Raw genomic sequence first — 115,343 nt, 5'->3', positions numbered from 1 at the left:
ACGCGAATGCCGGAAACCGCTGCTCGAGGTATACGGCCACTGGAACGAAGACGAGTCGCTGCTGGAGACCGAAATCTATTTCGCCCTCGACTAACCGAATACCGCATCCAGGCAACGCAAAACGCTCCGGCCATTATGGTCCGGGGCGTTTTTGCGCATATATGGACGCCTGCGAGGCGCGCCCGCCTATTCCCGTTTGATGATCAGCTTGAACGCGCTGCTTTTCAAGTAATCCAAGGAGTAGAATACGGGGCGGTCCTCTTCGTCGTAATGCAGCTGCTTGAGCAGCAAAATCTCCGGACCGAGCAGCTCGGCGGCGTTCCGGTCCATCGCGTTGTCCATGCTGATCGCGCAAATCTCGGTAATGGCGTAAGCGACCTGAATGCCGATCTTATTCCGCAGAAAATCGAAGATCGCGCCCGTGAACTCGCCGTCGATATGGCCCGCGACCAGGCTTTGCGGGAAGATGTTGTAGTAGAACGCCACCTTGTTGCCGTCCGCCGTCCGGGAACGCTCCAAGATGACGACGTTCTCGTCCGTCTGCAGCTTCTCCGTCCACTCCGCCTCGGATTCGCGGGTATAGATGCGAATATCGAGCTCGCTTTCCATGAAGCCGCCGTTCTTGATCATCTGGCCGACGCTTTGCAGCTTGCTTAACGGATTCAAGATGACGTCGGAGCGGCTGTTGACGTAGGTGCCGACGCCGTTTCTGCTGATCAGCGTCTTTTCCCGCTGCAGCATCTTCAGCGCCTCCCGGAGCGTCGGGCGGCTGACCTCGAATTTCTTCGCCAGCTCAGGCTCGGAAGGCAGACGTTCGCCCGGCTTCAATTCGCCGGATTCGATGCTTTGCTCGATTTCTTCTTTTACTTTGAGATAGAGCGGTTTTTTCTCCAACTTCCCATTGTGCCTCCTTGCATCCGAATGCTGTCTGACATCGACATTGTAGCATAAACGTAAATTCGCTCACAACAAAAAGCTTATAAATCGGTCTATTTTCTCAATAAACACTTAACATTCCATTCATTGACACGATTGAAACCTCTTCCCTATAATTCAAGGTGTCAGACAGCATGCTTTAACCTGGTTGATAGGGGGAGATGGATCGACGCGGACCTGACGGCGCCAAGACGCCGAGCTGCCGGCATTCCGGCACAAGCCTGACGTATCGGAGTCTGCTTATTCACGGGGAACAGAAAAAATAAGAAGCGACGGAGGGTTAGAGTTACATGAAGAAAACCGTACTGGGTCTTACGGCCGCAGCGGCGCTCGCGCTGGGCGTTCCGGGCATCGGAGGCACGCCGGCCGCGCATGCCGCGAGCAATGAAGAGCTGGCCGCGCACTGGGCGCCTCAAATCTATCAGGACGTCAACGCGGATCTCGACGTAAGAGCGGACTTCATCACGAACTTCAACTATGACGGGGATTACCGCGCGCTCAACAATTGGGACAACCTCTCGAATTTCAACGAGAACGGCTACGTGTACTACAAAGTGTCCGAGACGAACACGCACTATTTCATCGAGTACGATCTGTTCCATGCCCGGGACGATGCGTATACCCGGCCGCTCGACGCGCATGAGAACGACCTGGAGGGCTTGTTCCTCGTCATCAGGAAGGACGGCTCGGCTTACGGCAGCTTCCAACTGATGGAAACGATGGCGCATAACCAATGGTACGACTACACGAACGATCCGAGCATTACGACGGGTTCGGACAACGTGGACGGCGGCGTGCTCATGAGCGGCAGCCATCCGCAAGTGTTCTGCCAGGCGAACGGCCAGAGCCCGAGCGGCGGGCACGGCGTGAAGGCGTATGACGGATCAAGCGCGCCGGGCGGAGACGGAATCGTCTACGATTACACCGGTCAGGCCGACTTCCCGACGTCGACGGCAGGCAGCTATGCGAATCACTACGGTTACGCGCTGATCGAATGGGGCGACTTGTGGAGCAAGCGCAACGATCCCGAAATGTTCGCATCATGGGGAACGTTCGGCGGCGACAACAACACGGCCAATTCGGCCAATGCGCCTTGGGGCTGGGACGACAGCACCGACGGCCCGGCCCTGCAGGGAATGAACTGGTCCGATCCCGCGCATCAGGTCGACGTGCATCTTAACGGTCTCGGCAGTTTCTCGCATTCGTACGTCTCCAATCCGTACTACTCGCATAAGATCACGCTCGTCAACGCGACGAGCCTCGAAAACCGCGATCCCTTCGGCGGGAAGAGCGATATCTTCCTAAAGGCGTACGTCAACGGCCAAGGGCAGACGGACGCGCGCTTCTGGAAGAAGAACGACGCGCCGACCTCGCAGACGTATCCGATCGCGTTCGGCGCGAACGACGCCGAATTCGGAGCCAATTTCTCCGAGGCCTACAACACGGTCTATGTCGCCAAGCCGGCGAATACGGCGGTCGAAATCCATGCCTACGACTCGGACGGCACGTCCGGCGACGACGATATGGGCTATGTATCGGGCATCGTGGCGCCGGGCGCCACGTTGACGTGGACGAACGCGGCGACGAGCAACGGACAAGCCCGCATCACGGCGACCGTCACGGCACGGTAAGGAATTCAGAAAACTTAGCGTATGCTTTCGAAGCAGTTTTGCTTATCTTGCCGAATACCGGCTGCGAGGGCTACGCCCCCGCAAAACTTTCAGGAGGTTCCAACATGCTCACCAAACCACGCGCCCGCATGGGCGGTCTCTTATTGGCATCGGTCTTCGCGCTGACGGCATTGCTGTCCGGCTGCGGATCCGATAACGGCAACAACGGCAACGCGGCTTCGAATACGACTGGGAACGCGGCCGCGAACACGGCTTCGGCGAACGCCGGCGGCAACAAGACGGACGCCGCCGCCAACGCCGAAGCGGACAAACCGGCCGAGACGCCGGCTGCGGAACCGGCTTCGACCTCGAACAAGCTGGTCGTCTACGCGGCGCTCAACGAGGACGACGTCGTGCAGATCCAGAAGAAATTCAAGGCAGATACCGGCATCGACATCGAGTACATCCGCTTGAGCGGCGCCGGCGAAGCCAGCACGCGCGTCCAAGCCGAGAAGAACGCGCCGCAAGCGGACATCATGGTCGGCGGCTCCGTGGAATTCTACGACGGCTTGTCGTCGCAAGGATTGCTCGAAGCGTACGCGTCGCCGAACGCGAAGGAGATCGACGCGCGCTTCAACGATCCGAAGGGCTTCTGGCAGGGCTGGTACATGGGCGTGCTCGGCATCGTGCTGAACAAGGACCGCTTCGAGAAGGAGCTCGCGCCGAAGGGCGTCAAGGAACCGCAAACCTGGGACGACCTGCTCGACCCGAATTACAAAGGGAAATTCGTAACGTCGAATCCGGCAACGGCCGGCGGCGGCTACATCTTCGTGGCGGATCAGCTGTTCCGTCTGGGCGACGAGAAGGGCTGGGATTACCTGAAGCAATTGAACGGGAACGTCCATCATTACACGCAGGCCGCCGGCGACGGCATCACGCTGACCGCGACCGGAGAGTTCGTCGCCGGCATGTCGTGGGCGCATGACATCGTCAAATCGATGAAGCAGGGCTACCCGATCAAAGTCATCATTCCGAAGCAAACCGCGTTCGAAATCGGCGGCGTGGGCATCGTCAAGGGCGGCGCCAACACCGAGAACGCGAAGAAATTCGTCGACTGGCTGCTGACCAAGGAAGTCGGCGAGATGAACACCTTAATGTCCAACCGCTATTCCGTCCGCTCCGACGTCGCGCCGCCGGAAGGCATGGTGAAGATCGAGGACGTGGATCTGGTCAGCTACGACCGCGCCAAAGCGTCGGCCATGAAAGAAGACGTCGTGAAGAAGTTCACCGACATGACGGCCAAGTAACGCCAACTCAATACGCGAAACGCGACACCTCCTCTTTGCGGGCCTCCCGCAGGGAGGAGGTGCGCGCCATGAATCGAAAGGAGCGGGCGAATTGATCTCAACCGCCGCCAACGAAAGCGCGGGGAACCTGAAGCGGCTGAGGAAGGACCCCTTCCTGGCGCTCGGCTCCGCGGCCATGATCCTCTTGACGTGCTTTTTCGTCGTCTGGCCGATCATCAAGGTCGTCAGCTATTCCCGCTTGGCCGACTACCGCAAATTATTCACTTATTCGAGCTGGTACCATGCCGCCTTGAACAGCTTGTTCATCACGGCGTTGTCCACGATTTCCTGCACGCTGATCGCCTTTCTGTTCGCTTACGCGGTGACCAGGGCGCACGTGCCGTTCAGACGGCTGTTCGCTTCCGTCGCGCTGCTGCCGATCGTCTCGCCGCCGTTCATCGTGGCGCTGTCGTACATCCTGCTGTTCGGCGGGCAGGGTATTATTTCTAAATACGTGCTTCACGTCCACTTCGACATCTACGGCTGGCACGGGCTGTGGCTCGTGCAGACGATGACTTTTTTCCCGTATGCGTATGCCGTCATTCACGGGGTGATGGCTTCGATCTCGCCGCAGCTCGAGAATGCGGCCTATAATCTCGGGGCCACGCATTGGCAGGTATTCCGCCACGTGTTCCTGCCGCTCTGCAGACCGGGCCTGGCGGGCGGAGCGCTGATCGCCGCGATGAACGTGCTGGCCGATTTCGGCAATCCCATCATCATCGCGGGCAATTTCCATGTGCTGCCGACCGAGGCGTACATGCAGATGTCGGGCATGTTCGATCTGAACTCGGCTTCCGTGCTGTCGACCGCGCTGCTGCTGCCGGCGATCGCCTTGTTCGTCTGGAACCGTGCCTGGATCGGCAAACGCTCCTACGTGACCGTGACGGGCAAAGAATCGAATGCCCGGCCGTTCCCGCTGCCGGCCGCCGCCAGATGGTCGGTGTTCGCGGCTTGCCTGCTCGTGACGGCCCTGGTCTTGTCCGTCTATGGCGTGCTGTTCTACGGCGCTTTTACGAAGACATGGGGCTTCGACTGGTCGTTCACGCTCAAGAACGTGCATTACATCTTCGCGAAGGGACGGGAGATGGCGAACAGCCTGAAGTTCGCGCTGCTGTCCTCGGTCGCCGCCGCGGTATTCTCGCTGCCGCTCGCGTTCATCGTCCAGCGCAAGGGGACGCGTCTCTACCGGCTGCTGGACGTGCTGGCGATCCTGCCGGGGGCCGTGCCGGGCATCTTCCTCGGGCTCGGATTCGCCGTGGCCTTCAACGAGAAGCCGTTCCTGCTGACGGGAACGCCCTTGATCATGATCCTGGCCTTGATGTTCTGGAATTTGCCGACCTGCTACAGCGTGAACCTGGCCGGGCTCGCGCAGATCAGCGGCACGCTGGAGGAGGCCTCGCTCAATCTCGGCGCGAATCGGCTGCGCACGTTTTGGCGGATTCTGCTTCCGCTGCTGCGGGGACCGTTCATTGCCGGCGTGACCGTCTCGTTCCTTCGTTCCGTCACCTGCCTGAGCGTCGTCATCTTCATCTATTCCGCCAAGACGTCCGTCGGCACCGTGTCTATCCTCGGCCTGGTCCAGAACGGGGAGTGGGGCAGCGCCTCCGCGCTTACCGCCGCGCTCATCCTGATGGCCTTCGCCGTGCTGGCGCCGACGCGTCTGCTGCTCAAAAAGCAAGGAAGATCAATCCAACTTTAACGGAGGGACCTATGGCTGCCAACGAACCGATGATCGAAATTACGAACGTGTCCAAACGCTTCGGCGATTTCGAAGCGATCAAGAACATCTCGCTGTCCGTCCCGGCCGGCAGTTTCACGACGCTGCTGGGGCCGAGCGGCTGCGGCAAAACGACGCTAATGAAGCTCATCGCCGGCTTCTTCGAACCCGACCGCGGCGACATCTTCATCGAGGGCAAACGGATGAACGGCCTGCCGGCGTTCAAGCGGAATACGCCGCTCGTCTTTCAGGATTACGCGTTGTTCCCGCATATGACGGTGCAGGAAAATATCGCCTACGGGCTGAAGCTCCAGAAGCTGCCCCGCAAGTCCGCCGAGGACAAGATCTCGGCGATGGTCGACATGTTCGGCCTGCACGGCCTGCGTGACCGTCTGCCGCGCGCCTTGAGCGGGGGGCAGCAGCAGCGCGTCGCCTTCGCACGGGCGCTCGTGATGGGCAGCAACGTCATCCTGATGGACGAGCCGCTGAGCAATCTCGATGCCAAGATGCGGGTCGAGGTCCGCGACGAGCTCCGCCAGCTGCAGCAGCGGCTCGGTTTTACCGCGGTGTTCGTGACGCACGACCAGGACGAAGCGCTGTCGATCTCCGATCAGGTGGCGGTATTCGACCAAGGCCGGATCGTGCAGGTCGGCACGCCGAGGGAGATCTACAAGAAGCCGGCGTCCCGCTTCGCGGCGGACTTCGTCGGAGCCGCCAACTTCGCGGAAGGCGTCGTGAAAGCGATCGAGGACGACGATCTCGTCATCGCCTGCGGGAACAGGTTCATGCGCGTGCACCGCGACGGGTATGCCTACGGTCCGGGAGAGCGGGTCACGCTCGTGATCCGGCCGGAAAGCATCGCCGTCCATGAGTCCGCGTCCCCCGCAGATAACGCGTGGAGCGGCTACGTGCTGCGGAGCAGCTTCCACGGCCGGTCGGTTCGGTACTGGGTGACTTCGGACGGCCGGGATTGGATCGTGGACGACGCCGGACCGGGCGGCATCGCCGGCCAGCACGGGCTCGTCCACATGTCGGTAGACAAGCGTGCCGTCCATCTGCTGCCCGCAGCCGACGGTACGGTGACCATCGTGAGCGGAAAGGGGGCGATCGCGTGAGCGCGGAAGTGCATTTTCTAAACGTCGCTTGGGGCGACTCGCACGCGATTCGTCTGCCGTCGGGGAAAGTCACGCTGATCGACGGCGGCGACGGAGCCGTGCTGCCGGATCGGGATCACCCGCTCCAATGGCTGAACCGGCACGGCGTCGAGGAGATCGAGTGGCTGATCCTGACTCATCTGCACGAGGACCACATGAATGGCCTGCTTGCCGTCGCGGAAGCCAAGCCGATCCGGAACGCAGTGCTTCCGTATGAGCCGTTCCGGTTGCCGGAGGCGGAGGACGAAGCCGCCTACGAGCCGCTTGCCGGTCAAATGCTGCATATGCTCGGCGCTTATCTGACGCTTATCGAGCGGCTGCGCGAGAAGGGAACGGCCATCCGCTGGCGTGATCGTTACGCCTCCCGGGAGGAAGCCGTCGTCTGGGAAGAGGAAGGCGTGCATTTCGCGCATTTGTACCCTTGGCAGGGCGACCCGTTGCCCGCTTATCAAGTGATTCAAGGCATGGCCGAAGCGGAAACGCCGCCGGCTAATGACACGCTGGTGGCCTTCTTCGAGGCGTCCAATCACGACAGCTCGGTCTACCGGTTAAGTCTCGTCGACGAACCGGAGCACAACATATTGTTCGGCGGCGATCAGCCGGAGCCGGGCTGGGAGCGCATGGCGATCCGGGACGATATGGCCTGCGGCGTGTTGAAGGCGGCCCATCACGGGCTTCCGGACGGCTTCAACGAGCGGATCCTCGCGATGACGCGGCCGGCGCATTGCGTCATTCCGATCGAGGCCGCGCGATCAGGATCTTATGCGGCCGAGTGGAAACGGCTCGCGAAGCTGGCGCAGACGACGATAAGGCTGACGTCCGGCGCCGCGCATGGCTTGACGTACCGGCTCGGAAGCGGAGCGGCTCCTGCGGCGGCGACCGTCGAATCGGATTCGAAGCCCGAAGGCCGCGCATAGGAGCAGGCAGACAAGTAACGGAGCAAACGGCTCGCAGGAAGCCAGAAACCATCCGATGCTTCAAATGACAGCGATTAACGATCCTGAATTGCACAAACGAAATCTAATATTCAGCCTATGCACACACCATACAGCGCAAGGAGCAGATGCAATGAAGGCGCAAGCGAATTGCGAGGAAACCATGCTGCAGGACGCCGTCCGTTACGCGAAAGAGGCGGGCGGCTTGGTGATGGAACTAATGAACGGCCCTTTGCGCATCCACGAGAAAGTCAATCTATCCGATCTCGTGACGGCCGTCGACGTGAGCAGCGAAGAGCTCGTCCGGGCACGCATCGCGTCCGAGTATCCGGAGCACTGGATCCTGTCGGAGGAAACGGACGGCGGCGCGAGCGGCGAACGCGGCGGCGCGGACCCGCGCCCGGGCTACGGCTGGATCATCGACCCGATCGACGGCACGATCAATTTCATTCACAAAATCGCGCATTTCGCCATCTCGATCGGCATCGTTAAGGACGGCGAGCCGGTCGTCGGAGCGGTGTACAACCCCGTCACGGACGATCTATATACGGCAAGGAAAGGCGGCGGCGCGTTCTGGAACGGGCGGCCGCTGGCGGTCGGACGGGAAGGCGAGCTCCGCCAAGCGCTGATCGGAACCGGGTTTCAGGCGAAGGATTGGCATCCGGATTCCGTCGTGCTGCGGCAGCTCGGCAGCCTGACGGGCAAAGCCCGCAACGTGCGCATCAACGGCGCGGCCAGCCTGGATCTGTGCCACGTCGCCTCCGGCCGGCTGACGGCCTTCTGGCATGACGGCCTCTATCCGTGGGACGTCGCCGCGGGCCTCGTCATCGTCCGGGAAGCGGGCGGCGTCGTCTCGAACCGCGACGGCGGCGAGTTCGCGCTGAGCGACGATTCGCTCGTCGCGACCAACGGCGCCGTTCACGAAGCGCTGCTCGCCGTCCTCCAGTCGGCAGCCCGGTAGACGCATCGGGAGCAAAGCTAACTAAAAAGAGCTGAACTCAAAGCCAAGCAGGCTTGAGGTCAGCTCTTTTTGTCGTTGTCTTGCCCGGCGATCGCCTACATTCGCCAAGGCAACAAACCGCCGTCGGCCATCAACCCGGCGCTGCCGGTAGTCCGCCTGCCGGCGAACATCGCGCTCTCGGCGTCAGCCTTCCTTCGGACGGTCGATCGCCTCGGCCATCGTCTTGTCGGTCAGATGCGCATAGATCTGCGTCGTTTCCGGCGAAGCGTGCCCGAGCTGCTCCTGCGTCTTGTACAAGTCGTTGCGCAGGTAATAATCCGTCGCGAACGAGTGGCGAAGCTTATGCACGGACAAATGCGGCTTGCCGAAGCGCTTCGCGTATTTGAGCACCATCTCCTGTATCGCGCGCTTCGTCATGCGCGAGCCTTCGCGCTTGCCGTTGGCCAAGGCGAGGAAGAGCGCCTTCTCGCGCTTGGGCGCCTTGTACTGCGACTCGCGCAGCGACAAGTAATGCTGCAGGTCCCGCATCGCTTCCTGGCGGAAGTAGACGGGCGTCTTGAAGGTGTCGTCGTTCTTCCCTTTGCGGTAGACGTAGAGCAGCCGTTTCTTCAGGTCCAGGTCGTCCACGTTCATGTTGAACAGCTCGGAGACCCGCAGCCCGGAATTCAAGATCAGGCTGACGATGGAGGTATCCCGCGTCCGGTTATTCGCATAGGCATAGAACGCCTGCTTGTTGGCGGCGACCTCCGTGCCGTAATCCTCGTTGATGTAGCGGATGAATTCCTCGATCTCCTGCTCCTGCAGCAGTTTGCCTTCCAGCTTGGCGGCGGTGTCCTTCGGCTTCGACGTCCGTTTGATCGACACCTTCGCCATGACGTTGCGCTTCAGCAGCGGATAGAACTGCTCGTCCTCGGCGATCTGGCTCAGATAATGAAAGAGCGAGCGCAGGGACGAGAGCTTGCGCGAGATCGTCGTCCGGCTGTTGCTCTGCTCGGTGCGGGTGGAGAGAAACATTTTGAACGCGTCGATGCTGTCCATGTGCAGCTTCTCCAGCTCCTCCAGCTTGACGTCGCGGACCGCCGGCCCTGCGGCGAGCCCTTCCGCCAGCAGCCAGGACAGGAAGGCGTCGTAGTCCCGCACGTATTCCAGCAGGGAAGAAGGAGAGAGGTCGGGCAGCTTGAAGTTGATGAATTTCTCGATATACCAGGGCATGGACGGCGTCCTGCGGTCCAGCTCCTGCCGGTCTTTCACCTTGATGATGTTCATGCCGATGCCACCTCCGTGTACGTTAATTGTAGTGCAGCGGCCTGTCAAAGTAAATCCTGGAAAGGAACGCGCGTTCGGCAGTCGTAGGCGTTTCGCCCCGCCGCCGAACGGGCTCGAGCGGAAAGTTGCGAATACCCGTTGACAATCAACTCCATTACTTATATAGTTAGTTACATGAGTAACTAACCAACTTGGTGGTGTAGCGATGGGGAACCAAATCGATGACAGCCGTCCTATCTTCGTGCAAATCGCCGAACGCATCGAAGACGATATTCTGGAAGGCGGACTCCCCGAAGAGTCTCAAGTGCCTTCGACGAATCAATTCGCTTCGTTCTACGGCATTAATCCGGCGACGGCGGCAAAAGGCGTCAATCTTCTGGTGGATCAAGAAATCTTGTACAAAAAGCGAGGGATCGGCATGTTCGTGGCATCCGGGGCGAAGGTGAAGCTGATGGAGAAACGCAAGGAACAGTTTTTCGAGCAATACGTAATCACGATGATCCGGGAAGCGGAGAAGCTGGGCATCACGAAGGAACAGCTGACGGACATGATTCGCGAGAGGGGGAGCATGGCATGAACGCAATTGTCGAAGCAAAGCGCTTAACGAAGAGCTACGGGAGCTTCATCGCGGTCGATAATGTAAGCTTCACGATCGAAGAGAACAAGATATACGGCTTGCTCGGACGAAACGGCGCAGGCAAGACGACGATCATGCATTTGATTACCGCGCAGCTGTTTGCTTCCGGCGGGGAGCTGCTCGTGTTTGGCGAAGAACCGTTCGAGAACAACAAGGTGCTGAAGCAAACCTGCTTCATAAAGGAAAGTCAGAAATACCCCGATACCTTCCGGGTCATCGACGTGCTGGAGACCGCGGCGATCTTGTTCCCGAACTGGGACGCCGAATTTGCCGAACGGCTCAGAGGCGATTTCAACCTGCCGCTCAAACGCCGGGTGAAGAAGCTCTCCCGCGGCATGCTGTCTTCCGTCGGCATCATCATCGGGCTCGCCAGCCGGGCGCCGCTGACGATATTCGACGAACCGTATCTGGGCCTTGACGCCGTCGCGCGGAATATCTTCTACGAGCGGCTGATGGAGGATTACGCGGAGCATCCGCGAACGGTCGTTCTCTCGACGCATCTGATCGACGAGGTCAGCCGGCTGCTGGAGCATGTCATCGTCATCGACGGCGGGAAGATCCTGCTCGACGAGGAAGCCGATGCCTTGCGCGGCAAAGCGTACACGGTCACGGGGACAGTCGCGAAAATCGAATCGTACGCGGCCGGCAAACTGATCATTCACCAGGAATCGCTCGGCGGCAGCCGTTCGGTGACGCTCCTCGAGCGGCTGGGCGTCACGGAACAGAAGCAAGCGGAAGCGCTCGGACTGCAATTCGCGCCGGTCACGATTCAGCAGCTCATCGTGTATCTGACGAATCGCGGGCCGGAACAGAAGGGGGCACTACTATGAATACTGTCCAAGGCGTTGTCAAGATGCATATGAAGGACCGTGTTTCCTGGTTCTATCTGCCGTGGATTATCGTGATGTCGAGCTTTGCCGTGAATCTGTTCATCGCCGGCTTGGTCACGAAGGAGGATCAAATCGTCACCGGGGGCTTGGCGTCGATCTTCGTCTATGCGATGGTAAGCGGCATTCTCGGCGTCCACCATACGTTCTCGTTCGCGCTGGGACTGAGCGTCCGCCGGCGGGATTACTTCTCCGGCTCGATGATTATGATCGCGTTGGCGAGCGTCGGGACGGGACTGCTGCTGACCCTGTTATCTTATATCGAGGTTTGGTCGAACGGCTGGGGCGTGGATTTGTTCTTCTTTCATCTTCCCTACATTACGGACGGCAATGCCGTTCAGCAGTTTATCGTGTTCGCTTCATTCCTGCTCTTCATGTATATGCTTGGTTGGAGCATCTCGAGTCTTTTCCGCCGCTTCGGCAAAACCGGCATGTATACGATGACCATCGTATCGCTGCTGATCGGCACGCTGCTCGTGTACGCCTTCATCTACTGGGGCTGGTGGAACGGCGTTCGCGATTTCTTCGACGGGCGTTCGGCGTTCAACCTCGGGCTGCTCTTGCTGCCGCTATCCGCCGTGCTGTCGTTCGTCGGGTATGTGCTGCTTCGCAGAAGCACCGTATAATCGGGGGGCCGCAGCCGTCCAATGAGGATTATTTAAGATCATTAGAATCTCCTGTTTTCCGCAAAACGGCTCGAATTCCCGTGGTATGATCGTACTCCAGACTTTCGTGATGGAGGGATTCGAGCTTCATGAACAAGCACAAACGATTGACCGCCGCATTGGCCGGAACGCTCGTCGCGGGATGCGCCTTGCTCGGCTTCGGCGGTTCGGCATTCGCCGCGTCCGCGCCGACGCTGAAGTCCGGCAGCGCGGGCGGGGACGTGGCCGACCTGCAGTTCCGGCTGCAAACCCTCGGCTACTACAAAGGCGCGCTGACGACCGTATTCGGCATGGCGACCCGCAATGCGGTCTCCAATTTCCAGCGGGACCACGGTTTGGCGCGGGACGGGATCGCGGGACCGGCGACGTGGGCGAAGCTGAAGAAGCTCTCCGTCAACAAGCCCGAGCTGTCGAAGCTGGCCCGCATCATCTATTCCGAAGCCAGGGGCGAGATGTACAAGGGGCAAGTCGCCGTCGGCGCGGTCGTCATGAACCGCCTGAAGTCGCCGGCCTTTCCCAAGACGTTGACCGGCGTCATCTTCGAGCCGTACGCCTTCACCGCCGTCTCCGACGGCCAATACTGGCTGCTGCCGGACAACTCGGCGTTTCTCGCGGCGAAGGATGCCGTGCGCGGCTGGGACCCGACGAAGAACGCGCTCTACTACTATAATCCGGCAACGGCAAAATCCAAATGGATCCTGACGCGGAAGGTCACCGCGAAAATCGGTCATCACGTATTCGCCATATAGGGTCCTGCCAAAAAATTCCGCCTTCGGGCGGGATTTTTTTATTGGAAACGAGTGCAACTATTGGGGCGCTCCGCTCGTTTGAAGGGGTGAGAACACGGAACGCAGCCGCGTACGGAATTGAATCCCGCTCATTATCGTTCCCGGTTCACCAGCGTGCTTGGCGAAGCAGGTTCGGATGCGCCTTCGCCGATTCCAAGAAGCGAGGAGAGAGGTTCATGAAGAAATGGGCAATCGCAATGCTCGTTTTGTCGCTGTTTGCGTTCGGCGGTGCCGCGGCGTACGCGCACGGCGGCAGCTCAAGCGGCTCGGGCGACGCAAAGCGCCAACAGCAGCTGCAATCCTGCAAGGAAACGGTGGCCCGGCTCAATCAAGTGCTCGCGAAGACCAAGAACGAACAAACGCGCGCGCTGCTGAAAAACATGATCGCGTCGTTCAAGACGCAATGCGAGGCCGGCAGCGGCGCGGGCTCCCAGAATGCGAAGAAAGTCAACGACGATAAAAACGCCTTATCGATTCAATATTTGGGCAAAGACTCCGCGGGCAGCGTCACGCTGCCGCTCATCCTGCCCGGCAGAGGCAAGAACGGCTCTTCGGTACAATGGACGTCGAGCAATCCGGGAGTGCTCTCGAACGACGGCTTGACGGTGCACCGGTCGACGAAGTCGGACGTCGCGGTCAACCTGACCGCCGTCCTCAAGTTCAACGGCGCGACCGCCAGCCGCACGTTCCGCGTCGTCGTCAAGGGCAATTACCCGCAGCTCACCGACAGCGAGCGGGTAGCGAAGGACAAAGCCGCGCTCGCGATCGGCTACGGCGGCTCCGACAACGGCGGCAGCGTGACGCAGCCGCTCAAGTCGCTTCCCGCGAAAGGCGCGAACGGCTCCGACGTCAAATGGGTATCTTCGCTGCCGGCCGTCGTCTCGAACGACGGCAGAACGGTCAACCGGCCGGCGAACGGCTCGGGCGACGCGATCGTCGTCTTCACGGCCTTCATCCAATCCGGCGCGTATACCGACGTGAAGATCTTCACTTTGACCGTGAAGCAGCACATACCCGACGCGCAGCGCGTCGCGGCGGATAAAGCGGCGCTGCAGATCGATTTCGGCGGTTCGGATACCGCGGGCCGAGTGACGCGTCCAGTGGACGGATTGCCGGCCAGAGGCGTGAACGGATCGACGATTACGTGGAACTCGAGCATGCCCGGCGTGCTGTCGTCCGACGGCAAGACGATCCATCGCCCGCAAGCGGGCTCCGGCGATGCGCTCGTCATCCTGACGGCTTTCGTCGCGAGCGGTTCTTCGGCCGACGCGAAAGTGTTCGTGCTGACCGTCAAGCCGGAATTCACCAGCCAGGAGAAAGCCGCGGCCGACAAGGCCGATCTTACCATCGCGTTCAAAGGCGGCGACAATGCCTCGAGCGTGACCCAGCCGCCGGGCTTGCCGTCGAAAGGCTACTACGGCAGCGCCATCGTCTGGTATTCCAGCAATCCGTCCGTGCTGGCGGCTAACGGTACCGTTCACCGGCCCGCGCACGGCAGGGGAGACGCGGCGGTTACGCTGACGGCCGTCCTGAGCAACGGCTCGACGAGCGACGTGCGCAGCTTTGGCGTCATCGTCAAGCAGCAGTAACGGTTCGTGCCGCTCGGTGCTTGCGGATGCCTCCCGCGTCCCCGATTTGTTCGTGTTCCGATATTTACGGTTGAACTTTACCGGGCACAAGCGCTATGATTTAGACGTAGCGCTGGTCTATGTCTCTAACAACATATCGGACAAATCGGGTGAAGCGAATGGAAATGAAGTATTGCATGACATGCGGGGAACCGCTGGAAACGCGGGACGTCGACGGAACGATGCGCCTAGCCTGCTCCGCGGAAGGCTGCAGCTTCGTGCATTGGGGCAATTACAGCATCGGCGTCGGCGCGCTCGTCCTGCGGGAGGAGAAAGTGCTGTTGGTGCGCAGGGCGCAAGAACCGGGCAAAGGGTACTGGACGAATCCCGGCGGGTATATCGAGCAGTTGGAACTGATTCACGATTCCATCCGGCGCGAGGTGAAGGAAGAGACCGGCGTGGACGCGGAAGTGCGGGGAATCGTCGCGATCCGCGACCTGCCGCGAAACATCCATAATGTCTATATCGCGTTTGCGATGGATTACGTGGGCGGAGAGCCGGTTCCGGATGAAGTCGAAGTGGATGCGGCGGGATTTTACAGCATGCAGGAGCTCGAGACGATGAACGTCGCCGGGTTCACGCGCTGGCTGATCGACGTGGCGCTGAAGTCGAACGGCGACGGATTGCTCGAAGACAAGGAGCCGCTCGTCAAGCTGGACGGACACGGGTTGTTCCGGATATAACGCGGCACCAAAAGAGCCGGGCATGAAGAGGACGTTTCCTCTTCTGCCCGGCTCTTTTGGTGCTTAGCTTAGTTAAGCACGCGTCGCGCGGTTACGTAATTTTTCGTCCAATAGTTGGATCCCAGATCCGAGATCTCGACGCCGTCGTTGGCGCTGTGCAGGATCTTGTTGTTGCCGGCATAGATCGCGACGTGGCTGATGCTGTAGCCGTTCGTTTTGAAGAAGACGAGATCGCCCATGCTGAGGTTCCCTTTGGCGACTTTCGTGCCTTTCGAAGCTTGGCTGACCGACGTGCGCGGCAGGTTGATGTCGAAATTGTCGAAGACGTACTGCGTGAAGGACGAGCAATCGAACGCGTTGGTCATGTAGGGTACTGCGCCGTACAAATACGGAGTGCCTATGTATTTCTCGCCGTAATCGATAAGTTCTTTGGACTTCTCTGTGGCCGCGTTGGCGGTTAACGCCGTCCCGGCAGCGATTGCCGTCAAGCCGATCGTGGCGCAAAGGCTCACATTTAGGATGCTTTTGAGTAAACGTTTATGCGAAACTACCATGTCTTTCCCTCCAGCTCTTCAAGGTGCCGTTTGTCATGTTTTACACTATAACACACGTGAAACAGGAGGTTTTTCGCGGATTAAGGGAAATCGCAAGCATTCTTTTATCCAAATGCGACTTTATGAGAATTAAGTGAGAAATTTCTCATATTATATCGCCTGTCCTGTCGAATGAGGAAATTTGGAATGCGAAACCGTCTCTGGTATGATAACGGTAAGATTCAAATGATAGAAAGGACGTGCTGAAGCATGAGCGAAATGAAGACGGAATCAACCGGGCCATCGGCCGAAAAATTGGAAAAAGCGACATTCGCGGGGGGATGCTTTTGGTGCATGGTCACTCCGTTCGAGGAGCAGCCCGGCATTCACGGCGTCGTCTCCGGATATATGGGCGGGCATAAAGCCAACCCGACTTACGAGGAAGTGTGCTCCGATACGACGGGACATGCGGAAGTCGTCGAAATCACGTTCGATCCGGCGATTTATCCCTACGAGAAGCTGCTGAACACGTATTGGATGCAGATCGATCCGACCGATGCGGGCGGGCAATTCCACGACAGAGGGCATTCGTACCGGAGCGCGATCTTCTATTACGGCGAAGAACAGCGCGCGGCGGCCGAACGGTCGAGGGACGAGCTGCAGAACAGCGGCCGCTTCGACAAGCCGATCGTGACGGAAATCGTCCCGGCCACGGAATTTTACCCGGCCGAAGACTATCATCAGGGCTATCATCACAAGAACCCGCTTCGCTACAAAATGTACCGGAAAGGCTCGGGCCGAGACGCGTTCATCGCCGGCCATTGGAATACGCCGAAGGAACGCGAAGCCCGCCGCGGCAAGCTGACTCCGATTCAATACGAGGTCACGCAAAACAACGGCACGGAACGTCCGTTCACCGGCGAATACTGGGACTTCAACGGGGAAGGGCTCTACGTGGACATCGTCTCCGGCGAACCGCTGTTCAGCTCGGCGGATAAATTCGACTCGAACTGCGGCTGGCCGAGCTTCACGAAGCCGATCGTAGGCGCCAACGTGAAAGAGAAAGACGACCTGACGCACGGCATGGTCCGCACGGAAGTACGGAGCAAGGACGCGGATTCGCATCTCGGGCATGTGTTCAACGATGGTCCGGGACCGACCCGGCTGCGCTACTGCATCAATTCGGCCGCGCTGCGGTTCATTCCGAAGGCCGACCTGGAGAAGGAAGGGTACGGCCACTATTTGACGTACCTGTAATTAGCGGATCAGGCCCGTGCTGTCGATGACGACGCGGGAGGTTACTTTGAATTTGACCTGCGGATAGACCTCCTGCCAGTGCTTCCAATCCTGCTCGTCGCCGAAATATTGGGCCAGGTAATGCAAGCCGAAGCCGTAAGGATCGACGCCGGCATTGCGGATCTTGACAAGCAGCTGCTCGGTAGCCGAATTGAAATGGTTTTCGAGCAGCTTCTCGACCTGCGGGATATTCCGGTTCATCAGCGTCACCGCCGTTTGCTCCACCATCCCGCTGATCTTGAGCTTGAGTTGGACAGTCGGCACGTTGTCATTCGTGATGCTGACGTGCTTGGATACCCTGGAGATGTAGAGCACCAGCCGCTTGCCTTCGTAATTGACGGCAATCCCGGATTTGGCGAACGCGTTGGCGCTCAAGTTGAACAGCAGTGTTTCCCTGCGGTTAAGCAAAAGCTGCTGCTTCGTTTTGTTCAGCAACGCAAGGCGCTCGACCACGTACGAATCCCCGTCGAACCGGATGGTGGGGAGATACGGGTCGAGCCCTTTTTCCTTGAAGCGGCGAAAGCTGTCGAAGAGATACTCCGTGACGGTATAAGGAGAGACCGTGCCTTCTTTGCCGAACGTAAGAAAGAAAGCGTTTCCGGCGACGCGTTCCGTCTTCGGGTTCGCTTTCAGCACTGCGTTCGCGCTCGGTTCGGCCAACGCGAGGTAGGAGATCAGCTGAATGTCGCGGCGCCTGCCCAGCCAGCTGAGCGGTTCGTCCATCGAATGGTCGAGCAGCGATTGGCCGAACAGGAAGACGCGGCACTGGCCGAAATCCAGTTCTTTGTCGACATGGGATTTCAGGTTGCGGACGGCTTCGGCGATGCTGGGCGCTTCCAGATGTTCGACCTGGCTTTCCGCCAAGCCTTCGCCGATCTTGGTCGCGGGAATGGCGAGCCGCAGCGTCACGAGGTACGGCGTCTCCGCCTTCCCCGTCCAATCGACGCCCATCGCTACGACAAAGAAGCGTTTGTCGATATCTTTGAATCCGCAGCCGCCGATCAGCGAACAACAGGACAGCACGACCAATAGAATCGCGATTCTTTTCATTCGAGCGCCTTCTCCTTTTTCTTCTGCTTGCCCCGTTGCCAAACGAAGTAGACCATGAGGAAAAGCGTGACGATTTCGGCGAAAAATCGCAAGATGATCCATAATTGGGACATCATTTGGTTACGCTCTTGATTCATGCAGAACATGTAGATGAACGTCAGGACGCCGATCGCGGCGGCAAACCATACGTTCGCTTCGGAAGCGGGGCCTTCCTCCACGTCCTTGTACCCGTTGAAGGTATAGCGCAAGAAAAGGATCGCCGTATGCCAAGTATTCATGACGAAGAGAAGCGAGATCCCTGTGAACATCAGCAGAAACATGTACAGCACCCGATTGATGAAACCGTAGTCGAGCGCCATGGAATCGGCCGTCATCGTCCAGAGGTAGAGGTAATCATCCACGCCCTGAGAGCCGTGGAAGCCGATCGGCACGAAGAACGTGATCGCGAGGAACACGGTGCCGAACAGGGGGATGATCCAGCGGAAGCGGACACGGAACCCTTTGACGTGAAGCCGGTTGGAGATCACGAGATTCATGTAGCCCGAGAACAGGAAGGTCCCCGACGCAACCGCAACGAACGAAGGCGGCTTCCTCACGTACCCTGCGACGTACCGAATGGCGTCCCAATTCATGTTTTCGTTGAATACCGCTTTCGCCAGAAAAAAGACCAGCATCGGCGAGATGATGATGATCAGGATCTCCTGGATGAATTGCACGGTCCGCGTCGAACGGCTGCTCGCCCAGATGGCTGCGCCGACCAACAGGAGCAAATTGAAATACTTGTTCATATCCGGATAGAAAAACATGCGCGCGATTTCGGCATAGGAGTAAAGCACGATAACGCCCGCAGGCAGCCAGACGCAGATTCCCGCAAACGCCAGAATGAAGGTCGTCAGCCATTTCGGCAAATAGCGGTCGTTGATTTCCGGAAAGCCCATGCCGGGAAACCGCTCGAAGCATGCGATGATGCCGAGCGAAAGCGCCGTGCTGACGCCAACCGCGATGAGCATGCCGGATACCGCGCCGCCAAAACGGTCCCGAATCAGCAGGTAGGGCACGAACATCATGATATTGATCATCCCGACGTAGAGCACGTGGTAGTATAAGTAACGGCTCATCCTTCGTTCGCTCCGTTTCCGCCGTGATGGCTTCGCGCTTCGTTCTTCGGTGAGTAGAACGCCAGGTAAGGTTGTCCGAAGCTTCGCAGATTGCACCAATAGACGATCAGCGAGATGAACAGCACGACGACGCCGAGCAGGCCGTAGAAGATGGAGATCACGACGAATACATACTTGGCAAAACGGATGGAATAGCCGAATCCGTTGTTCGGTATTACGAAATTCGAGATCGCCACGACGGAGGTCACGATGATCATGATGCTGCTTACGAGTCCCGCCTGCTGGATCGATTGGCCTAGAATCAAACCGCCTACGGTCGTCGCCGTGGAGCCGATCGAGCGGGGCAGCCGCAGGCTCGCTTCGATCAGCGCCTCGATCATGAACAGCATGATGAATACTTCGATGAACGAGGGATAGGGCACGACGATCCGGCTGCCGGCAATGGATAACGTCAATTGAACGCGAAGCACTTCCGGATTGTAGGACACGATGGCGATGTAGATGGCAGGCAGGGTAATCGTCAGCGCCATGGCGAAGTAACGCAGGATCAAAAGGAACTTGCTCATCCAATGAAACTCATAATCGTCGTCCATCGCGTGCATGAAGTCGAACAAACGCACGGGAAGAACGAGGCCGAACCGGCTGCCGTCCAGCAGCATCGCCACTTTTCCGCGTTCGATCATCGTCGCGATGCGGTCGGGCCGCTCGGTTTGCAGGATGATGGGGAACAGCTTGTGGCGTCTGCCGGACAACTCCTTCATCAGTTGGCCCGTCGCCCGCAGCATCTTGACCTTCACTTTGGCGAGGCGTTCGTTGATCAGCCCCAGCACCTCCGGGTTGACGCGCTCGACATCGTACAGCAGCACGACGCGGGACTTCGAAGCTTCGCCGAGCACATGCCGTTCCACGCTCAGCGTCGGTTCGTTATACCGGACGCGGACGAGGCTGATGTTCATGTCCACGTCTTCGGTCAAGGCGGACTGCGGCCCTTGCAGCGTGTTCTCGATCTGCACGGAGTCGGGCTTGTCGTGCAGCTTCCGCGGCACTTCCAGCCGGTAGACCGTCCCGTCGATCTTGAACAGCAGCGCGCCTTTCAACAGCAGGTTCGTCCATCCCTCGGGATCTTCCGCCTTGGCGAGGCACGGGTGGGAGACGAGGAAGCGGTTGAAGGCATCCGGATGGAACCGGTAGGTGAACGGCTCGATTAATTCCGTATTGATAAGTCCTTGATCGCAAAGATAAGGAAAAAAACAGAGTTCCATGCGAAGCGTGCCGTTGTCGAGCACGTTGGTGTAGAGATCGGAAGGATCCTGAAGCTCCTTGCGGATTTGTTCGATCATGCGCGTATCCCCCCGATCCATGGTGATTTGGGAATTAGCTTGCCCCGGGAGCGGGGACGCCATGCAAATGTTGGATATTCAGCCAAAACTTGCGGATACCTAAGAAGGAGAGTGGCCCATGAAATTCGTGTTAGCGCCGGATTCGTTCAAGGAAAGCATGACCGCGCAGCGAGCGGCGGCCGTCATGCGGGAAGCGATTGAAGCAGTCATGACGGGGCGCGGGACGACGATCGTCGAGCTGCCGGTCGGAGACGGCGGGGAAGGAACGCTGGAGATCTTGACTTCGGCCATGAACGGCCGGTTGATCGAGGCGGCCGTGAACGGTCCGCTGGGGGAGACCGTGGCGGCGATGTACGGTCTGTCGGGCGACGGCCGGACGGCCATCGTGGAGATGGCGCAGGCGTGCGGGCTGCAACTCGTGCCCGTCGAAGCCCGGAATCCGCTGATCGCCACGACGTACGGGACGGGGGAATTGATTCGGCATGCGCTTGGCCATGTCTCCGTCGAGCACGTCATCATCACGATCGGGGGGAGCGCGACGAACGACTGCGGCGCGGGGATGCTGCAGGCGCTCGGCGTCTCGTTGACGGACGAAGCCGGCGAGCCGATCGGGCATGGCGGCGGTCAGCTTCGCCGGGCGGCGGCCATCGATTGGTCGGGCATGGACGAACGGCTGCGGGAAGCGCGCCTCTCCGTTGCTTGCGACGTGACCAATCCGCTGGTCGGTCCGCGCGGGGCTTCGCTGGTGTTCGGCCCGCAAAAGGGGGCGACGCCGGACATGGCGGACGAACTGGATGCGGCGCTGGCGCATGTCGCGGATCTGATCGAGGCGGCCGGCGGCCCTCGCTTGCACGACGTGCCGGGAGCGGGAGCGGCCGGCGGAATCGGAGCGGCGCTCATGCTATGCGGCGGCAAACTGGAGCCCGGCATCGATCTCGTCTTGGATGCGGTCGGCTTCGACGGACTGATCGCCGGCGCCGATTATATCTTGACGGGGGAAGGCCGGATCGACGGCCAGACGCCGAACGGGAAGGTTATCGCGGGAATCGCGGCGCGCGCGCGGACGGCGAACGTGCCGGTCATTGCATTCGCCGGCAGCTTGCAGCCGGGATACGAACCGCTTTATGGGGAAGGCTTGCTGGCCGCGTTCAGCATCACGCCGCGGCCGATCGCGCTCGAGGAAGCGCTGCGGCAGGGCGAGACGAATTTATATCAGACCGTCTCGAACGCGATTCGGCTCATTGCCGGAGCAGGTCAGGCGTAACATCGCAAAAGGACCGGCGCGATCGGAGGTTCGAGCCTCCTGTCGCGCCGGTCCTTTGGTTTAGGACTTGGAGTAGGGTTTCGGCGGGCTTAAGGATTCGTTGTACAGTTCCGCCAGGCGATAGAAGGATTCCTTGGGTTCCCAGGGCAGACCCGGATAGGCGGTTCCGTATCGGTCCGAATACGATTTGACGACGCCGTAGCTCGCAAGGTCCAGGTCGAGGGCAGGGTTGTTGTCGTGCGGGTAGAAAGGCATGACGAACGTGAACCAGAAAGCCCCGTCCGCGTGCTCCTCCTCGAAGATTCGCAGCAACTCCTCCATATAGCGCGCCTGTTCGGGTTCGTCTCGGATATATGGACCATTCAACCGCGGCGGCGTCCGGGTCCGGTCCACGATTGCCCAGCCATATCCGCCTTTGTGTTCCGCACCCGTATACGTGCAGCTGCCGAACTCCAATATCACGACAGGTTTTCCGTGCTTGAAGTAAGCCCGGAGCTTATCGCGGTAGGTGTTCTTATTCAATTTGTCACGGTAGCAGTCGATGCCGACGATGTCGAACGGCGTCCAATCCACCTGCTCCCACAGCCCCGAAGCGTAGGTGAGCTGCCCATGAAAATGCCGGCGCACGACGGCCGCGGCTTTGCCCAGAAACGCGTTGAGCCGCTTATGGAACGAGCCTTTCCGGATCGTGTTCGCGATCAGCTTCCACGGGCTCATGAACGTTCGGATGCGATCGAAGGCGGTATCGCCGACCACGATTCCTTTCATGAAGAACGTCAGCTCGCATCCCGCGACGAAGACGAGCCGGGGCGAGTGCGAGCGCAGCTCCTCCGCCGCGATCGCGCAAACTTCGAAATAAGCGAGCGTCTGCGCCTCGTCGGCATCCACGAAAGCGGGCGAAAACCAAACCTCCAACCCCTGCTCGAGCGCAAAGCGCGAAGCGGTTACCAGCCTGTCGATATCTTGTCCGGATATGCGAACCGCGTTGCAGTGCAGATCGTGCCGAATGATTTCCATTTCACGCTTGACGATCGCGGGCTCGAATACGTCGCGGGACGAAGCGCCTTGGCCGCGGGTATGCGTGCCGACGTCGTAATGAATGCCTTTTCTATTCAAACCTATCGCGCTGCCCACCTTGATCTGCCTCCTATCTTGATTCAAAGCGATCGCTATAATATGGTAAATAAATATTAACTAGTTTTGATGTTATTTCGTTATATTGGCGAGTATAAGATAAACAATTATGAACGGGTTGTCAAACGAAACAATAAGGTGGAATAGACATGGAAAACGGAATCGCCGCCATCGCCGCCGGGTACATGCAGCTGATCCCGCTGCTTTACCGGACGATGGACAACCCTGCCGAGGGGAACGGCGAATGGAAGGCGCCTGCGGAGATCACGCATTTGCAGGTCCATATCTTGGAGGAACTATACCAGCACCAGGACGGCATCGCGATGACACCGTTGTCCCGGATCATTCGCGTCTCCAAGCAGCAGTTGACGCCGCTCATCGCGAAGCTGGAGGAGAAAGGGTATGTCGGCAAATGGCCCGACGAAAGCGACAAAAGGCTCGTCCGCCTGCGGCTGACGGAGAAAGGCCGATCGCTTGTCGCCGATCGCTGGGGAACGTTCCATGCTTCGCTGCGCGGGAGGCTGGAGCAGCTGGGAGAAGAGGACCGGTTCGATCTGGCGTTCGCGATCGACAAGCTGACGCGCGTATTGGGCAGGCTGCCGACCTAACGCAAATGAGCCGCGAAATCGCGGCTCGCGGCATTGAAATTTTCAGAGATGGAATAGACAATCGTATCAGTCGCAGCATTTGCGGCAGTTCTTGCCGTTCAGGGCAGTCCAAGGCGTTGCAGCACATTCGGCACAACGGCATTGCTGGCTACAGATTCAACACAAGGTCATACGAGGAAGGCACCCGGATATGGGTGAAATAATACGCTTCGGCGGCGTCCCAGCGCATGTGCCAGGCAAGATCCTCGCTGTTCTCCCGCTCGTTGTGCCGGCGGATCCTGACGTCGGCCGGCACCTGAACCAGCACCGACAGGTCGATGAGGTCGCTTAGCTCGGGCAGGTTGGCGTAGATGCCGTCGAGCAGGATCACGTCCGCGGGCGGAATGGTCACCGCCTCGCGCGCCAAGCGATCGGACGTCTCGAACGAAAACGGGCGGTAACTGGCAGGCCGGCCGTCCAGCAGCGGCAGCAGCGCTTCGCGGCGGGCGCGCCGCCAATCCATGCAGCGGCGGCAGCGCTGCTCCGCCGTGCTGCGGTCCCATTCTTCGTCCGCGATCGCGGCATCGAAGAAGTCGTCGTAATGCACGAGCGCGGCGCCAAGGAGCGGGGCGGCCATGAGGGCGAGCGTCGTCTTGCCGGCGCCGCTTCCGCCGTCGAGCGATACGACGAACGGACGTACGCACTTCGACCGGCGCCGATTGACCTCGTCCGCGAGAGCGCGGGCCGCGATTAACAACGTTGCACGCGAAGCGTTTGCGTTTTGCTCCATGCGGACACTCCTTCACAAGTTTAGGATAGTTGGTCGATGCTCCATCTATTCGCGGCCGTTTCGGCATATACCTTCTTACGGGGATGTACGATGCCTTGCCGGAATGAAGTCCGTTTTGGGTAATAGTAAGCAAGCGTTCGAGTCGGGTACCGGCATTAATGGGGAGGGGTGGCGTCGATGCATGGTCCGGGATATATCCTGTTGTGGGCGGTTTTGCTGCTGGTCCTGCTGGCCGCCGGATGGCGGAGAAGATGGTGGGCATTTGCCGTTTACGCGGCCGGCTGCGTGATTCTCCTCGCCGAAGTGAACCGCGGCAACGGCGGATGGGATGATTTGGCCGATTTCGCAACCTTGATCGTCTTCGTCGTTCCGTTATACCTAATTGGAACGATCGTGTGGGTGGCAGGGTATTTTGTCAGAAAACGCCGCGCGAAACGGAAGTAATTAATGACGCTAATTAAATGGATTAACTATATTAACTATTGGAGGGACAAGCCATGGCAATCGTTCAAGTCACGATCGTTCCGCTGGGCACGGAATCGACGAGCGTCGGCGCGTATGTCGCGTCCGTCGTACAAGTGCTGCAGGATGCGAAAGAGAAGATCCGCTATCAATTGACGCCCATGAGCACGATCATCGAAGGCGAGCTGGACGATTTGCTTGCCGTCATCCGGCGCATGCACGAGGTTCCGTTCGCCAGCGGCGCGCTGCGGGTCTCGACGTCCATCACGATCGACGATCGCAGGGATAAGAAAGGGACGATGGAGCAGAAGCTGCGGTCGGTGGAAGAAAAGCTGAACTAATACCGCTCGCCGTGCGTCTCGACTGGCTGCAGCTGTCAGCGAAGCGGCGATATACTTGTAGACGGAGGTGATTACATGGCCGGCAAAACGGAAACGCTGCCGATGCTGTTGTTTCAAACCGAGCGGCAGCTGGAAGAATGGCTGGAAGCGCATCATGCGTCAATGCCCGGGACCCGGATGCAAATCGCGAAGAAAGGGTCGGGCATCGATTCGATTACCTATCAGGAAGCGCTTGATATCGCGTTGTGCTACGGTTGGATCGACAGCCGGAAGGAGAAGTACGACGATGCCTTGTGGATTCAGGTATTTACGCCGCGCGGACCGAAGAGCATATGGTCGAAGGTGAACAAGGATAAGGCGGAACGCCTGATCGAGCAGGGACGGATGAAGGGAGCGGGGCTTGCCGCGATCGAGAAGGCCAAGCGGAACGGCGAATGGGATAAAGCCTATGAGTCGCAGGGCATCGCCGGGATTCCGGCGGATTTGGCCGAAGCCTTGGATCGCAGCGAGGCGGCAAAAGCTTTCTACGCTACGCTCGACCGGGCGAACAAATATGCGATGACCTTTCGCATCCATAACGCCAAGAAACCGGAAACGAGGGCGAAGCGGATCGCGCAATTCGTGGACATGCTGGAGAAAGGCGAGAAGATCTACCCGTAATCATTCGCGGAGCCGGATAATGCTGCTGGATAGGAAAGCAATCCTGCGGCAAGCGCGGGTTCGATGCGGACGTTACAAAGCCATCTCGGTCGTAAGCCGGTCCGATTCGTCGGGACGGCTTATTTTCACTGGGGGGACCGTGCGCGCAGCCCGACGGTTGTGTAATCCTCATCGATCGTTTAAACTGTCCATATAGTTGACATGTATACGAAACCTGAAGGAGATTACGAATGGACAGCATCGCCAAATGGATCTCGGTCCTGCACCGCCAATTTCAGATTTACCTGAACCGGGAGCTCAAGGAGCACGACATCAATTCCTCCGAGTATATCTTCCTGATCAATTTGTACGAGAAGGACGGCGTGTCCCAAGAGACGCTGTCGTCCAATTTGTTCATCAACAAAGCGGCGACCGCGCGGGCGATCGGCCGGCTCGAGAAGCTCGGTTACGTGAAGCGCACGCGCGATCCGCACGACAGCCGCGCGTACCTCGTAACGCTGACGGCGAAAGGACTGGAGATGCGCCATTTCATCAAGAGCAAGCTTGCGTACTGGCGCGAGACGATTTCCGCCGGGCTGTCCGCGGAAGAGACCGACGAGCTGATCCGCAAAATCAAGCTGATGTCCGCGAATGCGCTGCACGAGACCGGACGCGACGAGCCTGCGGACGAATAGATGCGGTTAGTGGGGAACGGCTATGCGGAGCTCCGCGCGAAACACCGCTTAGCCGTTCGTTGTCGGCTCGCCCGGGATCATCGCCATGAAGGCGCCGAGCGCGCTGCTGATGAACGAATCCTTGCGCGTGATGAACTCCGTCACCATCGTGCGATGCGTGTCCGAGACGGGAAACAGCCTTACCACGCCTTCCTCGGCCTGCCTGCGCACGACGGATACCGGCACCAGCGAGATGCCGAGACCGGCCGTCACGCCGCCGATAATCGCTTCGAGCGTCCCGAATTCCATGATCACGGATTGCGCGAGCCCGTTCGACCGAAGCCAGCTCTCCAAGATGTCGCGATAGGAACAGCCCCGCGTAAAGACGAGAATCGGCCGTTTTACGGCTTCCTCCAGGCTCGCGATCGACGCATGGGCGGCTATCGCGAGTTCTTCCGTGAACGCATGCACCGAATCGAGCTCCGGATGCTCGCATTCGCAGCCGATGAAGGCGCCGTCCAGCTCGTAGCGAAGCACGCGATCCATCAGCTCCCGGGTATTTCCGGTGACGACCGACAGCAGCACGTTCGGATGCATCGCGTAATAGTCCGTCAGCAGGCGCGGCAGCCGGACGGCGGCCGCCGTTTGCGTGGAGCCGATGACGAGGGGACCGGCAGGCTTCACCGACGAGGAGAGTGCTTTGGTCGCTTCGTCCAGCAAGCCGACGATTTTGTTGGCGTAAGCAAGCAGCGTTTTGCCGCTCGCGGAGAGCGTCATGCCGCGATTATGACGATGAAACAGCACCGTGCCGAGATCCGACTCCAGCTGCCGGATGCGCGCGGTGACGTTGGACTGCACGTAACCGAGCTGCGCGGCGGCTTTCGTGATGGAGCCTTCGCGGGCTACCATTCGGAACACGCGTAAATCCCCGCTTTCCATAATTCCGTTCCTCGCTTTCTACTATCACCAATTATGATAGCCAACATCGATAACAATCATTATACATAAAACCCATCCTCTCTTACAATGAGTATCAATCCAGGTACGCATCGCAGGAGGAGGAAACGGGCATGAACAAATTCAACTATACCGGCCTTGTGTTATGTACTACGCTCATCATGGGCCTCGCATTCCCCGTCGGTAAAATCGGCTTGACTTACGCGCCGCCGTTTTTCTTGATGGGCATACGGTTCACGTTGGCCGGAGCTTTGCTTGCGGTCATCGTGCGCCTGATCGGCAAGCCTCGGCCGCGGGGAAAGAGCCAATGGTTGCAAGCGTCCGCGATCGGCCTGTTCCAATCCGCCGGCGTGATGGGTTGCGCCTATTATTCCATGCGCTGGATCACGTCGGGCGAATCCTCGATCATCACTTGCACGAATCCGCTGCTCGTGATCCTGTTGAGCACTGTATTCGGGGGGGCGGTTTACCGAGGACGCCAGTGGCTCGGCGTGGCCGTCGGCATCGTCGGCGTCGCGTTTTCCTTCGGGTTGCATCTCGGCCTGCAGCCGGGCACATTCATCGGCCTTGCGGGCGCATTCAGTTTCGCCGCGGCTACCTTATTGATCAAGCGGTGGGGAGCCGGGTTCGATATGACCGCGCTCGCCGCGTATCAAATGCTGGCCGGCGGCATGATGCTGCTTGTCCTAAGCCTGATGACGGAGCATCCGTATTTCACGTTTACCGGAACCTCGGTTCTGGTCACGCTCTGGCTCGCGCTCATCTGCTCCATCGTTCAGTTCATGCTTTGGTTTTACCTGCTCCGCAGCGGCGATCCGGCGAAGACCAGCTCGTTTCTGTTCCTGGTACCGGTCTTCGGCGTGATATCCAGCTGGCTGCTGCTGGGCGAACGGGTCCAATGGTACGTCGGCGTCGGCGGCGCGTTCATCTGCGCGGGGATCTTCCTGGTCAATTGGGAGGGTAAGGGCAAGGCGGCGCGGACGGCGTCTATCCAAGGCGTGAAGGAAGCGGGCGTCTAAGCGATGCGGCACGCTGGCAAATAGAACGCAAAAAAACCTTGGTTGCCGGCAGGCATCCAAGGTTTTTAATCGTCCATTAGTAGCTAGAACTCACTCAACATCATATCATCGCCTTCAGAAACAGTCTATATTTTTAACCGTTTTTCCTCTATATTTCTAGGTGCCGGCCGGCAATCGAACCGTTGGGAGAGATGAGAAGATGGATCATCAATGCCATGTACAGGATCTGGAGGCCTATACCTCAGAGCTATTCGGGGCCGATTATCTTCCGGTCCGGACATCAAGATTGTATGGAGGCGCGCAGAAGGTTATTTACCGCGTGGATTTCGCGAACGGATTCGTCTGTCTCCTCTACGTATGGGATCTTGCGATGAATTATTTCCGGTCGGAAATCGAGAATGCGGACGGTCCGACGCGGGGGTCCTACGGTGCCGAGCCGTTCGCCGCGAATTATGCGTTTCTAACGCGGAACGGAATACGGACGCCTGAGCCGTACGGGCTGTACCGGGACCGCGAACGCTATCCTTTCGATTTCGCGTTCGTGGAATATATTGACGGGCCGAAGCTGGAAGAGCTCCTGCATGATCCGGATTCGGCGCATACTTTATCGCTTATGGAGCGTTTCGCCGAGATGGCGGGGCGCATGCATGCGCTGACGAGTTCATTCCCCGGCAAGGCTGGCGGGGAGGCGAATGAGCGGTTGTCCTATCCCTGTCACCATACCCAGTTCGAGAATGCTGGCCGTCAATTGGACTTCGCGGCAGGATTCCTCGGCGAGGTCGCCAAGCGGCAGGAGCATTTGCTTCACAAGCTGGAGGAACTGGAAAACCGCATCATGCCGAGGCGGCGCTACGGCTTCATACACGGGGAGCTCGGCCCCGATCATGTGCTGGTGAAGGATCGCGACATGTATTTAATCGATATTGAAGGTGCCGAGTTCTACGATATCGAGCATGAGCATGCGTTCTTGCAGATTCGATTCGGCAGGCATTACAGTCATCTTCGCAGCGATAAGGTTGACTTGAACCGGCTGGCATTCTATAAGCTGCATCATCATATATCGCTAATTGCCGGGGGGCTGAAGCTGACGCAACGCGGATTCCATGATCAGGCGCTCTCGAGAAGCATTTTGGAGAGCAACCTCCGAGGGGCGCTCGGTTTTCTGGACTGACGAATCTTGAGGTTGACAGTCATTAGGCTCGCTCTATCTCACGAAGAGAGCTGTACGAGACGCTGGAGGGTTGAGACCTTTTTTTTCCATTGCTCGTCTAGTAATCGTGCCGAAGCGCCAAAGGAGGACGGAGCAGCCGGAGCCGACAAGCCCGGCACCGCTCCAGCCCGCGGCCGTCCCGGCCGATCTTCAGCCGGACAAACTGCCGATCGCGCCGTCGACCGAGTCGACGGAACCCGAAGCCGTCGCGGTCATCAACCGCGTCTCCGTGGAGCTCCCGGCCTCTTTCCTCGAAGGCGATACGGCTTGGATCGCGCTCCAGCCTTTGCAGCACGCATTCGGCGTGAAGGCGGAGAAGCTGGAGCAGTATCCGATCGACCGGCAGTTCCGGCTGTCGGTTCAAGGCAATTCGTTGTTCGCGGACCTTGAAAACAGCCGCAACCACGGCGGGCGCCTGTACGTGAACAAAAGCCTGCCGCAGAAGCTCGGCCTGAAGCTGGAGCAATTGAAATGGATTCCTTAACCGGGGCGCTGCGTCTTCCCGTCTCGAACCAATGAACGCCCGAAACGCCCCGTTGTCCGCTCGATTGCGGCCGAGGCGACACGACGCCGGACAATTGTGCGCAGCGAGGGACAGCTGGTATACTAGGAACAACTTTAGCGAAAGGGGCTGGTAGAGATGGCAATAAGAGATTGCCGGATTGGACCCGCTCATGCAAAGCCCGGACTAGGGGCGATACTTTGCATGGGACGCGACTGGCACTAACCCATCGCCCGAACCGTCGCCGTGATCGTTTCTAGTGATGGGTTTTGCACCTTATCGGAGTTCTACTAAAAATAAGGGGCTGACCATCCATGCATGCCATGTTCATTGGAAACCATCAATTCAACGCGATCAAGAAACAAACCGAAATCCTTCTGCAGGCGCTTCGGACCGCCTCGGACCGGAACGTGCTGAAGGCCGTGCGGTACAGCGCTTCGCTCAAGATCGACGAGCTGTTCCCGGAGCTCGAGGACGAACGGAAGCGGAGATTGTCCGTTATGAGCGAAATGGACGCCGCGGAACAATTCCAGCACTATCTGGAATCGCTGGAGCCATGGCGGAAAGAATTCCCGGCCGTCACGAACAAGCAGCTGCAGAAACTGTTCCCGAAGGCAAAGAAGCTGAATGCGCCCGACGTCGCCGCGATGGACCGTCGCCGGATGACCTACCTCGGCTGGACGGATATCGCCACGGGCAAAATGTTCCTGGTCTATCCCGAAGACGGGCAATTGACCGGCATCGAAGGCCGGTATACGCCCGTGAACAAGAAGGGCTACTGCCTGATCTGCAATTGCCAGGAAGAGCTGGCGTTGTTCACGGTCAAGACGCGGCCCGCGAATTCGCCGCCCGACTATTACAAGGCGTTCGGCCATTACGTATGCATCGACAGCGACGCATGCAACCGCCGCATCACGGATACGGCGGCTTTGGAGAAATTTCTCCATACGATCAAGAGAGGCTAAGCGGATGAATGGAGTCGCCGCATGATGACGCCATGAATTCGCGCCTAAACCTCTCGTAACGCAACCGAATGCGCACCCCCGGCAGCGGGGATCGGAAACCTCGGGTTTCCCGATTCCTCCCGTCCGGGGGTTTTTGTCGTCCGGTCCGCATTCTTTTGCAAAACTAACGTTAACGTAATCTTGAATTTCTGCTATGATGACAGTAACGGAACGATAAGACAGGGAAGGAGGAGCGGCGGAAGATGGCGGCTTCGGCGAAATTAACGATGGAAGACGTAACGGAGCGGCTCGGAATCACCTCGAGAACGCTCCATTACTACGAGGAGATCGGCTTGCTTCCGGACGTCGCGCGAACGGAGGGAGGGCACCGGCTTTACGACGAAGAGATGCTGAACCGCATCGCGCATATTTTGAGGCTGAAGCAGGTGCTGGGCGCATCGCTGCAGGAAATCCGCGACATTTTGCAGGCGGAGGAAGAGCTGGAGCAGATCAAAGCGAGCTACCATGGGGAATCCGATCTGGATGAACGGGACCGGCTGCTCGACGAGGCGGCGGCGCGGCTGCAGGCGATCATCCATCATATCGACGAGAAGATGGAGAAGCTGCAAGCCATGCGGCAAGGCTTCGGCGAGCGGTTGGAGCGGGCGCGCAGGCTGAAGCAAGGCGGGAGCGAGTAGGCAGAAGAAAGGAAGAAGGGAAGAACGTCAAGATGAGCGATTCGCGAAAATGGTGGATATTATCCGTGACGAGCCTCGGCTCGTTGTTGTCGGCACTGAATTTTAGCACGTTGATCATCGCGTTGCCGGATTTGCTGAAAGGCTTGAACGCCTCGCTGCTGCAGGCGATGTGGGTCATGCTCTCCTATATGGTCGCGCAGACCGTCATGGTGCTCATGGCCGGCTCGCTGGCGGACCGCTTCGGGCGCAAGCGCATCTATATCGGCGGCATGCTGCTCTTCACCGTTGTCTCCTTGGTCGCCGGCTTCGCCGGCAATGCGCCCTTACTCATCGTCCTCCGGATCCTGCAGGGCATCGGCGGCGCGATGATCATGGCGAATAGCACGGCGATCGTCGCCGACGCCTTTCCCAAGGAAGAGCTCGGCCGTGCGCTCGGCATCAACATCATGGTCGTGGCCGTCGGCCAGATCATCGGTCCGGTGCTCGGAGGCTGGCTGACGGAGTCGTTCGGCTGGGAGTGGACCTTCTGGTTCAACGTGCCGTTCGGCATCCTCGGCGTGATCTGGGGCTTTAAGGTGCTGGGGCTGAAGGACGACAAGCTGGCCGCTCCGAAGGCCGGCGGCTTGGACCGCGGCGGCGCCGTAACGTACTTCTTATCGATTACCGGCCTGCTGATCGCCCTGACATGGGGGCCGATTCAAAGCTGGACCTCGCCGGTCGTGTGGATATCCGGTTTGTTCTTCGTCGTGCTGTTCCCGGTCTTCCTGCGCTGCGAGCGGATCCATCCGAATGCGCTGCTGCACCTGCCGCTGTTCACGAACCGCGTGTTCTCCTTCGGGATCATCTCGGCGACGCTCAACGCGCTGGCCCGCATGGGCGTCATGTTCATGCTGATCTTCTACTTCCAAGGCGCGCTCGAGAAGGATGCCTTGATGGCCGGCATCATGACGATTCCGCTCGCGGCCGGCATGCTGGTCGTCTCGCTGCTGGCGGGCGTGCTCGGGGACAAATACGGCGAAACGACGCCGGCCACGATCGGTTTGTTCTTGAACATATTCGGCATGGCGGGACTGGCGCTGGATACGGGGCTGTCGACGCCGTTCTGGCATTTGGCCGCGTACATGACCATTATCAGCGTCGGTTCCGGCTTGTTCAATTCTCCGAACTCCAGCAGCATCATGAATGCCGCCGGACCGAAATACCGCGGCGAAGCGTCCGGCATCCGGTCGCTGACGACGAATATGGGGATGATGCTCAGCATCGCCTTCTCCATGCCGATCGTCACGCACAGCATTCCGCACGAAGCGATGCTCGCGATCTTCTCCGGCACCCAGGTCGGCATGGACGACAAGTCTTCGCTGGACGGGTTCATTACCGGCCTGCATGCCGTGTTCTGGTTCATGGCCGCGCTGATGGCCATCGCGACCGTAATGTCGTATCTAAGATCGCACAAAAGCTCGCGTGCCGCGGCAGGAGCAACGCTGCCTCACAAATAACCGTTAACTTGGAACGCAAGGGGACTTTACCGAAATGCCTGACCGTACCGTATTCAGCAAATTATGGGGCGTATCGCTGCTGTGGGGCGGCAATTACGTGGCGAGCGCCTATCTGCTGCGGGATTTCTCGCCGATTCTGTTATCCTTCACGCGGCTCGTCGTCATGTCGCTCTTCTTGATCGCGGTCGCGCTCGTGAACCGCTCGATGCGGCGGCCGACGGGCAGGGAGTGGCTGCTCCTGCTGTTCGCCGGCATTTCCGGAACGCTGGTCAACCAGCTGTTCTATTTTACGGGGCTTCAGCATTCTACGGCGGGCAATGCCTCGCTGATCGTCGCGTTGTCGCCGATCGCCACGACGCTGCTCGCGCGGATATTCCTGAAAGAAATCATTACCGGAGTCAAATTGTCGGGCTCCGTCCTCGCGCTGATCGGGGTCGTGACCATCGTCCTCTACGGGGGAAAATCGATCGGGATCTCGATCGGGGACGTGAACCTGCTGGTCGCGATGCTGGGCATGTCCGTCAGCCTGCTGTTTATCCGCAAATTGACGCTTCATATGAGCTCGTACGAGGTCACGATCTACTCCACGGTTATCGGGACGATCATGATGTCGCCTGCCGTCGGCTATGAATCGCTGGCCGGGCACTCCCAGTGGAGCCATCAGCCGTCCACCTGGCTGCTCCTCGTCGGCGTCGCCGTTATCGGGCAAGGCTTGGCGGGCTTCTGGTGGAATCGGGGGATCGCGGTCGTCGGGCCTTCCGTCAGCGCCATGTTCATGAACATTCCGCCGTTCGTGGCCATCATCGTCAGCCATTTCGTGCTCGGCGATCCCATCCGCGCCGCTCAGATCGGCGGCGGCGTCCTCATACTGGCCGGCGTCGCGCTCGCCAACATGAAGCCGCGGACGCAGCGCAGCGCGAAGAGCGGGGAACCGGTCGGGCTGTCCTAGATTGCCTGCCGCAGGGGAGGTCATTGCCAGGCTGCGCTTGGCAAGAATAGCAGCTGGAACGGATAAACGAAGCGTACGCGCGGCGTTTATCCGTTTTTGCGTTTATTTTCATTTTGTTTCAACATGTCAGATTGGAGGGCATATGGTGGAGCAAGGTGGTGATGAGAGATGGATTACGGATTCACGCTCGGGGATTGGGTCGTGTACACCATGTGGGGCGTATTCGGCTTGATGATCCTCGATTTCGTGTTTGCCTTCGCCCGTTCCTTCTGGTCGGGCTCGTTCGATACCACGTTTCTCGGGTATTTGAAGGATATCGTGTTCTACGTCGTGCCACTGAACTTTATACTCTCCATGACCTCGATCGACCCCACGCATTATACGCTCATCGTGCTTTACTTCATAGGCGGTGCGTCGGTCATCATCAAATACGTCGTCGATATTATCCGCAGGTTCCAATCGCTGGCGAGCTGACTTCCCTCCCTGCATGACGCAAAAAAACGCACCCGAACCACGTTCATGGCCGCCCGCGAAAAGGACAGCGATGAACGGGCGAACGGGTGCGTTTGCGCGTTAAGCGTTCGTTAAACGTACGCCAGGAGGTTAAGCCACTTCTTGCTTCGACTCTTCCTTCGGCGCCTGGACGCGCTTGATGAAGAAGCCCAGCACGAGCGCCACGCAGCCGATGGCGAATCCGATGACGAACGCGTCATGCAGGCCGGCGACCAAGCCTTCCGCCGGCGTCGCGTTCGGCTTCTCGGCCATGAAGTCCTTCGTGCCGGAGGACATGATGCTGATGAACAGCGCCGTGCCGATCGCGCCCGCGACCTGCTGCAGCGTGTTCAGGATCGCCGTGCCGTGCGGGTACAGCGAGCGCGGCAGTTGGTTGAGCGCCGTCGTCTGCGCCGGCATCATGACGAGCGAGATCCCGACGAGCAGGATGATATGCAGCGCGACGACATAACCGGCCGACGTGTCCACCGAGATGTACGTGAACAGCCATACGGCGAGCAGCACCAGGATCAGGCCGGGAACGACCAGCACGCGAGGACCGTATTTGTCGAACAGCTTGCCGGAGATCGGCGCCATGACGCCGTTGATGATGCCGCCCGGCATCAGCGTCAAGCCCGCGCTGAACGCGGTCATGAGCAAGGCCGTCTGCAGGAAGAGCGGCAGCAGGATCATCGTGGAGAAGAGCGTCATCATCAGGACGAGCATCATGACCGTGACGAGCGAGAACATCGGGAATCGGAACGCCCGAAGATCGAGGATCGGCTCCCGGACGAGAAGCTGACGGATGATGAAGAGCACGAGGGCGATCCCGCCCACCGTAATCGTCCAGACGACTTCGGGCGCGGACCAGGAGCCTTCGCCGGCTTTGCTGAAGCCGTAGACGATGCCCCCGAAGCCGGCCGTGGACAGCAGGATGGACAAGATGTCCACCTTCGGCTTGGTGATATCCGACACGTTCCGCAGGAAGGCGGCGGCGAAGATAACGGAGAAGGCCGCGAGCGGAATGACCAGGAAGAACAGCCAGCGCCAATTGAGCTGATCGATGATGAGACCGGCCAGCGTCGGTCCGATCGCCGGTCCGAACATGATGACGAGACCGATCATGCCCATCGCGCCGCCGCGCTTCTCTGGCGGGAAGATCACGAGGATCGTATTCATCATGACGGGCAGCAGCAGACCGGTCCCTAGCGCCTGAATGACCCGGCCGACCAACAGGACGCTGAATGCGGGCGCCGATCCGCAGACGATCGTGCCGGCAAGAAACAGAATCATGGCGGATAGAAACATTTGCCGCGTCGTGAACCATTGCTGCAGCAAAGCGGTGACGGGCACGAGAATGCCGATGACGAGCATGTACGCCGTGGACAGCCATTGGATGGTGGCCGGCGTAATGGAGAACTCCTTCATCAGATCCGGGAAGGCGATGTTCAGCAGCGTCTCGTTCAAAATCGCGACGAATGCGCCGATGATAAGCGCGGCGACGATCGGCCCCCTCTTGATGTCGACGAGGGCGGGCGACGCGCCGGCTACTTCGGTTGAAGCGTTCACTTGGTTTGTTCCTCCTTCGATGGATAGGGTGGTAAAGATGGCAATTTCCAGTATCTTTTCCATATTAGCATCATCTCGCGATTCGAACAACTGTTCGTTTTCCGTTTGCGTTCCTCCGCCCGATCCCGTTGCGAAGCTGATCGAAACCGGATCCGAAACCGTCTGTCCCCTATGTAACGACGCTCAAGCTGAAGGTTTGCTGTTAGCGTGTTTACGACGAAAAAGCCGCGGGTTCGCGGCTTTCTTCGTGCGCATGGATAGGCTCGCGTTAGATGCGTTCTCGTATAACCCGCACCGGAAAGCGGATTATACGAGAGGCGCGTCGATCAACGTCGCAAAATTAAATTGGTGCTTGTGTCCGTCGTTCAAGGTCGTTCGTCCCAGGACGAAATGGACATGCTTGCCATTGCCGACCGGGATGGCCGGACCCGTTCGGATTTTGATCAATTTATGAAAGTGGTTGAAGAAATCCGTTCGCGAAAACACGATTTCATGAAAATGGCTGTCGCCGGACCTGACCGCCTGGCCGGTTACCCCCGCAAACCGATGGTTATGCCTGTCGTTGCCGGCTTCGGCCAATTTCGTGCTGCCTTCGAACTCATGAACATGCCTTTGGACGCGGCGGTAAGCCTTCGTTTCTTTCGTGAATCGACGCGATTGCTTCTTGAGCATTTTGGAAATAACCTCCTAAATTATCCTGGATTCTCATTATGCTATTATTGCTAGCCTTATATGGTGTTAGGCGATAAACATGCATCGGCAACCGCCGGCCAATGCGCCCTTATGCCGATTGACATGTCGAGGCGTTCAGCCTTAAACTACAGCTGATATTCGGCGTTGCGCGGCTGCATGTTAAGATTCGAGCCGCTCCAGGCGGGAGCCGCGAGAAAACAGGACGCCTCAGGGGCAAATCGTGCACGGCGTCCGTATGCCGGGACGGCGCGTTCTGTCTTGATCAATTGTTCGTTTATTGGTATTGGGAGGAGAAACGATGCAGACGTTGGCAATCATCATTCGAAGAGCGCAAGTCGAAGAAGCGGAGGCGCTTCGCCGCCTATACGTGGAAGCCGCGGAGTGGATTCGCGCGACGAAGGGCATCAACCAGTGGCGGGAGGAGTGGTTCTCGCAGTCGTACATGGAGCAATTCATCCGCGAGCGCGAGGTTTTCGCGGCCATTCGGGAGGGAGAGCCCGTCGGATGCTTCTCCGTGGAGTGGGAATACGAGGCGTTATGGGGCGAATTGTTCCATGGCGACGCCGGCTACGTTCACCGGCTGGTCGTATCGCGGCTGCATCCCGGACAAGGCATCGGCGAAAGCATGCTGGCCTGGGCGGCCGATTATATCCGGCGTCAAGGCAAATCCTGGCTCAGGTTGGACTGCATGGCGGACAACCCTGCGCTGAACGCGTACTACCTCCGCAACGGACTGAGCTATCGCGGTCAATTCGACGGCGACGGCTATAGCGCGAGCCGCTACGAGCTAGCGCTATAAGACGTCGGTTTTCGCTGTGTCGGACTAGGAAAAAGGGATTGGGACGACTGAACTACGGCGTCTTTTTACGCATTCTTCATATATGTCAGTTCATGTAACACGTTAAAGCAAGTTGGTTGACGTCGGACATTTTCATTGTGTAAGATAAGGCCTGGCCGGTCGGGAAGCAGGGCAGAAGGATCCGTGCGGCACGGATCTTGCAAGCATGGTACAAGGAACGGCGGCGGGATTCGGGTGAGCGGAGAGCGCTCGGCCGGGAGCTACGACGGCGTTTTTTTTTGCGTTCGGCCGCACTTGTTTTTGATGGAAAATCAAGCGAGGTGTTAATTTGTTCATCCGATTGTTACAACCCGGGGATAGAGCGATTTTCCGGCAATTGCGCCTGAAGGCAATTGAAGAGCATCCAGAATCTTTCAGTTCATCGTCCGAGGAGTTGAGCGACACGCCCGAGCTCCTTATCGCTTCGGATCACGTCTCCCGATTCGTGGTCGGGGCGTTCGCTGATAACGGCGACTTGATCGGCGTCGTCGGTTTCAAGCAAGAACCGCTTATGAAATTCCGGCACAAAGGCGTCATCTGGGGCATGTACGTCGATAAGGCATGGCAAGGCAAGGGAATCGCGAAGCGGCTGTTGGCCCGGCTTATCGAATGCGTCGAGACGACGACCGAAGTCGAACAGCTGAATTTGGCCGTCGCCGAGAGCAACGCGGGCGCGAAACGATTGTACGAATCGTTCGGATTCGCGACCTATGGGCTGGAAATCAACGCCATGAAATTGAAAGACCGTACTTTCGTGAATGGCGAGTATATGAGCAAGCAGCTGGCGAGAAGCCGGACCGCCGCGGGAGACGGCATGCAGAAGCCGCAATTGACTTCATGATCGGTTCGGAGCGAGGGGCTGCTAACCGCCCAAGGTCCTTCGTTTGGCTGCCGACGCTTCCATGGTTGCCGATATTCGCGGGCAACCCGCATGAATCGAAGAGCTTCCCGGCATCTCCGCAGCGCGGAACATCCGGAAAGCTCTTCTTTAATTGCCGCGTTTCTCCGGATGCTTGACGATCGTCTTGGCGTTCATCGGCCGGGAATGGATGATTTTCACGAGCTGCTCCTGCATGTAGGACGGCGAATAATGGAATTGTTCTCGATCCAGTAGAACACAAGGCCGAGCAGCGCGTGCATGGAATAGATGACGAGCAGCTCCTGGTTGACGTCCTGGCCGTCATCTTCCGACTGGAGTTCGTCGACGATGATGCCCTTCTGCGGTCGTCGCCGATCTGCGCGTCGAAGCGGCGCAAAGCGTCGTCGCGGAGATCGAGGCGAAGGGCGGCACGGCGCTGGCGGTTGCCGCGAACGTCGCCAAGGAAGACGACGTGCAGCGCATGATCGATACGGCCGTCGAGACGTACGGCACGCTCGACATTCTGGTGAACAATGCCGGAATCATGGATAATTTCATGCCCGCGGCAGAGCTCACGGACGAGCTGTGGGATCGCGTCTTCGCCGTCAACGCGACGGGCCCGATGCGCACCGTGCGGAAAGCGCTCCCGATCTTCATGGAGAAGAAAGGCGGCGTCATCGTCAACATCGCATCGGCTGGCGGACTGCAAGGCTCGCGGGCGGGAGCGGCTTATACGGCGTCGAAGCACGCGGTCGTCGGCTTCACCAAGAACGTCGGATTCCTGTACGCGAACTTCGGCATTCGCTGCAATGCGATCGCGCCCGGCGGCGTGAACACCAACATCGGCACGTCCATGACCGAGCCAAGCGCGTTCGGCATGGAACGGGCGATGGCCGGCATGGCGCTTAACCCGCGCGCCGGCGAACCGGCGGATATCGCGCGAGTCGCGCTGTTCCTGGCATCCGACGATGCCGGCTTCGTGAACGGCACGGTCGTGACGGCCGACGCGGGCTGGACCGCTTACTGATCCGCCTGACGATCCGTTGAAGCAGGCATATCCCGATCAATACGAAACCCCCGGCATCCTTGCATGCCGGGGGTTTCGCGCATCTGGAGGAATGGGGAACATCTTAAAAATGCGGTAATCGGATCAAACGGTTCTCGCCTGGGAATAGGGCAGGGGCTTGCCTTCTTTATAATAAAGAGCCGGAGAAAGAATGATGAAGAAGATGTGGACGTTATCGTAGCCGAGATCGAGCAGCATGCGGTTCAGCTTGGACGCAATGGCGTCATGCATCTCCTGGGCGCGTTGAAACATGAGAATCTCCACGGAGCGCGGCGTATTCGTGATCACCTGAATATCCAATTGCTCGATCTTCACGATGTCCTTCGGAATACGGACGAGCTTGGAAAATTCCTCGACGAGCGGTGGCGTGAACTGCTTCAGAAAAGAGGTCGTAAATCCTTTAAACCGTAAAAATGGCACGCGAATCCCTTCATTTCGTTAAAATATCGTACATTGTGATTATAATCACAATCGCTACGTTATTCAATGCCATTCTGTTTCACCTGCCCGGAATCCGGGTGATAAGGGTATAAGGAGCACTAGGAAGGGAGGGGGAATGAGACAGGTGGAGCATCCTGTTCAACTGCTGATCGTCGACGAACGCCCGGAGCATCTGGCCGCCGTCGAGGCCGCCATCGCCGGGATGCCGTTTCGGTCGGTAAGGGCTTATTCGGGACGGGAAGCTTTGCGGAGTTTGCTGGACCATGACTTCGCCGTTATCGTCATCGCCGCGCGCATGTCGGACATGAACGGCTTCGAGACGGCGCGCATGATCAAGGCCAGAGACAAGTCGAGGCATATCCCGATTATTTTTCTTTCCGCCGTCGATCCGGAAGAACATGACGATCCGGCGGAATTTTCGGGCGCCGTGGATTTCATGGCCTGGCCCGTGATTCCCCAGGTGCTGCGCGCCAAGGTCGAAGGGTACGTCAGCTTCTACGAGGCGAATCGCTCGCTCAGCAAGCAGAGCGATCTGCTGAAGCTGCAGACGCACCGGCTGGAGAAGGCCAACCGCGAGCTGCTGCAGGCGAAGGAAGCTGCGGAGGTCGCCTCGCGGGTCAAGTCCGAATTCCTGGCGATGATGAGCCACGAGATACGCACGCCGCTGAACGGCATAATCGGCATGTCGGATCTGCTGCTCACGCTGGAGCTTCCGCTCGAGCATGCCGAATTGGTCGAGATCATTCAAACCAGCGGCAACGCGCTGCTCAAGGTCATTAATCATATCCTGGACTTCTCGAAACTGGAATCCGGCAAATTGGTGCTGGCGGAGCAGCCTTTCTCGCTTCGCCTGTGCCTCGATGAAACGCTGGAGCTCTTCACGGCACAGGTACGCAAGCGTAATCTGACGATGAACGTCGCGGTCGATCCGCAGCTGCCGGATTTCATCGTCGGGGATATGCTGCGGCTGCGGCAGGTGCTCATCAATCTGATCGGCAATGCCGTCAAGTTCACCCCCGAGGGCGGCGTCGAGGTAACGCTCAAGCTGCTCGCGGCACACGATGACATGATCATGCTCGAATGCTCGGTTCGGGACACGGGCATCGGCGTGCCGGAGGACCAGCTGGAGCAGCTGTTCCAGCCGTTCTACCAGCTTGACGGCTCCGCCAGCCGCCAATTCGGCGGGACGGGCCTCGGCTTGTCCATCTGCAAATCGCTCGTCGAGCTGATGGGCGGTTCGATATGGGCCGTTCCCGTGCCGGACCGGGGATCGTTGTTCCGCTTCACGGTATCGGCCAAACGGGAAATCGCGCCGACGCTTACATAGGCATCGCCTGAGATCCGCTTGGGAAATGCCGGCAAAATAAACGATGAAAGTAGGGTTGTAAAATGGCAGATACGGAAAATGTACCGCTTGTTGCCGCTGATACGATTGACTCGGGATTGTTGCTGAATGCATTGATGGCTTTGAAAAAAGGCGATTTCTCGTATCGGATGCCATATAATCACACCGGCATTTCCGGCAAAGTGGCGGATACGTTCAACGAAATCGGCGAGATGATGGAAAGCCTGGTCAAGGAAGCGGAGTCCGTCGCGAGGGTCGTCGGCAAGGAAGGCAAGCTGAGCCGGCGATTCGTACATAAGAATACGGGCGGCTCGTGGGAGACGGCCGTCGAGTCGCTCAACGGCCTGGTCGTCGACCTGATCCAGCCGACCAGCGAGATGGTGCGGGTCATCAACGCCGTCGCGCAGGGCGACCTGTCGCAGAAGGTGGAGCTGGAGTTCGAAGGGCGGGCGCTGACCGGCGAGTTCCAGCGGACGGCGAACAACATCAACCGGATGGTCAATCAGCTGAGCACCTTCGCCTCGGAAGTGACGCGGGTCGCGCGCGAGGTCGGCACGGACGGCAAGCTGGGCGGGCAGGCGGACGTGAAGGGCGTCTCCGGGACATGGAAGGACCTGACGGACAGCGTCAATAACATGGCGAGCAATTTGACCGACCAGGTTAGGAATATCGCGGCAGTGACGACCGCCGTCGCGAACGGCGATTTGTCGAAGCAGATTACCGTCGGCGCCAAGGGAGAAATTCAGGAGCTGAAAAACACGATCAACACGATGGTCGATCAGCTCTCGACCTTCTCCTCGGAAGTGACGCGGGTCGCGCGCGAGGTCGGCACGGAAGGCAAGCTGGGCGGGCAGGCGGACGTCAAGGGCGTATCCGGCACCTGGCGCGACTTGACCGAGAGCGTCAACTACATGGCGAGCAACCTGACGAATCAGGTGCGGAACATCGCGGTGGTCACGACGGCCGTCGCGAACGGGGATCTGTCGAAGAAAATCACGGCGGACGTGCAGGGCGAGATTCTCGAGTTGAAGAACACGATCAACACGATGGTCGACCAGCTCTCGACCTTCGCCTCCGAGGTAACGCGGATGGCGCGCGAGGTCGGCACGGAGGGCATACTGGGCGGCCAGGCCGAGGTCAGCGGCGTCGCCGGCACGTGGCGGGATCTCACCGAAAGCGTCAATTACATGGCGAGCAATCTGACGAATCAGGTGCGAAACATCGCGGAGGTGACGACGGCGGTCGCGAAGGGCGATCTGTCCAAGACGATTACCGTCGACGCGAAGGGCGAGATCCTGCAGCTGAAGAGCACGATCAATACGATGGTGGACCAGCTGAGCAACTTCGCCTCCGAGGTGACGCGCGTCGCCCGCGAGGTATCGAACGAGGGCATCCTGGGCGGGCAAGCGGACGTGCAGGACGTCTCGGGGACGTGGAAGGATCTCACGGACAGCGTGAATTTCATGGCGAGCACGCTCACCGACCAGGTGCGCAACATCGCGGAAGTGACGACGGCGGTCGCGAAGGGCGACCTGTCCAAGCAGATCACGGTCAACGCCAAAGGCGAGATCATGGAGCTGAAGAACACGATCAATACGATGGTGGATCAGCTCTCGACGTTCTCCTCGGAGGTGACGCGGGTGGCGCGCGAGGTCGGTACGCTCGGCATCCTGGGCGGGCAGGCGACGGTTCGGGGCGTCGCGGGCACGTGGTACGATTTGACCGAAAGCGTCAACTACATGGCGAGCAACCTGACGAATCAGGTGCGGAACATCGCGGTGGTCACGACGGCCGTCGCGAACGGGGATCTGTCGAAGAAAATCACGGCGGACGTGCAGGGCGAGATTCTCGAGCTGAAGAACACGATCAACACGATGGTCGACCAGCTCTCGACGTTCGCCTCCGAGGTCACGCGGGTCGCCCGCGAGGTCGGCACGGACGGAAAGCTCGGCGGTCAAGCGCAGGTCAAGGGCGTCGGCGGCACCTGGAAAGACTTGACCGAAGGCGTCAACAACATGGCCCGCAATCTGACGGATCAGGTGCGGAATATCGCCGACGTCACGACGGCGGTCGCGAAGGGCGACCTGTCCAAGAAAATCACGGTCGACGTGAAGGGCGAGATTCTGGAGCTGAAGATCACGATGAACACGATGGTCGACCAGCTCAGCAACTTCGCCTCCGAAGTGACGCGCGTCGCCCGCGAAGTCGGCACGGAAGGGAAGCTCGGCGTGCAGGCCGAGGTGAAGGACGTCTCGGGGACGTGGAAGGACCTGACGGATACGGTGAACTACATGGCGAGCAACTTGACGGTTCAGATGCGGAACATCGCCGGCGTGACGACCGCCGTCGCGAACGGCGACCTGTCGAAGAAGATCACCGTCGACGTGAAGGGCGAGCTGTTCGAGCTGAAGAACACGATCAATACGATGGTGGACCAGCTGAATTCGTTCGCCTCCGAGGTCACGCGCGTGGCGCGCGAGGTCGGCACGGACGGCAAGCTCGGCGGGCAGGCGCAGGTGCGCGGCGTCGGCGGGATCTGGAAGGACCTGACCGATAACGTCAATATCATGGCGACCAACCTGACCGATCAGGTGCGCGGCATCGCCAAGGTCGTGACCGCCGTCGCGAACGGGAACATGAAGCAGAAGCTGAACGTGGAAGCCAAGGGCGAGATCGCCGAGCTGACCGATACGATCAATAACATGATCGACACGCTCGCGACCTTCGCGGTGCAGGTCACGACCGTCGCGCGGGAGGTCGGCGCCGAGGGCAAGCTGGGCGGACAGGCGAGCGTGCCCGGGGCGGCCGGCACCTGGCGGGATTTGACCGACAACGTCAACTACATGGCGAGCACGCTGACGACGCAGGTGCGGGCGATCACGAACGTCGCGACCGCCGTGACCAAGGGCGATCTGTCGCGGTCGATCGACGTGGCCGCCGCCGGGGACGTCGCGACGCTGAAGGACAACATCAACGAGATGATCCGGAACTTGAAGGAAACGACGCGGATCAACACGGAGCAGGATTGGCTGAAGACGAATTTGGCCAAATTCTCCCGCCTGCTGCAAGGCCAGCGCGACCTGAACGCGGTCTGCCGCATGATTCTCACGGAGCTCGCGCCGCTCGTATCGATGCAGCACGGCGTGTTCTATATCAACGAGCCCGCGAACGGCGAGCAGACGCTGGCCCTGTTCGCGAGCTACGCGTATCAGCAGCGCAAGCATTTGGCCAATGAATTCCGCGCCGGAGAAGGGCTGGTCGGCCAATGCCTGATCGAGAAGCAGCGGATCCTGCTGACGAACGTGCCGGGCGATTACGTCGTCATCTCCTCGGGGCTCGGCGAGGCGACGCCGCTCAATATCGTGCTGCTGCCGATCATCTTCGAGGATCAGGTGCTGGCCGTGCTGGAGCTGGCTTCCTTCCGCCGCTTCAGCGAGATCGATATCGCTTTCCTCGATCAGCTGACGGAATCGATCGGGATCGTCATCAACACGATGCAGGCGAACCAGCGGACGGAGCAGCTCCTGGCGCAATCCCAGCTGCTGACGGAGGAGCTGCAGAAGCAGCAAAACGAGCTCAAAAACACGAACGAGGAGCTGGAGGACAAGGCGAAGCTGCTCGTCATCCAGAAAGCCGAGGTCGAGAGCAAGAACAACGAGGTCGAGCTGGCGAAGCGCTTCCTGGAAGAGAAGGCCGAGCAGCTCGCGCTGACGTCGAGATACAAGTCCGAATTCCTCGCCAACATGTCGCATGAGCTGCGTACGCCGCTCAATTCGCTGCTTCTGCTGGCGGAGCAGCTGGCCGAGAATCCGGAGGCGAACCTGTCCGAGCATCAGGTGAAGTTCGCCAAGACGATCCAGGAATCCGGGCTCGACCTGCTCAACCTGATCAACGACATTCTAGACCTGTCCAAGATCGAATCCGGCACGGTCACGCCGGAATACGGCAACGTGTCGCTCGCCGATCTCAGCGGCAGCCTGGACCGGATGTTCCGCCAGATCGTGAACAACAAAAAGCTGGATTTCCGCCTGACGACCGAGCCCGGCGTGCCGGCGGTCATCTCCGCGGATTCGAAGCGGCTGCAGCAGATTCTGAAGAACCTGCTCTCCAACGCGTTCAAATTCACCGAGCAGGGGCAGGTCATGCTGCAGATCCGCAAAGCGACTAGCGGCTGGAGCGAGGCAAGCGAGACGCTGAACCGGGCGAAGACGGTGATCTGCTTCTCCGTCAGCGATACCGGCATCGGCATACCGGCCGAGAAGCAGCAGATCATCTTCGAGGCGTTCCAGCAGGCGGACGGCAGCACGAACCGCGAGTACGGCGGCACGGGACTCGGCCTCGCCATTTCCAGGGAAATCGCGGCGATGCTGGGCGGCGAGCTGACCCTGTACAGCGTGCCGGGCATCGGCAGCACGTTCAACTTCTATCTGCCGCTCGACGTGGACACGAACGAGCCTGCGCCGAAGCCGGCGTACGTCCCGGAGGTCATCGACGTCGCGCCGCAGGCGAGGACGCGCAGCTTCTCGTCGTATTCGGGCGCGTCCGCGATGGACGACCGGGAGTCCATCCTTCCGGGAGACCGGGTGTTTCTGATCGTCGAGGACGATCAGAAGTTCAATGAGATCCTGCTCGGCCAACTGCGGAAGAAGGGCATCAAGGCGATCATCACGGCGAAAGGCTCCGACGCGCTCTATCTCGCGCTCCGGTACAAGCCCGTCGCGATCACGCTCGACCTGCGCTTGGCCGACATCGACGGCTGGCTCGTCATCGAGCACCTGAAGAACAATCCGGAGGTCCGCCATATTCCGGTTTGCGTCATCACGGTCGAAGAGGACGCGATCGATCTGCTGCGCAAGGGCGTCGCGGACTTCATCTGCAAGCCCGTCTCGAACGAAGACCTGGAGAAGGCGCTCGACCGGCTCGGCGCGAATGCCGATCGCGGCGTCCGCCAGCTGCTGGTCGCCATGCACGACGAGCAGCGCCGCGGCCGGCTGGTGGAGCTCGTCGCGGGCAAGGACGTCAAGATCACGGCGGTCGATACGCTGCGCAAAGCGGCCAATCAGCTGAAATCGCGGCCGTTCGACTGCGTCGTCGTCGATAACGACCTGCCGGACTTGTCGCTGACCTCACTCGTTCGCGAGATTCAGAAATATCCGGAGCGGAAGTTCGTTCCGATCCTGCTCCATACGAGCCGCAAGCCGGAACCGAACGAGGACCGCGAGCTGGAGGATTTGATGCGGATGGCCGTGCTGAAGGAAGCCAAGACTTGGGTGCAGCTGCTGGAGGATACCGCGCTGTTCCTGCACCGCAAGGCGGAGAACATGGCCGATACCTCGCAGGATAAGCTTGTCCGGCTGCATTCGTCCGACGAGCTGATCGCCTTCAAGAAAGTGCTCGTCGTCGATGACGACATCCGCAATATTTTCGCGCTGACGACGATCCTGGAACGGCATAACATGCATGTGCTGCCCGCGGAGAACGGACATGACGCGATCGTGATGCTGGAGCAAAACCCGGATACCGACATCGTGCTGATGGACATCATGATGCCGGTCATGGACGGGTACGAGACGACGCAGGCGATCCGCAAGCGCAAGGCGTTCGCCGAGCTCCCGATCATCGCCCTCACCGCCAAAGCCATGAAAGGCGACAGGGAACGCTGCCTGGAGGCGGGAGCATCCGATTATATCACGAAGCCGGTTAACAGCGCGCAGCTGCTCGCGATGATCCGCCACTGGCTGGGCCATAAGGTCGTCGAAGCGGGCAGAAGCTAACCTCGCGCAAGAAAGGCAGCCGATCGTCGGTCCGCATCCCGAATGTTAGACGAAGCTAGGCTAACAGTCGGGATAGGCGGTTCAACGGGTTCGGCTGCCTTTTACGTTTCTGGCGGCGTTACATCTGACCGGAAGCATTGCCTTGCTGCGCCGGCGCTTCCGAGTACGTTTTATGGCAGTGCATGTGGGAGATGCGGGGGATGTTCACGGTGTCGCCGGCTTTCAATTGGGTCGGGTTCAGGTGGGAGTTGGCCTCTTCCAGGATCGCATTCGGCATGTTGTAGGCGTGGCCGATCGAAGCCATCGTATCGCCGGGCTTTACTTGATGCTGGGCGAATAACTCATCGCCGGACTGACCGTCCCTGAAGAACGGAAAGAAAAACGGGTTGAAGAAGAACGTCGGGAACAGGAAACGGCCTGGAAAGAAAGGATGCGCGAACGGACGAAAAAACGGGCGACGGCCGAATCCTCCGCCGGGGAAAAATCCACGGTTCATTTGGTAACCTCCGTAAATGAAATAGTCATGCGTCTATACATGGTATTACGCGGATGCCCAATGGGTGACAGCGGATTACGAACGCCTGCGTCCGCTTCAAGTCCGCCCACGGCGGGTATAGTCCAATAAAACGATGCGGACGGCGGTGCGGCGATGGATTACGCGATGATTACCTTGAAGCTGGTCACGGGCTTCTTCGGACTGTGGCTCATGACGAAGCTGCTCGGGAAGAAAGAGATCTCTCAATTGACGCCGTTCGATTTCGTCTCTTCGCTGATGCTGAGCGAGCTCGTCGGCAATACGATCTACGACAGGCAGGTGCACTTCCTGATGCTGCTCTATTCGCTCGCGCTCTGGCTGGCCTTGTCGATCGCCCTCGAGAAGGCGGTCCAGCTCCTCCCGTGGCTGTCGGTGCCGCTCGGGGGCAGACCGGACATCGTCATTCGCGGCGGCGTGATCGACGTGCGGGCGATGAAGCGCAACAGGCTGGATATGCATCAGGTCGGCATGCTGTTGCGGGAGCAGGGGGTCTTCAGCGTGAAGGAGGTCGCCTATGCGGTCTTCGAACCGAACGGGAGCTTGAGCGTCATGAAGCAATCCCGGATAGAGCCTCCGGCAAGGGAGGAGCTGCATATGACCGGCAAGCCGGACGGGCTGCCGCGCATTCTCATGGAACAGGGCTATATTCAGCGGGACGAGTTGAGAGAGCTCGGCCGCGACGAGGCTTGGCTGCTGGAACTGCTGCGGGAGCAGGGGATCGAAGGGTTCCGCGACGTGTACTTCGCGGAGTGGACGGAGGGGGAAGGGCTGCATGTGCAGTTGAAATGAGGCGGACGCGCCGCATGCGAAAAAAAGCCGCCTGCCGGTCCAATGTCCGGTAAGCGGCTTTTATTTTGCTTGATTCCCGAGTTCCGATCTCAGAAATTCAATGAAGCGAATGGATTCTTCGCGCGTTAAGCTTTTCCCGCCAATGGCGAATTGATACCTTTCCAAGAGCACTTCATAGTCAAGATGCAAAGCGTCGACGAGTTCCTGTACATTTTCATCGGTGATGTGTTTAACCACGAACGATTCCTCCTCATACGGCAGCTGGCTGGCATTTCAGCCCCTATAGCTTTGCGTCACCACTTTTCAATGGTTTTGCCTTTTATTTCTTTCGTTTGATTGGAGTCAGATAATGAGGACACGGTAGGATTCGCCGGATTATTTCCGACGTTCCGAAGCTTGACCGGTATCGTCAGCTTCCGGGGGAATTGTCTGATCCAATTGCTGCGCTTCGCTACTCCCTAAAACAGCAACTTTCCATTCGTCGAATTTCGCCGAGTCAATTCCTAATTGCTCGATTATATGTACTATATCCAATCGCACTATTATCCCCTCCATCCCGCCTTTATGTCAATCCAATAGATATCGTAGCAAGAACGCGGCGATTAATCTGTCGAACGAAGTCGTTAGATTTTACTCTGGGAACATTTTCTTTCTTTTGCGTATTTTGACGAGGTTTGCAGCCAAAAGCAGGCCGTTGGCCCGGTAAATAGCCGTCCTCCCCGCTCCCGTCATTCGGGTGTTATGGGTATTGTTTCACATGTGTGGTATGTTTTGTATCATTAAAATAACATATGTGGACCGTGACGGGTACCTATTTCAAAATAAGTTAAAGCAGGCGCTTGATTTCATGCGATTCGGTGAGTGACAATCCGTGAATTTCAGGCTATTATGTAACCAATAAGTTTATGTGTCAGGTTATATGACGCGAATGTGCAAGGAAGGCGATGGCGGTAAGAAGTTACGCCCGTTTCGGGCGGGTTACTGGATCTGACGTTGTCATGGCGAGAGGAGGAGAGCCAGATGCTAAGCAAACAATGGGATGTCGTCGTGACGGGCGGCTGCGTAGTGCTTCGGGACCGCGTCGAGGTGCTGGACATCGGGATCAAGGACGGGCGAATCGCGGAAATCGCTCCGAATCTCCCCTTGGAGGAGGCAGATCGGATCGTTTCGGCCTCGGGCAGACATGTGTTCGCGGGCGTTGTCGACGCCCACGTGCATCTCAACGAACCGGGTCTCGGCGAATGGGAAGGCTTTGCGACCGGCACGGCCGCGCTTGCGGCGGGCGGCTGCACGACGTTCGTCGACATGCCGCTGAACGGCCTGCCGCCGACGGTGAACGCGGGCGCGCTCGAACTGAAGCTGGCCGCGGCACGGCGCAGCGGCGCCCGCGTGGATTACGCGCTCTGGGGCGGGCTCGTGCCGGGCAATGCAGGCGAGCTTGCGGCGCTCTCCGAAGCCGGTGTGGTCGGCTTCAAAGCGTTCATGTCGTCGCCGGGCGACACGGGCGACGGGTGTTTCGCGAACGTGGACGACGACACGCTGTTCGAAGGCATGAAGGTCATCGCGTCGTTGAACCACATCCTGGCGCTGCACGCGGAGAGCGAGCCCGTCGTAGCGAAGCTGGCCGCCGCCAAGCAAGCCGCCGGGAAGACGGCCATGCGGGATTACTTGGCTTCCAGACCGGCGGAGGCGGAGCTGGAAGCCGTGACGCTGGCGCTGGATATGGGTCGGCGGACCGGCTGCAAGCTGCATTTCGTCCATATCAGCACGCCCGAAGCGATCGAGCTCGTCGGCGAAGCCAAGCGCGCCGGAATTGACGTAACGGCGGAGACGTGCCCGCATTACCTGGCTTTCACGGGCGAGGATGTCATCCGGATCGGCGCCGGCGCCAAGTGCTCGCCCCCGATTCGGGGCGAACGCGAGCGCGAGGCGTTATGGCGGCAATTGGCCGAAGGAGGAATCGATATCGTCGCCTCCGACCATTCGCCGTGTCCGCCGTCCATGAAGGACGTGAAGGACGGGAATTATTTCGATGTCTGGGGCGGCATTCTCGGCGGGCAAAGCACGCTTGAATTGCTCGTCGGCGAAGGCTGGCACAAACGCGGCATCCCGCTGCCGATCCTCTCTCGCGCTTTGTCGGCGGCACCTGCCGAAAGGTTCGGGTTGAGCGGCAGCAAAGGCGCGATCGCCCCCGGGCTGGACGCGGATCTCGCCATCGTCGACCTGAACGCGCCGTATATCCTGACGGCCGATCAATTGAAGTATCGCCATCCTCACAGCGCCTACGAAGGATTCGCATTCGGCTGCCGCGTGGAGAAGACGCTGTTAAGAGGAAACGTCGTCTACGATCGGCATGCCGACCAAGGCGGATTGGATACGGAGCGCCAAACGAGCGGGAGGCGCCTGCGCCCCCAAGCTTCGGCTTCGCGAATCATCGGATAGGGGGGATCGCATGGAGGCAAGCGAGGCTTACAAGACGACAACGGAGCTGTTGGAGCGGCTTTCCGCGGTCGGCGCGGATCCGGAGGGGGGCGTCACCCGGCTGCTGTACGATGCTTCTTGGCAGGAAGCCCAGCGCATGGTCGCCGGCCTGATGCGGGATGCCGGGCTCGCGGTCTCGGTCGACGAAGTCGGCAACGTCTACGGCCGATTGGCCGGGACGGACGGCGCGGCCTCTTCGGTGCTGACCGGTTCGCATATCGACACGGTGCGACGCGGCGGTCGATTCGACGGCGCGCTCGGGATCGCCGCGGCCATCGCGGCATTATCGCGGCTGAAGCGCGAGTACGGACCGCCTCGGCGGACGCTGGAGGCGGTCTCGTTCTGCGAGGAAGAGGGCAGCCGCTTCCCGCTCGCGTACTGGGGTTCGGGACATGTGACGGGCGGCAAGCGGTTCGACGGATGCCTGGACGCCGTGGATCCGAACGGCATCTCGCTGCGGGCGGCGATGCTGGAAGCGGGCTTCGATCCGGAAGCCGGCCGGCTCAGCAGGCGGTCGGATATCGGCGCGTTCGCGGAGCTTCACATCGAGCAGGGCGAGGTGCTGGAGCGCGAGCGCTGCGACATCGGGATCGTCGACGCCATCTACGGGCAGCGTCGGTATTTCGTCGATCTCGACGGTCGCGCCGGGCATGCCGGGACGACGCCGATGGCGATCCGCGCGGACGCGCTTGCCGTCGGCGCCGAGATGATCGTCTGGCTCCGACACGCCGCGGTCGCGGCGGGCGACGGGCTGGTCGCGACGGTCGGCAAGCTGGACGCGATGCCGAACGTCGCCAACGTCATCCCCGGCAAAGTCCGGTTCTCGCTCGATATCCGCCACCGGGACGAGGATGCGCTTCAAGCCTTCTGCGAGCGGACGTTCGCGGCTTTCGGCGACATCGCGGACCGGAACGACGTGAAGGCGTCGCTGACATGCTGGTTCGCCGAGCGTCCTTCGCCGATGGACGCCGGATTTCAAGCGGCGATCGCGCGGATTTGCGCCGACAAAGGGTATGCCTGCCGCGGCATCGGAAGCGGGGCGGGGCATGACGCGGGATTGTTCGCGGCCGTCTGCCGGACGGCGATGATCTTCGTGCCGAGCCGCGGCGGCATCAGCCACGCGCCGGAGGAATACACGGCGCCGGAGCAGCTCGAGCGCGGCACGGACGTCTTGACCGGGTTGCTGTACGCGCTAGCTTACGGGGAGGGATCGGTATGAAGAAATACGCGGATTTGTCGCCTTCGCCCCGCATCATCATGACGCCAGGGCCGGTCGAGGTGGACCCGCGGGTCTCGCGGGCGCTCTCGTATCCGATTCTCGGCCAATTCGACCCGGAATTCACGGCGCTCATGAACGAGACGATGGATATGCTGCGCGACCTGTTCCGGACGACCAACCGCTGGGCATATCCGGTGGACGGGACCTCCAGGTCGGGACTCGAAGCGGTGCTGACGGGACTGATCGAACCGGGAGACCGCGTGCTCGTGCCGATCTTCGGCCGGTTCGGCTACCTGCTCGCCGAGATCGCGGAGCGCTGCGGCGCCGATGTGGCGACGATCGAGAAGGCGTGGGGCACGGTCTTCGAGCCGATCGAGGTGATCGAAGCGATCGACCGGCTGCAGCCGAGCCTGGTCGCCATCGTGCACGGCGAGACGTCGACCGGACGGCTGCAGCCGCTCGCCGACATCGGCCGCGCCTGCCGCGAACGGGACATTCTGCTCGCGGTCGACGCGGTCGCCACTATCGGCGGCGTGCCCGTGGAGACGGATGCGTGGATGCTCGATGCCGTCGTCGGCGGAACGCAGAAATGCTTGTCCGTGCCTTCCGGCATGTCGCCGATTACGTACAACGACCGCGTGGAAGCGCGCCTGCTGCGCAGGAAGCGGATCGAGAAGGGGATCCGGCCGGAAGGTTATGCCGACGAAGATGCTTCCGCGTTCATCCGCAGCAATTACCTGGATCTGACGCAGCTGCAGGAGTATTGGGGGCCGCGGCGGCTTAACCATCACACCGAAGCGACGGCCATGCTCTACGGTCTGCGCGAAGGGCTGCGGCTGGCGCTGGAAGAAGGACTCGCGGAACGGTTCGCGCGCCATCGGCTTCACGAACGCGCGCTCGTCGCGGGACTGCTGGCGATGGGACTGGAGCTTTACGGGGACGAGAGCTGCAAAATGCCTGTCGTCACCTGCGTTCGCATCCCCGCGGGCGTTGACGGAGAAGCGGTCCGCAGCCGGCTGCTCGCGGATTTCGGCATCGAGATCGCAAGCTCTTTCGGCCCGCTCCAGGGGCGCATTTGGCGGATCGGCACGATGGGCTACAGCTGCCGCAAGTCCAACGTGCTGTTGACGCTGGCGGCATTGGAAGCCGTGCTTCCGCTGCACGGAGCATCCATCCGGACGGGCGCCGCGGTGCGGGCAGCTCTGGAATTGTACGGGGAGTAAAAGGTTGATCCTGAATAACCCGAAGAAATCGAAGAAATCGGAGGAGCCGAAAAATCCGGAATAGTCTATGGAGCCGATGATGACGGCAAAACGGATAAACTCAACGAGCCGGAAAAGCGGTAAAGACGGCAAAGCGGAAGAGCCGAAAAAGCCGGGGATAGCCGGACAAACCCGGAAACACCGGGGAGCTTGGCGACGTGGCATATCTATGCGTGAGTCTGGGGGTGGGCTATGTGCGAGCATAAGGCCATCCGTGGGTCTGGCGAATTCCTCTGTTCGGTCAGCATTCCGATTGCCAACGGTATGGGCTCGTCCTATAATCGAGTAAGAATCGAACCGTCAGAACGGGAATCGCGGAATGATGAGGGGAGGACCGCCCGATGCATGACCAAGCAGCGCAAACCAATTGTCCGATTTGCGGACAAACCAACGGCTGCGAAGGCAGCCATGACTGTTGGTGCGGCAAGGCTTATTTCCCGCGGGAGCTGTTCGAGCTTGTCCCGCGGGAGCTGCGCGGCAAAGTATGCATTTGCAGCGCTTGCCTGCGAAAATTCGTTGAAGCCGATACCCGCAGCTCGTCCCGCTAACGGGGAAGAGCGTTTGGCAAACCGCGCCCCTCGCGCGGTTTTTTGCCGTGCGCGGATTTCTTCATAGCGGGCGCGTACGCGAATCCGAACCGACGACGCTGAAAATGCTTAGCAATTCTCTATCATTCATTTTTTGAAACTATTGCACATTAATGTAACTACTTTTCAAATCTGCCATAGAACGCTAACCTATTGGATGTGGAAGGGATTTGGTCGCAGCGAACGTTTCGGTTGAAACCGGCAGCCGTCGTCGGCGCATTCGCACGAGGACCGGGAAGCAAACAAACCGCGCATTTTGTAACGCGCAAGGAGGAATTAAGATGGAAATGAAAACCATCCTATGGGCAACGTTAACCGCAAACGGCAATTACGCGCAGTCGGGTCCCGACAACCCGCCAAAGCAGGAGGCGCTTGAGGATTTTGCGGGGCAGGCGAGAGCGGTCGGCAATTTCATCGTCGGCCGGCGCACATTCGAAGGCATGCTTGCCAGCGGGGGAGGGGGCGCTTTCGGCGAATTGGACATCGTGGCCGTCTCGAGCGGCAATCCGGATCTTCCGGGCGTCAAGGTCGCCGCTTCGCCGAAGGAAGCGCTGCGTTACCTGCAAGAACGAGGGCACCGGACGGCCTTGCTTTCGGGCGGAGCCGAATTGCATAATGCTTTTCTCGCTCAAGGGCTTGTCGACGAACTCGTCTTCGTCATCGCTCCGACGCTGGAGGGAGAGGGACTCCGATTGTTGACGGACACCGAAAGCTATAAGCATCAAGAAGCGCGGCTGCTGGAATTCGATTCGTTGGGGAACGGCGTAATGCGGCTACGGTATGGTATCAAGGAATCAATGCAAGCGTAGAGGGATGAAACGGCCTTGCGGCACGCGGGCGCATCCGGGCATTCATGGGATCCGGGGAGTCGAGCTTGGAACGGTTGGAGTCCAGCCGTCATCACGTTAGAGCTCAACCGTTACTTGTGATTTTCATCTCGCCTAGAACGCAAAAAAAGCCGCTGCATGCGGCTTTTTTTCATACCTTGACTCTGTTTGCTGCATTGGAACCGACGATGGCCGGTTTAAGCGAGCGTGCGGTTGAATTTCTCGACGATATGGTCGATCACGGGTTCGATATTGGCGTCGTCGACGAGCGACAGCTTATCCGTCTTGAATAATTGGGTTTTTTTGAACTGATAATAATCCTGCAGCACCTGCTGAATCGTGACTTGATTGTACAGCAAATACTTCACGTTGATGATCTCCCGGAGCAGCACGTTGTCCTGCAGCAGAATGAACTTCTCGTTGATGGGATTGAAGATTCCTTTGTTCTTGCCGTCTTGGTAAAAAGCGAGCGTCTGCTGCTCGCGATTGTGCAGCGTGTGCTTCAGCTCGTCGTAAAGCTCCGGATAGGCAGCCTGCAGATCCTTGAAGAAGACGTCCGAAATTTTCCCCACGAGCGACACGGATTGCTCGAACAACTGCTGGAACCAGATGCCGTACGATTTCTCGTCGGCCTCGTCGGTCCGCTCATCCAGCCTTTCGATATAATCGATGAAGATCCGCACGACGCCTTCAATGACTTCCTGCTTGGAAGAGAAATGCTTATACATGGTGGCTCGGCTGACATCCATATGCTTGGCGATATCGTCCATCCGGAGCGATTGGAAGCCATCCTTCATGACGGAATCGATCAATTTCTTGAGTAATTTCGTCCTCGCATCATAGTTCGGCATGATTCGCTTATCCCCTTAACCATTCTCTAACCTCTATTATACATGATTCTCGCTAAAGTATACACATAAAATACACAATAGACAAAATAGATAATAATTGTTTACATCGATATCGATTCATGCTATTCTTCTATCCAAGCGTTTCGATCAGCGGAACGCGCAGGAAGCAAGACGAATCTTGTTTGCGATAAGGAGAGGAATATCGATGTCGAAAGTATGGTTCATTACCGGCAGCTCGCGCGGTTTCGGCCGCAGCCTGGCGGAGGCCGTCTTGGAGAAGGGCGATCGCTTGATCGCGACGGCGCGCAAGCCCGAGCAGCTGGCTGATCTAACGGCGCGATACGGCGACCGGGTCCGTGCCTTGGAATTGGACGTCACCGATGCCGAACAAGCTCCGGCGGCCGTCCAAGCCGCCATCGAAGCCTTCGGCCGGATCGACGTGTTGGTCAATAACGCGGGCTACGGCAATATCTCCGCGATCGAGGATACGTCCTTCGAAGACTTCCGGGCGCAGATCGAGACGAATCTATGGGGCGTCATCAATGTGACGAAGGCGGCGCTGCCTGCGCTTCGGGAGCAAGGCTACGGACATATCGTGCAGTTTTCGTCGATCGGCGGACGTTCGAGCGCGCCCGGCCTCGCGGCCTATCAATCGGCCAAATGGGCGGTGGAAGGCTTCTCGGAGGTGCTGGCCAAGGAAGCTGCCCCGCTTGGGCTCAAGGTGACCATTATCGAACCGGGCGGCTTCCGGACCGACTGGGCGGGCTCGTCGATGAGCCATGTCGAACCGAGCGATGGGTATCAAGACACGGTCGGCGCGCTGATCAAGCATGCCCGCGCTTCCAGCGGCAAGCAAAACGGCGATCCCGCGAAAGCGGCGCAAGCCATCATAACCATTGTCGATCACGAGAATCCGCCGCTTCGGCTGCTGCTCGGCAGCGATGCGGTCTCGATCGCCCGCGCCGTCGATCAAGCGAAAATGGCGGAAACGGAAAAATGGGCCTCGCTCAGCGTATCCACGGATTTCGATGCGAAGGCCGTGAACGAATATGTCCAAGATTCTTACGAGAACGGGAAATCCTAACCGATAATCCTTTATTTGCGGACGAAGTAAGAAGGCAAGCGCCTAGATGCGCGGGCGCAGTCCCATCACGCGAAAAAAGCCTCCATAGGGAGGCTTTTTTCGCTGCGTTTTGCCAAATGCGCACGCTCGATCGATCGGTCATCGCTGTCGGAATGTCCGGCGTTTTCGGAGCAGCGGGGCTGCCAGCGCCGCGAATAAGCTGCCGAACAGCAGCAGGATCCCCGCGAGCTGCAGCGTATCCGGGCGAAACCCGGTCACGGCGGTATCGAGCAGGATCGCGACCGCCGGATCGACGAAGACGAGCAGCGACACGACGGGCGATGGCAGATGCCGAATGCTGTGAAAGAATAACAAATACACGAAGCCGGTATGCACGATGCCGGTCACGACGGCGTACAGCCATTGCTCGCCCGTCAAGACGGAATAGGCGCCGAAACGGACGAAGGGCAGCAGGACCAGCATGCCGATCGCCATCTGAATCAGCGTCGTCGCGTAAACGCTCGTTTGCCGGATGCTCTTCCCGAGAATCATCGTCGCGGCATAGAAGAAGGCGGCGCCGACGGCGCACAGCATGCCGTCCCAGCCCGGGGACGAAGCGCGAAAGCCGTCCGTTCCGATAATGCCTAACGTACCGATGAAGCAGCCCGCGATGGCGGCGATCGTAAGCCCGTTTAATTTATCCCTGAACAGGAAGCTTCCCGCCAGCAGGACGAGGATCGGCGCCAGATGATAGAGCGAGATGGCGATCGTCACGGAGATGAGCTCGAACGCTTTGAACAGCAGGAGCCAGTTGAGCACGTTCGTTACGCCGCACGCCGCGATCAGCGCCGTTTCCCTGCCGGACCATCGTTCTTTCTTGTAAGCGCCCGTCAGCAGCCATGCCGCCGTCAGAAAGACGATCGCGCAGATGCAGCGGACGAACACGAGCTCGAGCGCGGGCAGCCCGGTAAGACCGGAGAAGAAGCCGACCGAGCCGAAGATCGCCATGGCGAGCAGCAGTTGGAGCAATGCGGATTTGTTCATGATGAATCTCCCAAGTCGCCTGAGTCTGCTAGAATGGCGCGACAGTTGGTATTGTATGACGAACGGAGACGGTTTGCAATGCGGGGAACGATTGGGATGCCGGAAGCAGGGGAGCGGAACCCGGCTGACGTTCTGGAATGAGCTCGAGCGGGCCCGGAAACCGAAGAAAAAGGAGGCGGATCGAGATCCGGCCTCCCAAGCGAACTTATTTCAGATAAACGCGGCTGTAGTTGATTTCGTAATATTTGCCGGAAAGCGCGGAAGCAGGAAGCGTCTTGTTCACGCTCGCGACCTGCGTATGGCCCCAACCGAAGTCGAACATGAAGTCGAAATCGATCGGCGTGCCGCCCGGCACGTTGCCCACCGTCCAATTGTAATTGCTGCCGGATTGCACCAGATGGCCGTCCATGTACATTTTGTACGAATTGTCATGGGCGTACAGCAGCTGCCACGTATGGTACTGCAGCGGGTCGAAGGAGCTCACGCCGCCGGCGGCCATGCCCGAGGACCAGCTGTTGTAGTTGATGGCGTCGGGATTGTTGACGCTGTTCGAATGCCAGTAGCGGCCGTCGAAGTTCGTGTTGCCTCCGCCGTTGTCGTAGCCGAAGCTCTCGACCAGATCGATCTCGGCGCCTTGATTCCATTGATTGCCCGCGTTCCAGAGCGCGAACCAGAACGCTTGCGGCGTGTCGTAACGGACGCGCGTTTCCCACAGAATGTCGCGGCCGAGAAGCGAGCCGCCGTTCGGGAGATTCCACTTGGCCTGGATCGAGCCGTTGCCGACGTTATGCTGGCCCGGGGAGACGGTGGTCGCGCCGCCCAGCGGGACGAGGAACGTCTTGAGCGAGTCCGACGTGAATTGGCGGACCGGATGGTTCGGATCTTCGACCGGCTGCGCGCCCGTCGGCGTGCTGCCCAGCGCAGTGGCGGCCGTCGGCGCGACGATGACCGCGCCGTAGTTGGTGCCGTTCGCGATCGTGCCGAATTGATCGTGGAATTGGAATTCGCTGACGAGATCGCTCGTGTTCTTGATCGTGCCCGTCGTGCCGAAATGCCAGTTTTTGACCAGCGTGAAGCCGGAGAACGATCCCGTCGGCGCCGGGCCGATCGCCGGGCTCGAGATGCTGCCCCCGCCGACCGTCTCCGCGCTTGGCGTGCCGACGGCGGTGCCGGACAGCGTCAGATCGCCGAAGGCGGACGTGTCCAAATAATCGTTGGCCGTTCCGTTCCACACGAGCTGGCTGTCGCGCGTGCTGCCGTTATCGTCGTCGTTATTGCCGATATCGAGTCCGATCACGGTTCCGGCCGACGGCGTTACGCCAAGACTGCTCCATGGAATGGCCAATTCGGCCGTGAAGCCGCCGGTAATCGCTGCCGTTGCATGCAGGACGCCGCTCGTATTGCCGTTCTTCTCGGTCAGCGAGCTATCGTTGTAGCCAACCTGGAACTGGCGGTCGAAGCTGTCGTAGGACGTACCCTTGTTATGGTTGGCGTCGATGTAGATATCGATGGAATCGTCGTCATAGATCAGGGAAGAGTCGTTGAATAGATTGCTGTCCAAGGCTTTCACGCCGACATACAGGTAGGTCGCGTCCCAAAGGGCGCCGAAGCTGAGCGTGTCGTTCGGCGTTCCGATCGTCGTCTTGTTCGCGAGGCTGCCGATGCTCCAGACGGATTCGCTCAAGCTTCCGTTGGTCGTGACGGCGGCCAGCGTCTTGTTGGCGGAAGCCGTGCCGGCAGGGGCGCTGCCGACCGTCGTGGCGGAGAGCGTCAGGTCGCCGAACCCGGACGTATCCGTGTAGTTGTTGGCCGTACCGCTCCAGACCTTCTGGCTGTCGCGCGTACTGCCGTTATCGTCGTCGTTGTTGGCGATATCGAGTCCGATCACCGTTCCGGCGGCCGGCGTAACGCCGAGGCTGCTCCAAGGAATCGCGAGCTCGGCGGTGAACCCGCCCGTGATGGATGCCGTCGCATGGAGGACACCGCTCGTATTGTTGTTTTTCTCGACGAGGGCGCCGTCGTTGTAGGCCACTTGGAACATGCGGTCGGCGCTGTCGTAGGAGGTGCCTTTGTTATGATTGGCGTCAATGTAGATATCGAAGGAATCGTCGTCGAAAATCACGGCGGAGTCGTTATTAAGGGCGCTGTCCAGCGCTTTGACGCCGACGTACAAATAATTGGCGTCCCACAGCGTGCCGAAGGTGACCGCGTTGTTCGGCGTTCCGATCGTCGTCGCGCCGGCGGTGCTGCCGAGCGTCCATACCGATTCGCTCAGGCTGCCGTCGACCGTCGGGCTGGACAAGGTTTTGTTCGCCGATGCGGTACCGGCCGCGTTCGTGGTCGCCGGACCGACCGAAGTGCTCGCGATAACGAGCGATGCCGCGAACGCAGCGGTTAGAAAACGCTTTCGTAAATTTCGGATCTTCATCATATTCCTCCCAGGATACGAGTTGGCGTTACCGTTCATCAATGCCGTGCAAGGACTAAGGCAAGCGTGCTTGAGGCCGCAGGTTTACGCTTCATCACCTCCGTTCGGATCGGAGCTCCGCGGCGGCCATACGATCGGCGGGCACCTCCAAATATACCCGCGGGGAAGGGGCATTGCTACGCAAAAAGATGACCGAAATGATGGTATTGTGATATTATTCCAGCGATGGGAGGGATGGGCAGGTTGGCGAACAACGATAACCGCTTCATGATCGTCCTATACGGATCGTTCGACGAAGCGAAGTACCGGAGGGATTTCCGGGCAGGCTTCTACGGCATCGAGGCATGTTTGTTTGAGCAGGAAGAAGATTCGTCGAAGCTGATCCAAGCGTCGAAGCGGGACGGGTTCCGCATCGGCATTCACTTTCCGCTGCGGGCGGGCAGATCCGAGCTTCGGGATGCGCTGTTCCTGGCCTTGGACGACGAGGTTCGCGCGCAAGCGTTCGAGCTGATCGGGCGGGAATTGGACGACCTGATCGCCGTGAAGCCCGATTATGTGCTATTTCATTACCCCAAGCCCGTCATCTTGGACGACCGGGTCGATTGGAGCGGATGGCGGTTCTCGGATCCGCGCGAGCATGAATTCGAAAGCCGGTATTCGTTCGAGGCGCTGAAGACGAGAAGCGAGACGCTGTTCGACTGGTTATCCGCGGCCGGCGAAGCGTACCGATTCACGCCCGTTCTGGAGTTCGACGTGCTGAATCGCTATGTCTACGAGACGGATTTCCTCGAGCGGCTCTTGGACAAGCATCCCCGAATCCGGCTTTGTGTCGATACGGGCAGGCTGCACGCGCAGGACCGTCTGGATCCGCATTTCGATGCGCGTTCGGTCATTCGCAGATTCGCCCGCTACGCGGAGATCATTCATTTGAAGAACGCGCAGATCACGGATCGGCTGACGAACAGCAACCATCCGGTATTGCCGCATCTGAGCACGGCGGACGGCTGGGCTCCGATCGAGGATTACCTGCGAATTATTGGGCGGGAGAACGACGAGGCCAAAATCATGTTCGAGCATCGCTCGGATTGGATAAGCGACGACGAGCTGGAGCGCTGTTACCGGTGGGTCGACGAATGCTTGAACGCATCCGATGCATAACTGATATTAGGCGTTGCAACGTTATCTTGCAGGGAACCCGAGTTCCTATCGCAAAATCTTACACGAAATCATACATGAAGTCATAATTGGAATCGGGGAGGGAGAAGGTTTATGCACGACGCTTCGGCTTTCTCGCTGCAGCCCGCCGATCAGAGCGTCTACGCGAAGTACTTTGCTACGTATCGCAAGAACGTCTGGTTTCGGCCTAGCTGGGGGAACGTGCAGGACATGATGCTGCAGGCAACCGATTGCTACTGGGTGATGCGGGATCAACGGCGCGTGGCCGGGATATCGCTGGCGGAAAATGCATTGGGCTCCTGCTTCGTCGTACCTCCGCACTCGTTTTCGGCAGAGCTGGTGCGTTTTCTGACCGATCATTGTTTGCGGATGGCCGACAATCCGGGGCGGATTGAAGCCCACAACGTATTGCCCGAACAGTTGAGCGCCTACGAAAGCGCGGGATTCGGCATGCGGAGCGCGAGGAAATGCATGATCAGGCCGACGGAAAGTCTTGCGCTTCCGGATTTGTCGGGTTTCGTTCGGGTCCATCCCGACGAGCGGGAGCACTTGAGGGCAATCGTCGAGCTCAAGAAGGCGGCCTATCGCGGCGGACTCGACGAGGATGCCGCGGAAGCCTATCTGAAAGACGTCTTCTATTACTTTGAGCATCAGCGGCGGGCGGAACTGAACCATGCCTCGTCGATCGTCTTTCATGAAGCGACAAACGAGCTCGCAGGCTATTGCCTGGTTTCTTTATGGGAGGACTTGCCCCTGATATACGACGTCGCCGTTCATCCCGACTTTCGAAGTCATGGCCTGGGGCGGAACATGCTGTGCCGGGCGATCGGCGCACTTGAACCGTTTTTTCCCGTCATTCGATTATTCGTGACGGCCGGCAATAAAGCCGCGGAGCTATACGCTGGCCTAGGCTTTCTGTCCGGCGATGAGTATGCTCACCTCGTCTATGAGAACGCATGCGAAACGGAGCGATCGACATGACCATCGAAGCCGTCTTTTTCGATCTGTTCGAAACGCTGGTGACCGAATTCGCGGACGGGCGCAGACTTTCGAACCGAAATTACGATTACGCCAAGCTGCTGGGGCTGCCGAACGAAGCGTTCAAGGCCGAATGGGGAAAACGCCAAGCGCGGCGGATGAACGGCGAGTTCGCGGCCTTCGAGGACGTGATCCGGGACATCGTCGCGTGCAGAGGGCTGCCGGTTAACGAAGCGGCGATTCGCGAGTTGAAGCAAGCGCGGCTGGAGGAGAAACGGCTCCCCTTTCGCCATATCCGACCGGAGATCGTCGAGCTTCTGGCGTTCCTCCGCGGCAGGCGGATCAAGCTCGGGCTGATCAGCAATTGCACGGAGGAAGAAGTGGCCGATTGGCGGAAATCGGAATTGTCCGCGTACTTCGATGATTGCTTATTCTCCTATGAGGCGAAGTGCAGCAAGCCGGATGCCGCGATTTATCGGCTTGCCTGCGATCGTCTCGGGGCGAGGCCGGAGGCGTGCGCGTTCGTCGGCGACGGCGGCTCCGGCGAGCTTGAAGGCGCCTCCCGGTTAGGGATGCGCGTATACCATGCGTATTGGTTCAACGCTTATCTCCAGAGCGAATTCGCGAAATGGGCTTCGCCCCGCGAGTTGATGCGCGAATTCATGCGGGAAGCCGGGCCGGAGTAGCTGCATATCGAGTTCTGCGCGCCAGGCGTCATCCTCGGCGAATGATTGTTTCCGGAACCGCATTACGAGAATGCCGCCGGTCTCAAACGCGGGAAGAATGGATAAACTGATTGTCGGACAGGCATCCCGCTGGACGCACTTGCATCCGGCGCCGCAATCCGCTATAATTTCGCTAATCCGCAAGCCGTGAAGGAGTATCGAACATGCTCATGTCCATGCTCGCCGCATATCGCCTCCATCGTCACAAGCAGCGTTAGCACGCCCGTCAACGACAGGGCGGGCTAGCGCATCTCGCGTTGGCCTCCCTGCGGCATACGCACGCGCAGGACCACGAGGTCCTGCGCGTTTTTTTATCTGTCACAGCGGGAAGGGATGATAGCCATGCAAAACGTCAAGGGAACCAACGATTATTTCGGTCAAGAGCAGGCGGTGCGCAAGCAGGTTCGGACCGTGCTGCAAAATGCGTTCGAACGGTACGATTTCGAGGAGATGGACTCGGCGATCCTGAACGAGCTCGAGCTCCTCGCCTCCAAGTATGCCGGAGGCGACGAGATCCTCAAGGAAATGTACCGCTTGACGGACCAGGGCAAGCGGAGCCTCGGACTGCGGTACGACCTGACGATCCCGTTCGCCAAGGTCGTGGCGCAGAATCCGGGAATCGAACTGCCGTTCAAACGGTACGAGATCGGGAAGGTGTTTCGGGACGGCCCCGTCAAGCGCGGGCGATTGCGCGAATTTCTGCAATGCGACGCCGACGTGGTCGGAGTCGCCGGCCCCGAGGCGGAGGCGGAGCTGATGCAGCTGGCCGCGGAAGCGTTCCGAAGACTGGACATTCCGATCGCGCTCAAATGGAACAACCGGCGGTTTCTCGGGGAGGTGCTGGGAGCCGTCGGCATCCTGCCGGACTTCAAGAACTCCGTCATGCTGACGCTCGATAAAGCGGCGAAGATCGGAAGCGCCGAGATCAGACAGGAACTGCTCGGCAAAGGCTTGGACGAGGAGACGGCGAGCGAGCTCATGGCGCTCATCGAGCTGGACGAGCCGACGTTCGAGCAGGTGGCCGGCAAGTACGAGCTGCTGGGGCAGCCCGGCGCGCTCGAAGTCATCGCGCTTCAGGACCTGATCCGGAAGCTCGGACTGGATGGCATTTGCCGATTCGATCCGTTCCTCTCGCGCGGCTTGTCGTTCTATACCGGAACGGTCTACGAGATCTTCGACGCGTCCGGCGCCTTCGGGTCCAGCTTGGGCGGAGGCGGCCGGTACGATGCCATCATCGGGGAGCTGGTCGGCGAGGCGGACATCCGGTATCCCACGGTCGGTCTCTCGTTCGGGACGGAATCCATCATGGAGATGCTGCGCGGCCGCAGCCTGGCTCCGGCGATGCCGTCCGCCATGGTCATTCCGATCGGCGACAGCATGCCGGATGCGCTCAAAGCCGCAGCCGCATTGCGGAATCGCGGCATCCGCACGCGGGTGGAGGTCACGGGCCGCAAGCTCCGCAAATCGCTGGCGAGCGCCTCGTCCAAAGGGATTCGCTTCGTTGTCCTGATCGGGGAAACCGAAGCGGCGGCGGAAAAATTGCGCGTCAAGGACATGATCGAGATGACGGAATTTCTCGTCGACATCGAGGAAGCGATCGAATTGATCCAACGCGCTCCGTAGACGCGCACAATAGGCACGACGGACGTAAGCCTTAGAGGTACAATTAGAATGGAAATCGAATTCTTCGCAAGCGGGATTCCGCTCGCATAAAAAGGAGCAATCGCAATGGATATCGAACAGGCGGACACGCGGCTCGCGACATTCGCGGGCGGCTGCTTCTGGTGCATGGTGAAACCGTTCGACGAGCTCCCGGGCATCGTATCGATCGTATCCGGCTATACCGGCGGGCATACGGACGATCCGACCTACAAGGAAGTCGGCACGGAGACGACGGGGCATTACGAGGCGGTGCAGATCGCGTTTCAACCGGAGATCTTCCCGTACGCGCGGCTGCTCGACATTTACTGGCAGCTCATTGATCCGACGGACGACGGCGGGCAATTTCAGGACCGCGGACATTCGTACCGGACGGCGATCTTCGCGCATGACGAAGAGCAGCGCGAGCAGGCCGAGGCCTCCAAGCAGGCGCTGCGCAAGAGCGGCCGCTTCAAACGGCCGATCGTCACGGAAATTCTGACGGCCGGGAAGTTCTATCCGGCGGAAGACGAGCACCAGGACTACTACAAGACCCATCGAAGAAACTACAATTTGTACCACGAGGGGTCGGGGCGCGATGCCTTTGCGCAGCAGCATTGGAAAGGCAAGAAAGACAACGATCAATTAAAGAAGCAGCTGACGGATCTCCAGTTCCGGGTCACCCAGAACGGCGAGGACGAACTGCCCTTCGAGAATGCGTATTGGGATAGCGACCGCGACGGCCTGTACGTCGATGCCGTGAACGGCGACGCGTTGTTCGCCTCGGCGGAGAAATTCGCTTCGGGCGACGGCTGGCCGGGCTTCTCCAAGCCGTTGGAGGAAGGCTTCATTCGCAAGGAAGCGGACTTCGGCGGCGGCACGGTGCGCACGATATTGCGAGCGAGGCTGTCGAACGCCTATCTGGGCGTTCTGCTGCACGACGGTCCCGGACCGGACAAGCTGCATTACCGCATCAACTCCGCGGCCCTGCGGTTCGTTCCTTCCGAGGCGCTGGAGCGGGAAGGCTACGGCCGGTACGCGGCGCTATTCGAGACAGAGTAGCGCTTAAGCGCCGGAGCCATTCGCGAACAGGCCCTCCCGGATATTGTGATCTTCCACGAATTGCCCGAGCAGATCGATGAACGCCTTGACCGAGCGGCTTAGAAACTTGTCCCGGTTGTAGATGATCACGACTTGCCGGTGCAGGACGGGATCGACGATCGGAATCGCCCGGACATGGCCGTCGTTGTACAGCTGAATGAGCGATTTCGATAAAATGCTGACGCCGGCTCCGGATTTCACCAAGTTGATGATCGATTCGATCGTATTCGTCTCGATGATCGGATTCAAGGCGAAGCCGGTCATTTTGCAGGTCGCCTCGATCAGCTGCCGGCATTTGTGGTCCTGGGGAAACCAGATGACGGGCAGCTGCTGCACGTCGGCGAACGGGATGGACGTCTCCTCCGCGAGCGGATGGTCGCGGGACACCGTCAAATAAAATTGTTCGTCGTAGAGCGGAATCGCCGAGAGCCGTTCTTCGTCCACCGGAAGAAGCGTGACGGCCGCGTCCAGCTCGTTATGGATCACCTTCTCGGCGACGTCCTCTGCGGCGACGATCTTGATCCGGATCTTCGGAAAATGCCTGTTGTATTCCACCAGCTGCGAGGCGACCAGGTGATTGAGCTCGCCCGGCAGCGATCCGATGGACAAGGAGCCCCGTTCCCCGTCGTGCAGCTCCTCGATCTGATCCTTCGCGCTGCGAAGCGCGCCGAAGATCACGGCCGCATGCGACTTCAGGACGGAGCCCGCTTCGGTCAAGGCGATCCGCTTGCCGATTCGGTCGAACAAGGGCGTTCCGATCTCGTCCTCCAGCGACTTGATCTGATGGCTGAGCGTCGGCTGCGAGATGCCGAGCTTGTCCGCCGCGCGCGTAAAGTGAAGCTCGCCGCATATCGCGTGAAAATATTCCAGCTGTCTAAGCTCCATAAGCGATAACCTCCGGTCATTCTGTATGCCAATGATTATAGACGAATTGATTTGAAATATCTATTTTATGAGGCCTAAGGAATCGCCATCTGGGACGGCAGCGCTTGCATTGCAAGGCAAAGAAAGAAAATCGTAGATCCTATACCGGTCTGGAGGAATATATCATGCAAGCAACCCTAGGACATATCAGCGAAATCAACCGCTTTCCGGTCAAGTCGTTCGGCGGAGAAACGTTGGCGCAATGCGATCTCGAACCGTACGGCATGCTGGGCGACCGGATCGGCGCCTTCTACGACGAGACCAAGGAAGGCTGGAGCAAGTTCGTGACCGCCCGGAAAATCCCGGACATGCTGTCCTATCAAGCCCGCTATGACAATGGGGAGATTCGCGTTACGGCAGCCGACGGGCGCAGCTTCGGGTGGGATGACAGGCTGCTCGGCGATATTCAACGGCTTACTTCGACCTCCATCGCGATGTCGCGCTTGAAAGACCCGCATCCGGAGCATCCGCAGCTGATGTCGGTCGACGAAGGGAGCCTGTTGTTCGTCACCGACGCCTCGATGCGCAGGCTTTCGGAGCTGTGGGGCAAAGACGTGGATCAGCGCCGGTTTCGCGGCAACTTCGTCGTCACGCTCGCCGACGGCGCGCCGGGCGAAGAAGAGTGGCTCGGACGAACGCTCGCGATCGGCGACGTGCGGCTGCGGGTGGACAGCCTTTGCGAACGATGCGTCATGATTACGATGGATCCCGATACCCTCGCGAAGGATCCGTCCCTGCTCAAGCAGGTGAACCAAGCCTTCGACAATAATTTCGGCGCGTACGCTTCCGTGGTCCGAACCGGCCGAATCCGGCTTGGCGATCAGGTGGTATTGGCGCCAGAGGGGGAAAGGGAGGCTGGCGGAGAATGAACATCGAACGGGCGATAGCCGTAGCGCTGGAAGCCCGTGCTCGAGCGTTTGGAGAAGGGCTAGCGATGGCGGCATCCATCCGTAACCGCGGCTTCTATTCGCTTCGTTTATCCACTTAATCTAGCCATATCATCTGTCAAGCAGTCGTTCTACCCGGGGCAATCCGCGGGGGAGGACGGCTTTTTTGCGTTCGGGAGCGGGGGCGCAGATGGATTTTACGTGAAGGACAGGAAAAAAGCGGCATCGCGTGGAAGTAAGGAAGCATCCCTTAATTCATGCGAGGTAGACGATGACATCCATAACCGAAGCTTATGTCGACAGCTTGGCGCCGAACGCGGGCGCGATGAAGAATGGCCGGGATCTGGTCAAGAAGAACAGTTTCCGGCTGCTGAACGTAACCGAAGACGGGAGTCTCCTGTTCGGCGAATGCAAGGGCAGCGGCAAAGACCCTTATCGCTGTTCGGTTGATTACGCGCAGGCGGATAATCCGGTGTTCCGCTGCACTTGCCCAAGCCGGCAGTTTCCGTGCAAGCATACGCTAGGACTCCTGTACGCGCGGGCGCTTGGCAAGCAATTCGAGACGGCCGTACTGCCGCAGGACATCGCGGACAAGCGGGAGAAAGCGGAGAAGCGCGAAGAGAAGAAGAAAGAAACCGCTTCGGCGGAAACGGAAGGCGACGGCGAAAAGCCGAAGCGCAAGGTCAACAAATCGGCGCTGACCAAGAAAATCCGGACGCAGCTGGACGGTCTGGGCATCTTGGAGAAGCTGGTCCTGCAGCTCGCGCAGACCGGTCTCGGCGGCATGGACAAGAAGACCGTCCAGCTCATCGAGGAGCAGGCCAAGGAGCTCGGCAATTACTTCCTTCCCGGCGCGCAGGCGGAACTGAGGGAGCTGGCGCTGGCGCTGAGATCGGAGGAGGAGCGGGAAGCGGTATATTCCGGCGCGATGGAACGATTGATCGCCTTGCATGCGCTCGCGAAGAAAGGCAGGAGCTATCTGGAGCGGCGCGCGGCGCAGCCGGAGCTGCCGATGGATGCCGAATCGACGCTCGAGGAGCTGCTCGGCCATGCCTGGCAGCTCGCGGAGCTCAGGGAGCTCGGCCGCGTACGGAACGGGACGGAGCTGCTGCAGCTCTCGTTTCTGTCTTACGCGGACCATGCCCGCGGCGAATTCGTGGACGCGGGCTGGTGGGCCGATTTGCAGGACGGGACGATTCGCGTCACCCGCAACCTGCGTCCGTTTCGCGCGGCCAAGTCGATGCGGGAGGACGACACCGTGCACGCCGTCGTGAAGACCGACGAGCTGTTCGTCTACCCCGGCGAAACGAATGCGCGGATCAGATGGGAGAAGGGCCAGTTCCGGGACGCGGAGACGCAGGATTATTCGCGGTTGAAGGCACTTGCGACCGATTCTTTCCCGGAAGCCATCAAACGGGTCAAGAACGAGATCAAGCATCCGTTGGCGGACAAAAACCCCGTGCTGCTTGTCGCGTTCCGTTCGATAGAGCGTCTGGAGGACGCCTACGTTCTGTGCGACGGGCAGGGCAAGCAGCTCCCGGTCGCGGACATTCCGGCCGCGGGAAGGCCGACGACGCCGCTGCTCCCATTGCTTCGGCCGGGGGATTTGCGGCATCAAGCCGCGCTGGTCATGTTTCGGCATGACATCGACGGCAACCGCTTGGCGGTTCATATCATGAGCATCGTTACGGACAGCCGAATCATTCGGCTGCTGTATTAGAGGAGAGACGACATGAGCATAGCGTTATTGTTCGACCTGCAGCAGGAAACGCGCCGTTTGTTCATTGCCGGCAGCCCCATGGCGCAGGGGGACCTGCGGCTGACGAAGCTGCTGCCGCAGCTGCGGCAGCTCGGGGAAGCCGCGCCGGTATTCGGTCGGCTCGCGGACGCCGTCGACGGGCTGCTGACCTCCGCCCGCGAAGATAGCGCGGAGAAGCTGCTGGAGCTCGGCACGCTGCTGAGCGCCGTGCTGCATACGCAAGGGAAGACGGAGACGGCCGGCGATTCGCGGCCGGTGGAGGGCATGGACATCGCATTGTCGACGGACGTCGCGTACCGCAAGCTGCATCCGCTGCTGGAGGCGTTGACGACCAAAGGTCAAGGCAGGCTGGAGCAGCTGAGGTCGTCTTACGAGGACCGCAGCTTCCTCGACCTGCGCGCCCTGCCGGCCGTCTGCTCGGCGCTGGACGACAGCTATGCGGATATCCCGGATTTCGTTCAGCGGAAGCTGGTGCCCGCCTTCGGCAAGGACGCGATCCCCGTGCTGAGAAGCCAGTTGAACCTGCAGGGCGGAAAAGGCGATGCCCGGCGGCTTCAGCTCCTCCATGCGGCGGAAGGCGAAGCCGCGTTGGGGCTCGTCATGGAAGCGGCGACCGCCGGCGCGGCCGAATTGAAGGTCGCGGCCGTCGGGCTGCTGGGCGGGTATCCGGAGCAGGAGCCGCTGCTGCTCGAGCTGAGCCGCGACAAGCGAAAGGAAGTCCGCGCGGCGGCCTTGTTCGCGCTGGCGGAGCTCGGAACCGACCGGGCGCTCGACCGCTTATACGAAGCCGTTACGTCGAAGGACCGCGAGTTGGCCGTAGAACCCGTGCGCGCGAGCGGTTCCGGGAAGCTGCTGGAGCGCGTGGTCGCGAAAGCGGACGCCGAGCTAACGCGTTATCTCGCGGGCGACGGCGAAGCGCGCACCGCCGCGCTGCTGCAGCTCCTGACCGACCTGCGCTGCTTGGCGGGCTCCGCGAATTTGGCGGCGGAATCGGTATTCGCCTTCCTGCGGCGGCTGTTCGCGGATGCGGCGTTCATGGTGCCCGCGACCGAATCCGCGCAGGAAGCGGCCGCCGAGCTGCTGCTCGAATTGGACGCGTCCGAAGCCGGCCGTTATGCGATCGAGCTTCAGCATGCGCATAAGGGCATGTTCGCCGGGCATAGCTTCCGCGCCGCAATTAAGTTGTTCAAGCCTGCCGACGTATACGACCGGTATGCAGGCGAGCTGGGCGGAAGGTCCTTGTCCGCGAAGCAGCTGCTTCGCGGCATCCGGCATGTCGTCGACGATCAATTGCGCGCTTCGGAAGTCCATGCGGGCCAGGTCGTCCCGGAGCAAGCGTGGGATCCAAGGTGGGCGCATGCGTTCGCGAAGCAGGACTTGGCGGAATTGGTCTGCGCGTTCACCCATCGCGCCGATCGCGACATCGCGGCTTACCTGGCGTCCAAGCTCAAGGGCGGCGCCGTGCGCATTAACGACCGCACGACGCAGGAGATCGTATCGACGATGTTCCGCATCCGTTATCCGCAGGCGCCGGAGCTCCTGATGAGCGTGCTCGAAGGCGAGAACGTCCGGGGCTATTATTATTTGAACCCGCGCATGAAGCCGCTGATCGCTTCAATGCCGAAATCGTACGCGCCTAGGCTTCGCGCCTTCGCAGCGAAAGTGGCTTACGCTTCCGCGAGAGACGAATTAACCGACATCGCGGACGCGCTCGAAGCCAAGCCGGAAGAAACCAACGAGGAGAGTGGAACGGGATTATGGGGATGGATCAAAAACAAACTGTCTTAAGGTTGTCGGCGGAGAAGCTGTACGCGCATGAGCTCGACGCGCTTCGGGCCGTCGACAAGGACGCCAAGCCGGCGGGCTGGCAGCTGTCGCCGAAATCCGTGCTGACGTTCATCACGGGCGGCAAAGCCGGCGATACCGTCATTACGCCCAAGTATATCGGCAACAAACGGCTGGTCGAGATGGCGATCGCCACGCTGCTGACCGACCGGGCGCTGCTCTTGATCGGCGAGCCGGGAACGGCCAAGTCCTGGCTGTCCGAGAATTTGACCGCGGCTATTCACGGCGACTCGTCGAAGGTCGTCCAAGGCACGGCGGGCACGAGCGAGGAGCATGTGCGGTACTCGTGGAACTACGCGCTGCTGCTCGCGCAGGGCCCGTCGGATCAGGCGCTGATCCGCAGCCCGATCTTTCGCGCGATGGAGAGCGGAGGCATCGCCCGCTTCGAGGAAATCTCCCGCTGCGCGTCGGAGGTGCAGGATGCGCTCATCTCCGTCCTGTCGGAGAAGACGATCTCCATCCCCGAGCTGGGCCGGGAGCTGTCGGCGGAACGCGGCTTCTCCATCATCGCGACCGCGAACACGCGCGACCGGGGCGTCAACGAGATGTCCGCCGCCTTGAAACGGCGGTTCAACATCATCGTGCTTCCCGCGCCGTCCAGCATCGAGACGGAGATCGACATCGTGCGCAGGCGCGTCGGCGAGATCTCCGCGAGCTACCAGCTGCGCGCCTCGCTTCCGGACGACGAGGCGATCCGCAAGGTCGTCACCATCTTCCGGGAGCTCCGCAGCGGACTCACCCTCGACGGGAAAGAGAAAGTCAAAGGGCCGAGCGGCGTGATTTCGACCGCGGAAGCGATCTCGCTGCTGACCGGCAGCATGGCGCTCGCCGGCAGCTTCGGCGACGGGCATATCGGCGACGAGGACGTCGCGGCGGGCTTGCAGGGCGCGATCGTGAAGGACGACGAGAAGGACAAGCTCGTTTGGAAGGAATATTTGGAAAACGTCATGAAAAAACGGGGGTCCTCATGGCGGAGTCTGTACAGCGCCTGCGCGGAGATGAATGGGTGACCGGCGCAGCGGAGCCGCATTATTTCGGCATTCGGCATCTGTCTCCGGCGGGATCGCATCATCTGCTCGCCCTGCTCGAGGACGTTCAGCCGACGGCGGTGCTGATCGAAGGACCTAGCGACGCCGACGGCTTGGCGATGCAGTTCGCGTCGCGCGGCGTCGTGCCGCCGGTCGCCATGCTGGCGTATACGGAGCAACTGCCCGTGCGCACGCTCCTGTACCCGTTCGCCGATTATTCGCCGGAATACCAGGCGCTGCTGTGGGCGTATCGCAACGGCCGTGCCGTCCGGTTGATCGACCTGCCGACGGACGCGGCTTTGGCGCTGGGCGGACTCAGACGCGCGCCGGCCGCGCCGACGGCCGGAGAGACCGGGGCCGAGGAAGAAGGGGCGCCGGCGGCATCGTCCGACTCCGACTCCGAACCCGGCTTCGGCGCGCTCCGGCATGACTTGTATGCGCGCGTTGCCGAGCTTTCGGGCGAGCCGGATTACGAGGCGTATTGGGAGCGGCATTTCGAGCATCAGCTGCAGCCGGGTGCCTACAGGAGCGCCATCGCGCATTATTCCGCCGAGATGCGGGCGTTGACGGAGGCCGACGAACATCGGCTCGTTCCGCATGAATCGGCCTACAACGAGATTCGCGAGTCGTATATGCGGCGCTTAATCCGCGAAACCGTCGAATCGGGGCATCGTCCCGAGAACATCGTCGTCGTCAGCGGCGCCCATCATACGTCGGCGCTGACGCTGCGGCTGCCCGCGATGACGAACGAGGAGCTGGCCAATCTGCCCCGCGTCCGGACGAAAATGACCTTGATGCCGTACTCCTACTATAAATTGTCCTCGCATTCCGGATACGGCGCGGGCAACGAAGCGCCGGCGTATTTCGAGCTGCTATGGCAGTGCATGCGGCATGGGGACTTGAGCAGGCTTCCGGCGCTGTATCTGTCCAAGGTCGCATCGATCCTGCGCGAGCAAGGAACGTGGCGCTCGACGGCGTCGGTGATCGAAGGCGTGCGGCTGGCGGAAGCGCTGGCGTCGCTTCACGGCGGCGGGCATCCGACGTGGAAGGATCTGCGGGATGCGGCGACGGTGTTGTTCGGCTACGGGGAATTCGCCGTCGTCGCGGAGGCGCTTGCCCGAACGGATATCGGGACAGTCATCGGCAGCCTGCCCGAAGGCGTAAGCCAAACTCCCGTGCAGGACGACTTGAACCGCGAGTTGAAACGGCTCAAGCTGGAGAAATACAAGACGCTCGTCGCGGCGGACGTGGAATTGGACCTGCGGGAAAACCGCCGGGTGCAGTCGGAGGAAGCGGCCTTCATCGATTTGAACCGTTCCGTATTCCTTCATCGCCTGGCCGTGCTCGGCATTCGATTCGCCAGTAAGCGGCAGGTGCGGCAGGCGGACGCCACCTGGGCGGAGCATTGGGTGCTGCAGTGGTCGCCGGAGGCCGAGATCGAAACCGTGGAATCGACGCTGAAGGGCGAAACCGTCGAGCTGGCCGCCGCCTACGCGATTCATGAAGAGCTGCTGGCCTGCACCGACATCGCGGCGGCAGCGCGGCTTATTCGCCAAGCCTGTCAATGCGGGCTGCCTCAAATCATGGGGCAGGCGACGGGCGCGCTGCAGCGGCTTGCCGTCGATGCCGGCGATTTCGCGCAAATCGCCGCGACGGTCCGCGAGCTGTCGGTGCTGCTGCAATACGGCTCGATCCGCCGGATCGATACGCAGTCGCTCCTGCCGATCATGCAGCAGCTGTTCCTGCGGGGCGCGCTGATGCTGAACGAGGCGGCGGGCTGCAACGACGACGCGGCCGCCGAACTGGTCGCGGGCATCCATGCCATGCATGCGGTCGCGCAGGAGCACTATCAGGCGGTCGACGACCGGTTGTGGCTGGCCAGGCTGAAGGAGCTCGCCGCCCGGGACGACCGCAACGCCAAGCTGTCGGGTTACGCGTTCTCCATCGTGCTGGAACGGGGCGAAGCGGGAGAAGACGAATGCGCGCAGGAGGTCTCGCGGCGGCTGTCGCCGGGCATTCCGGCCGATCTCGGCGCGGGCTGGTTCGAAGGCCTGTCCATGCGCAACCGGTACGCGCTGCTGTCGCGCGATTATTTGTGGCGGCAGCTTGACGCGTACATCCAATCGTTGGACGCGGAACCGTTCAAGCGCTCGCTCGTGTTTTTGCGAAGGGCGTTCGGCACGTTCGAGCCGAGGGAAAAAGCCGCGATAGCGGAAATGATGGGCGATCTATGGGGCGCCGGCGCCGAAGAGACCGGCGAGGTCCTGCAGCGCCCGCTGAACGAGGAAGAGAAGGAGCGGCTCGATGAACTTAACGACTTTGATTTCGGGGATCTGTAGCTTATGACGGCACCGGATCCGGAACAAGTGAAACGCTGGCGGCTGATCTTGGGGGCCGCCGCGGAGGAGAAACTGCAGGGGCTGGGCGGCGTGACGAACCCGCGCCTGCTCGACGAGGAAAGCCTGCTGCTGGACGAGGCTTTGGCCGCGATCTATGACGGAACGGCCGGGACGGGCGGTTACGGGGCGGACGCCGGACCGCCCGCCGGCGGCAATCGGCCGCGAACGGCGGGGCTGGGTTCGTCCTCGCCGAGGCTGGCCAAATGGCTGGGCGACGTGCGGACGTTTTTTCCGGCGGACATCGTATCCGTCATTCAGGCCGATGCCGTGAAACGCAAAGGACTGACCCAGCTCTTGTTCGAGCCGGAGCTGCTCTCGCAGGTGAAGCCCGATATCGGGATGGTCGCGACGCTCATGGCCCTGCGCGGCCAAATCCCGGAACGGACCAAAGAAACGGCGCGCAAGCTGGTGCGCGAAGTGGTCGAGGAAATCGTCAAGCGGCTCGCCCAGGAGCTCACGCGGGCGGTGACCGGCGCGCTCAACCGGAGACGGCATTCGCCGCTTCCTTCGCTGACGGGGCTAGACTGGAATACGACGATCCGCAAAAATTTGAAGCATTACGATGCCAAGCGCAAGCTGCTGATCCCGGAAAAGGTGTACTTCTTCGACCGGGCGCGCAAGAGCAAGGAGTGGACGGTCATCCTCGATATCGACCAGAGCGGCTCGATGGCGAACTCGGTCATCTATGCGTCCATCGTCGGGTCCATTTTCGCCAGCATGCCGTCGCTCGAGACGCGGGTCGTCGCATTCGATACGGAGGTCGTCGACCTGAGCGAGCAATGCGCGAACGATCCCGTCGAGATGCTGTTCGGCATTCAATTGGGCGGCGGCACGGACATCAACAAGTCGATCCAATACTGCGAGACGTTCGTGGCGGAGCCGAAGAAGACCATCTTCCTGCTCGTCTCGGATCTCTACGAAGGCGGCAATCAGGCGGAGATGATCCGCCGGCTGCGCGCGATGCACGGGGCCGGCGTCAAAACGATCTGCTTGCTGGCGCTTTCCGACGACGGGACGCCTTCCTACGACGAAGGCGTGGCGAAGCGGCTCGCGGAGTACGGCATCCCCTGCTTCGGGTGCTCGCCGGACAAGCTGCCCGAACTGATCGAAGGCGCGTTGAAAGGCATGGACCTGCAGCAGCTGGCGGAGCGGGTCGGACAAGGGAGCAAGAGATAAACGAGGTTGCGGTCGTTAGCGCGGTTCCGGGAAATTGCCGAGCCGATGCTTGGTGACTGACAACCGTTTAGATGAATTGCCGGAGGGAGGCGTGAGCAGCATGGCGGAAACCGGCTTTGCTACCCAATACGTCCGTTCGGAATGGAAATTGAACGAAACGATCATTGCGCTCGCCCCGTCCGAATCGGAGCCGCATTGCTGTTATGTCTTAACGGATAGCGGGAGTCTCTGGGAGCTCAAGACCGATGTCCGGTCGCAATCGCTCATGTATGCCATTGGTATCGATGAGCTTGATTGCGGCGCCGAAATCTCGGTGATCCTGTCTCCCGGCGATGAATACGCGGCTGTCGCTTTGGGAATCTGAGGACGGTCCGAGTCTCCGCATTTTATTTTGGGGCAGGTACGATTGGGATGATCCGATATGCTGGTTGGGCGATCATGTTATCGGGATCACGGGACAGTGCGTACGGCTCCCTCTCCAAAGCATTCATCGATTACCGCGACGACATCCTAACGCTATACATCCCCGCAACGGAAGGGAAATGATCCGATGTTCACCGAGACCGAGTATTACGACGAGAAGTTTAACGACCTTCGGTTTGCCAACGAGACGCTTACGTCCGTCCGGTTCTACGATTGCGTGTTCACGGACTGCGTGCTGAGCGAGACGGTGTTCACGGACTGCAAATTTTCGGGCTGCAGCTTCGTCCGTTGCGATCTGAACGGCATCAAAATCGTCGACAGCGACTTTTCCCATGCCAGCTTCGCGCAATCCAAGGTGGTCGGCGTCAATTGGAGCGAAGGGGAATGGCCGAGAATCAGCGTTCCCGCGCTGCTGAAGTTCGAGGAGTGCACGCTGAACCATTCCACTTTCATCGGACTAGACCTGCCGCAGAGCGTCTTCCGCGATTGCCTGGCCAGGGACGTGGATTTTCGGGAGGCGAAGCTGAACGGGGCGGACTTGCGGTCGACGGATTTCAGCGAAAGCCTGTTCGGCGACACCGATCTGAGCGGCGCCGATCTGTCGCATGCGGCCAACTACCGGATCGATCCGAGCCAAAACCGGATCTCGCAGGCGACGTTCATGCTGCCGGAAGCCTTGTCCCTGCTGCATAATATGGATATTATTCTCGGCGAAGACTAGATGCGCCGATAGTAGATCTCGCTGTTTAATATAACGAAATCATAGTGCGCCAAAGCCCGTTCCTGCGGCAAGCCTTCTGCAGACGCGGGTTTTTTGTACGTCATGCACAACGATTGCATATGCGCGTTAGGTTATTTGACATATCTATAACGTGCATTATTGACGGATTCGAAAAGCCTCCCTATACTAAGCTCAACCAAAGTCGGAATATCGAACGATTCAATGGCCTGCAAGGGAGGCGAACAAGCTTGATCGAAGACCCCGTTCTTGCGCAAGAATGGCTGCCCGTCTGCCTGTCGGCCGATTTGAAGGAACAGCTGCTGAAAGTGACGGCCGCGGGCGAATACGTCGTCGTGTTCCGCTCGGAAGGCGACGTGCATGCATTGAAGGACGTCTGCGTGCATCGCGGCGCGCCGCTATCCTTGGGCAAACGGAAAGGCGATTGCATCGTGTGTCCGTACCATGGCTGGGAATACGACCGCGGCGGACAATGCGTCAAAATTCCGCAGCTCGACCCTGCCCGCGTCATTCCGCCCAAGGCGCATACCCAAGCGTTCGGCTGCCGGGAACGCTACGGCCTCGTTTGGGTCCGGCTGCTTCGTTCGGACAGCCGTTTCCCCGAATATCCGGAGATCGACTCGGGTGCGCTGCGGCTGCATGCGACCATGGGGCCCTACGACGTGAGGGCGGCGGCGCCTAGACTGATCGAGAATTTTCTGGATGTCAGCCACTTGGCGTTTCTCCACGAAGGGTATCTGGGAGCGCCGGAGTATCCGTACATCTCCGATCATGACGTGCACTGGATCGACGGCAGAGGCGTATCGGACGACATCCTCATCGTGCAGCCGAACGGCGACGGCAGGGGCAGAGAGGTCCAATACCGGTACGTCTATGAAATTTTAAGCCCGGTCAGCGTGAAATTCACGAAGACCGATACCGAAACGGGCGACGTCGTATCCATCCAATTATGCGTCCGGCCGAACGAAGAGCGCCGTTCCGCGGCTTACTTCCTGGTCGCGAGCAATTTCGACGTCGATACGCAGGCGTTCGTCTCGTATCAGGAGCTGATCTTCAACCAGGATGTCGAAGTGCTGGAGAATCAGAAGCCGGAGGAGCTGCCGCTCGACCTGCAGCTGGAGATGCACCTCAGGTCGGACCGGATCAGCATCGCCTACCGCAACTACCTCAAGGAACGCGGCGTCAGGTGGGGCGTCATCTACGGTTAAGTCCGACTCGTTTGACGCAAAAAGATGAAGCGTCCGCGCGACAAAAAAGCGGCCCGAAGCATGAAATTTCATGCTTCGGGCCGCTTTTAACGTCAGGCGGGCATCGCGTGCTGCAACACGCGCTCGAGAAACCGCTGTGCCCGTTCGCTCTGCGGGCGGGCGAAGAATTGCCCGGGCTCCAGCCGATTCAGCGGTAGCATTCCCATTAGCAGCGATTCCGAGTCCCGCGCCGATACGCGTCCGGCGAATATCCGCGCTTCCTTGGATGCATATCTGACGCCGGTCCGCATACGATTAGGCGAAGATGCGGGATACGAGGGAGGATGCTGGAGATGGCTGCATACGAATCGCGGCTGACGCAGCTGGTGCGGGCTCACCTGCCGAACGGCGCGGTGCCGGTCATGATCGACAAGCCTTACCCCCATGCGGCGGTCGTCGCGGCGGATCTGAACGGGGACGCGGTACCGGAGGTCGCGGCGGTCTATCGCCGAGGCGGCGGGCTCTGCCTGCTGGTGCTCGCCTACCGGGACGGCGCATGGCAGGAAGCGTGGCGAGCGGACGGACAGGGCGTCGGCGTCACGCACTTCGCGGCGATGCCCGTGACGAGAGCGGGGACGCCGAATCTAGTCGTCGGCTGGCGGGACGAGGCCGGATGGACGAAGCTTTCGGTCTACGAGCGGACCCGCGAGGGATTCGCGGAGACGGCTTCTTCCGCCATGCGCTGCCATTATATGGAGGCGATGGATATGCCGGGCCCGTCGGGCGGCCTGGACGGCAAAGCCGAACTCGCGCTCTGGTCGCATGCCGGCGGCGGCGCGTACCGGGTCGAGGTCGTCAGATGGACGGAGGGCGCTTTCGTGCCCGCACCGGACGCGTACGGGTATTACTTCCCGGTCGTCGCCCGCTATCACGAACGTTTGACGAGGCTGGCTCCCGGAAATCCGTTCTATTGGTATCGTCTCGCGGACGCGCAGCATCGCGCCGGACTGCCTCAGCTCGCGCTGGCGTCCGTCGACCGGGCGCTCGGCATCACGCTGGAGCCGTCGCGCGACGAGCTGCTGGCGCTGGAGCGCAGCATCAGGTTATCGCTCGCGCCGTACCGCCTTGCGCGCGCCGCGGGGCTATACCCGGCCTCGCTCAAAACCAAAGCCGGCACGCGCTGGGGCTATATCGACGCCTCGGGAAGGATGGCGATCTCCCCCCGGTTCGACGATGCGATGGATTTTCAGCCGAACGGGCTTGCCGCCGTCGCGGAGCACGGAAAGTACGGCTTGATCGATGCGTCCGGCGATTATCGGGTGAAGCCGGTCTACGATTCCATCGGCACCTTCTCCGAGGGGCGGGCGACCGTCATCGACGCCCAAGGCTTCGGCTTGATCGACGAGAAGGGCGCCGTCGTGACGAAACGATCCTATCCGTTCATTGCGGATCTGCATGACGGAAGAGCGTTGTTCTACGTGATGGACGACGGCAACGGCGAAGGCGGCGCTTCTCGCTACGGCTACCTGGACGCGCAGGGGAACGAGGCTATTCCGGCCCGATTCGCGGATGCGAACGACTTCAATGCAGGCAAAGCCGTCGTGAAAATCGCGGACAACGAATACGCGCTCATCGGCAAGGACGGCGGGACGATCGCCACCTACGCGTACGCATCCGTCGGTCCGCTGAGCGACGGGCTGCTTTCCTTCCGGAAGGAAGCCGCCGGCAAATACGGCTACATGGACGAGCGCGGAACCGTCGTGATCCAGCCCGCGTATACGTCGGCGTTTCCGTTTCATGAGGGCAGAGCCATCGTGAATACGAGCGAGGATTTCCGTTCGGATTACGGCGTCATCGACAAACGGGGGAAGGTCATCGTCAAGACGGAATACAACGACGTGCGCGACCTGGGCGAAAGGCGGTTCGCTCTCGGCCGCGCTGTCGACCCCGAGCAGCCGTTCATCGGCTCGCGGTACGCCATTGCGGATTGGAACGGCAAACGGCTGACGGATTTTCTGTATCGCGACGTCTCCGATTACAAACACGGGCTCGCATCCGCCTCGGACGCGAAACAAACGTACTTCATCGATCTCAGCGGCAAGCCGGCGCCGGGTTATCCGCGCGCGGAGGGAAGCGGTTCGTTGACGGTGGAGGAAGGCGGGGTGATCAAAGCCTATATCGATCAGCGGCTCTCGTACCTGGCCCGCGACGGCCGCATCGTCTGGAAGCAGAACACCGTCATTCCGCTGCAGGCGCCATACGCGGTGAAGGAATTAAAGTTCAAGCCGAATCCGGATTACCTCGTCTATTATCCGGAGGTTGAAGGCATCGCGGATCCGGCGGGGCAACGCACAGTCAACGCGAAGCTGAAGGAGATGTCGCAGGTCAAGCCGATTCCCGCGAACCAGCAGCTCGATTACGCGTACAGCGGCGATTTCGAAGTGGCGTTCTACAAGCAGCAGCTGCTGGAACTGGAGCTGACCGGCTACAACTTTCCCTTCGGGGCGGCGCACGGGATGCCGACGAAGACCTACGCGATCATCGATTTGACGAGCGGGCGGATGTTCGGCCTCCGGGACTTGTTCAAGCCCGGCAGCGACTACGTGAAGGTGCTGAGCGATATCGTCGGCAAGCAGATCAAAGAGGATCCGCAATATTCGTACGTCTTTCCGGACGCCTACAAAGGCATTCAACCCGATCAGCCGTTCTTCGTCACGGCGAACGCGCTGCATCTGTATTTTCAGCCGTACGAGATCGCGCCTTACGTGGCAGGGTTCCCGACGTTTACGATTCCGTTCACCCAGTTCGGAAATATCCTCGATACGGAAGGCGCGTTCTGGAAGTCTTTTCATCAATAACGATAGGCTGACGAGGAGATATTGCAGTACGAAAGCATTATTAATGATACGAATAATTCGCTTCGTTAATTATCGCAAAGACCGCAGAAAATGCGGTTTTTTTTGCGTTTTGTCCATAGCCGATTTGCTTGCCAAGGCGGCAGGAATGAGGCTTTCGCGGAAATTTGCGGCATGGATTGACGAGCGGCGGGATGCGGGGCTATAATGATTTTGCATTTAGTAATTTAGTAAATTAGTAAATCATAAACGAAGTGCAATCGCTCGATATGTGACCGAATTCAATTCGCAATGTAATTCGATCAAGAGCGTATTCGATATGCTTGAAAGGAGCGTAGCAATGACGCAGCAAGAAAATTACCTGTTGTCTCCGGCTCGGCGGTTGACGGCCGACGAACGGGCATTGGTCTGGTCCAAGCCGCCAACCCATCAGATCAGCGCCGAAGAGCGGCGGATTTGCCGGGAGGTCAAGCGGAATTGGGAAAGCGCGGAAATGAAAATCGCCACGATACTGCTCGAGGGCGACGCCGGTTCCGGCAAGACGCAGTTGGCCAAAGCGTTATCGGCCGATTTCGGCCTGCCTTATACGAAGATCACTTGTTTTGCCGACATGGATAAATCCGATGTGATCGGCGCCATTTTGCCGGTGTTGACCTCGGAGGAATTGGAAGCGTTGGAACCGGAGGACCGGGCGATGCTGAAGGCCTTGTACGAAAGCGATGCGTTCGAGAGCGCGTCGCGCGCGTTGGCGGAGGCGTTCGGCTTCTCTCCGGAAGAAGCCGCCGGGAAGCTCAAGCGGCTCATGAAAACGGCCGCGGCGGGCGCGGGGAGCGAAGCGGTCGAATACCGCTTCTACCCGTCCGAGATCGTGAGGGCGTACCGGCAGGGCTATCTGTTGGAGATCCAAGAGCCGACGGTCATTCGCGACGCCGCGGTATTAATGGCATTGAATTCCGCTTTGGAGCCGGACGGCGCGCTCAACCTTCCGACGGGAATCCTGCGCAGGCATCCGGATTTCATCGCGGTCATCACGACGAACCGCGGCTACGCGGGGGTCAGGCCGCTGAACGAAGCGCTCCGCGACCGGGTGCAGCATTCCGAGCGCATGGACCTGCCGGCCAAGTCCGTCATGATCGAAAGGGCGATGGCCAAGACCGGCTACCGGAACGAGCAGGCATTGAACGTGTTGGCGGACGCCATCATGGTGCTCGATCATACCGCGAGAGCCCATGCGATCAAAGGCGTCGCCGGCATGCGTTCCTATTTCTACTGGGCCGACGCGGTGGCAGGCGGCGTCGATGCGCGGGAATCGCTTTATCATAAGGTCATCTACAAGGTTTCTACCGATCCGGTGGACATCGGGCTGTTGGAGGAAGCGTTGGAACGCCGCGGCTTGCTAGCGGAATTGGATCGGCTGCCGACGGAACGCGGCAAGGATGATTCGCGCCCGGAGGAACACGGCACCGAGGAGCGTCAGGATGAAGTCGCCGACGCCGATAGGAACGACATGGAAAACGACATGGAAACTAACGACGCCGAAGCTATCGGCAACGAAGCCGATGACGCCGAGGCTATCGCAATCAAGACTTGGGGTGCCGTGAACGCCGTCCCTGCCAAGCAGGAGAACGCGACGGACGAGCAAGGAATCGCCCTGAAAAAGTCGGCCGACAGCGAGGAAGGCTCGGCAGGCGAAGCCGGCGAGCATGCGGCGATGGAAAGGTCGGAGACGGAGGAAGACGGGGCCGCCAGGTATCATCAAGCGAACCCGGACGCCGCGCCCGCGGATGCGGAGCGCGCCGCGCGGGAGCATCGCAAGAAGTTGATCCAAGACGCCAGAGAAGCGGTGAACGCCTCGATGCATCAAGCCGTCAGGCTCGTGGTGCACCGACCCGGCCATGACGCGGAGAGCGAACGGGAATACGATCGGTATCGCTCGGAGCTGATGCCGATCGTCCGGGAGATCGCCGGACAGGCGCTTCCGCTGCTGGAGCATGAGACGGCTTCGGAATTCGCGCGGAATCAATATTCCGGCAGCAAGTTCCAGGCGGACAGCGTCGCCTACCGGGATTACCGCCATTTCGCCAAGAAGCGGCCGCCCTCGGAATCGCCGTCGCTCGCGGTCGCGCTGCGGGTGGACGAATCCGCCTCGATGTCGGCGTTCGGCCGATTGGAGGCGGCGAAGCGCGCGGCGCTCGCGGTCTACGAGTTTTGCCGGCTGTGCGGCATCCCGGTGATGATCTACGGGGATACGGCGGACGTATCGCGGTTGGAGCAAATGTCGATCTACGCGTATGCCGACCTCGAAGCGCCGGAAGCGAACGACCGGTTCCGCCTCATGGGCATTCGGGCCAGAAGCAACAATCGCGACGGCATGGCGCTGCGCGTTATCGCGGACCGGCTGGCGGCCGCTCCCCAGCGGACGAAGCTGCTCATCAGCGTCAGCGACGGACAGCCGAAGGCGATGGAAGACTACGCCGGCGGCATTGCCGTCCAAGACATGCAGGCGGTCATCGCGGAATACGAGCGGCGCGGCATCGCTTTCCTGGCGGCCGCGATCGGTCAGGATAAAGACGTCATCGGCCGCATTTACGGAAGCGAACGCTTCCTGGACATCACGGATCTGGAGGAGCTGCCGGTTAAGCTCGTGCGTTTGATCGCACGGCATTTATAAATGGCCGATTCGGCGAGCCTACGGCACGCTTCGGCCGGATCGCCGAAATTCGAAGAAGAAGGGGAAACGAAATGGACAAACAAAAGCGCAAGGAGCTGCAGGATGCTTACAGTCAAATCAAGACGTACATGGGCGTCATCCGAATCACGCATGCCGCGAGCGGCAAGGCATATGTCGGCGCATATCCGAACCTCAAGAACAAATGGCTGACCATCCAGAGTCAGCTCGACATGGGAAGATTCGCGAACGCGGGACTGCAGCGGGATTGGAACGCATTCGGGGCCGAGGCTTTCGGCTACGAGGTGCTCGAGGAGAAGGATGCCGGCGACGTCGCCGACAAACGATGGGCATTGAAGCAAATGGAGACGCGCTGGCTGGAGAAGCTGCAGCCCTACGAGGACAGCGGCTACAACAAGCCGCCGAAATAATGTATTTGCGACAAGCATATGCAAGAACGTGAAAAGAGGACCGGCATTGCCGGAGTTTTGAACGATCGCGTCAATAGAAAACCGGATTCCGCCATGCGGGGAACCCGGTTTTCCGTTTTGTTGCCTTATCGCCTTAATGTCTTGTCGTCTCTTCATTATGACGTCATGTCTGCTTATCGTCATATCGTCATGTAATCTCGCCACCTTGTCTTGCCGGGACAACAAGGGATTGGGCGAACAACCGAACGGGTAATTATTCCTCGTAGATCATTTTGCGGGTCATGCCGCCGTCGATGACGAGGTTCGTCCCCGTGACGAAATCGTTCGCCGGATCCGTCAGATACAAGCAGGCGCGCGAGATATCGTCCGGCTTCCCGACGCGCTGCGCCGGATGCTGGGCATGGTCGGCCGGCCTCAGGCTGCCGTAATCGCCGTTCTCGATCCAGCCCGGGCTGATGGCGTTGACCCGTATGCCGTCCGGCCCGAGCGAGAGGGCGAGCGCGTGCGTGAGGGAGAGGATACCTCCTTTGGATGCCGCGTACGCCTCGGAGTTCGGCTCGGACATGAGCGCCCGCGTCGAGGCGATATTGACGATCGCGCCGCCGCGGCCGCCGGCTTTCATCAGCTTGGCGGCTTCTCGCGCGCATAGGAACGTTCCCCGCAAATTCGTGTTCAACACGTAATCCCATTCCTCGACGGACAGCTCGTACACGGACTTCCACGCGCCGAGACCGGCGTTATTGATCAGCGCGTCCAATCGGCCGCCGTTTTCCCGCAGCGAGGCGAAGCATGCTTCGATCGAGGCGGGATCGCTTAGGTCGACCGTATGGCTGATCGGCTCCGGTCCTTCTCCGCGGACGAGCGCGGACGTTCGTTCCAGCGACTCGGCATTCCTGTCCAACAGGATTACGTTCGCGCCTTGCCTGGCATAGGCGAGCGCGACATCCCGGCCGATCCCGCCGCCCGCGCCCGTAATCATGACATGGCGATTCCGGAAGGTCATATTCCGATTCACTCCATTTCGACGTATTCTACTATTCAGATATAACCGCGCAGGAAGGGATTGTCAAATCAGTCCAGTATTTGCAGGGTAATATATGGTAATTGAACGGCTTGGCAGGAATACGAGGCGGATTGTGGAAAGTAAGTAGTATATTTCATACGATGGAGCGAAACCATGAGCGAATTCATCCGATTTTTCGAAACGCATACCGGCACGATTATCGAAAACTGGATCTACCGTATGGAAACGGCTTACCCCGGGCAAAACAAATCGGAACTGCTTCGCGCTATTTGCAAAAAATATATTGTGCTTATCGCCGATATCGACATCCCGTTGGATCACCATCCCATCTATAAAGAATTCGAAGTCTGGTGCGAGAACCTCTTGCAGCAGAAAGTAACGATCGACCAGGTACTCAAAAGCTCGGCGTTCTTCCGCGAAGCCTTCATCGACGCGATTGCCGAATTCGACACGGAACGATCCGAATTGATGCGGTTGATCGCATGCGCGATCTCGCGGATCGACACCTTTCAAGCGACGATTTACACCTATTTCTGGAAGCATGCCCACGGCAAAATCCAGGCGCAGGACAAGCTGATCGAGGATATGCACGACGACAAGCTGAATCTCATCGGCAAGATGGCTTCCAGCATGGCGCACGAGATCCGCAATCCGCTCACGACCATCAAAGGGTTCTTCGTGCTTGTCCGCAAATTGCTGCCGCCGGACGAACTGGGTAAAATCGACAATTATTTGGATATCATCGACCATGAATTCCGCAACATCGAAATGCAAATCACGGGCTTCCTGAGCTTCTCGCGCAAGCCGATCGCCGACGAGGACAGCGTCGTCACGCCGCTGAACGAGCTGATCGAGAAAACGCTGCTGCTCGTCAGTCCGCTGCTCCTGAACGAGAATATCGATCTGTCGTTGTCGCTGCAGGAAGGCATCCGGGTCAAAATCCAAAAGGTGTCCGTCGTTCAAGTGTTCTCCAACCTGCTGAACAACGCGATCGACGCGCTGCGCGACGGGAAGGGCGACCGGAAGATCATCGTGCTTACCTATGCCGACGATGCTTATACATACGTAAGAATCAGCAATACGGGTCCGGAGATCCCGCCCGAGATGCAGCAGCGCCTGTTCGCGCCGTTCGTCACGAGCAAATCCGACGGAACGGGCCTCGGGCTTGCCATCTGCAAGCAAATCGTGGAACGGAACGGCGGCACGATCTCGTTCGAATCCAATCGGCACGAGACGTCGTTCACCGTCAGGCTCAACAGCTTTTTGGACGAATAAAGAGACCGGAGAGGGATCGAACATGGAACACCGGACGACCGAGCAGTGGAACGAAGCGTTATGGGCGGAAGCGGAGCCGGTCTATCGGGAAGGGTTTCCCGAGCATGGCAGGAAGCCGAAGGCGATCGTCCGCCGCATGTTCGAGCGGGGCATCTGCGCGCTGCATGTCTGGGGCGAGCCCGGCGCGGCGGTCGCGATGGCGCTGACGGCGTTCGATTCGCGCGCCGGCGTGCTCGTCATCGATTACCTGGCCGTGCGGGAGTCGCGGCGGGGCGAAGGAATCGGCCGCGCATGCATTGCGTCGGTCAGGAACTGGGCGCTTGGCGTCATGCCCGAATGCAAGGGCCTCGTCATCGAGGCGGAAGCCGAGGAGACGGCGGAGAACGCCAAGCGGATCCGATTCTGGGAGAAGGCCGGATTCACGCTGACGGAATACGTGCACGCCTATGTCTGGGTCCCGGAGACGTACCGCGCGATGTATCTGAGCTTCGACGCCGGCCGCCCCTTGACGTATGATGGCAGAGAGCTGTTCAAAGCGATCACGAGGTATCACGAAAGGGCGTACCGCGGCCGCGAATAGTAGCTTAGCTTGTTGCGGCCGTAGATGCCGAGCCTATCGAGTCTCCCCGAACTTCCTCGGCTAATGCGGTTTTCTTGTTTCCGAGAGCTGAATTCGCACGAATCGAAGCCGGCAGAACGATGGGAAAGCCTGCAATGAAAAGTCGAAAAAACCGCGGTACCCCGAGCACGGGGGGGCCGCGGTTTTTCGCGTTTTCGCCTCGTTGATTCCGTTTGCGTCTTCTGATTTCGGAATCGGCGGGGATCGGATTCGGCAATACTACCGGCAGCGAACGAAGGCTAACAAAATCATGTCAACATCGATCATGACCGAATGCGATTTTCATTTGATTGAAGATGAAAGCGCTTGGCTTTACGATAAGGACGCAACATATTTCATTCCTTGGGGGGCTATCCTAATGGCAACTGCAGCTGCGCGACAAAAGCCATCCGCAGATGGCGCTAGAGTGAAAGTACAGCGTTTCGGACGCTTCTTGAGCGGCATGGTCATGCCGAATATCGGCGCTTTCATCGCCTGGGGCTTGATTACCGCGCTGTTCATTCCGACCGGCTGGATCCCGAACGAGGAGCTGGCGAAGCTCGTCTCGCCGATGATCACGTACCTGCTGCCGCTCCTGATCGGATATACGGGCGGCACGATGGTTCACGGGACGCGCGGCGGGGTCATCGGCGCGGTCACCACGATGGGGGTCATCGTCGGCACGGACATTCCGATGTTCATGGGAGCGATGCTCGTCGGGCCTTTGGCGGCTTGGGTGCTGAAGCGATTCGACCGCGCGATCGAAGGCAAGATCAAATCCGGCTTCGAGATGCTCGTGAACAATTTCTCGTCCGGCATTATCGGCGGCATCTTGGCCATTATCTCCTATCTGGTCGTCGGACCCGCCGTCCAGGTCGTGAGCAAGGGACTCGCCAACTGCGTGCAGGCGCTGGTGGACGCCAATCTGCTGCCGCTCGCGAACGTGCTCATCGAGCCGGCGAAGGTGCTGTTCTTGAACAACGCGATCAACCATGGCGTACTCAGCCCGATCGCGCTGGAGCAAGCGTCCAAGACGGGCCAATCGATTCTGTTCATGCTGGAATCCAATCCGGGTCCCGGACTCGGCATCCTGCTCGCGTATTGGTTGGTCGGACGAGGCTCCGCCAAGATGTCCGCCCCGGGCGCGGCGATCATTCACTTCTTCGGCGGCATTCACGAGATCTACTTCCCTTACATTCTGATGAATCCGCGGTTGATCCTTGCGGTCATCGCCGGGGGCGTGACCGGCACGTTCACGTTTTCGCTGTTCCATGCGGGACTGGTCGCGCCGCCGTCGCCGGGCAGCATCTTCGCTTACGTCGCCATGGCGCCGAAGGGCGGCCTGCTGTCGATCTTCACCGGGATCATCACGGCGACGATCGTGTCTTTCCTGGTCGCGGCGCTTCTGCTGAAGACGAGCAAGCATGCCGAGGAAGAAGACGGCTTGGAAGAAGCCTCGGCGAAAATGAAACAAATGAAGCAAGCGCCGATCGCGGCTTCGGCCACGGCGGCAGCGCCGGCCGCGGCAACTGTTCCGGTCATGGCGGGAGGAGCCGCCGGCACAGCGGGCTCGGCAGCGCCGGCACCTGCCGCTGACGCCGCATCGGGCGTCGTCAAAGCGGCAGCCGACGTAAACAAAATCGTCTTCTCCTGCGATGCCGGCATGGGCTCGAGCGCGATGGGCGCCTCTATTCTTCGCAAGAAGATGAAAGACGCCGGCGTCGGCGTAACGGTGATCAATACCGCGATCAGCGAGATTCCGTCCGATGCCGACATCGTCGTCACGCACAAATCGCTGACCGACCGGGCGCGCAGCCAAGCCCCGCAGGCGGAGCATATCGGAATCGACAATTTCATGAAAAGTCCGGCGTACGACGAGCTGGTCAATCGTTTACGTTAACAGAACCGACTAACGCTGGCATCCTGCCGGCGTTATCTCCATTTCGGCATGAGGTGCATGGGCATGAAATTATCTCACCGGCATCGGCAGATCCTGGAGCTGCTGCTCGCTCGAATCGAAGACGTCACGGCAGGGGAGATCGCCGCCGAGATCAACGTCAGCACGAGGACCGTCCATCGGGAGCTGTCGGAGCTCGAGACCGTCGTCGGCGAGATGGGCGCGGCGCTGCAGAAGAAGTCGGGCACGGGCATTCACTTGCAGGCGGACGGCGAGAAGCTGCAGGCGCTGAGAAGCCTGCTGCTCGAATCGAAGGCCGTCGAATACTCCGCGCAGGAACGCAAGCTGATCATGCTGTGCACGCTGCTTCGGGAGGATGAACCGGTCAAGCTGTTCACGCTCTCCCGGGAGCTCGGGGTCACCGTACCGACGGTCACGAGCGACTTGGACGAATTGGAAGAGCGGATCAAGCAGGCCGGCCTCGTTCTCGTCCGCAGAAGAGGGTACGGCGTCAGCCTGAGCGGTTCCGAGTCGAGCATGCGCGGCATGATCGCGCGGTTGGCGCGAAGCTTTCTGGACGAATCCGATCTGTTCGGCCGATCGGATCAACCTCAAGGTCCCGCCACGGCGAGGCTGCTGGCGTTGATCGGGAAGTCGTACTTCGGCCAGGTGGAAGAAGCGCTGTGGCAGACGGCGGACGACGAGCTTAACGCCCTGCCCGAGAAGGAATACACGCAGCTCTTGATCCAGGTCGCGATTGCGATCGCGCGGATTCGAGCCGGCAGGCCGATCGAGCTGATGCCGGAGAAGCAGTCCGAGCGTCGGCGCGAGCTGTCGGCGAGCGTAATCGCGTATCTGTCGCATGCGGTCGGCTTGGCGTTCTCCACCGCGGAGACCGCCTACATCGCCGGGCTGCTCGAGCCGCGGCGCGCCGCGCATCCGAATCAATTGCTGCCCGAGGAAGCGCTGGGTTACATGGAGCTGATCTGGAAGCTCGTCCGGAACATGGAGGCGCGGAGCGGCGTTCGCTACGGCGCCGACCGTTCGCTTCGGGACGGCCTGCTCGGCCATCTGGAGTCCGCGCTGAAGCGCCTGCGGACGGGGGCCAATATCCGCAATCCGCTGCTGGCGCAGATCAAGCGGGATTACGAGGGGTTGTTTCACGAGCTTCGCGATGCGGTGAACGAGACGTTGACGGAGACCGAGGTGCCCGATGAGGAAATCGGCTATCTCGTCATGCATTTCGGGGCGTCGCTGGAGCGGCAGAAGCAGTTTCGGCGCAATGTCAGGGCGATCATCGTCTGCACGGGCGGCATCGGGACGTCCAAGATGCTCGCCGTCCGCCTGACGAAGGAGCTGCCGCAGGTCGACATCGTCGGCCATGCTTCCTGGTTCGAGGCGGCCAGGATCCCGGAAAGCGAGTACGACCTGATCATCTCGACCGTGGAGCTGCCTTTGGACGAGGAGCGGTACATCAAGCTCAGTCCGCTGCTCGCGCCGGAGGAAGCGGAGCGGCTGCGGTTCTTCATCCAGAACGTGACCCTGCGACAGGACGACGCCGACCGGGGTTGTACGCATCCGCATGAAATCGGCGAGCCATTCGCAAAGCCGGACCGCGTTAAACGGTACGTCGACGAAATCGTCGGAATCGTCGAGCGGTTCGCCGTCCACGCGCTGGAGGATTCGTTCAACAGCCTGCAGGCGACGCTGGCCGCGATGTGCGGCTATGCGAGGGAGGCGGGAGTCATCGACGACGAGGCGCCGATCGTGCGGCTATTGCTGCAGCGCGAACGCCAGAGCAGCCAGGTCATTCCCGACACGGGCCTAGCGCTCTTCCATGTCCGCAGCGAGCTGGTCCGCCTGCCCTCGCTGGGACTGTTCCGGCTGCGACAGGATTTGGTGCTGGACGGGACCTTGTCTTCCGGGGTCCGGCAGGTGCTGCTGATGCTTGGACCCCGGGAGCTCTCGAAGGAAAGCCTGGAGGTGCTGAGCGAGATCAGCTCGTATTTGCTGATCCCGCAGATGGTCGAGCTGCTGCAGGACGGCAGCCGCGCAGAGATTCAACGGTTCCTCTCGCGGGAGCTCGAAGCATTTCTGGAGACAAAAAAATAAACGGATAGAGGAGCAAACCCACGATGAGTATTTTATCGAACGACAAAGTGAAATTGAACGCGCAGCCCAAGGATAAATTCGATGCGATCCGCATGGCCGGGCAGCTGCTCGTCGATGCCGGGCATGCGTCGGAAGGTTACGTCGCCAAGATGCTGGAACGCGAATCCACGCTGTCGACTTACATGGGCAGCGGGCTCGCCATTCCCCACGGCACGCAGGATTCCAAATCGTTGATCCGTTCGACGGGGCTGTCCATCGTGCAAATTCCGCAGGGCGTGGATTTCGGCGAAGGCGAGAAGGCGTATCTCGTGATCGGCATCGCCGCGGCGGGCAACGATCATCTGGAGATCCTGACGAACGTCGCGATGATCTGCTCCGAGGACGAGAACATGGAAGCCATCCTGAAGGCTTCTTCGCCCGAAGCAATGGTGCGGATCTTCGAAAGCGGGCTGGAATCATGAAGGCCGTTCATTTCGGAGCGGGGAATATCGGCAGAGGGTTCATCGGCCTCGTCTTGTCCGAGGCGGGGTACGAGGTCGTATTCTCCGACGTGAACGTCGCGCTGGTCGAGCTTTTGCAGCAAAAAAAAGCGTATACCGTACGATTGGCGAACGAAGCGCAGGATATTCATCACGTCCACGACGTAACGGCGATCAACGGCAATAATCTGGACGAGGTGGCGGAAGCCGTGGCGCAGGCGGATTTGGTCACGACGGCCGTCGGCGTGAACATCCTGCGCCATATCGCCGCCGGCATCGCGAAGGGCTTGGAGCTGCGCATGGCGCGCGGTGCCGGCCCGCTGCATATTATCGCCTGCGAGAACGCGATCGGCGGGAGCACGCAGCTGAAGGCGCATGTATACGGCCATCTGAGCGCGGAGCGGCAGGATCACGCAAGCCGTACGATCGCGTTCCCGGATGCCGCCGTCGACCGGATCGTGCCGCTGCAGCAGAGCGACGATCCGCTCGAAGTCCGGGTCGAGCCGTTCTATGAATGGGTCGCCGACGAATCGCAAATGATCCCGGGCACGCCGCGCATCGCGGGCATTCATTACGTGGATATCCTGGAGCCGTACATCGAGCGGAAGCTGTTCACGGTGAACACGGGACACTGCGTCGCGGCTTATTTGGGGAGCTATTACGGGTTCTCGACGATCCAGGACGCCATGGCGAACGGACCGGTCGCGGCGCTCGTGCGGCAGACGATGGAGGAGACGGGAGCCGTGCTCGTGAAGCGGTTCGGCTTCGATGCGGAGGAGCATGCAGCCTATATCCGCGAGATTCTGAATCGCTTCGTCAATCCGTACTTGACGGACGAAGTGAGGCGCGTCGGCAGGTCGCCGATCCGCAAGCTGTCCGCGAACGACCGTCTCGTTCGGCCTGCCATGCAGGCCTTCGAGCTGGGACTGCCTGCCAAGTATTTGACGCTCGGCATGGCGGCGGCGCTTCTGTTCGGCGCCGCGGACGATCCGGAAGCGGTGCAGCTCCAGGCGGATCTTCAAGCCATCGGCACGAGCGGGACCGTAGCCAAATACACGACGATCGGCGAGGACCATCCGCTTCATGAGCCGATCGTCGACCAGTACGAGCAGCTGAAGAAAGCGAAAACCTAAGGGGGCGTGCGCATCATGACGAATAAGACGACGAAACGGCTCTCCGGCATCGCGGCGTCTCCGGGCATCGCCATCGCAAAAGCGTTTCGGCTGCGGCAGGATCATTACGTTCCCGCGGCCGGCCATATTGCGGATCCGGTCGCCGAGGCGGAACGGTTCCGGCAGGCGTCGGCCGTCGCCAAGGCGGAGCTCGAGGCGATTCGGGCGATGACGGAGAGGAAGATAGGCGCGGCGAAGGCCGAAATCTTCGAAGCGCATCTGCTGCTGCTCGAAGATCCCGATCTGATCGATGCCATTCTCGAGAAAATCGAGCAGGAGACCATGAACGCGGAATACGCGCTGCACGAGACGGCCCAGGGCTTCATCGACTTGCTGCTCTCGATGGACAACGAGCTGCTGCGCGCGCGGGCGGCCGACGTCCGCGACGTCTCCGGCCGCTTGATGAGCCGGCTGCGCGGCGTTTCCTACGAGTCGGTATCCGCCATCAACGAACCCTGCGTGCTGGTCGCCGAGGATTTGACGCCTTCGGATACCGCGCAGCTGAACCCGGATTACGTGCTCGGCTTCGTGACCGAGATCGGCAGCCGCACTTCCCACTCGGCGATCATGGCCCGCTCGCTCGAGATACCGGCTATCGTCGGCGCCGGGACCGCGGCGGCCGACATCGAGACGGGGACGATGATCGTCATGGACGCCGAGAACGGCAGCGTGATCGTTGAGCCGTCCGAGGAGGAACTGGCCGCGTATCAAGCGCGCAAGGTCGAACACGACCGACGCAAGGAAGAGCTGCGCAGGCTGATGGACCAGCCAAGCGTCTCGCAAGACGGGCATCGCGTCGAGTTGGCCGCGAACATCGGCAGCGTGGAAGACCTGCAGAAGGTGCTGGCGAACGGCGCGGAAGGCATCGGTCTGTTCCGCACGGAATTCCTGTATATGGGACGCGCCGCGCTGCCGAGCGAGGAAGAGCAGTTCCAAGTGTATAAGCATGTGCTCGAACGGATGGAAGGCAAGCCGGTCGTGATCCGGACGCTCGACATCGGCGGGGACAAAGAGCTGCCGTACATGAAGCTGCCGGCCGAGAGCAACCCGTTCCTCGGGCTGCGCGCGATTCGCCTTTGCCTGGACCGGCAGGAGCTGTTCCGGACGCAGCTCAGAGCGCTGCTGCGGGCAAGCGTGCACGGCCGGCTCAAGATCATGTTCCCGATGATCGCGGTAACCGCGGAGCTGCGCGAAGCGAAGCGGCTGCTGCGGGAGGAGAAGGAAAGTTTGCTTCGCGAAGGCGTCCCGGTATCGGAATCGATCGAGGTCGGCATCATGGTCGAAGTGCCGGCCGCCGCGCTCGCCGCGGACATACTCGCGAAGGAAGCCGATTTCTTCAGCATCGGCACCAATGACCTGATCCAATATACGATGGCGGCCGACCGCATGAACGAGAACGTGGCCTACCTGTACCAGCCTTGCCATCCGTCCATCCTGCGCCTGATCCGCATGGTGATCCAAGCCGCGGCCAGGGAAGGCAAATGGGTCGGCATGTGCGGCGAGATGGCGGGCGATCAGACGGCGATTCCCATCTTGCTCGGCATGGGGCTGCATGAATTCAGCATGAGCGCCAGCTCGATCCTTCCCGCGCGGGCGTTGATCAAGCGATTGTCGCAGCGGGAATGGGCCGCGCATACGGAGCAGATCCTGTCCATGGACAGCCAAGAGAGCATTCACGCATTCGTTAACCAACAGACTAGGAGTGACTTCGCATGATATCCCAAACCTTTACCGTGCTTAATCCCTCGGGCTTTCACGCGCGCCCGACCAAAGTATTCGTTCAAGCCGCCGGCGGCTTTCCGTGCAAGATCAGCGTCCTGAAGGGCGGCAAGAAGGTCAACGGCAAAAGCTCCCTCAGCATGCTGACGCTCGGCATCCGGCAGAACGATGAAGTGACGCTCGAAGCGGACGGCGAGCAGGAAGAGCAGGCCGTTCAAACGCTCGGCGAGCTGTTGACGAAGATTTTCGAAGAGTAGCGCAGCGCGTTGACCCCGCGACGGCACGCAAAAACCTCCGGTTCCTTGTACGAAGGGGAGCCGGAGGTTTTTGCGTTCGTTCAACGCCGATCAGTCGAACGAACGGCGCTCGGGCCAGGAGCCCTGGAGTTTGCGGATCATGATGATTTGCCCGGTATGGTACGCATCGTGCATGACGAGCGAATGCGCCCAATTGCCGAAGGTCGTGGTCGGAAGCTTGCGTTCGAAGTCTTCTTCCGTCCAGCCGGCGATCAGCGCGCGGATTGCTCCATGAATCTCTTGGAGCCGGTCCAGGGTCTCGTCCCAATCGGCCTGCGATGCGGCGGGGACGGCAAACGTATCGTCGTTGGTCACGCCCTCGGGGTAGGCGCGCTCTTCGCCGGTCAACCGCTTCAACAGCCGCTCCTTGTAAAAGATCAGATGCCGGACCGTCTCCCTGATCGTGTTGACATGCCCGCCTTGCGGGCGAAAGTCCGCCTGCTCGGCCGTCAGCCCGTTCAGCGCGTCCGCGAGCGGCGGATACCAATCTTCCCGGCCGTATGCGTAATCCCAACCTCGCAGCAGCAGTTCGGTTTTACTCATTTCAGTTCCTCCTCGATCGGTCTCGATAATGGTGAAATTCGATACAAATGGATTACATTGGGAATGTATCACATTCGTCTATTCCGTTCAACGGCGCGTCCGGAGCAATGCGAAGCTTTTTAAGGTTTGCGCTTTTTTCCGGTTTGGCCCGAGTTAATATTGGCAAGCCTAACAATAAAAAAAGGAAAATCATTCATGACTCTTTTCATCGGCTCGGTGGCGATCTTCAATGTGCTTGCGTTCAAGGCGAATAAGCGGTTGAGCCGGAACGAGCTCGCTCATATATGGACGTTCACGATGGCATTTCAGCTGCTGTTCGATACCGTTATCGATTTCAGGTACAAAGGCTACTGGTATTTTACCAAAGATATGATCGAGTGGGCGGCGGTGCTATGTAGAAGCATATTGATTCCGCCGGTCAATGTGCTGTTTTTGAATTTTTTTCCGTTTCAAAGCCGGCTCGTCGTCAAGGCCGCTTATATTGCCTGCTGGACGATCGCCATCTTGGGCTACGAGCTGCTTACGATGCTGCCGGAGCCATGGGGCTATTTTCATTACGGCTGGTGGAAGCTGGTTTATTCGGCCGTCCTCGACCCGATCTTGTTCCTGAGCCTGCTGGCGTATTTCTATTGGATTCGCAAAATACAAGCCGAATGAAACGCGCGCATGTTTGCATCCGGTGTGCGTATCGCTTATTATGGATATTATACATCCATAAAGGATTAGTTAAGGAAAGGAGGCAACGCGATGCAGTTTTCCAAAAGCACGGGCAACGCGCTTCACGCCTTGATCCACTTGGCGCATTCCGAGCGGGGGCAGCACGTCGGCATCAAGGAGCTGTCGTCGTCGCTCGGCGTCGCGGACAGCTATTTGTCCAAAATCATGTCCAAGCTGCGGCAGGACGGCATCGTGCGCGCGGTGACGGGAGCGAGCGGCGGCTACGAGCTCGCGCGTCCGGCCGACCGGATCTCGTTTCTCGACGTGATCCAGGTTATCGAAGGCCGCCAGCAATTGTACGAATGCCTCAACGCGAACGCGCATCATCATCCGCTCGCGGAGGCGGCGGAATGGAGCAAGGATGAGGAATCCGGATTTCCGGAAAGCAAAGATTGCCTCGTCAAGAAGGTGATGAACGGCGCCGAGCTGCAGATGCAGTCGTATTTGCGCGCGCACACGATCCAATGGGTGTTAGACCATGCGTCGCCGGGCGGCATTCGCCGCGGAAACGGCGAGTAAGACGGCAATCGCGCAGCATTCGCGGGGAAGGCGAATAGGACAGCAATCGGGCAACAATAGCGGGGAAACAGCGACGAGTAAGACGGCAGCTCGCGCAGCATTCGCGGGTGAAAGGGCGAGTAAGACTATGGTTCGCCTTAGCACCTAGCGCGAGGCGCGACGGTGCGTGACGGCAGTTCAATCTCAAGCTATTTTTGTGCTTTTATTATGGATATTATAGCTCCGGAAGGATGATTAATATGGAACGGTTGATGGATGTAGGCATTATCGGCGGCGGTCCGGCGGGGTTGAATGCGGCGCTCGTGCTGGGCAGGGCCAGGAAAAGCGTCGTCGTGATCGACGAAGGGCGGCCGCGCAACCGCGTGACCCGCGAAACCCACGGGTTTCTGACGAGAGACGGCATAGCGCCCGGCGAATTCCGGCGGATCGCTGTGGAGCAGATCCGCGCGTATCCGTCCGTCGCATTCGTGGCGGACGCGGCAACCGCGGTGACGGGGACCGACGGCGACTTCAGAATCGAGACGGCAGGAGGCACGGGCTATCGCTGCAAGAAGCTGCTCTTCGCCGTCGGCATGCGGGATCTCCCGCTCGACATCGACGGAATGGCGGACGTCTACGGCAGGAGCGCCTTCGTCTGTCCGTATTGCGACGGCTGGGAATTGCGGGACCGCAAGCTGGTCTTGATCGTCAAGGGCGCAAGAGCGCTGCATTCGGCGAAGACGCTGTCGGGATGGACGAACGACATCACGATCCTTACCGACGGACCGGACGAGTGGACTGACGAGCAGCGCGAAGAGCTGAAGCGGCACCGGGTGCCCGTATTCGACTCGCCGATCCGGCGGATCGAGTCCGCGGACGGCCTGGTCGAACGCGTCGTCTTGCAGGACGGCACGGCCGTGCCCTGCGCCGGCATTTTCTTCGCGCCGAAGCTCGCTGCCGGGTCGGAGCTGCCGAGATCGCTCGGCTGCCGCGTGACGGATACGGGCACGGTCGTCGCGGATGCGTTCGGCAAGACGAGCGTCACCGGGGTGTACGCCGCCGGTGACGCGGCGACGGAGCTGTATCAAGCGGTCGTCGCGGCGTCGCTTGGCTCGCTGGCCGGCGTAGGAATCAACACCGAACTGCTGGCGGAGGCGTGGGAAAAAGAGGCGTAATCAAGCAGCGGGTAACGAAGGCCGCCTGTCCGCGGTCAAGAACGATTCCAACGGGCGGTTGCGGAAGCTGAGCGACGATAGGAGGAGAACGGTATGAACATTTTAATTACGGGCGCAAGCGGATTTATCGGCAAGAAATTGGTCCCGCGGCTGTCGGGCGGCCATAAGGTCATCTGTTTGTCGCGTACGGCGATCGAGGGGGATGCGGCGTTCGTGCGGGGCGCCTTCGACCGGCCCGAGGATCTGCGCGGATTGGACGAATACGAGATCGACCTCTGCATCCATTTGGCCGCGGTGACCGGAGGCTGCAGCGAAGAGGAGGGGCTCGCCGTCAACGTACTGGGCACGCGAAGGCTGTACCGGTATTTGCTCGACCGCGGCTGCCGGAGGTTCGTGACGGCAAGCTCCATCGCGGCCGTCGGCAGTCTGGACGACGCGTTCGTTCCGCGCTCGCTTCCGATTCCGGACGACCATCCCTGCCTGGCGACGGACGCCTACGGGCTGAGCAAAGCGATGGTCGAAGAACTGACCCGCTATTTCCAGCGCAAGGAACCGGAGGCGGAGTTCGTCAACCTGCGCTTCGGCGCGGTCGCTTCCGACGGATGGACGCCAACCCCCGTCGACTTGACCGCGCCGATGTCCGTCCCGTTCGTCGTCCTTGCGCATGTGCACGCGGGCGATGTCGTGGAAGGCATCGTCCGGGTCGTTGAATCCCCTGCCCGCGCCGGCGCGAGGAACTATAATTTGGTCGGCCCGGACATCACCGGCGATATTCCGGCGCGCGAAGTACTGGAAGCCCTGCTCGGAAGAACGACCGGCTTCGACTATTACGACGAGCCGGGCAACGCCTGTAAGCCGCTCTACGCGATGGACCGGTTCAAGTCGGATTACGATTTCGCGCCGGCGCTGCCGACGGGTTTCCGCGCGGCCGACCGGTAGACCGGGCGAACGCGGAGAAAAGGCGAGCATCCCTTGATGCCCGCCTTTTTGGCGTTGCGCGGAATTGGCCGCGTACGAAGGCATACATAATTGACTGCTTTTGGGGAATATTAGTGCTGTTCTTTTCTCCCGTGCCTGAATTTGCCTTTCCTTATTTTGACGTGCTCTAATTTACCGTTCTCCGATTTGCCGTACGCTAATTACCGTTTCAATGCGAAGGTGGCCCGCGCATGGATTGGACGAAGCTCGCCCATAAAAAACTGCATAAGCCTGCGGCGCTCCGACATGGAGAAGCAGAGCGCGAAGACGCTCCGCTAGCAGAAGAGCTGGATGCCAACCGGCGAGCCTTCGAGCAGGCGTTCCGGGACTGCTCGGATCTCGTATTCCGGGAGCTGGCGATCGAAAATCATACCAAGCTCTTGCTTATCTATATCGACGGCATGATCGACGTCGAGCTCATCACGGTCAACGTGCTGTCGCCCTTGATCTATAAGGGACTGCCTCAGGGGCTTGGCGCCATCGACAACATCGCCCAAATGTGCGAACAGCAGCTGTTCTCCGTGCTGCAGATGAGGAAATCGTCGAATCTCGGCGAGATCGTGACCGGAATCTTGAAAGGAAACCTCGCCATCCTCGCCGACGGCGAAGCAACCGCCTGCATGGCCGGCGTGAAGCAGATCGCGAGCCGCGGCATCGAGGAGTCGACCTCCGAGCCCGCGCTTCGCGGACCGAAGGAGAGCTTTACCGAAAATCTACGCACGAATACCGTCCTGCTGCGCGCCAAATTCGCGACGACCCGATTGAAGATCGAAGAAATGACGGTAGGCAGCCTCACCCAAACCGACGTCGCGATCGCCTATCTCGACGGCATCGTGGACCCCGATCTGCTCGAGGAGGTCCGCTCCCGCGTCGCGCGCATTCAGGTGGAAGGAATATTGGACTCCGGGTATATCGAGGAAGCCATCGAGGATACGCATTACTCGCCGTTCCCGCAAATGATGAGCAGCGAGCGTCCGGATGTCGTCGCGGCCGGGCTGATGGAAGGGAAGGTCGCCATCATCGCCGACGGCACGCCGTTCGCGCTGGTCGTGCCGATGACGTTCTGGAGCGGACTGCAGGCGCCGGACGACTACTACGAGCGTTTTCTGTACGTCGCCTTGAACCGGAGCATCCGTTATTTCTTCGCGGCGTTCTCGGTGCTCCTGCCGTCCTTCTATATTGCGCTGACCAACTTTCATCAAGAGCTGATTCCCGGCAAGCTGATGATCACGATCGCGGCGCTCCGGGAGAGGGCGCCTTTCCCGACCGTGATCGAAGTGTTGTTGATGGAGATCATGTTCGAAGGGCTGCGGGAAGCCGGGCTGCGCTTGCCCAAGCCGATCGGACCGCTCGTGAGCGTCGTCGGCGCGCTGGTCATCGGAGAGGCCGCCGTCAGCGCGGGCATCGTATCGTCGCCCATCGTCATCGTCGTGTCCGCGGCCGGCATCGCCTCGTTCATTATCCCGCGCTACCGATTCGGCATTCCGCTGCGGATGCTCCGGTTCCCGCTGCTCGTGCTGTCCGGCATGTTCGGCTTGTTCGGGCTGACGACGGGCGTCGTGGCCATCCTGATCCATCTCGTTCAGCTGCGTCCTTTCGGCATGCCGTACTTGTCTCCCCTCGCGCCGGCAGCCGGCCAATGGTTGAAGGATTGGTGGATTCGCTGGCCGCAGCGCTTGACGAAACGCAGCGAACCGGAACCAGGGAAAAGAGGCGGAGAAGCATGAGCGCGCACAGAATCGGCCTGCTGCTGCTCGCGCTCTTGTGCGTATCGCTGACCGCCGGCTGCGGGAACCGAAGGGAACCCGACCAGCTCGCCTTCAACATGGGAGACGGGCTGGATTTGACGAAGGACGGCAAACTCGAGGTCAGCTTCCAAATCGCGCTGCCTTCCGGCATCGGAGGGGGAGACAGCACCTGGGGAGGCGGAGGAGCCGTACATGAGACCTACGAACTGACGAGCGCGAACGGGATCAACATCTACGACGCGATACAAAATGCGCAGAAGGAGCTGTCGCGCGAATTGTTTCCCGGTCACCGCGAGGTCATCCTGATCGGGCAGCATCTGGCGGAGCACGGAATCGCGCATCTCCTCGACGAGTTCGTCCGGAATCCGCGGTCGGAACTGCGTTCCAAGCTGCTCGTCGTGAAGGATGCCAAAGCCAAGGACGTTTTGGGGCAAAAGGCGATCTTCGAACCGTTCATGTCGATGGGGCTTAGAAGGCAGGAGGATATTTTCCGGCTGCGTCACGTCTACTTCCATGATTTCCTGTCGGATACGCTGACGGAAGGCTTGGATCCGTACGTGCCGGCCATCGGCCTGACGGCCGCTTCCAAGCCGTATTATTATGGTTCCGCCGTGTTCAACAAAGCGATGGGCTTGAAGACGGTGGGCTTCCTCGACGGCAACGAGACCGTCTACGCGAATTGGATCACGGGCAAACAAGCCGGGTATGAATGCTCGCTGCCGATCGGGGGAGGCAAGGGCGACAACATCAGCGTGACGTTCAATTCGCTGCGCAAAAGCATCCGTACGCGGAAGGCTCAGAATCGCATCGTCGTCGACCTTCATCTGTCCGGCACCGGCGCGATCGTGGAGAACAATTCGACGCTGAATCCGACCCGGGCCTCGGACCGGCGCACCATCGAACAAGCCATCAACGGCAAAACGAAGCGGGAGATCGAGGCCCTGATCGCCAAGGTCCAGCGCGATTACCGCGCCGACATCTTCGGATTCGGCGAAGCCTTTCACCGCCAGCATCCCTTGCAATGGAAGACGGTGAGCGGGAAATGGAACGACCGCTTCGCCGAGCTTCGGGTCGCGGTGCAAGTCGATTTGACCTGCGAACGGAATTCGGGACTCGTCACGTCTCCGATCGACGTGAATTGATTCGAGAGCCGGGATGAGAGAGGAGGGGCGAGCGTGCGAATCAAGGGACTCATGAAGATTACGGGATCGCAGTTCATTTGGACGCTGCTGATCATCGACGGCTGCAATTTCATTCCGTTCATCAAGACCGCGATCGTCGAGGCGAAGCAGGACGCGTGGATCTCGATCCTTATCGCCGGCTTGTCGGTCATCCTCCTGACGCTGCTTCTCGTTCGATTAAGCCTGATGCATCCGGGGAAAACCTTGTTCGGCTTCAGCCGGGCCGTCTTGGGGCCTTGGTTCGGCCGTATCGTCGTCCTGCCGTATTTTGCGGCCTGGATCTCGATTTCCGTGATGATCTTGCGCTATAGCGGAGATTTCATACAGAGCGTGCTGCTCGACAAAGCGCCCGTGTGGGTGGTCATGCTGATCCTGTCGATGCTGATGGTCTACTCCGCGCATGGCGGGATCGGCGGGATCGGACGGTATAACGAAGTCGTCGGACCGGTGTTCTTCATCACGACCGTCGTAAGCTTCTCCTTGAACGGCCGCAATCTGCGATGGGAACGGATATTGCCCGTCTATTACGATAACGGCTGGCTGCAGATCGCGAAGGGGGCGGTGCCCTTGACGACGCTGCTTGGCGGCGAATCCCTGCTGCTGCTGGTGCTTATCGCCTTCATGGCGAATCCCCGCAAAGCGCCGCTGTTGTCGTCCATCGCGCTTGGCGGGACGACCTTGACGTTCGTCGCGCTTACCGTGCTCTCCTTATCGGTGTTCGGGCCGGCGCTTGCGGTGAGGCTGCAGGATCCGTTCTTCTCGTTCATGCGTACCGTCGACATCATGGAATTCATCCAGCAGATCGATATCTTCATGTTTTCGCTCTGGATCTTCGGCATCACGACGATCTTGTCCGCGCATCTGTTCGTCGTCAGCTACGAGCTTTCGCAGTGGCTCAAGCTGAACGATTGGTACGCCTTGATCTGGATCGTCGGTCCCGTGATCTTCGTCGCGGCGCAGCTCAGTCCGGGAGCGACCATGTACGGGCCGTTTTTCAATTGGTGGAGTTATTACGCCTTCCCGGTGTGCGGCATCGGCATTCCGCTGCTGCTGTGGATCGCCACGCTCGTCGACAGGGGACATCGGCGGCAAGCCGTCCGCTGAGCGCAGCGAAACAAGCCATGCATGCTGCGGCTGCAGTCATGCATGGCTTGTTCGGGTATGCTTAGGAGATAAGACTCATGCCGCGGATTGTTCGCTTGCGGTATCGTGTTGGATTGTATCCCGATAGAAGGCCGTTCGGATCGCAATGGCGACGAAGGCGAGCACGAGGAAGAGGATGCCGCTCCAGATGACATGCCGCGTGCCTAAGCCGCTGATGAACCAGCCGCCGACCATCGTGCCGATCGTGACGCCCAGATTCGCGAAGGCGACGAACAAGCCGTTGGCGAAGTCCGGCGCTTCCGAGGCCGCCGACGTGATCCAGTATTGCGAGATGTTAAGTCCGAGCGTGAACAGCGCGCCCCAGACCAGGATGACGACGGCCATCGGAACCGTCAGCGTCCCGAAGAGATAGACGAGCAGGTAAACGACCGCCAGGCTGAACGGGTAGACGAGCGCGGTTCTGGCCGCATTGCCGCTCAGCCATCTGCCGGCGATCAGGTTGCCCAGGATACCCGTTGCTCCGAACAGCACGAGCATGACGCTGATCTCGTTGCCGGACATATGCGTGACTTTATCCAGGTATTCGGCGAAGAAGCTGTACACGGCATACATCCCGGAAAGCACGAAGGCGGCGGCCGCCAGGCTGAACCAGACGACCGGCTTCTTCATGACGCCGAGCTGCTTGCCGTAGGACATCCGCTCCTTGACCGGCATGGACGGAACGAAGATCAGAATGCCCAGCAGCGCGATCGCATTGACGATGGCGAAGAACAGGAGGGCCGCCTGCAGCGAGACGAGGTCCGCGATGAACGACGTGATCGGGATGCCGAACACCATGCCGGCGGTTAAGCCCATGAACACTTTGGACACCGCCTTGGCCCGGTGCTCTTTGCCGACGGAGTTGGCCGCCGCCACGAATGCGACCGAGAAAAAGACCGGATGAAGAAAAGCGGGAATAATCCGCGTAATCAAGAGCACCGTAAAGTTAGGCGAGAATACCGAGACGAAATTCGTGACGACGAAGATCGCGAGCACCCAAGCCATCGCTTTCTTGCGGTTGATGCCCGAGAAGAAGAGCGGCATGAAGGGACCGGAAACGGCGATGACGAGCGCGAACATGCTTACGAGCAAGCCGGCCGTCGAGACGCTGACGCCGAACTCCTCCGTTACCTGCGGCAAAATGCCGATCACGCCAAGTTCCGTATTGATAATGCCGAAAATGCCGAGCGCAAGGATATAAATAAGCAAGGTTTTCTTAGCCACGAATGAAATTCAGCTCCTAATCGTCAAGTGTGGGTTGGCAAATATGGGAAGGCCTTCGACGACGCCGGGTTTCTCTGAATCGTACGCGGAGGCTAATACCCCCAAAACAGTTGGATCACGCCTATTCATCCTCCTCGTGCATCGTCATCAATTCGATGATTATATAATTATCGATTAGATGCTTGTATAACTATAGAATTTACAGGCCGATTCGTCAAGCGGTTTATTTCGCTTGCATTCGGATGACAGGCTAGCGCCGAGTGGGGGGAGGCAAAAGAAAAGAGGAGCCCGGAGGCTCCTCGATACGCAGGGGAGATTGATCGGTCATGCGTTGCTGCAGCCGGGCGCGAAGACGATCATTCGACACGCGAGAAAATTTCCGAGAGCTTGTCCACGTACGCCTGCAAGACGTCGCGTTGCAGGACGAGACTCATGAATTTGCCTTCGCGGATGCTTAGAATCAAGCCGGCCGTCTCCAGTTCCTTCAAGTGATGGGATACGGTCGCGGCGCTGACGTCATGGGTATCGAGCAGCACGCCGCACGGAAGCGGATCCGAGGTCGCTCCGATTTCCTTGAGCATTTGATATCGCCTCGGTTCGGCCAAGGCGCGGGAAATTCTCGAAAATTCCTGTTCCGATAAGGCAGTCATGCCGGAGTTCTCCTTTCCTCGGGTTTGGGTTCCGTTCGTCATTGCCGACGGCACGAGGTTAGTCTAATCATAGCATATTCGGCCGGGGATTTCCCTGTCGGAATGCCGCCGGACGCGAGCGGGTCCGAGTAAACGCCGAAAGCCGGCCATCAGGGTCGATGGCCGGCTGCCTGGTTATTAACGGGATTAATTAATCAAATTATTAATGAGATTAACTATCCTGTCCCATACCTGGATTCATTATTTCGCCTGCGGGGTGAATTCAGCGTGAATGTCGGTGAAATAGAGAATGCTGAGGCCCTCGTAGCCGGAATCCGTCCCGATAACGAGATAGGCTTCTCCGTTTGCGCCCGTCGTCACGACGGCGCTTAGCTGCATCGGCTTGAGCTGATAGCCTTCCTTGGACCCGTCCGGTTTGCTGGCGTCGCCGACCAGCTTCATGTCCTTGCCGTCCGTGGACTGGTTGCCTTTATCGATGTTCATGTGATAGGACGAATCCATGCCGGAGTCGAGCACTTCGACCGATTTGGGCTCGGTGCTCGTCACGCCTGCTTTGACGTAGACGGATTGGCCGGGGGAACCTCCGACACCGACCGAATCGGACGCTTCGTTCGTCGCCAGCCGGAAATTCAACTTGACGTCGTACGTCGTGCCCGGCTTCAGGCCGTCCTTGGCATCAAGCTTGCGCGCGACGTACATGAAGAGATCGTCGCTGCGGTTCATGCCTTTGACCATGAGGCCGTTCAACTGCTTATCGTCGATGACGGGCAGCGGCGACCATTTGTAGTCCAATTGGTAATCCGTGCCGGCATGATCCACGGGCAGATCGGCGAACCCGCCGGTCCATCCTTGCGCATCCTTGGCGAAATCGTACCGAATCGCGACCGGCTTGTCCGCGTCGGAAGCGGATGCGGTGACGACGGCCGAATTGTTCCGGAAATTCACGACGCCGCCGAGGGCGCCGCCGACCGCTCTGAGCGGAACATAGACTTTGCCGTTCTTATTTTGGATGGCGGCGGGAAGCGCGACGGATTTGCCGCCGGTCTGCAGGCTGCTTCCTTTAACCAGGATTAAGCGATTGCCTTGGGTCAGCGTCAAGCTGCCGTCCTTCCACGCCGCCGAAGCGTTCAAGCCTTCGGCAAGCTCGCGCACGGGCACCATGAACGTTCCGTTCTGCGAATATGGCGCCAGCTGCACTTTGACTTGTTTGCCGCCGACCGTGATCAACGGATTGCCTTGTTGGAAGACGACGCTGCCGCCGTTGGGGGCGCCGGCCGCCGCGTTCGCCTGTACCGCGGACAGCGAGCCCGCCAGCACCGCAGAGAGCATCAGCAGGGATTTTATCGTAGGTTTCATCGGTATGCCTCCTCTAGTTAACTGCATTCCCATAGACGGCGCCAATCCGGAAAAGGTTGCGGACGAGCCGCATTGACGGGCGTCCTGGATCGTATTATGATGGATGCAGTCAACCGAATAGGCTTGTATAACCTCAATGATATGGTTTGAGGGTCTCTACCAGGAACCGTAAAATCCTGATTACGAAAAGCGCAGTCATGCTTTTTTGTAGTCGGGATTTTTTTGCGTCCATCCGAAACGGCAGCTGCGGATACGAAGAGGAAGGGTGAGCATAAATGAGCAACGAAATCGAGGACAAGGCACGAAGAAAAAGCGTCGAAGAAGCGGCGCTAAGCAAACGAATCGCGGTCGCCGGCAAACAAGTGCCGGCCGATCTGGTCGTGAAGGGCGGCAGGATCCTGAACGTGTTCACGGCCGAATGGATGGAGGGCGATATCGCGATTTCGGACGGGATCATCGCAGGCATCGGCGCGTACGAAGGGAAGGAAACGCTCGCCGCGGACGGCAAATACATCGTTCCCGGCTTCATGGACGGGCACGTGCATGTCGAGAGCTCCATGCTCGCTCCGCGCGAGTTCGCCAAGCTGCTGCTGAAGCACGGCGTCACCGCCGTCTTCACGGATCCGCACGAGATCGCGAACGTAGCGGGGACGCACGGCATCGACTATATGCTGAATCAGGCGGACGGGCTTCCGTTCGACATGTTCGTCCTGCTGCCGTCGGGCGTGCCGGTGACGCCGTTCGAGAGCAACGGCGCGCGGCTGGAAGCCGAAGATCTGGCCCCTTATTACTCGCATCCCAAGGTGCTCGGGCTGGCCGAAGTGATGAATTTTCCCGCGGTCGCGAACAGGGAGGCGTCCATGCTGGGCAAGCTCCAGGGTGCCGGTCCGAAGCATATCGACGGCCATGCGGCGGGGATCGGCCGCGAAGGCTTGAACGTCTATCTGGCCGCGGGCATCCGCACGGATCACGAAAGCGTTACCCGCGAGGAAGCCAAGGACCGGTTGGACCTCGGCATGCACCTGATGATCCGGGAAGGAACGGTCGCGAAAAACCTCGATGCGCTCCTGCCCGCGATTACGCCGCGCAACGCGGGAAGATGCTTGTTCGTGACCGACGACAAGCTGCTGGACGACTTGGTGGAGGAGGGCAGCGTGGATCACGTCGTGCGGCTCGCGATCGCGCGAGGGCTGGATCCGATCACCGCGATCCAGATGGTCACGATCAATACCGCGGCTTGCTTCGGCCTGCGCGACAGGGGCGCCATCGCGCCGGGGTATTTGGCCGATTTTCTCGTGCTCGACGAGCTGAGGGACATCTCGATTCGCGCCGTTTACAAGGAAGGCCGATGCGTCGCGGAGCAGGGGAGCGTGCGCGAAGAGGCTTTCCCGGAACCTCCGCCGCCGGTCAGGCTGGACGAGTCGTTGACGTCGCTGAATGCGAAGCAAGCGGAGCTGCGGGACTTCGAGCTTCCGCTGTCGTCCGAATTGTGCCATGTGATCGAGATCATCCCGAATCAGATCGTAACCCGCCGCTTGAAGGAAATCGTGGATATTCGGGACGGCATATTCCGTGCTTCCGTACTGAAGGATCAGCTGAAGCTCGCGGTCGTCGAGCGGCATCGCGCGACCGGGAATATCGGGCTCGGCATCGTCAAGGGCTTCAAGCTGCGCCAAGGCGCGATCGCGTCCACCGTGTCCCATGATTCGCATAACATCGTCATCGCGGGCGCATCGGATGCGGATATGCTGGCCGCGCTCGAGCAGGTCGTCCGTCAGGGCGGCGGATTGGCGGTCGTGTCGGAAGGGGAGGTGACGGCGTCCTTGTCCCTGCCCGTAGCCGGATTGATGTCCGATCGCCCGTACGGCGAGGCGTACGAGGAGCTGAGGCAGGTGAACCGGGCGTTGACCGCCATCGGCGCGCAGGCATCCTTCAATCCGTTCTTGACGTTATCGTTCTTAACGCTGCCGGTGATTCCGTCGCTCAAGCTGACGGACAGGGGATTGTTCGATTTCGAGTCGTTCGGCCCAATCGCCGTAGAAGCCGGCGAATAACGGAATGACGAACAGGATGCGAACAGGAGCGGCAAGGTGTATACTGGATGCATATTAATGCGACTAGGCGGGAGGGTATACGGTCGATGGAACCGATACGAACGACGAAACGGGCGCTGCGGCGCTTCTTGCTGGAGAAGCAGCTGCTGATGCCGCCGCTTGCGGGCGGTTCGAGCACCGCGGAAGACATGCGCCGGCGTGTGATCGACGTCATCGCGGAGCTGGAATGCATTCAGATCGATCCGGTGGCGGCCGTGCGCCCGAACCAGCATTTGGCGCTGGCGGCCCGAATCGAGGGCTACGAACCCGGCATACTGAATGAACTGCTGCGGGGGAACGACGTGTTCGAATACTTCGCGAATGCCGCCTGCATGATCCCGATGGCGGATTACCCGATGTTCGAGCCGGTCCGGCAGCGCATGCGGGAGCGGACGAGCGGACAGCTGGACGAGATTCGGCCGATCGTCGAGCAGGTGCTGCGCAAGCTGGAGAGCGAAGGACCGCTCCCGGCCAAAGCGTTCGATTCCGATCAGCGGGTGCACGGCTACTGGGACAACGTCAACGCGAAAACCAAAGCGACGTCGCACGCGCTCAATCTGCTGATGGACGCCGCGGAGATCCGCATCGTCGGGCGCGAGGGAAACCATCGCCTGTTCGACGTCGCGGACCGCAGCGTCCCGGCCGCGCTTCGGGAGGAGGCGGCGCGTATCGACCCGGCCGACGCGCGCGACCGGATGCTGCGCAAATATTGCCGCGCCTACCGGGTGTTCGAGCCGAGCGACGCGCGATTCGGCTGGCAGCGGATGAGCGCCCAGGAGCGAAGGGAAGCGGTCAACGGCCGCATCGCATCCGGGGAGATGGCCGCGGTCGCGATCGACGGGGTGAAGCAGCCGTACTATATCCTGGCTTCGGACGCCGAGCGTCTCGACGTTCATCGGCAGGAAGAGGGCAGGCGGACAAGCCCGGGCGACGAGGAAACGCCGGTTCGCTTTCTCCCGCCGCTGGATAATCTGTTGTGGAGCCGCAAGCGGCTCGAGGACCTGTTCGAATTCGAATACCGCTGGGAGATCTACACGCCAGCCGTCAAGCGCAAGTACGGATACTACGCCATGCCGATACTGGCGGGCGACCGCTTGATCGGCCGGATGGACCCCCGCCTCGACAACAAGCTCAAACACCTGTCGGTGCAGTTGCTGCAAATCGACCCGGAAATCGCGTATACCGCGAGCCTGAAGCACGGCGTGCACGAGGCGCTCGAGGCGTTCGCCCGCGCGCACGGGGCGGAGACGGTGTCGGTGGAGCAGCATGCGATCGGGCAAGGCTCGTGAAGCAATCCGCATGAAGAGCTCGTGCAAGAATAATTCGCTTAGAAGCCGCAGCCGCTGCAGCTTTTTTGCGTCTCGCGCGGCATGCGCTGCCGTTCGCCAGGTATCCACAGAAAAATTGTTGCGGCGCGGGAAGGGACAATTTGGTATCCTTGATGGACGAATGGGAGAAGGGAGGGGTGCCTCTTGGAAGAGGATTATCTCAAGCATATCACGCGTCTGAACCCGCCCGAGATCGACGCGCTTGTCCGCCGTTATTGGCAGGATGTCTGGCAATACGCGTATTTCCTGACCGGAGCGGAGCAGCTGGCCGATGACATCGCCCAAGATGCATTCATCCGGGCGTTCCGCGCGATCGATTCGTTTCGCGGCCAAGTCGCCTTTCGGAGCTGGTTGTTTAAGTTCGTCCGGAAGTCGGCTTTCCAATACCGCACGACGGCCGTTCTGCGAAAGGCAACCACGGCCGGATTGCTGCCGGCTGTCAGACGCTCGCCATCGGGGGAATCGGACTCTGGGAGCGCCGCTTACGCCAATGCGGCGGAGATTTGGCCGGCCGTCATGCAGCTTCCTGGCAGACACCGCGATATCGTTGTTTTGCGCGCGCATTATGGATTGTCCGTCAGCGAGCTGGCGAAGCTGCTCGGCATTGCCGAAGGCAGCGTGAACGCCCGTCTTCGTCGCGCCCGAGCCAAGCTCGCCAAACGAATGCGGGAGACGGAGCCGCGGAGAATGGATGAAGCGCCCGAGGCCGAACGTTTACCCGCCAAGCTGGGGTTGTCTCCATTCGCGGAGCTACGAATGCCTTCCGATTATCGATTCGCCATCATTCAAAAGGAGGTATCCGGATTGCCGAGTCCAACCGCTCGAAGAAGAAAGGCCTGGATCGTCTGGTCCGGCGCCGTCGTGACGTTTCTGTTGTTCCTTCTGGCGCTGGCCTATGCGTACGAAACCCCGGGAGGCATCGCGGATTGGCGATATTCCCGCGCGATCGGATCGTCCGGGACCATGAAGATCCCGATTGGCCATACGCCGGAGGAAGCGGTGCTGAAAATCCGGGATTCCAGTACGGCGATGCAGGTCATCCACGAGGCGTATCTCGACGGCGGCGCGCTGCTGTTCATGAAACGGAACGATAACGTCGGCGGTACCGACCTGCAGATCGAATTCGTCCGCAAAACCTGGCTGGGCTGGAAGTGGGTCATGGGCGGGGGCTACGGCATGTCGATCGCGAAGGATCGGGCGGAGGCGCTGAATTACATGAGCATGCCCCGGATGCCGGCTGGCGTAACGGGTCCGTTCCCGATCGTCTTCGGCCAGCTCTCGTCGCCGCTCGTTACGAACGTTAGGGTAACGACGGGCGGTTCTGATCCAGGGGAATATCCGGCCCTCGTCGCGACCGTCGGGGCCGGCTGGCGGGTCTGGTTCGCCGTTCTGCCGAAGACCGCCGCCGCCCCGTACGGCATCGAAGCGCTCGACGATCGCGGCGCGGTCATCGTCCGCAAGTCATTCGAAGATCCGCGCGATGTCGGCAGCCTTCCCATGCCGAAGACTTAATCTTCCTGGCATCCGAGCCGGATACGGCGCGGACAGTCCGCATCGTTCGCGCGAGAAGCGCGTTCCGACGCCGGTCGTCCGTTTCGCGCGGGAATTCGCATAGGCTGGCAGCCCGTCGCGAACGGCATGAATGCAACCAAAGATTGGGGGCAATATACCATCATGCGGTCGATTTGGTTATAGGATCTTGAGGTGATGACGATCGATAATTTCGGGAATCCGTATCGCGACAAGCGCTACAAAGCCCTTGTCAGTTTGGTGGGGACAACGCAGCTTCACAAAAGAAGCCCCTACGTCATCGGTTTTTGGTCGATGGCCTTCCCGGGATTCGGTCATTTGCTGCTGAATAAATATCTTCGCGGATACGCGTTGGTATTATGGGAAATGTTCATCAATCAGAAGATCCATTTGAATATGGCCATCGTTTATTCGTTAAACGGGCAATACCAGGCAGCGAAAGACATCATGGACCCCAAGTTCATGTCGCTCTACATTCCCGTCTACTTGTTCGCCATCTGGGACAGCTACCGTTCGGCGGTGGACCTGAATAAAGTCTATCTGCTCGCGCAACGAGAAAACGCGCGCTTCAACGAATTCAGCATCGGCGCCGTCGAAATCAATTACCTCGATAAGCGCAAACCGTGGCTTGCCTTGGTGTGGTCGCTGGGGATCCCCAGCATGGGCCAACTGTATCTCCACCGTATCCTGCTGGCTACGTTTATCTTGGTAACGACGATCGTCCTGGTATGGCAAGCCAATCTGGTCCTTGCTTTGCATCTCGTGATTATCGGGGATATCCGCGCATCCGCCGCCGTCGTGAACATGCAATGGCTCTTGTATTTCCCCTCCCTTTATTTCTTCACCGTCTACGACGCTTACGCGAACACGGTGGAAGCCAATAAATTATTCGACGACGCGCTGAAAAATTACCTGGTGCGCAAATACCAGCCGGCAAACACGGTGGTAACGATCGGAGAAAAGGTGGACCATGCAAATATTCGCCACGTTTGAATACACGAATTTCCTCGAAATCGCGATTACGGAGCTAGAGGAAAAGGGCGTCTCCGGCATCTATGCGGTACCGCTCGAGCCGTGCAAAAAAGAACCGCGGCTCTTGGACAGCATGAACCGGGCCGACGGCATGTCTTTTATCGATAAAGGCATGATCTTGGCCTTTATGTTCGCTACGGTCGGGGCAAGCAAAGGATTCGTATGGGCGTGGGGGCCGGTCATCTGGGGAATGATCGGCGCCGGAGCCGGTTTTCTAGTCGGCCTCTTCTTGAGCGGGGTGATTTATCTCGTCAATAATCGGCGCAACCGGTCCCAAATCAAGAAAGGGAAGCGGGGCGAGGTCATCCTGATCGTGACCTGCGAGGATTATCAGTACGGCGTCGTCGAGGAAATTCTCTGGGATCATAAGGCGCTTGGTTTAGCGAAGACAAAGTAAACGGGCTCGCGAATCCGGTTTTGGATGCCGCCTCATTACCCGTTCCGTTCATGAATAAGAGGTACCCGCATGCCGGGTACCTCTTTTTGATATTCACTCTTTAGAGCCTAAGCACTCGAACGGCGCATCCGCCTGCTATTCCGTCCGACCGCCGTCGCGATCCTTTTCCCCTCATATCCGGTTTGCGCGAATAGGACAACGGCCGCCTGCAATACGATGTAGATAGAAGCATGGCCGCGGCAGGACCGGTTCGTTCAACTTATTCGTTCAGGAAGCGTTCATTTGCCAGAAGGGAAGCGTGGTGCGAGATGGAGACCGTCGGGAAAGCCGTTCCGAGGATCGAATCGCGGAAAAAGGTAACCGGATTCGCCAGATACGCGAATGACGCGCAAGACGCGGATCAGCTGCATGGCTGGCTGGTGACCAGCCCATTCGCGCATGCCCGCATCGTGAAGATCGATTGCGCTAGGGCGCTGGAAGCGAGCGGCGTGCACGCGGTGGTCACGGGCGCGGATTATCCGGTGCTGACCGGCACGGTGCTGGCCGACCGTCCGCCGCTCGCCGTGAACAAGGTGCGTTATTTCGGCGAGCCGCTCGCCGTCGTCGTGGCGGATACGGAGCAGCTCGCGAAGCGGGCGGCGGCGCTGATTCGGGCCGAATTCGACCCGCTCCCGCTCGTTCAGTCGCCCGGCGAAGGCTTGAAGCCGGATGCGCCGCTCGTTCACGAGGAGCTGGGAAGCTACGAGAAATTCGGCGACGTCTATCCGGTGCCGGGTACGAATATCGGCAATTTCGTCAAGATCCGTAAAGGCGACATGGACGCCGGGTGGGCGGCCAGCGAAGTCACGATCGAGGGCGAATTCGCGTTCGATTCCTCCGACCACTGCGCGATGGAGCCCAGATGCTCCATCGTCGAAGCGATGCCGGACGGCACGGTCGACGTTCAGACGAGCACGCAGGATCCGTTCATCATCAAGCGGCTGTTCGAGCGCTACTTCCGGGCCGAACAGTCGAAGGTGCTCGTCCATACCCCGTTGGTCGGCGGCGGATTCGGGGGGAAGGGCTCGATTCACTTGGAATACATCGCCTATATCGCTTCGCTCGCTTGCGGAGGCCGGCCGGTCAAGATCAACAATACCCGCGAAACGGACATCGTGAGCGCGCCCTGCCACATCGGACTGGAGGCCAAGGTCAAGCTCGGCGCGACCCGCGACGGCAAACTGACGGCCGCGAAGATTACGCTGCTGTTCGACAACGGCGGCTACACCGACAACGGCGCCATCGTGACCACGTCGGCCGCGGTCGACTGCACGGGACCGTACCGGATCGACCATGTATGGTGCGACGCGCTCAGCGTCTACACGAACCATCCCTACGCGACGGCGTTTCGCGGCTTCGGCCATTTGGAGAACCATTTCTGCATGGAGCGCGCGATGGACTTGCTTGCCGGCGAGCTGCATATGGATCCGCTGGAGCTGAGACGGCGCAATGCCATCTTGCCCGGGGATACGACGCCGACGCAGGCGCCGCTCGACCGCAGCAACCTGGGCGACCTGCCGAAGTGCATCGAACGGCTGAAGCCGCTTATCAAGTGGGAGGGAGGCGGGCGGGTTGTCGTCGACGGCGGCCTCGTCAGGGCGACGGGCGTAGCCTGCATCTGGAAAACCTCCGGTTCCGAGATCGATACCGGCTCCGGTGCGATCGTGACCTTCAACCATGACGGCACGATGAACCTCAGCGTCGGCGCCGTCGAGCTTGGCCAGGGGAACCGGACCATCATGGCGCAGCTGCTTGCCGAGCGCATCCGCGTGCCGGTCGATCATGTGCACGTCATGCTGGACATCGATACGCAGGTTACGCCCGAGCATTGGAAGACGGTGGCGAGCAGCAGCACGATGATGGTCGGCAATGCCGTGCTGGACGCGGCGGACGATGCCATCGTGCAGCTGAAGGCCAACGCGGCGATAGTATTGAAGCGTCCGCCCGAAGAGCTAGACTACGGCGGCGGATACGTCTTCGTTCGCGACGATCCGAGCGAGAGGCTGAGTTTCGCTTCGCTCATGAGCGGCTATATGTACCCGGACGGCAGCGCGGTCGGCGAACCCGTCATCGGTCGCGGCCGCAACCGGGTCCATGGCCTGACACGGCTCGATCCCGAGACGGGCAAGGGCATCCCGGGCGAGCAGTGGACGGTCGGCGCGGAGGCTGTCACGGTCGAATACAACACCCGCGATTGCACGTACCGGCTGCTTCAAGCCGTCTCCGTCATCGATGCGGGCAAAGTCATCAACGCGGCGACCGCGCGGGGACAGGTGACGGGCGGGATGAGCATGGGACTCAGCTTTGCGACGCGGGAAGCCTTCCTGTACAACGAAGACGGCATCGTGCTCAACCCGCAGCTGCGTTATTACAAGCTCATCCGTTACGGCGAGACGCCGGAGTATGTCGTCGACTTCGTGGAGACCCCATACCTCCAAGGCCCGTACGGCGCGCGCGGCATCTCGGAGCACGGGACGATCGGCATGCCCGCGGCGCTGGCCAATGCTTTGTCGGTCGCGGCCGGCGTCCCGCTTAATCAGCTTCCGCTGACGCCGGAGCAGATATGGCGGTGCACGCAAGGGCTGAGGTGATTAGCGTCATTGACCCACGAATACTTGCGTCGTAGACCTGCAAGGACCTTGATTGTCCCACATAGACCTTCATGTCCTCCGCAGACCTTCATAGCAGCGTATAGAGCTTCAGAGCACCTGTACAGAACTTCATAGTTCTGCATACGACCGCTAATAAAACCGCGCCGGGAGGCGCGGTTTTTTAGTCGGCGATTGCCGGATCGCTGGACCTGCCAGCGGCGAATTTCCGC

At 59.9% G+C, this 115,343-nt stretch carries 101 protein-coding genes, 1 pseudogene and 2 riboswitches (1 of these 104 cut by a window edge); of the genes and pseudogenes, 79 read left to right on the top strand and 23 right to left on the bottom strand.

Going from position 1 to position 115,343, the window contains the following annotated elements; translation table 11 throughout:
- On the top strand, positions 1-94 hold the 3' end of the coding sequence (locus AC50YL_RS10315; protein ID WP_494831647.1) for a GyrI-like domain-containing protein. It extends 362 nt beyond the left edge of the window; only the last 94 of its 456 coding nucleotides appear in the window; the start codon falls outside the window, past its left edge; the stop codon is at positions 92-94.
- A gap of 92 nt (positions 95-186) precedes the next feature.
- Here the strand turns inward: AC50YL_RS10315 and AC50YL_RS10310 are convergent, their stop codons facing one another.
- A complete protein-coding gene (locus AC50YL_RS10310) occupies positions 187-894 on the bottom strand; it encodes a GntR family transcriptional regulator (RefSeq protein WP_494831645.1) in 708 nt (235 codons plus the stop codon).
- A 332-nt stretch (positions 895-1,226) separates the two neighbouring features.
- Here AC50YL_RS10310 and AC50YL_RS10305 point away from each other — a divergent pair, with 332 nt between their 5' ends.
- From AC50YL_RS10305 to AC50YL_RS10280, 6 genes are all read left to right on the top strand, one after another.
- Positions 1,227-2,567 carry a hypothetical protein gene (locus AC50YL_RS10305; protein ID WP_494831644.1) on the top strand — a complete coding sequence of 447 codons (1,341 nt, stop codon included), beginning with the start codon at positions 1,227-1,229 and terminating at the stop codon, positions 2,565-2,567.
- Positions 2,568-2,671: 104 nt separating this feature from the next.
- Positions 2,672-3,853 carry an ABC transporter substrate-binding protein gene (locus tag AC50YL_RS10300; protein ID WP_494831642.1) on the top strand — a complete coding sequence of 394 codons (1,182 nt, stop codon included), beginning with the start codon at positions 2,672-2,674 and terminating at the stop codon, positions 3,851-3,853.
- Between the two features lie 91 nt (positions 3,854-3,944).
- The gene (locus tag AC50YL_RS10295) at positions 3,945-5,591 is read left to right on the top strand and encodes an ABC transporter permease (protein WP_494831640.1); all 1,647 of its coding nucleotides are present in this window, start codon (positions 3,945-3,947) and stop codon (positions 5,589-5,591) included.
- A gap of 11 nt (positions 5,592-5,602) precedes the next feature.
- Positions 5,603-6,724, top strand: a complete 1,122-nt coding sequence (locus AC50YL_RS10290) for an ABC transporter ATP-binding protein (RefSeq protein WP_494831638.1) — start codon at positions 5,603-5,605, stop codon at positions 6,722-6,724.
- On the top strand, positions 6,721-7,680 hold the full coding sequence (locus AC50YL_RS10285) for a ComEC/Rec2 family competence protein (protein ID WP_494831637.1): 960 nt from the start codon (positions 6,721-6,723) through the stop codon (positions 7,678-7,680). Before AC50YL_RS10290 ends, AC50YL_RS10285 begins: the two co-directional genes overlap by 4 nt.
- A gap of 151 nt (positions 7,681-7,831) precedes the next feature.
- Positions 7,832-8,659, top strand: a complete 828-nt coding sequence (locus AC50YL_RS10280; RefSeq protein ID WP_494831635.1) for an inositol monophosphatase family protein — start codon at positions 7,832-7,834, stop codon at positions 8,657-8,659.
- 183 nt (positions 8,660-8,842) lie between these two features.
- Here the strand turns inward: AC50YL_RS10280 and xerS are convergent, their stop codons facing one another.
- A complete protein-coding gene (gene xerS, locus AC50YL_RS10275) occupies positions 8,843-9,925 on the bottom strand; it encodes a tyrosine recombinase XerS (protein WP_494831633.1) in 1,083 nt (360 codons plus the stop codon).
- A gap of 205 nt (positions 9,926-10,130) precedes the next feature.
- Here xerS and AC50YL_RS10270 point away from each other — a divergent pair, with 205 nt between their 5' ends.
- The 6 genes from AC50YL_RS10270 to AC50YL_RS10245 all read left to right on the top strand — a co-directional run bounded on the left by AC50YL_RS10270 (position 10,131) and on the right by AC50YL_RS10245 (position 15,213).
- Positions 10,131-10,502: a GntR family transcriptional regulator gene (locus tag AC50YL_RS10270; protein WP_494831631.1), complete on the top strand. Its 372-nt coding sequence runs from the start codon at positions 10,131-10,133 to the stop codon at positions 10,500-10,502.
- Positions 10,499-11,392 carry an ABC transporter ATP-binding protein gene (locus AC50YL_RS10265; protein ID WP_494831630.1) on the top strand — a complete coding sequence of 298 codons (894 nt, stop codon included), beginning with the start codon at positions 10,499-10,501 and terminating at the stop codon, positions 11,390-11,392. The genes AC50YL_RS10270 and AC50YL_RS10265 overlap by 4 nt, the downstream gene beginning before the upstream one ends.
- Complete coding sequence (locus tag AC50YL_RS10260; RefSeq protein WP_494831629.1) at positions 11,389-12,075, top strand: hypothetical protein; 687 nt, start codon at positions 11,389-11,391, stop codon at positions 12,073-12,075. The genes AC50YL_RS10265 and AC50YL_RS10260 overlap by 4 nt, the downstream gene beginning before the upstream one ends.
- Positions 12,076-12,203: 128 nt before the next feature.
- Positions 12,204-12,863 (top strand): spore cortex-lytic enzyme, encoded by a 660-nt coding sequence (gene sleB / locus AC50YL_RS10255; RefSeq protein WP_494831627.1) that lies wholly within the window; start codon positions 12,204-12,206, stop codon positions 12,861-12,863.
- 215 nt (positions 12,864-13,078) lie between these two features.
- Positions 13,079-14,491, top strand: a complete 1,413-nt coding sequence (locus tag AC50YL_RS10250; RefSeq protein WP_494831625.1) for an immunoglobulin-like domain-containing protein — start codon at positions 13,079-13,081, stop codon at positions 14,489-14,491.
- 158 nt (positions 14,492-14,649) lie between these two features.
- Positions 14,650-15,213 carry an NUDIX domain-containing protein gene (locus tag AC50YL_RS10245; RefSeq protein ID WP_494831623.1) on the top strand — a complete coding sequence of 188 codons (564 nt, stop codon included), beginning with the start codon at positions 14,650-14,652 and terminating at the stop codon, positions 15,211-15,213.
- 68 nt (positions 15,214-15,281) lie between these two features.
- Here the strand turns inward: AC50YL_RS10245 and AC50YL_RS10240 are convergent, their stop codons facing one another.
- Positions 15,282-15,767 (bottom strand): C40 family peptidase, encoded by a 486-nt coding sequence (locus AC50YL_RS10240; protein WP_494831621.1) that lies wholly within the window; start codon positions 15,765-15,767, stop codon positions 15,282-15,284.
- A 258-nt stretch (positions 15,768-16,025) separates the two neighbouring features.
- On the opposite strand from AC50YL_RS10240, the gene msrA (AC50YL_RS10235) reads away from it, so the two are divergent.
- Complete coding sequence (gene msrA, locus AC50YL_RS10235; protein ID WP_494832522.1) at positions 16,026-17,003, top strand: peptide-methionine (S)-S-oxide reductase MsrA; 978 nt, start codon at positions 16,026-16,028, stop codon at positions 17,001-17,003.
- Here msrA (AC50YL_RS10235) and AC50YL_RS10230 read toward each other — a convergent pair whose 3' ends face one another.
- The 3 genes from AC50YL_RS10230 to AC50YL_RS10220 are packed head-to-tail and all read right to left on the bottom strand — an operon-like array spanning position 17,004 to position 20,550.
- Positions 17,004-18,092 carry a Ger(x)C family spore germination protein gene (locus AC50YL_RS10230; protein ID WP_494831619.1) on the bottom strand — a complete coding sequence of 363 codons (1,089 nt, stop codon included), beginning with the start codon at positions 18,090-18,092 and terminating at the stop codon, positions 17,004-17,006.
- Entirely contained in the window at positions 18,089-19,210 is a 1,122-nt protein-coding gene (locus AC50YL_RS10225) for a hypothetical protein (RefSeq protein WP_494831617.1), read from the bottom strand. Before AC50YL_RS10225 ends, AC50YL_RS10230 begins: the two co-directional genes overlap by 4 nt.
- The gene (locus tag AC50YL_RS10220; RefSeq protein WP_494831615.1) at positions 19,207-20,550 is read right to left on the bottom strand and encodes a spore germination protein; all 1,344 of its coding nucleotides are present in this window, start codon (positions 20,548-20,550) and stop codon (positions 19,207-19,209) included. The genes AC50YL_RS10225 and AC50YL_RS10220 overlap by 4 nt, the downstream gene beginning before the upstream one ends.
- Before the next feature lie 118 nt (positions 20,551-20,668).
- On the opposite strand from AC50YL_RS10220, the gene AC50YL_RS10215 reads away from it, so the two are divergent.
- The gene (locus AC50YL_RS10215) at positions 20,669-21,814 is read left to right on the top strand and encodes a glycerate kinase (protein WP_494831614.1); all 1,146 of its coding nucleotides are present in this window, start codon (positions 20,669-20,671) and stop codon (positions 21,812-21,814) included.
- 60 nt (positions 21,815-21,874) lie between these two features.
- On the opposite strand, the gene AC50YL_RS10210 is transcribed toward AC50YL_RS10215, so the two are convergent.
- On the bottom strand, positions 21,875-22,948 hold the full coding sequence (locus tag AC50YL_RS10210) for a glycoside hydrolase family 113 protein (RefSeq protein ID WP_494831612.1): 1,074 nt from the start codon (positions 22,946-22,948) through the stop codon (positions 21,875-21,877).
- A 149-nt stretch (positions 22,949-23,097) separates the two neighbouring features.
- Between AC50YL_RS10210 and AC50YL_RS10205 the strand changes: the two genes are divergently transcribed.
- Positions 23,098-23,556: a MarR family winged helix-turn-helix transcriptional regulator gene (locus AC50YL_RS10205; protein ID WP_494831610.1), complete on the top strand. Its 459-nt coding sequence runs from the start codon at positions 23,098-23,100 to the stop codon at positions 23,554-23,556.
- 148 nt (positions 23,557-23,704) lie between these two features.
- Here AC50YL_RS10205 and AC50YL_RS10200 read toward each other — a convergent pair whose 3' ends face one another.
- Entirely contained in the window at positions 23,705-24,325 is a 621-nt protein-coding gene (locus tag AC50YL_RS10200; RefSeq protein WP_494831608.1) for a uridine kinase family protein, read from the bottom strand.
- 177 nt (positions 24,326-24,502) lie between these two features.
- Here AC50YL_RS10200 and AC50YL_RS10195 point away from each other — a divergent pair, with 177 nt between their 5' ends.
- From AC50YL_RS10195 to AC50YL_RS10180, 4 genes are all read left to right on the top strand, one after another.
- Positions 24,503-24,769, top strand: coding sequence for a hypothetical protein (locus tag AC50YL_RS10195; RefSeq protein WP_494831606.1), 267 nt, complete (start codon positions 24,503-24,505; stop codon positions 24,767-24,769).
- 53 nt (positions 24,770-24,822) lie between these two features.
- Positions 24,823-25,128 carry an MTH1187 family thiamine-binding protein gene (locus AC50YL_RS10190; protein WP_494831605.1) on the top strand — a complete coding sequence of 102 codons (306 nt, stop codon included), beginning with the start codon at positions 24,823-24,825 and terminating at the stop codon, positions 25,126-25,128.
- Positions 25,129-25,203: 75 nt separating this feature from the next.
- Entirely contained in the window at positions 25,204-25,788 is a 585-nt protein-coding gene (locus AC50YL_RS10185) for a YdeI/OmpD-associated family protein (protein ID WP_494831604.1), read from the top strand.
- Positions 25,789-26,018: 230 nt separating this feature from the next.
- Positions 26,019-26,462, top strand: coding sequence for a MarR family winged helix-turn-helix transcriptional regulator (locus tag AC50YL_RS10180; protein ID WP_494831602.1), 444 nt, complete (start codon positions 26,019-26,021; stop codon positions 26,460-26,462).
- Positions 26,463-26,510: 48 nt separating this feature from the next.
- On the opposite strand, the gene AC50YL_RS10175 is transcribed toward AC50YL_RS10180, so the two are convergent.
- The gene (locus tag AC50YL_RS10175; RefSeq protein ID WP_494831601.1) at positions 26,511-27,380 is read right to left on the bottom strand and encodes a LysR family transcriptional regulator; all 870 of its coding nucleotides are present in this window, start codon (positions 27,378-27,380) and stop codon (positions 26,511-26,513) included.
- A gap of 131 nt (positions 27,381-27,511) precedes the next feature.
- Here AC50YL_RS10175 and AC50YL_RS10170 point away from each other — a divergent pair, with 131 nt between their 5' ends.
- The 8 genes from AC50YL_RS10170 to AC50YL_RS10135 all read left to right on the top strand — a co-directional run bounded on the left by AC50YL_RS10170 (position 27,512) and on the right by AC50YL_RS10135 (position 34,690).
- A complete protein-coding gene (locus AC50YL_RS10170; RefSeq protein WP_494831600.1) occupies positions 27,512-28,417 on the top strand; it encodes a DMT family transporter in 906 nt (301 codons plus the stop codon).
- A gap of 199 nt (positions 28,418-28,616) precedes the next feature.
- On the top strand, positions 28,617-29,588 hold the full coding sequence (locus AC50YL_RS10165; RefSeq protein WP_494831599.1) for a phosphotransferase family protein: 972 nt from the start codon (positions 28,617-28,619) through the stop codon (positions 29,586-29,588).
- Between the two features lie 70 nt (positions 29,589-29,658).
- Positions 29,659-30,111, top strand: a complete 453-nt coding sequence (locus AC50YL_RS10160) for a hypothetical protein (RefSeq protein ID WP_494831597.1) — start codon at positions 29,659-29,661, stop codon at positions 30,109-30,111.
- Positions 30,112-30,443: 332 nt separating this feature from the next.
- Positions 30,444-31,094 carry a FusB/FusC family EF-G-binding protein gene (locus tag AC50YL_RS10155; RefSeq protein ID WP_494831596.1) on the top strand — a complete coding sequence of 217 codons (651 nt, stop codon included), beginning with the start codon at positions 30,444-30,446 and terminating at the stop codon, positions 31,092-31,094.
- 242 nt (positions 31,095-31,336) lie between these two features.
- Positions 31,337-31,771: a MerR family transcriptional regulator gene (locus AC50YL_RS10150; RefSeq protein WP_494831595.1), complete on the top strand. Its 435-nt coding sequence runs from the start codon at positions 31,337-31,339 to the stop codon at positions 31,769-31,771.
- Between the two features lie 32 nt (positions 31,772-31,803).
- A complete protein-coding gene (locus AC50YL_RS10145; protein ID WP_494831593.1) occupies positions 31,804-33,267 on the top strand; it encodes an MFS transporter in 1,464 nt (487 codons plus the stop codon).
- Between the two features lie 34 nt (positions 33,268-33,301).
- Complete coding sequence (locus AC50YL_RS10140) at positions 33,302-34,216, top strand: DMT family transporter (RefSeq protein WP_494831592.1); 915 nt, start codon at positions 33,302-33,304, stop codon at positions 34,214-34,216.
- 168 nt (positions 34,217-34,384) lie between these two features.
- The gene (locus tag AC50YL_RS10135; RefSeq protein ID WP_494831590.1) at positions 34,385-34,690 is read left to right on the top strand and encodes a hypothetical protein; all 306 of its coding nucleotides are present in this window, start codon (positions 34,385-34,387) and stop codon (positions 34,688-34,690) included.
- A 129-nt stretch (positions 34,691-34,819) separates the two neighbouring features.
- Here the strand turns inward: AC50YL_RS10135 and AC50YL_RS10130 are convergent, their stop codons facing one another.
- The gene (locus AC50YL_RS10130; protein ID WP_494832520.1) at positions 34,820-36,229 is read right to left on the bottom strand and encodes a DHA2 family efflux MFS transporter permease subunit; all 1,410 of its coding nucleotides are present in this window, start codon (positions 36,227-36,229) and stop codon (positions 34,820-34,822) included.
- A 354-nt stretch (positions 36,230-36,583) separates the two neighbouring features.
- A complete protein-coding gene (locus AC50YL_RS10125; protein ID WP_494831588.1) occupies positions 36,584-36,949 on the bottom strand; it encodes a YmaF family protein in 366 nt (121 codons plus the stop codon).
- A 319-nt stretch (positions 36,950-37,268) separates the two neighbouring features.
- Between AC50YL_RS10125 and AC50YL_RS10120 the strand changes: the two genes are divergently transcribed.
- The 3 genes and pseudogenes from AC50YL_RS10120 to AC50YL_RS10110 all read left to right on the top strand — a co-directional run.
- Positions 37,269-37,769, top strand: coding sequence for a GNAT family N-acetyltransferase (locus tag AC50YL_RS10120; RefSeq protein WP_494831586.1), 501 nt, complete (start codon positions 37,269-37,271; stop codon positions 37,767-37,769).
- 328 nt (positions 37,770-38,097) lie between these two features.
- Entirely contained in the window at positions 38,098-38,649 is a 552-nt protein-coding gene (locus tag AC50YL_RS10115) for a GNAT family N-acetyltransferase (protein ID WP_494831585.1), read from the top strand.
- 382 nt (positions 38,650-39,031) lie between these two features.
- Positions 39,032-39,694, top strand: a pseudogene (locus AC50YL_RS10110) (SDR family oxidoreductase); the annotation flags it as partial.
- Between the two features lie 123 nt (positions 39,695-39,817).
- On the opposite strand, the gene AC50YL_RS10105 reads toward AC50YL_RS10110, so the two are convergent.
- Positions 39,818-40,153, bottom strand: coding sequence for a DUF1904 family protein (locus AC50YL_RS10105; protein ID WP_494831584.1), 336 nt, complete (start codon positions 40,151-40,153; stop codon positions 39,818-39,820).
- A gap of 136 nt (positions 40,154-40,289) precedes the next feature.
- Here AC50YL_RS10105 and AC50YL_RS10100 point away from each other — a divergent pair, with 136 nt between their 5' ends.
- Both AC50YL_RS10100 and AC50YL_RS10095 read left to right on the top strand, forming a co-directional pair.
- Complete coding sequence (locus AC50YL_RS10100; RefSeq protein WP_494831583.1) at positions 40,290-41,501, top strand: response regulator; 1,212 nt, start codon at positions 40,290-40,292, stop codon at positions 41,499-41,501.
- A 62-nt stretch (positions 41,502-41,563) separates the two neighbouring features.
- Positions 41,564-47,293, top strand: coding sequence for a HAMP domain-containing protein (locus AC50YL_RS10095; protein WP_494831581.1), 5,730 nt, complete (start codon positions 41,564-41,566; stop codon positions 47,291-47,293).
- A 118-nt stretch (positions 47,294-47,411) separates the two neighbouring features.
- Here the strand turns inward: AC50YL_RS10095 and AC50YL_RS10090 are convergent, their stop codons facing one another.
- A complete protein-coding gene (locus AC50YL_RS10090; RefSeq protein WP_494831580.1) occupies positions 47,412-47,789 on the bottom strand; it encodes a LysM peptidoglycan-binding domain-containing protein in 378 nt (125 codons plus the stop codon).
- A gap of 153 nt (positions 47,790-47,942) precedes the next feature.
- On the opposite strand from AC50YL_RS10090, the gene AC50YL_RS10085 reads away from it, so the two are divergent.
- Positions 47,943-48,617, top strand: a complete 675-nt coding sequence (locus AC50YL_RS10085; protein ID WP_494831579.1) for a YetF domain-containing protein — start codon at positions 47,943-47,945, stop codon at positions 48,615-48,617.
- Between the two features lie 60 nt (positions 48,618-48,677).
- Here AC50YL_RS10085 and AC50YL_RS10080 read toward each other — a convergent pair whose 3' ends face one another.
- The gene (locus AC50YL_RS10080) at positions 48,678-48,854 is read right to left on the bottom strand and encodes a hypothetical protein (RefSeq protein WP_494831578.1); all 177 of its coding nucleotides are present in this window, start codon (positions 48,852-48,854) and stop codon (positions 48,678-48,680) included.
- Positions 48,855-48,870: 16 nt separating this feature from the next.
- Positions 48,871-48,944, bottom strand: a riboswitch (cyclic di-GMP riboswitch).
- 693 nt (positions 48,945-49,637) lie between these two features.
- Between AC50YL_RS10080 and allB the strand changes: the two genes are divergently transcribed.
- The 5 genes from allB to AC50YL_RS10055 all read left to right on the top strand — a co-directional run bounded on the left by allB (position 49,638) and on the right by AC50YL_RS10055 (position 54,975).
- Positions 49,638-51,059: an allantoinase AllB gene (gene allB, locus AC50YL_RS10075; protein WP_494831576.1), complete on the top strand. Its 1,422-nt coding sequence runs from the start codon at positions 49,638-49,640 to the stop codon at positions 51,057-51,059.
- A gap of 10 nt (positions 51,060-51,069) precedes the next feature.
- Complete coding sequence (locus AC50YL_RS10070) at positions 51,070-52,317, top strand: M20 family metallo-hydrolase (RefSeq protein ID WP_494831574.1); 1,248 nt, start codon at positions 51,070-51,072, stop codon at positions 52,315-52,317.
- Complete coding sequence (locus tag AC50YL_RS10065) at positions 52,314-53,540, top strand: pyridoxal-phosphate-dependent aminotransferase family protein (RefSeq protein ID WP_494831572.1); 1,227 nt, start codon at positions 52,314-52,316, stop codon at positions 53,538-53,540. Before AC50YL_RS10070 ends, AC50YL_RS10065 begins: the two co-directional genes overlap by 4 nt.
- 380 nt (positions 53,541-53,920) lie before the next feature.
- Positions 53,921-54,127, top strand: coding sequence for a cysteine-rich CWC family protein (locus AC50YL_RS10060; RefSeq protein WP_494831570.1), 207 nt, complete (start codon positions 53,921-53,923; stop codon positions 54,125-54,127).
- Between the two features lie 320 nt (positions 54,128-54,447).
- Positions 54,448-54,975: a dihydrofolate reductase family protein gene (locus AC50YL_RS10055; protein WP_494831568.1), complete on the top strand. Its 528-nt coding sequence runs from the start codon at positions 54,448-54,450 to the stop codon at positions 54,973-54,975.
- Between the two features lie 215 nt (positions 54,976-55,190).
- On the opposite strand, the gene AC50YL_RS10050 is transcribed toward AC50YL_RS10055, so the two are convergent.
- A complete protein-coding gene (locus AC50YL_RS10050) occupies positions 55,191-55,844 on the bottom strand; it encodes a TetR/AcrR family transcriptional regulator (RefSeq protein ID WP_494831567.1) in 654 nt (217 codons plus the stop codon).
- Between the two features lie 205 nt (positions 55,845-56,049).
- Here AC50YL_RS10050 and AC50YL_RS10045 point away from each other — a divergent pair, with 205 nt between their 5' ends.
- Complete coding sequence (locus AC50YL_RS10045) at positions 56,050-56,928, top strand: oxidoreductase (protein ID WP_494831566.1); 879 nt, start codon at positions 56,050-56,052, stop codon at positions 56,926-56,928.
- Between the two features lie 138 nt (positions 56,929-57,066).
- Here AC50YL_RS10045 and AC50YL_RS10040 read toward each other — a convergent pair whose 3' ends face one another.
- Both AC50YL_RS10040 and AC50YL_RS10035 read right to left on the bottom strand, forming a co-directional pair.
- Complete coding sequence (locus tag AC50YL_RS10040; protein ID WP_494831565.1) at positions 57,067-57,951, bottom strand: DMT family transporter; 885 nt, start codon at positions 57,949-57,951, stop codon at positions 57,067-57,069.
- A gap of 205 nt (positions 57,952-58,156) precedes the next feature.
- On the bottom strand, positions 58,157-60,382 hold the full coding sequence (locus tag AC50YL_RS10035; protein WP_494831563.1) for a sugar-binding protein: 2,226 nt from the start codon (positions 60,380-60,382) through the stop codon (positions 58,157-58,159).
- Positions 60,383-60,622: 240 nt separating this feature from the next.
- Between AC50YL_RS10035 and AC50YL_RS10030 the strand changes: the two genes are divergently transcribed.
- The 5 genes from AC50YL_RS10030 (at position 60,623) to msrA (AC50YL_RS10010) (ending at position 65,958) form a co-directional block, all read left to right on the top strand.
- The gene (locus AC50YL_RS10030) at positions 60,623-61,537 is read left to right on the top strand and encodes a sugar phosphate isomerase/epimerase (RefSeq protein ID WP_494831562.1); all 915 of its coding nucleotides are present in this window, start codon (positions 60,623-60,625) and stop codon (positions 61,535-61,537) included.
- 111 nt (positions 61,538-61,648) lie between these two features.
- On the top strand, positions 61,649-62,536 hold the full coding sequence (locus AC50YL_RS10025; protein ID WP_494831560.1) for a GNAT family N-acetyltransferase: 888 nt from the start codon (positions 61,649-61,651) through the stop codon (positions 62,534-62,536).
- Positions 62,533-63,219, top strand: coding sequence for an HAD family hydrolase (locus AC50YL_RS10020; protein WP_494831559.1), 687 nt, complete (start codon positions 62,533-62,535; stop codon positions 63,217-63,219). Before AC50YL_RS10025 ends, AC50YL_RS10020 begins: the two co-directional genes overlap by 4 nt.
- Before the next feature lie 381 nt (positions 63,220-63,600).
- Complete coding sequence (locus AC50YL_RS10015; protein ID WP_494831558.1) at positions 63,601-64,881, top strand: histidine--tRNA ligase; 1,281 nt, start codon at positions 63,601-63,603, stop codon at positions 64,879-64,881.
- Between the two features lie 105 nt (positions 64,882-64,986).
- Positions 64,987-65,958: a peptide-methionine (S)-S-oxide reductase MsrA gene (msrA, locus tag AC50YL_RS10010; protein ID WP_494831556.1), complete on the top strand. Its 972-nt coding sequence runs from the start codon at positions 64,987-64,989 to the stop codon at positions 65,956-65,958.
- A 3-nt stretch (positions 65,959-65,961) separates the two neighbouring features.
- Here the strand turns inward: msrA (AC50YL_RS10010) and AC50YL_RS10005 are convergent, their stop codons facing one another.
- Positions 65,962-66,882: a LysR family transcriptional regulator gene (locus AC50YL_RS10005; protein ID WP_494831554.1), complete on the bottom strand. Its 921-nt coding sequence runs from the start codon at positions 66,880-66,882 to the stop codon at positions 65,962-65,964.
- Positions 66,883-67,046: 164 nt separating this feature from the next.
- Here AC50YL_RS10005 and AC50YL_RS10000 point away from each other — a divergent pair, with 164 nt between their 5' ends.
- From AC50YL_RS10000 to AC50YL_RS09940, 13 genes are all read left to right on the top strand, one after another.
- Entirely contained in the window at positions 67,047-67,790 is a 744-nt protein-coding gene (locus AC50YL_RS10000) for an MOSC domain-containing protein (protein ID WP_494831552.1), read from the top strand.
- Positions 67,787-67,909, top strand: coding sequence for a hypothetical protein (locus AC50YL_RS09995; RefSeq protein ID WP_494831550.1), 123 nt, complete (start codon positions 67,787-67,789; stop codon positions 67,907-67,909). The genes AC50YL_RS10000 and AC50YL_RS09995 overlap by 4 nt, the downstream gene beginning before the upstream one ends.
- A gap of 170 nt (positions 67,910-68,079) precedes the next feature.
- Entirely contained in the window at positions 68,080-69,528 is a 1,449-nt protein-coding gene (locus tag AC50YL_RS09990) for an SWIM zinc finger family protein (protein ID WP_494831548.1), read from the top strand.
- Positions 69,529-69,540: 12 nt separating this feature from the next.
- Complete coding sequence (locus AC50YL_RS09985) at positions 69,541-71,355, top strand: HEAT repeat domain-containing protein (RefSeq protein ID WP_494831546.1); 1,815 nt, start codon at positions 69,541-69,543, stop codon at positions 71,353-71,355.
- Positions 71,331-72,422 carry an ATP-binding protein gene (locus AC50YL_RS09980; protein WP_494831544.1) on the top strand — a complete coding sequence of 364 codons (1,092 nt, stop codon included), beginning with the start codon at positions 71,331-71,333 and terminating at the stop codon, positions 72,420-72,422. The genes AC50YL_RS09985 and AC50YL_RS09980 overlap by 25 nt, the downstream gene beginning before the upstream one ends.
- The gene (locus AC50YL_RS09975; protein ID WP_494831542.1) at positions 72,380-74,779 is read left to right on the top strand and encodes a DUF5682 family protein; all 2,400 of its coding nucleotides are present in this window, start codon (positions 72,380-72,382) and stop codon (positions 74,777-74,779) included. The genes AC50YL_RS09980 and AC50YL_RS09975 overlap by 43 nt, the downstream gene beginning before the upstream one ends.
- A gap of 3 nt (positions 74,780-74,782) precedes the next feature.
- Positions 74,783-76,015: a VWA domain-containing protein gene (locus AC50YL_RS09970; protein WP_494831540.1), complete on the top strand. Its 1,233-nt coding sequence runs from the start codon at positions 74,783-74,785 to the stop codon at positions 76,013-76,015.
- A gap of 100 nt (positions 76,016-76,115) precedes the next feature.
- Positions 76,116-76,379, top strand: coding sequence for a hypothetical protein (locus AC50YL_RS09965; protein WP_494831538.1), 264 nt, complete (start codon positions 76,116-76,118; stop codon positions 76,377-76,379).
- A gap of 186 nt (positions 76,380-76,565) precedes the next feature.
- Entirely contained in the window at positions 76,566-77,159 is a 594-nt protein-coding gene (locus tag AC50YL_RS09960; protein WP_494831536.1) for a pentapeptide repeat-containing protein, read from the top strand.
- A gap of 248 nt (positions 77,160-77,407) precedes the next feature.
- The gene (locus AC50YL_RS09955) at positions 77,408-78,385 is read left to right on the top strand and encodes a Rieske 2Fe-2S domain-containing protein (RefSeq protein ID WP_494831534.1); all 978 of its coding nucleotides are present in this window, start codon (positions 77,408-77,410) and stop codon (positions 78,383-78,385) included.
- A 332-nt stretch (positions 78,386-78,717) separates the two neighbouring features.
- On the top strand, positions 78,718-81,222 hold the full coding sequence (locus tag AC50YL_RS09950) for a WG repeat-containing protein (protein WP_494831532.1): 2,505 nt from the start codon (positions 78,718-78,720) through the stop codon (positions 81,220-81,222).
- A gap of 337 nt (positions 81,223-81,559) precedes the next feature.
- On the top strand, positions 81,560-83,890 hold the full coding sequence (locus AC50YL_RS09945) for a cobaltochelatase CobT-related protein (protein WP_494831530.1): 2,331 nt from the start codon (positions 81,560-81,562) through the stop codon (positions 83,888-83,890).
- A 71-nt stretch (positions 83,891-83,961) separates the two neighbouring features.
- On the top strand, positions 83,962-84,318 hold the full coding sequence (locus AC50YL_RS09940; protein WP_494831528.1) for a GIY-YIG nuclease family protein: 357 nt from the start codon (positions 83,962-83,964) through the stop codon (positions 84,316-84,318).
- 253 nt (positions 84,319-84,571) lie between these two features.
- Here the strand turns inward: AC50YL_RS09940 and AC50YL_RS09935 are convergent, their stop codons facing one another.
- Positions 84,572-85,321: an SDR family NAD(P)-dependent oxidoreductase gene (locus AC50YL_RS09935; protein ID WP_494831526.1), complete on the bottom strand. Its 750-nt coding sequence runs from the start codon at positions 85,319-85,321 to the stop codon at positions 84,572-84,574.
- A 174-nt stretch (positions 85,322-85,495) separates the two neighbouring features.
- On the opposite strand from AC50YL_RS09935, the gene AC50YL_RS09930 reads away from it, so the two are divergent.
- The 8 genes from AC50YL_RS09930 (at position 85,496) to AC50YL_RS09895 (ending at position 94,851) form a co-directional block, all read left to right on the top strand.
- Complete coding sequence (locus tag AC50YL_RS09930; protein ID WP_494831524.1) at positions 85,496-86,617, top strand: sensor histidine kinase; 1,122 nt, start codon at positions 85,496-85,498, stop codon at positions 86,615-86,617.
- A gap of 22 nt (positions 86,618-86,639) precedes the next feature.
- Positions 86,640-87,197 (top strand): GNAT family N-acetyltransferase, encoded by a 558-nt coding sequence (locus AC50YL_RS09925; protein WP_494831522.1) that lies wholly within the window; start codon positions 86,640-86,642, stop codon positions 87,195-87,197.
- Between the two features lie 397 nt (positions 87,198-87,594).
- On the top strand, positions 87,595-89,115 hold the full coding sequence (locus AC50YL_RS09920) for a PTS mannitol transporter subunit IIBC (protein ID WP_494831520.1): 1,521 nt from the start codon (positions 87,595-87,597) through the stop codon (positions 89,113-89,115).
- Between the two features lie 63 nt (positions 89,116-89,178).
- Positions 89,179-91,224, top strand: coding sequence for a BglG family transcription antiterminator (locus AC50YL_RS09915; protein WP_494831518.1), 2,046 nt, complete (start codon positions 89,179-89,181; stop codon positions 91,222-91,224).
- 23 nt (positions 91,225-91,247) lie between these two features.
- Positions 91,248-91,685: a PTS mannitol transporter subunit IIA gene (locus tag AC50YL_RS09910; RefSeq protein WP_494831516.1), complete on the top strand. Its 438-nt coding sequence runs from the start codon at positions 91,248-91,250 to the stop codon at positions 91,683-91,685.
- A complete protein-coding gene (locus AC50YL_RS09905) occupies positions 91,682-92,836 on the top strand; it encodes a mannitol-1-phosphate 5-dehydrogenase (RefSeq protein WP_494831514.1) in 1,155 nt (384 codons plus the stop codon). The genes AC50YL_RS09910 and AC50YL_RS09905 overlap by 4 nt, the downstream gene beginning before the upstream one ends.
- A 15-nt stretch (positions 92,837-92,851) precedes the next feature.
- Entirely contained in the window at positions 92,852-94,591 is a 1,740-nt protein-coding gene (gene ptsP, locus AC50YL_RS09900) for a phosphoenolpyruvate--protein phosphotransferase (protein ID WP_494831512.1), read from the top strand.
- A complete protein-coding gene (locus AC50YL_RS09895) occupies positions 94,588-94,851 on the top strand; it encodes an HPr family phosphocarrier protein (protein WP_494831510.1) in 264 nt (87 codons plus the stop codon). Before ptsP ends, AC50YL_RS09895 begins: the two co-directional genes overlap by 4 nt.
- A gap of 90 nt (positions 94,852-94,941) precedes the next feature.
- Here the strand turns inward: AC50YL_RS09895 and AC50YL_RS09890 are convergent, their stop codons facing one another.
- The gene (locus AC50YL_RS09890; RefSeq protein ID WP_494831508.1) at positions 94,942-95,433 is read right to left on the bottom strand and encodes a DinB family protein; all 492 of its coding nucleotides are present in this window, start codon (positions 95,431-95,433) and stop codon (positions 94,942-94,944) included.
- Positions 95,434-95,628: 195 nt separating this feature from the next.
- On the opposite strand from AC50YL_RS09890, the gene AC50YL_RS09885 reads away from it, so the two are divergent.
- The 7 genes from AC50YL_RS09885 (at position 95,629) to AC50YL_RS09855 (ending at position 102,834) form a co-directional block, all read left to right on the top strand.
- Entirely contained in the window at positions 95,629-96,090 is a 462-nt protein-coding gene (locus AC50YL_RS09885; RefSeq protein WP_494831506.1) for a hypothetical protein, read from the top strand.
- Between the two features lie 90 nt (positions 96,091-96,180).
- On the top strand, positions 96,181-96,669 hold the full coding sequence (locus AC50YL_RS09880; protein ID WP_494831504.1) for an RrF2 family transcriptional regulator: 489 nt from the start codon (positions 96,181-96,183) through the stop codon (positions 96,667-96,669).
- Between the two features lie 239 nt (positions 96,670-96,908).
- Positions 96,909-97,823, top strand: coding sequence for an NAD(P)/FAD-dependent oxidoreductase (locus AC50YL_RS09875; RefSeq protein ID WP_494831502.1), 915 nt, complete (start codon positions 96,909-96,911; stop codon positions 97,821-97,823).
- Positions 97,824-97,916: 93 nt separating this feature from the next.
- On the top strand, positions 97,917-98,762 hold the full coding sequence (locus AC50YL_RS09870) for an NAD-dependent epimerase/dehydratase family protein (RefSeq protein WP_494831500.1): 846 nt from the start codon (positions 97,917-97,919) through the stop codon (positions 98,760-98,762).
- Between the two features lie 230 nt (positions 98,763-98,992).
- A complete protein-coding gene (locus AC50YL_RS09865; RefSeq protein ID WP_494831498.1) occupies positions 98,993-100,528 on the top strand; it encodes a spore germination protein in 1,536 nt (511 codons plus the stop codon).
- Positions 100,525-101,691 (top strand): Ger(x)C family spore germination protein, encoded by a 1,167-nt coding sequence (locus AC50YL_RS09860; RefSeq protein WP_494831496.1) that lies wholly within the window; start codon positions 100,525-100,527, stop codon positions 101,689-101,691. Before AC50YL_RS09865 ends, AC50YL_RS09860 begins: the two co-directional genes overlap by 4 nt.
- A gap of 33 nt (positions 101,692-101,724) precedes the next feature.
- On the top strand, positions 101,725-102,834 hold the full coding sequence (locus tag AC50YL_RS09855; protein ID WP_494831494.1) for a GerAB/ArcD/ProY family transporter: 1,110 nt from the start codon (positions 101,725-101,727) through the stop codon (positions 102,832-102,834).
- A 75-nt stretch (positions 102,835-102,909) separates the two neighbouring features.
- Here the strand turns inward: AC50YL_RS09855 and AC50YL_RS09850 are convergent, their stop codons facing one another.
- The 3 genes from AC50YL_RS09850 to AC50YL_RS09840 all read right to left on the bottom strand — a co-directional run bounded on the left by AC50YL_RS09850 (position 102,910) and on the right by AC50YL_RS09840 (position 106,103).
- Positions 102,910-104,097 carry an MFS transporter gene (locus tag AC50YL_RS09850; protein ID WP_494831492.1) on the bottom strand — a complete coding sequence of 396 codons (1,188 nt, stop codon included), beginning with the start codon at positions 104,095-104,097 and terminating at the stop codon, positions 102,910-102,912.
- Between the two features lie 356 nt (positions 104,098-104,453).
- Entirely contained in the window at positions 104,454-104,747 is a 294-nt protein-coding gene (locus AC50YL_RS09845) for an ArsR/SmtB family transcription factor (protein WP_494831490.1), read from the bottom strand.
- 240 nt (positions 104,748-104,987) lie between these two features.
- Complete coding sequence (locus tag AC50YL_RS09840; protein WP_494831488.1) at positions 104,988-106,103, bottom strand: copper amine oxidase N-terminal domain-containing protein; 1,116 nt, start codon at positions 106,101-106,103, stop codon at positions 104,988-104,990.
- Between the two features lie 103 nt (positions 106,104-106,206).
- Positions 106,207-106,306: riboswitch (purine riboswitch) on the top strand.
- Positions 106,307-106,378: 72 nt separating this feature from the next.
- Here AC50YL_RS09840 and ade point away from each other — a divergent pair.
- The 6 genes from ade (at position 106,379) to AC50YL_RS09810 (ending at position 115,113) form a co-directional block, all read left to right on the top strand.
- Positions 106,379-108,157: an adenine deaminase gene (ade, locus tag AC50YL_RS09835; RefSeq protein ID WP_494831486.1), complete on the top strand. Its 1,779-nt coding sequence runs from the start codon at positions 106,379-106,381 to the stop codon at positions 108,155-108,157.
- An 86-nt stretch (positions 108,158-108,243) separates the two neighbouring features.
- Entirely contained in the window at positions 108,244-109,485 is a 1,242-nt protein-coding gene (locus tag AC50YL_RS09830) for a winged helix-turn-helix domain-containing protein (protein WP_494831484.1), read from the top strand.
- A 183-nt stretch (positions 109,486-109,668) separates the two neighbouring features.
- Positions 109,669-111,036 carry an RNA polymerase sigma factor gene (locus AC50YL_RS09825; RefSeq protein ID WP_494831482.1) on the top strand — a complete coding sequence of 456 codons (1,368 nt, stop codon included), beginning with the start codon at positions 109,669-109,671 and terminating at the stop codon, positions 111,034-111,036.
- Between the two features lie 195 nt (positions 111,037-111,231).
- The gene (locus AC50YL_RS09820; protein WP_494831480.1) at positions 111,232-112,047 is read left to right on the top strand and encodes a hypothetical protein; all 816 of its coding nucleotides are present in this window, start codon (positions 111,232-111,234) and stop codon (positions 112,045-112,047) included.
- The gene (locus AC50YL_RS09815; RefSeq protein WP_494831479.1) at positions 112,025-112,483 is read left to right on the top strand and encodes a hypothetical protein; all 459 of its coding nucleotides are present in this window, start codon (positions 112,025-112,027) and stop codon (positions 112,481-112,483) included. The genes AC50YL_RS09820 and AC50YL_RS09815 overlap by 23 nt, the downstream gene beginning before the upstream one ends.
- Before the next feature lie 308 nt (positions 112,484-112,791).
- Complete coding sequence (locus AC50YL_RS09810; RefSeq protein ID WP_494831477.1) at positions 112,792-115,113, top strand: xanthine dehydrogenase family protein molybdopterin-binding subunit; 2,322 nt, start codon at positions 112,792-112,794, stop codon at positions 115,111-115,113.
- The last annotated feature ends 230 nt before the right edge of the window (positions 115,114-115,343 follow it).

This window comes from Paenibacillus sp. J22P277 (assembly GCF_059383675.1).
Note: the sequence above shows the minus strand (reverse complement) of the source record. Positions and strands in the feature narration are given on the sequence as shown.

What these genes read in the sequence shown, in the direction of transcription:
- ptsP (WP_494831512.1), top strand. Translation starts at nt 92,852, where the DNA reads ATGACGAATAAGACGACGAAACGGCTCTCCGGCATCGCGGCGTCTCCG.
- AC50YL_RS10240 (WP_494831621.1), bottom strand. Translation starts at nt 15,767, where the DNA reads ATGGTAGTTTCGCATAAACGTTTACTCAAAAGCATCCTAAATGTGAGC.
- AC50YL_RS10205 (WP_494831610.1), top strand. Translation starts at nt 23,098, where the DNA reads ATGGAAAACGGAATCGCCGCCATCGCCGCCGGGTACATGCAGCTGATC.
- AC50YL_RS09990 (WP_494831548.1), top strand. Translation starts at nt 68,080, where the DNA reads ATGACATCCATAACCGAAGCTTATGTCGACAGCTTGGCGCCGAACGCG.
- AC50YL_RS09830 (WP_494831484.1), top strand. Translation starts at nt 108,244, where the DNA reads ATGGAACCGATACGAACGACGAAACGGGCGCTGCGGCGCTTCTTGCTG.
- AC50YL_RS10040 (WP_494831565.1), bottom strand. Translation starts at nt 57,951, where the DNA reads ATGAACAAATCCGCATTGCTCCAACTGCTGCTCGCCATGGCGATCTTC.
- AC50YL_RS09930 (WP_494831524.1), top strand. Translation starts at nt 85,496, where the DNA reads ATGAGCGAATTCATCCGATTTTTCGAAACGCATACCGGCACGATTATC.
- AC50YL_RS10180 (WP_494831602.1), top strand. Translation starts at nt 26,019, where the DNA reads ATGGACAGCATCGCCAAATGGATCTCGGTCCTGCACCGCCAATTTCAG.
- AC50YL_RS10175 (WP_494831601.1), bottom strand. Translation starts at nt 27,380, where the DNA reads ATGGAAAGCGGGGATTTACGCGTGTTCCGAATGGTAGCCCGCGAAGGC.
- AC50YL_RS09950 (WP_494831532.1), top strand. Translation starts at nt 78,718, where the DNA reads ATGGCTGCATACGAATCGCGGCTGACGCAGCTGGTGCGGGCTCACCTG.
- AC50YL_RS09935 (WP_494831526.1), bottom strand. Translation starts at nt 85,321, where the DNA reads ATGACCTTCCGGAATCGCCATGTCATGATTACGGGCGCGGGCGGCGGG.
- AC50YL_RS09985 (WP_494831546.1), top strand. Translation starts at nt 69,541, where the DNA reads ATGAGCATAGCGTTATTGTTCGACCTGCAGCAGGAAACGCGCCGTTTG.
- ade (WP_494831486.1), top strand. Translation starts at nt 106,379, where the DNA reads ATGAGCAACGAAATCGAGGACAAGGCACGAAGAAAAAGCGTCGAAGAA.
- AC50YL_RS10045 (WP_494831566.1), top strand. Translation starts at nt 56,050, where the DNA reads ATGTCGAAAGTATGGTTCATTACCGGCAGCTCGCGCGGTTTCGGCCGC.
- AC50YL_RS10215 (WP_494831614.1), top strand. Translation starts at nt 20,669, where the DNA reads ATGAAATTCGTGTTAGCGCCGGATTCGTTCAAGGAAAGCATGACCGCG.
- AC50YL_RS09945 (WP_494831530.1), top strand. Translation starts at nt 81,560, where the DNA reads ATGACGCAGCAAGAAAATTACCTGTTGTCTCCGGCTCGGCGGTTGACG.
- AC50YL_RS09970 (WP_494831540.1), top strand. Translation starts at nt 74,783, where the DNA reads ATGACGGCACCGGATCCGGAACAAGTGAAACGCTGGCGGCTGATCTTG.
- AC50YL_RS10170 (WP_494831600.1), top strand. Translation starts at nt 27,512, where the DNA reads ATGAACAAATTCAACTATACCGGCCTTGTGTTATGTACTACGCTCATC.
- AC50YL_RS10005 (WP_494831554.1), bottom strand. Translation starts at nt 66,882, where the DNA reads ATGGAGCTTAGACAGCTGGAATATTTTCACGCGATATGCGGCGAGCTT.
- AC50YL_RS09915 (WP_494831518.1), top strand. Translation starts at nt 89,179, where the DNA reads ATGAAATTATCTCACCGGCATCGGCAGATCCTGGAGCTGCTGCTCGCT.
- AC50YL_RS09995 (WP_494831550.1), top strand. Translation starts at nt 67,787, where the DNA reads ATGAACATCGAACGGGCGATAGCCGTAGCGCTGGAAGCCCGTGCTCGA.
- AC50YL_RS09895 (WP_494831510.1), top strand. Translation starts at nt 94,588, where the DNA reads ATGATATCCCAAACCTTTACCGTGCTTAATCCCTCGGGCTTTCACGCG.
- AC50YL_RS10280 (WP_494831635.1), top strand. Translation starts at nt 7,832, where the DNA reads ATGAAGGCGCAAGCGAATTGCGAGGAAACCATGCTGCAGGACGCCGTC.
- AC50YL_RS10050 (WP_494831567.1), bottom strand. Translation starts at nt 55,844, where the DNA reads ATGCCGAACTATGATGCGAGGACGAAATTACTCAAGAAATTGATCGAT.
- AC50YL_RS09890 (WP_494831508.1), bottom strand. Translation starts at nt 95,433, where the DNA reads ATGAGTAAAACCGAACTGCTGCTGCGAGGTTGGGATTACGCATACGGC.
- AC50YL_RS10190 (WP_494831605.1), top strand. Translation starts at nt 24,823, where the DNA reads ATGGCAATCGTTCAAGTCACGATCGTTCCGCTGGGCACGGAATCGACG.
- AC50YL_RS10025 (WP_494831560.1), top strand. Translation starts at nt 61,649, where the DNA reads ATGCACGACGCTTCGGCTTTCTCGCTGCAGCCCGCCGATCAGAGCGTC.
- AC50YL_RS10015 (WP_494831558.1), top strand. Translation starts at nt 63,601, where the DNA reads ATGCAAAACGTCAAGGGAACCAACGATTATTTCGGTCAAGAGCAGGCG.
- AC50YL_RS09880 (WP_494831504.1), top strand. Translation starts at nt 96,181, where the DNA reads ATGCAGTTTTCCAAAAGCACGGGCAACGCGCTTCACGCCTTGATCCAC.
- AC50YL_RS10120 (WP_494831586.1), top strand. Translation starts at nt 37,269, where the DNA reads ATGCAGACGTTGGCAATCATCATTCGAAGAGCGCAAGTCGAAGAAGCG.
- AC50YL_RS10195 (WP_494831606.1), top strand. Translation starts at nt 24,503, where the DNA reads ATGCATGGTCCGGGATATATCCTGTTGTGGGCGGTTTTGCTGCTGGTC.
- AC50YL_RS09905 (WP_494831514.1), top strand. Translation starts at nt 91,682, where the DNA reads ATGAAGGCCGTTCATTTCGGAGCGGGGAATATCGGCAGAGGGTTCATC.
- AC50YL_RS09960 (WP_494831536.1), top strand. Translation starts at nt 76,566, where the DNA reads ATGTTCACCGAGACCGAGTATTACGACGAGAAGTTTAACGACCTTCGG.
- AC50YL_RS10085 (WP_494831579.1), top strand. Translation starts at nt 47,943, where the DNA reads ATGGATTACGCGATGATTACCTTGAAGCTGGTCACGGGCTTCTTCGGA.
- AC50YL_RS09920 (WP_494831520.1), top strand. Translation starts at nt 87,595, where the DNA reads ATGGCAACTGCAGCTGCGCGACAAAAGCCATCCGCAGATGGCGCTAGA.
- msrA (WP_494832522.1), top strand. Translation starts at nt 16,026, where the DNA reads ATGAAGACGGAATCAACCGGGCCATCGGCCGAAAAATTGGAAAAAGCG.
- AC50YL_RS10185 (WP_494831604.1), top strand. Translation starts at nt 25,204, where the DNA reads ATGGCCGGCAAAACGGAAACGCTGCCGATGCTGTTGTTTCAAACCGAG.
- AC50YL_RS09910 (WP_494831516.1), top strand. Translation starts at nt 91,248, where the DNA reads ATGAGTATTTTATCGAACGACAAAGTGAAATTGAACGCGCAGCCCAAG.
- AC50YL_RS09870 (WP_494831500.1), top strand. Translation starts at nt 97,917, where the DNA reads ATGAACATTTTAATTACGGGCGCAAGCGGATTTATCGGCAAGAAATTG.
- AC50YL_RS10250 (WP_494831625.1), top strand. Translation starts at nt 13,079, where the DNA reads ATGAAGAAATGGGCAATCGCAATGCTCGTTTTGTCGCTGTTTGCGTTC.
- AC50YL_RS09940 (WP_494831528.1), top strand. Translation starts at nt 83,962, where the DNA reads ATGGACAAACAAAAGCGCAAGGAGCTGCAGGATGCTTACAGTCAAATC.
- AC50YL_RS10060 (WP_494831570.1), top strand. Translation starts at nt 53,921, where the DNA reads ATGCATGACCAAGCAGCGCAAACCAATTGTCCGATTTGCGGACAAACC.
- AC50YL_RS10090 (WP_494831580.1), bottom strand. Translation starts at nt 47,789, where the DNA reads ATGAACCGTGGATTTTTCCCCGGCGGAGGATTCGGCCGTCGCCCGTTT.
- AC50YL_RS09925 (WP_494831522.1), top strand. Translation starts at nt 86,640, where the DNA reads ATGGAACACCGGACGACCGAGCAGTGGAACGAAGCGTTATGGGCGGAA.
- msrA (WP_494831556.1), top strand. Translation starts at nt 64,987, where the DNA reads ATGGATATCGAACAGGCGGACACGCGGCTCGCGACATTCGCGGGCGGC.
- AC50YL_RS09810 (WP_494831477.1), top strand. Translation starts at nt 112,792, where the DNA reads ATGGAGACCGTCGGGAAAGCCGTTCCGAGGATCGAATCGCGGAAAAAG.
- AC50YL_RS10055 (WP_494831568.1), top strand. Translation starts at nt 54,448, where the DNA reads ATGGAAATGAAAACCATCCTATGGGCAACGTTAACCGCAAACGGCAAT.
- AC50YL_RS09965 (WP_494831538.1), top strand. Translation starts at nt 76,116, where the DNA reads ATGGCGGAAACCGGCTTTGCTACCCAATACGTCCGTTCGGAATGGAAA.
- AC50YL_RS10230 (WP_494831619.1), bottom strand. Translation starts at nt 18,092, where the DNA reads ATGAAAAGAATCGCGATTCTATTGGTCGTGCTGTCCTGTTGTTCGCTG.
- AC50YL_RS10135 (WP_494831590.1), top strand. Translation starts at nt 34,385, where the DNA reads ATGGATTACGGATTCACGCTCGGGGATTGGGTCGTGTACACCATGTGG.
- AC50YL_RS10000 (WP_494831552.1), top strand. Translation starts at nt 67,047, where the DNA reads ATGCAAGCAACCCTAGGACATATCAGCGAAATCAACCGCTTTCCGGTC.
- AC50YL_RS10220 (WP_494831615.1), bottom strand. Translation starts at nt 20,550, where the DNA reads ATGATCGAACAAATCCGCAAGGAGCTTCAGGATCCTTCCGATCTCTAC.
- AC50YL_RS10145 (WP_494831593.1), top strand. Translation starts at nt 31,804, where the DNA reads ATGAGCGATTCGCGAAAATGGTGGATATTATCCGTGACGAGCCTCGGC.
- sleB (WP_494831627.1), top strand. Translation starts at nt 12,204, where the DNA reads ATGAACAAGCACAAACGATTGACCGCCGCATTGGCCGGAACGCTCGTC.
- AC50YL_RS10305 (WP_494831644.1), top strand. Translation starts at nt 1,227, where the DNA reads ATGAAGAAAACCGTACTGGGTCTTACGGCCGCAGCGGCGCTCGCGCTG.
- AC50YL_RS10260 (WP_494831629.1), top strand. Translation starts at nt 11,389, where the DNA reads ATGAATACTGTCCAAGGCGTTGTCAAGATGCATATGAAGGACCGTGTT.
- AC50YL_RS10070 (WP_494831574.1), top strand. Translation starts at nt 51,070, where the DNA reads ATGGAGGCAAGCGAGGCTTACAAGACGACAACGGAGCTGTTGGAGCGG.
- AC50YL_RS10270 (WP_494831631.1), top strand. Translation starts at nt 10,131, where the DNA reads ATGGGGAACCAAATCGATGACAGCCGTCCTATCTTCGTGCAAATCGCC.
- AC50YL_RS09840 (WP_494831488.1), bottom strand. Translation starts at nt 106,103, where the DNA reads ATGAAACCTACGATAAAATCCCTGCTGATGCTCTCTGCGGTGCTGGCG.
- AC50YL_RS10265 (WP_494831630.1), top strand. Translation starts at nt 10,499, where the DNA reads ATGAACGCAATTGTCGAAGCAAAGCGCTTAACGAAGAGCTACGGGAGC.
- AC50YL_RS10125 (WP_494831588.1), bottom strand. Translation starts at nt 36,949, where the DNA reads ATGCTCAAGAAGCAATCGCGTCGATTCACGAAAGAAACGAAGGCTTAC.
- AC50YL_RS10200 (WP_494831608.1), bottom strand. Translation starts at nt 24,325, where the DNA reads ATGGAGCAAAACGCAAACGCTTCGCGTGCAACGTTGTTAATCGCGGCC.
- AC50YL_RS10165 (WP_494831599.1), top strand. Translation starts at nt 28,617, where the DNA reads ATGGATCATCAATGCCATGTACAGGATCTGGAGGCCTATACCTCAGAG.
- AC50YL_RS10225 (WP_494831617.1), bottom strand. Translation starts at nt 19,210, where the DNA reads ATGAGCCGTTACTTATACTACCACGTGCTCTACGTCGGGATGATCAAT.
- AC50YL_RS09815 (WP_494831479.1), top strand. Translation starts at nt 112,025, where the DNA reads ATGCAAATATTCGCCACGTTTGAATACACGAATTTCCTCGAAATCGCG.
- AC50YL_RS10150 (WP_494831595.1), top strand. Translation starts at nt 31,337, where the DNA reads ATGGCGGCTTCGGCGAAATTAACGATGGAAGACGTAACGGAGCGGCTC.
- AC50YL_RS10155 (WP_494831596.1), top strand. Translation starts at nt 30,444, where the DNA reads ATGCATGCCATGTTCATTGGAAACCATCAATTCAACGCGATCAAGAAA.
- AC50YL_RS10065 (WP_494831572.1), top strand. Translation starts at nt 52,314, where the DNA reads ATGAAGAAATACGCGGATTTGTCGCCTTCGCCCCGCATCATCATGACG.
- AC50YL_RS09975 (WP_494831542.1), top strand. Translation starts at nt 72,380, where the DNA reads ATGGCGGAGTCTGTACAGCGCCTGCGCGGAGATGAATGGGTGACCGGC.
- AC50YL_RS10035 (WP_494831563.1), bottom strand. Translation starts at nt 60,382, where the DNA reads ATGATGAAGATCCGAAATTTACGAAAGCGTTTTCTAACCGCTGCGTTC.
- AC50YL_RS10100 (WP_494831583.1), top strand. Translation starts at nt 40,290, where the DNA reads ATGAGACAGGTGGAGCATCCTGTTCAACTGCTGATCGTCGACGAACGC.
- AC50YL_RS10095 (WP_494831581.1), top strand. Translation starts at nt 41,564, where the DNA reads ATGGCAGATACGGAAAATGTACCGCTTGTTGCCGCTGATACGATTGAC.
- AC50YL_RS09980 (WP_494831544.1), top strand. Translation starts at nt 71,331, where the DNA reads ATGGATCAAAAACAAACTGTCTTAAGGTTGTCGGCGGAGAAGCTGTAC.
- AC50YL_RS10020 (WP_494831559.1), top strand. Translation starts at nt 62,533, where the DNA reads ATGACCATCGAAGCCGTCTTTTTCGATCTGTTCGAAACGCTGGTGACC.
- AC50YL_RS10245 (WP_494831623.1), top strand. Translation starts at nt 14,650, where the DNA reads ATGGAAATGAAGTATTGCATGACATGCGGGGAACCGCTGGAAACGCGG.
- AC50YL_RS10290 (WP_494831638.1), top strand. Translation starts at nt 5,603, where the DNA reads ATGGCTGCCAACGAACCGATGATCGAAATTACGAACGTGTCCAAACGC.
- AC50YL_RS10300 (WP_494831642.1), top strand. Translation starts at nt 2,672, where the DNA reads ATGCTCACCAAACCACGCGCCCGCATGGGCGGTCTCTTATTGGCATCG.
- AC50YL_RS09820 (WP_494831480.1), top strand. Translation starts at nt 111,232, where the DNA reads ATGACGATCGATAATTTCGGGAATCCGTATCGCGACAAGCGCTACAAA.
- AC50YL_RS09885 (WP_494831506.1), top strand. Translation starts at nt 95,629, where the DNA reads ATGACTCTTTTCATCGGCTCGGTGGCGATCTTCAATGTGCTTGCGTTC.
- AC50YL_RS10140 (WP_494831592.1), top strand. Translation starts at nt 33,302, where the DNA reads ATGCCTGACCGTACCGTATTCAGCAAATTATGGGGCGTATCGCTGCTG.
- AC50YL_RS09845 (WP_494831490.1), bottom strand. Translation starts at nt 104,747, where the DNA reads ATGACTGCCTTATCGGAACAGGAATTTTCGAGAATTTCCCGCGCCTTG.
- AC50YL_RS09875 (WP_494831502.1), top strand. Translation starts at nt 96,909, where the DNA reads ATGGAACGGTTGATGGATGTAGGCATTATCGGCGGCGGTCCGGCGGGG.
- AC50YL_RS09865 (WP_494831498.1), top strand. Translation starts at nt 98,993, where the DNA reads ATGGATTGGACGAAGCTCGCCCATAAAAAACTGCATAAGCCTGCGGCG.
- allB (WP_494831576.1), top strand. Translation starts at nt 49,638, where the DNA reads ATGCTAAGCAAACAATGGGATGTCGTCGTGACGGGCGGCTGCGTAGTG.
- AC50YL_RS09860 (WP_494831496.1), top strand. Translation starts at nt 100,525, where the DNA reads ATGAGCGCGCACAGAATCGGCCTGCTGCTGCTCGCGCTCTTGTGCGTA.
- xerS (WP_494831633.1), bottom strand. Translation starts at nt 9,925, where the DNA reads ATGAACATCATCAAGGTGAAAGACCGGCAGGAGCTGGACCGCAGGACG.